Origin of the sequence: Reyranella sp. (genome assembly GCF_965249915.1) — a bacterium.
Classification (GTDB): Bacteria; Pseudomonadota; Alphaproteobacteria; order Reyranellales; family Reyranellaceae; genus Reyranella.
In genome coordinates this window covers 6,029,049-6,140,590 of sequence record NZ_OZ252257.1, presented here as the reverse complement: position 1 = coordinate 6,140,590, position 111,542 = coordinate 6,029,049, and the positions used below count along the sequence as shown (strand labels likewise).

General features: G+C 67.0%; 110 protein-coding genes and 1 tRNA gene (2 of these 111 cut by a window edge). 51 read left to right on the top strand and 60 right to left on the bottom strand.

The annotated features are described in order from the left end of the window. The 5 genes from ACP15H_RS30185 to ACP15H_RS30165 form a co-directional block, all read right to left on the bottom strand. Positions 1–29 carry the beginning of a GNAT family N-acetyltransferase gene (locus ACP15H_RS30185; RefSeq protein WP_425069796.1) on the bottom strand. The gene continues 430 nt to the left of window position 1, outside the view, so 29 of the gene's 459 nt are visible here — the first part of the coding sequence; it begins with the start codon at positions 27–29; the stop codon falls past the left edge of the window. A gap of 4 nt (positions 30–33) precedes the next feature. Beyond that, positions 34–240, bottom strand: a complete 207-nt coding sequence (locus ACP15H_RS30180; protein WP_422017205.1) for a cold-shock protein — start codon at positions 238–240, stop codon at positions 34–36. Between the two features lie 213 nt (positions 241–453). Continuing rightward, positions 454–1,965 (bottom strand): UxaA family hydrolase, encoded by a 1,512-nt coding sequence (locus tag ACP15H_RS30175; protein ID WP_425069795.1) that lies wholly within the window; start codon positions 1,963–1,965, stop codon positions 454–456. A 159-nt stretch (positions 1,966–2,124) separates the two neighbouring features. Then, positions 2,125–2,415 carry a hypothetical protein gene (locus ACP15H_RS30170; protein ID WP_425069794.1) on the bottom strand — a complete coding sequence of 97 codons (291 nt, stop codon included), beginning with the start codon at positions 2,413–2,415 and terminating at the stop codon, positions 2,125–2,127. 122 nt (positions 2,416–2,537) lie between these two features. Continuing rightward, a complete protein-coding gene (locus ACP15H_RS30165; protein ID WP_425069793.1) occupies positions 2,538–3,404 on the bottom strand; it encodes an EamA family transporter in 867 nt (288 codons plus the stop codon). Between the two features lie 42 nt (positions 3,405–3,446). On the opposite strand from ACP15H_RS30165, the gene ACP15H_RS30160 reads away from it, so the two are divergent. After that, entirely contained in the window at positions 3,447–4,304 is an 858-nt protein-coding gene (locus tag ACP15H_RS30160; RefSeq protein ID WP_425069792.1) for a branched-chain amino acid aminotransferase, read from the top strand. A 58-nt stretch (positions 4,305–4,362) separates the two neighbouring features. Continuing rightward, positions 4,363–7,353, top strand: coding sequence for a PAS domain-containing protein (locus ACP15H_RS30155; RefSeq protein ID WP_425069791.1), 2,991 nt, complete (start codon positions 4,363–4,365; stop codon positions 7,351–7,353). A 79-nt stretch (positions 7,354–7,432) separates the two neighbouring features. Here ACP15H_RS30155 and ACP15H_RS30150 read toward each other — a convergent pair whose 3' ends face one another. The 3 genes from ACP15H_RS30150 to ACP15H_RS30140 form a co-directional block, all read right to left on the bottom strand. After that, complete coding sequence (locus ACP15H_RS30150) at positions 7,433–11,503, bottom strand: autotransporter domain-containing protein (protein WP_425069790.1); 4,071 nt, start codon at positions 11,501–11,503, stop codon at positions 7,433–7,435. Positions 11,504–11,691: 188 nt separating this feature from the next. Beyond that, the gene (locus tag ACP15H_RS30145; protein ID WP_425069789.1) at positions 11,692–12,195 is read right to left on the bottom strand and encodes an isoprenylcysteine carboxyl methyltransferase family protein; all 504 of its coding nucleotides are present in this window, start codon (positions 12,193–12,195) and stop codon (positions 11,692–11,694) included. Positions 12,196–12,205: 10 nt separating this feature from the next. Next, positions 12,206–13,267 carry a type III polyketide synthase gene (locus ACP15H_RS30140; RefSeq protein WP_425069788.1) on the bottom strand — a complete coding sequence of 354 codons (1,062 nt, stop codon included), beginning with the start codon at positions 13,265–13,267 and terminating at the stop codon, positions 12,206–12,208. A 219-nt stretch (positions 13,268–13,486) separates the two neighbouring features. Here ACP15H_RS30140 and ACP15H_RS30135 point away from each other — a divergent pair, with 219 nt between their 5' ends. Next, complete coding sequence (locus tag ACP15H_RS30135) at positions 13,487–14,122, top strand: hypothetical protein (RefSeq protein ID WP_425069787.1); 636 nt, start codon at positions 13,487–13,489, stop codon at positions 14,120–14,122. A gap of 122 nt (positions 14,123–14,244) precedes the next feature. After that, the gene (locus ACP15H_RS30130) at positions 14,245–15,966 is read left to right on the top strand and encodes an N-acyl-D-amino-acid deacylase family protein (RefSeq protein WP_425069786.1); all 1,722 of its coding nucleotides are present in this window, start codon (positions 14,245–14,247) and stop codon (positions 15,964–15,966) included. Between the two features lie 46 nt (positions 15,967–16,012). Here the strand turns inward: ACP15H_RS30130 and ACP15H_RS30125 are convergent, their stop codons facing one another. Both ACP15H_RS30125 and ACP15H_RS30120 read right to left on the bottom strand, forming a co-directional pair. Beyond that, a complete protein-coding gene (locus tag ACP15H_RS30125; protein ID WP_425069785.1) occupies positions 16,013–17,680 on the bottom strand; it encodes a flavin-containing monooxygenase in 1,668 nt (555 codons plus the stop codon). 81 nt (positions 17,681–17,761) lie between these two features. After that, positions 17,762–18,445: a potassium channel family protein gene (locus ACP15H_RS30120; RefSeq protein ID WP_425069784.1), complete on the bottom strand. Its 684-nt coding sequence runs from the start codon at positions 18,443–18,445 to the stop codon at positions 17,762–17,764. Between the two features lie 113 nt (positions 18,446–18,558). On the opposite strand from ACP15H_RS30120, the gene ACP15H_RS30115 reads away from it, so the two are divergent. Beyond that, positions 18,559–18,690, top strand: a complete 132-nt coding sequence (locus ACP15H_RS30115) for a hypothetical protein (RefSeq protein ID WP_425069783.1) — start codon at positions 18,559–18,561, stop codon at positions 18,688–18,690. 10 nt (positions 18,691–18,700) lie between these two features. Here the strand turns inward: ACP15H_RS30115 and ACP15H_RS30110 are convergent, their stop codons facing one another. Beyond that, complete coding sequence (locus ACP15H_RS30110; RefSeq protein WP_425069782.1) at positions 18,701–18,991, bottom strand: hypothetical protein; 291 nt, start codon at positions 18,989–18,991, stop codon at positions 18,701–18,703. A 39-nt stretch (positions 18,992–19,030) separates the two neighbouring features. Beyond that, complete coding sequence (locus tag ACP15H_RS30105; RefSeq protein ID WP_425069781.1) at positions 19,031–19,597, bottom strand: hypothetical protein; 567 nt, start codon at positions 19,595–19,597, stop codon at positions 19,031–19,033. A 57-nt stretch (positions 19,598–19,654) separates the two neighbouring features. On the opposite strand from ACP15H_RS30105, the gene ACP15H_RS30100 reads away from it, so the two are divergent. Continuing rightward, entirely contained in the window at positions 19,655–19,864 is a 210-nt protein-coding gene (locus tag ACP15H_RS30100) for a bacteriocin (RefSeq protein WP_298305841.1), read from the top strand. Positions 19,865–19,881: 17 nt separating this feature from the next. Here the strand turns inward: ACP15H_RS30100 and ACP15H_RS30095 are convergent, their stop codons facing one another. Next, the gene (locus ACP15H_RS30095; protein ID WP_425069780.1) at positions 19,882–20,388 is read right to left on the bottom strand and encodes a pyridoxamine 5'-phosphate oxidase family protein; all 507 of its coding nucleotides are present in this window, start codon (positions 20,386–20,388) and stop codon (positions 19,882–19,884) included. 255 nt (positions 20,389–20,643) lie between these two features. Between ACP15H_RS30095 and ACP15H_RS30090 the strand changes: the two genes are divergently transcribed. Next, complete coding sequence (locus tag ACP15H_RS30090; protein ID WP_425069779.1) at positions 20,644–21,615, top strand: ketopantoate reductase family protein; 972 nt, start codon at positions 20,644–20,646, stop codon at positions 21,613–21,615. On the opposite strand, the gene ACP15H_RS30085 is transcribed toward ACP15H_RS30090, so the two are convergent. Both ACP15H_RS30085 and ACP15H_RS30080 read right to left on the bottom strand, forming a co-directional pair. Further along, on the bottom strand, positions 21,616–22,341 hold the full coding sequence (locus ACP15H_RS30085; RefSeq protein ID WP_425069778.1) for an SDR family oxidoreductase: 726 nt from the start codon (positions 22,339–22,341) through the stop codon (positions 21,616–21,618). It lies immediately after the preceding gene. A gap of 55 nt (positions 22,342–22,396) precedes the next feature. Then, on the bottom strand, positions 22,397–23,314 hold the full coding sequence (locus tag ACP15H_RS30080) for a sterol desaturase family protein (protein WP_425069777.1): 918 nt from the start codon (positions 23,312–23,314) through the stop codon (positions 22,397–22,399). A 153-nt stretch (positions 23,315–23,467) separates the two neighbouring features. On the opposite strand from ACP15H_RS30080, the gene ACP15H_RS30075 reads away from it, so the two are divergent. After that, positions 23,468–24,049: a TetR/AcrR family transcriptional regulator gene (locus ACP15H_RS30075; RefSeq protein ID WP_425069776.1), complete on the top strand. Its 582-nt coding sequence runs from the start codon at positions 23,468–23,470 to the stop codon at positions 24,047–24,049. On the opposite strand, the gene ACP15H_RS30070 is transcribed toward ACP15H_RS30075, so the two are convergent. Continuing rightward, a complete protein-coding gene (locus ACP15H_RS30070) occupies positions 24,007–24,954 on the bottom strand; it encodes an SDR family NAD(P)-dependent oxidoreductase (protein ID WP_425069775.1) in 948 nt (315 codons plus the stop codon). The genes ACP15H_RS30075 and ACP15H_RS30070 overlap by 43 nt on opposite strands. Before the next feature lie 74 nt (positions 24,955–25,028). On the opposite strand from ACP15H_RS30070, the gene ACP15H_RS30065 reads away from it, so the two are divergent. After that, a complete protein-coding gene (locus ACP15H_RS30065; protein ID WP_425069774.1) occupies positions 25,029–25,649 on the top strand; it encodes a TetR/AcrR family transcriptional regulator in 621 nt (206 codons plus the stop codon). Here ACP15H_RS30065 and ACP15H_RS30060 read toward each other — a convergent pair. Then, on the bottom strand, positions 25,624–26,280 hold the full coding sequence (locus ACP15H_RS30060) for an ureidoglycolate lyase (RefSeq protein WP_425069773.1): 657 nt from the start codon (positions 26,278–26,280) through the stop codon (positions 25,624–25,626). The genes ACP15H_RS30065 and ACP15H_RS30060 overlap by 26 nt on opposite strands. Before the next feature lie 11 nt (positions 26,281–26,291). Beyond that, positions 26,292–27,893: a lysine--tRNA ligase gene (locus ACP15H_RS30055; RefSeq protein WP_425069772.1), complete on the bottom strand. Its 1,602-nt coding sequence runs from the start codon at positions 27,891–27,893 to the stop codon at positions 26,292–26,294. A gap of 70 nt (positions 27,894–27,963) precedes the next feature. Here ACP15H_RS30055 and ACP15H_RS30050 point away from each other — a divergent pair, with 70 nt between their 5' ends. Next, positions 27,964–29,127 carry a YbfB/YjiJ family MFS transporter gene (locus ACP15H_RS30050; protein ID WP_425069771.1) on the top strand — a complete coding sequence of 388 codons (1,164 nt, stop codon included), beginning with the start codon at positions 27,964–27,966 and terminating at the stop codon, positions 29,125–29,127. On the opposite strand, the gene ACP15H_RS30045 is transcribed toward ACP15H_RS30050, so the two are convergent. Then, positions 29,111–30,262 (bottom strand): sterol desaturase family protein, encoded by a 1,152-nt coding sequence (locus ACP15H_RS30045; RefSeq protein WP_425069770.1) that lies wholly within the window; start codon positions 30,260–30,262, stop codon positions 29,111–29,113. The two genes, ACP15H_RS30050 and ACP15H_RS30045, sit on opposite strands and share 17 nt — an antisense overlap. Positions 30,263–30,330: 68 nt before the next feature. Between ACP15H_RS30045 and ACP15H_RS30040 the strand changes: the two genes are divergently transcribed. From ACP15H_RS30040 to ACP15H_RS30030, 3 genes are all read left to right on the top strand, one after another. Continuing rightward, a complete protein-coding gene (locus ACP15H_RS30040) occupies positions 30,331–33,111 on the top strand; it encodes an ATP-dependent DNA helicase (RefSeq protein WP_425069769.1) in 2,781 nt (926 codons plus the stop codon). A 66-nt stretch (positions 33,112–33,177) separates the two neighbouring features. Then, the gene (locus tag ACP15H_RS30035) at positions 33,178–33,531 is read left to right on the top strand and encodes a hypothetical protein (protein ID WP_425069768.1); all 354 of its coding nucleotides are present in this window, start codon (positions 33,178–33,180) and stop codon (positions 33,529–33,531) included. Between the two features lie 138 nt (positions 33,532–33,669). Next, the gene (locus ACP15H_RS30030; RefSeq protein ID WP_425069767.1) at positions 33,670–35,067 is read left to right on the top strand and encodes a tetratricopeptide repeat protein; all 1,398 of its coding nucleotides are present in this window, start codon (positions 33,670–33,672) and stop codon (positions 35,065–35,067) included. 27 nt (positions 35,068–35,094) lie between these two features. On the opposite strand, the gene ACP15H_RS30025 is transcribed toward ACP15H_RS30030, so the two are convergent. Beyond that, complete coding sequence (locus ACP15H_RS30025; protein ID WP_425069766.1) at positions 35,095–36,060, bottom strand: D-2-hydroxyacid dehydrogenase; 966 nt, start codon at positions 36,058–36,060, stop codon at positions 35,095–35,097. Positions 36,061–36,065: 5 nt separating this feature from the next. Continuing rightward, on the bottom strand, positions 36,066–36,812 hold the full coding sequence (locus ACP15H_RS30020; RefSeq protein WP_425069765.1) for an SDR family NAD(P)-dependent oxidoreductase: 747 nt from the start codon (positions 36,810–36,812) through the stop codon (positions 36,066–36,068). A gap of 144 nt (positions 36,813–36,956) precedes the next feature. Here ACP15H_RS30020 and ACP15H_RS30015 point away from each other — a divergent pair, with 144 nt between their 5' ends. The 4 genes from ACP15H_RS30015 (at position 36,957) to ACP15H_RS30000 (ending at position 42,429) form a co-directional block, all read left to right on the top strand. Beyond that, the gene (locus ACP15H_RS30015) at positions 36,957–37,952 is read left to right on the top strand and encodes a Bug family tripartite tricarboxylate transporter substrate binding protein (protein WP_425069764.1); all 996 of its coding nucleotides are present in this window, start codon (positions 36,957–36,959) and stop codon (positions 37,950–37,952) included. A gap of 30 nt (positions 37,953–37,982) precedes the next feature. Further along, positions 37,983–39,077, top strand: coding sequence for an NAD-dependent epimerase/dehydratase family protein (locus ACP15H_RS30010; RefSeq protein WP_425069763.1), 1,095 nt, complete (start codon positions 37,983–37,985; stop codon positions 39,075–39,077). A gap of 92 nt (positions 39,078–39,169) precedes the next feature. Continuing rightward, entirely contained in the window at positions 39,170–40,093 is a 924-nt protein-coding gene (gene ppk2, locus ACP15H_RS30005; RefSeq protein ID WP_425069762.1) for a polyphosphate kinase 2, read from the top strand. After that, complete coding sequence (locus tag ACP15H_RS30000; RefSeq protein WP_425069761.1) at positions 40,093–42,429, top strand: Orn/Lys/Arg decarboxylase N-terminal domain-containing protein; 2,337 nt, start codon at positions 40,093–40,095, stop codon at positions 42,427–42,429. The genes ppk2 and ACP15H_RS30000 overlap by 1 nt, the downstream gene beginning before the upstream one ends. Here the strand turns inward: ACP15H_RS30000 and ACP15H_RS29995 are convergent. After that, complete coding sequence (locus ACP15H_RS29995; RefSeq protein ID WP_425069760.1) at positions 42,411–42,995, bottom strand: N-acetyltransferase family protein; 585 nt, start codon at positions 42,993–42,995, stop codon at positions 42,411–42,413. The genes ACP15H_RS30000 and ACP15H_RS29995 overlap by 19 nt on opposite strands. Positions 42,996–43,209: 214 nt before the next feature. After that, positions 43,210–44,082 carry a LysR family transcriptional regulator gene (locus ACP15H_RS29990; RefSeq protein WP_425069759.1) on the bottom strand — a complete coding sequence of 291 codons (873 nt, stop codon included), beginning with the start codon at positions 44,080–44,082 and terminating at the stop codon, positions 43,210–43,212. An 81-nt stretch (positions 44,083–44,163) separates the two neighbouring features. Between ACP15H_RS29990 and dapA the strand changes: the two genes are divergently transcribed. Continuing rightward, on the top strand, positions 44,164–45,051 hold the full coding sequence (gene dapA, locus ACP15H_RS29985; protein WP_425069758.1) for a 4-hydroxy-tetrahydrodipicolinate synthase: 888 nt from the start codon (positions 44,164–44,166) through the stop codon (positions 45,049–45,051). Here the strand turns inward: dapA and mscL are convergent. Together mscL and ACP15H_RS29975 are read right to left on the bottom strand one after the other, a co-directional pair. Continuing rightward, positions 45,048–45,470, bottom strand: coding sequence for a large conductance mechanosensitive channel protein MscL (gene mscL, locus ACP15H_RS29980; RefSeq protein ID WP_425069757.1), 423 nt, complete (start codon positions 45,468–45,470; stop codon positions 45,048–45,050). The genes dapA and mscL overlap by 4 nt on opposite strands. Positions 45,471–45,493: 23 nt before the next feature. Beyond that, on the bottom strand, positions 45,494–46,432 hold the full coding sequence (locus tag ACP15H_RS29975) for an AEC family transporter (protein ID WP_425069756.1): 939 nt from the start codon (positions 46,430–46,432) through the stop codon (positions 45,494–45,496). 127 nt (positions 46,433–46,559) lie between these two features. Between ACP15H_RS29975 and ACP15H_RS29970 the strand changes: the two genes are divergently transcribed. From ACP15H_RS29970 to ACP15H_RS29955, 4 genes are all read left to right on the top strand, one after another. Next, positions 46,560–46,925, top strand: a complete 366-nt coding sequence (locus tag ACP15H_RS29970; RefSeq protein ID WP_425069755.1) for a hypothetical protein — start codon at positions 46,560–46,562, stop codon at positions 46,923–46,925. 62 nt (positions 46,926–46,987) lie between these two features. Beyond that, on the top strand, positions 46,988–47,851 hold the full coding sequence (locus ACP15H_RS29965) for a sulfurtransferase (protein WP_425069754.1): 864 nt from the start codon (positions 46,988–46,990) through the stop codon (positions 47,849–47,851). Positions 47,852–47,865: 14 nt separating this feature from the next. Beyond that, positions 47,866–48,159 carry a DUF1330 domain-containing protein gene (locus ACP15H_RS29960; protein WP_425069753.1) on the top strand — a complete coding sequence of 98 codons (294 nt, stop codon included), beginning with the start codon at positions 47,866–47,868 and terminating at the stop codon, positions 48,157–48,159. Beyond that, positions 48,152–49,210, top strand: coding sequence for a hypothetical protein (locus ACP15H_RS29955; protein WP_425069752.1), 1,059 nt, complete (start codon positions 48,152–48,154; stop codon positions 49,208–49,210). Before ACP15H_RS29960 ends, ACP15H_RS29955 begins: the two co-directional genes overlap by 8 nt. Here the strand turns inward: ACP15H_RS29955 and ACP15H_RS29950 are convergent. The 3 genes from ACP15H_RS29950 to groES all read right to left on the bottom strand — a co-directional run bounded on the left by ACP15H_RS29950 (position 49,162) and on the right by groES (position 51,685). Beyond that, positions 49,162–49,572 (bottom strand): NUDIX hydrolase, encoded by a 411-nt coding sequence (locus ACP15H_RS29950; RefSeq protein WP_425069751.1) that lies wholly within the window; start codon positions 49,570–49,572, stop codon positions 49,162–49,164. The two genes, ACP15H_RS29955 and ACP15H_RS29950, sit on opposite strands and share 49 nt — an antisense overlap. A 112-nt stretch (positions 49,573–49,684) precedes the next feature. After that, positions 49,685–51,325 carry a chaperonin GroEL gene (gene groL / locus ACP15H_RS29945; protein WP_425069750.1) on the bottom strand — a complete coding sequence of 547 codons (1,641 nt, stop codon included), beginning with the start codon at positions 51,323–51,325 and terminating at the stop codon, positions 49,685–49,687. A 45-nt stretch (positions 51,326–51,370) separates the two neighbouring features. Continuing rightward, the gene (groES, locus tag ACP15H_RS29940) at positions 51,371–51,685 is read right to left on the bottom strand and encodes a co-chaperone GroES (RefSeq protein ID WP_295141661.1); all 315 of its coding nucleotides are present in this window, start codon (positions 51,683–51,685) and stop codon (positions 51,371–51,373) included. 280 nt (positions 51,686–51,965) lie between these two features. Here groES and ACP15H_RS29935 point away from each other — a divergent pair, with 280 nt between their 5' ends. Next, positions 51,966–52,232 carry an usg protein gene (locus ACP15H_RS29935; protein WP_425069749.1) on the top strand — a complete coding sequence of 89 codons (267 nt, stop codon included), beginning with the start codon at positions 51,966–51,968 and terminating at the stop codon, positions 52,230–52,232. Here ACP15H_RS29935 and ACP15H_RS29930 read toward each other — a convergent pair. Further along, positions 52,215–53,189 carry an NAD(P)H-dependent flavin oxidoreductase gene (locus ACP15H_RS29930; protein WP_425069748.1) on the bottom strand — a complete coding sequence of 325 codons (975 nt, stop codon included), beginning with the start codon at positions 53,187–53,189 and terminating at the stop codon, positions 52,215–52,217. The genes ACP15H_RS29935 and ACP15H_RS29930 overlap by 18 nt on opposite strands. A 101-nt stretch (positions 53,190–53,290) precedes the next feature. Next, positions 53,291–53,917 carry a glutathione S-transferase family protein gene (locus tag ACP15H_RS29925; RefSeq protein ID WP_425069747.1) on the bottom strand — a complete coding sequence of 209 codons (627 nt, stop codon included), beginning with the start codon at positions 53,915–53,917 and terminating at the stop codon, positions 53,291–53,293. A 73-nt stretch (positions 53,918–53,990) separates the two neighbouring features. On the opposite strand from ACP15H_RS29925, the gene ACP15H_RS29920 reads away from it, so the two are divergent. Next, positions 53,991–54,773, top strand: coding sequence for an HpcH/HpaI aldolase family protein (locus ACP15H_RS29920; protein ID WP_425069746.1), 783 nt, complete (start codon positions 53,991–53,993; stop codon positions 54,771–54,773). Positions 54,774–54,927: 154 nt separating this feature from the next. Here ACP15H_RS29920 and ACP15H_RS29915 read toward each other — a convergent pair whose 3' ends face one another. Beyond that, positions 54,928–56,145, bottom strand: a complete 1,218-nt coding sequence (locus tag ACP15H_RS29915) for a cytochrome P450 (RefSeq protein WP_425069745.1) — start codon at positions 56,143–56,145, stop codon at positions 54,928–54,930. Between the two features lie 148 nt (positions 56,146–56,293). On the opposite strand from ACP15H_RS29915, the gene ACP15H_RS29910 reads away from it, so the two are divergent. From ACP15H_RS29910 to ACP15H_RS29880, 7 genes are all read left to right on the top strand, one after another. Further along, complete coding sequence (locus ACP15H_RS29910; protein ID WP_425069744.1) at positions 56,294–58,219, top strand: potassium transporter Kup; 1,926 nt, start codon at positions 56,294–56,296, stop codon at positions 58,217–58,219. A gap of 11 nt (positions 58,220–58,230) precedes the next feature. Further along, entirely contained in the window at positions 58,231–58,929 is a 699-nt protein-coding gene (locus ACP15H_RS29905) for an alpha/beta fold hydrolase (RefSeq protein ID WP_425069743.1), read from the top strand. Then, entirely contained in the window at positions 58,926–59,327 is a 402-nt protein-coding gene (locus tag ACP15H_RS29900; RefSeq protein ID WP_425069742.1) for a GNAT family N-acetyltransferase, read from the top strand. Before ACP15H_RS29905 ends, ACP15H_RS29900 begins: the two co-directional genes overlap by 4 nt. A gap of 69 nt (positions 59,328–59,396) precedes the next feature. Next, entirely contained in the window at positions 59,397–60,401 is a 1,005-nt protein-coding gene (locus ACP15H_RS29895; RefSeq protein ID WP_425069741.1) for an efflux RND transporter periplasmic adaptor subunit, read from the top strand. Positions 60,402–60,408: 7 nt separating this feature from the next. After that, on the top strand, positions 60,409–62,136 hold the full coding sequence (locus ACP15H_RS29890) for an ATP-binding cassette domain-containing protein (protein ID WP_425069740.1): 1,728 nt from the start codon (positions 60,409–60,411) through the stop codon (positions 62,134–62,136). Next, complete coding sequence (locus ACP15H_RS29885; protein ID WP_425069739.1) at positions 62,133–63,266, top strand: ABC transporter permease; 1,134 nt, start codon at positions 62,133–62,135, stop codon at positions 63,264–63,266. Before ACP15H_RS29890 ends, ACP15H_RS29885 begins: the two co-directional genes overlap by 4 nt. 5 nt (positions 63,267–63,271) lie before the next feature. Further along, positions 63,272–64,372, top strand: coding sequence for an ABC transporter permease (locus tag ACP15H_RS29880; RefSeq protein WP_425069738.1), 1,101 nt, complete (start codon positions 63,272–63,274; stop codon positions 64,370–64,372). Positions 64,373–64,389: 17 nt separating this feature from the next. Here ACP15H_RS29880 and ACP15H_RS29875 read toward each other — a convergent pair whose 3' ends face one another. Then, on the bottom strand, positions 64,390–64,863 hold the full coding sequence (locus tag ACP15H_RS29875; protein ID WP_425069737.1) for a hypothetical protein: 474 nt from the start codon (positions 64,861–64,863) through the stop codon (positions 64,390–64,392). An 85-nt stretch (positions 64,864–64,948) separates the two neighbouring features. Between ACP15H_RS29875 and ACP15H_RS29870 the strand changes: the two genes are divergently transcribed. From ACP15H_RS29870 to ACP15H_RS29850, 5 genes are all read left to right on the top strand, one after another. Beyond that, entirely contained in the window at positions 64,949–65,518 is a 570-nt protein-coding gene (locus tag ACP15H_RS29870) for an NADPH-dependent FMN reductase (protein WP_296329408.1), read from the top strand. A gap of 4 nt (positions 65,519–65,522) precedes the next feature. Next, positions 65,523–66,251 (top strand): class I SAM-dependent methyltransferase, encoded by a 729-nt coding sequence (locus ACP15H_RS29865; RefSeq protein ID WP_425069736.1) that lies wholly within the window; start codon positions 65,523–65,525, stop codon positions 66,249–66,251. After that, entirely contained in the window at positions 66,248–66,679 is a 432-nt protein-coding gene (locus ACP15H_RS29860; protein WP_425069735.1) for an ester cyclase, read from the top strand. Before ACP15H_RS29865 ends, ACP15H_RS29860 begins: the two co-directional genes overlap by 4 nt. A gap of 219 nt (positions 66,680–66,898) precedes the next feature. After that, on the top strand, positions 66,899–68,110 hold the full coding sequence (locus tag ACP15H_RS29855) for an MFS transporter (protein ID WP_425069734.1): 1,212 nt from the start codon (positions 66,899–66,901) through the stop codon (positions 68,108–68,110). A 27-nt stretch (positions 68,111–68,137) separates the two neighbouring features. Then, positions 68,138–68,764, top strand: a complete 627-nt coding sequence (locus ACP15H_RS29850) for a hypothetical protein (protein WP_425069733.1) — start codon at positions 68,138–68,140, stop codon at positions 68,762–68,764. Here the strand turns inward: ACP15H_RS29850 and ACP15H_RS29845 are convergent, their stop codons facing one another. Next, positions 68,765–69,154 carry a c-type cytochrome gene (locus tag ACP15H_RS29845; RefSeq protein WP_425069732.1) on the bottom strand — a complete coding sequence of 130 codons (390 nt, stop codon included), beginning with the start codon at positions 69,152–69,154 and terminating at the stop codon, positions 68,765–68,767. 47 nt (positions 69,155–69,201) lie between these two features. On the opposite strand from ACP15H_RS29845, the gene alkB reads away from it, so the two are divergent. Next, positions 69,202–69,843 carry a DNA oxidative demethylase AlkB gene (gene alkB / locus ACP15H_RS29840; protein WP_425069731.1) on the top strand — a complete coding sequence of 214 codons (642 nt, stop codon included), beginning with the start codon at positions 69,202–69,204 and terminating at the stop codon, positions 69,841–69,843. 410 nt (positions 69,844–70,253) lie between these two features. Beyond that, on the top strand, positions 70,254–71,177 hold the full coding sequence (locus ACP15H_RS29835; protein ID WP_425064637.1) for an IS110 family transposase: 924 nt from the start codon (positions 70,254–70,256) through the stop codon (positions 71,175–71,177). Positions 71,178–71,318: 141 nt separating this feature from the next. Here the strand turns inward: ACP15H_RS29835 and ACP15H_RS29830 are convergent, their stop codons facing one another. The 4 genes from ACP15H_RS29830 to ACP15H_RS29815 are packed head-to-tail and all read right to left on the bottom strand — an operon-like array spanning position 71,319 to position 74,945. Continuing rightward, entirely contained in the window at positions 71,319–72,290 is a 972-nt protein-coding gene (locus tag ACP15H_RS29830) for a Bug family tripartite tricarboxylate transporter substrate binding protein (protein ID WP_425069730.1), read from the bottom strand. A 28-nt stretch (positions 72,291–72,318) separates the two neighbouring features. Beyond that, positions 72,319–72,753, bottom strand: coding sequence for a Zn-ribbon domain-containing OB-fold protein (locus ACP15H_RS29825; protein WP_425069729.1), 435 nt, complete (start codon positions 72,751–72,753; stop codon positions 72,319–72,321). Next, positions 72,750–73,910, bottom strand: a complete 1,161-nt coding sequence (locus ACP15H_RS29820; protein WP_425069728.1) for a thiolase family protein — start codon at positions 73,908–73,910, stop codon at positions 72,750–72,752. Before ACP15H_RS29820 ends, ACP15H_RS29825 begins: the two co-directional genes overlap by 4 nt. Before the next feature lie 48 nt (positions 73,911–73,958). Continuing rightward, entirely contained in the window at positions 73,959–74,945 is a 987-nt protein-coding gene (locus ACP15H_RS29815; protein ID WP_425069727.1) for a Bug family tripartite tricarboxylate transporter substrate binding protein, read from the bottom strand. A 93-nt stretch (positions 74,946–75,038) separates the two neighbouring features. Between ACP15H_RS29815 and ACP15H_RS29810 the strand changes: the two genes are divergently transcribed. From ACP15H_RS29810 to ACP15H_RS29795, 4 genes are all read left to right on the top strand, one after another. Beyond that, positions 75,039–76,280 (top strand): amidohydrolase family protein, encoded by a 1,242-nt coding sequence (locus tag ACP15H_RS29810; protein WP_425069726.1) that lies wholly within the window; start codon positions 75,039–75,041, stop codon positions 76,278–76,280. 22 nt (positions 76,281–76,302) lie between these two features. Next, positions 76,303–77,826, top strand: a complete 1,524-nt coding sequence (locus ACP15H_RS29805) for an amidase (RefSeq protein ID WP_425069725.1) — start codon at positions 76,303–76,305, stop codon at positions 77,824–77,826. 176 nt (positions 77,827–78,002) lie between these two features. Further along, complete coding sequence (locus ACP15H_RS29800; protein ID WP_425069724.1) at positions 78,003–78,323, top strand: hypothetical protein; 321 nt, start codon at positions 78,003–78,005, stop codon at positions 78,321–78,323. A 184-nt stretch (positions 78,324–78,507) separates the two neighbouring features. After that, a complete protein-coding gene (locus tag ACP15H_RS29795) occupies positions 78,508–78,876 on the top strand; it encodes a thrombospondin type 3 repeat-containing protein (RefSeq protein ID WP_425069723.1) in 369 nt (122 codons plus the stop codon). 24 nt (positions 78,877–78,900) lie between these two features. Here the strand turns inward: ACP15H_RS29795 and ACP15H_RS29790 are convergent, their stop codons facing one another. Together ACP15H_RS29790 and ACP15H_RS29785 are read right to left on the bottom strand one after the other, a co-directional pair. Then, the gene (locus tag ACP15H_RS29790; RefSeq protein ID WP_425069722.1) at positions 78,901–80,040 is read right to left on the bottom strand and encodes a CaiB/BaiF CoA transferase family protein; all 1,140 of its coding nucleotides are present in this window, start codon (positions 80,038–80,040) and stop codon (positions 78,901–78,903) included. Between the two features lie 5 nt (positions 80,041–80,045). Further along, positions 80,046–80,438: a hypothetical protein gene (locus ACP15H_RS29785; RefSeq protein WP_425069721.1), complete on the bottom strand. Its 393-nt coding sequence runs from the start codon at positions 80,436–80,438 to the stop codon at positions 80,046–80,048. A gap of 20 nt (positions 80,439–80,458) precedes the next feature. Here ACP15H_RS29785 and prmB point away from each other — a divergent pair, with 20 nt between their 5' ends. Then, positions 80,459–81,340 (top strand): 50S ribosomal protein L3 N(5)-glutamine methyltransferase, encoded by an 882-nt coding sequence (prmB, locus tag ACP15H_RS29780; RefSeq protein WP_425069720.1) that lies wholly within the window; start codon positions 80,459–80,461, stop codon positions 81,338–81,340. On the opposite strand, the gene ACP15H_RS29775 is transcribed toward prmB, so the two are convergent. Beyond that, a complete protein-coding gene (locus ACP15H_RS29775) occupies positions 81,337–82,410 on the bottom strand; it encodes an ATP-dependent 6-phosphofructokinase (RefSeq protein WP_425069719.1) in 1,074 nt (357 codons plus the stop codon). The two genes, prmB and ACP15H_RS29775, sit on opposite strands and share 4 nt — an antisense overlap. Before the next feature lie 86 nt (positions 82,411–82,496). On the opposite strand from ACP15H_RS29775, the gene ACP15H_RS29770 reads away from it, so the two are divergent. Beyond that, a complete protein-coding gene (locus tag ACP15H_RS29770; RefSeq protein WP_425069718.1) occupies positions 82,497–83,003 on the top strand; it encodes a DinB family protein in 507 nt (168 codons plus the stop codon). Positions 83,004–83,006: 3 nt separating this feature from the next. On the opposite strand, the gene ACP15H_RS29765 is transcribed toward ACP15H_RS29770, so the two are convergent. The 4 genes from ACP15H_RS29765 to ACP15H_RS29750 form a co-directional block, all read right to left on the bottom strand. Further along, complete coding sequence (locus ACP15H_RS29765) at positions 83,007–84,584, bottom strand: metallophosphoesterase (protein ID WP_425069717.1); 1,578 nt, start codon at positions 84,582–84,584, stop codon at positions 83,007–83,009. Positions 84,585–84,670: 86 nt separating this feature from the next. Further along, positions 84,671–85,561: a LysR substrate-binding domain-containing protein gene (locus tag ACP15H_RS29760; RefSeq protein ID WP_425069988.1), complete on the bottom strand. Its 891-nt coding sequence runs from the start codon at positions 85,559–85,561 to the stop codon at positions 84,671–84,673. Positions 85,562–85,635: 74 nt separating this feature from the next. After that, positions 85,636–87,162 carry an acyl-CoA synthetase gene (locus ACP15H_RS29755; RefSeq protein WP_425069716.1) on the bottom strand — a complete coding sequence of 509 codons (1,527 nt, stop codon included), beginning with the start codon at positions 87,160–87,162 and terminating at the stop codon, positions 85,636–85,638. A 4-nt stretch (positions 87,163–87,166) separates the two neighbouring features. Then, positions 87,167–88,015 carry an SDR family oxidoreductase gene (locus ACP15H_RS29750; RefSeq protein ID WP_425069715.1) on the bottom strand — a complete coding sequence of 283 codons (849 nt, stop codon included), beginning with the start codon at positions 88,013–88,015 and terminating at the stop codon, positions 87,167–87,169. Between the two features lie 181 nt (positions 88,016–88,196). Here ACP15H_RS29750 and ACP15H_RS29745 point away from each other — a divergent pair, with 181 nt between their 5' ends. Continuing rightward, on the top strand, positions 88,197–89,159 hold the full coding sequence (locus ACP15H_RS29745; protein WP_425069714.1) for a Bug family tripartite tricarboxylate transporter substrate binding protein: 963 nt from the start codon (positions 88,197–88,199) through the stop codon (positions 89,157–89,159). A 31-nt stretch (positions 89,160–89,190) separates the two neighbouring features. Here ACP15H_RS29745 and ACP15H_RS29740 read toward each other — a convergent pair. The 9 genes from ACP15H_RS29740 to ACP15H_RS29700 form a co-directional block, all read right to left on the bottom strand. After that, a tRNA-Lys gene (locus ACP15H_RS29740) sits at positions 89,191–89,266 on the bottom strand. Between the two features lie 95 nt (positions 89,267–89,361). Further along, complete coding sequence (gene rodA, locus ACP15H_RS29735; RefSeq protein ID WP_425069713.1) at positions 89,362–90,519, bottom strand: rod shape-determining protein RodA; 1,158 nt, start codon at positions 90,517–90,519, stop codon at positions 89,362–89,364. Next, a complete protein-coding gene (mrdA, locus tag ACP15H_RS29730; RefSeq protein ID WP_425069712.1) occupies positions 90,516–92,411 on the bottom strand; it encodes a penicillin-binding protein 2 in 1,896 nt (631 codons plus the stop codon). The genes rodA and mrdA overlap by 4 nt, the downstream gene beginning before the upstream one ends. Next, a complete protein-coding gene (locus ACP15H_RS29725; protein ID WP_425069711.1) occupies positions 92,408–92,980 on the bottom strand; it encodes a hypothetical protein in 573 nt (190 codons plus the stop codon). The genes mrdA and ACP15H_RS29725 overlap by 4 nt, the downstream gene beginning before the upstream one ends. Position 92,981: 1 nt before the next feature. Next, complete coding sequence (mreC, locus tag ACP15H_RS29720; RefSeq protein ID WP_425069710.1) at positions 92,982–93,872, bottom strand: rod shape-determining protein MreC; 891 nt, start codon at positions 93,870–93,872, stop codon at positions 92,982–92,984. 41 nt (positions 93,873–93,913) lie between these two features. Then, on the bottom strand, positions 93,914–94,954 hold the full coding sequence (locus tag ACP15H_RS29715; RefSeq protein ID WP_068189726.1) for a rod shape-determining protein: 1,041 nt from the start codon (positions 94,952–94,954) through the stop codon (positions 93,914–93,916). 192 nt (positions 94,955–95,146) lie between these two features. Further along, entirely contained in the window at positions 95,147–95,485 is a 339-nt protein-coding gene (locus ACP15H_RS29710) for a hypothetical protein (RefSeq protein WP_425069709.1), read from the bottom strand. A gap of 1 nt (position 95,486) precedes the next feature. Continuing rightward, positions 95,487–96,638 (bottom strand): acyl-CoA dehydrogenase family protein, encoded by a 1,152-nt coding sequence (locus ACP15H_RS29705; protein ID WP_425069708.1) that lies wholly within the window; start codon positions 96,636–96,638, stop codon positions 95,487–95,489. A gap of 95 nt (positions 96,639–96,733) precedes the next feature. Further along, entirely contained in the window at positions 96,734–97,834 is a 1,101-nt protein-coding gene (locus ACP15H_RS29700) for a Zn-dependent alcohol dehydrogenase (protein WP_425069707.1), read from the bottom strand. A 42-nt stretch (positions 97,835–97,876) separates the two neighbouring features. Here ACP15H_RS29700 and ACP15H_RS29695 point away from each other — a divergent pair, with 42 nt between their 5' ends. Then, positions 97,877–98,635: an SDR family oxidoreductase gene (locus ACP15H_RS29695; RefSeq protein WP_425069706.1), complete on the top strand. Its 759-nt coding sequence runs from the start codon at positions 97,877–97,879 to the stop codon at positions 98,633–98,635. Between the two features lie 38 nt (positions 98,636–98,673). Then, positions 98,674–99,432: an SDR family oxidoreductase gene (locus ACP15H_RS29690; protein ID WP_425069705.1), complete on the top strand. Its 759-nt coding sequence runs from the start codon at positions 98,674–98,676 to the stop codon at positions 99,430–99,432. Between the two features lie 152 nt (positions 99,433–99,584). Here the strand turns inward: ACP15H_RS29690 and ilvC are convergent, their stop codons facing one another. Next, positions 99,585–100,604, bottom strand: a complete 1,020-nt coding sequence (gene ilvC / locus ACP15H_RS29685) for a ketol-acid reductoisomerase (RefSeq protein WP_425069704.1) — start codon at positions 100,602–100,604, stop codon at positions 99,585–99,587. A gap of 175 nt (positions 100,605–100,779) precedes the next feature. Between ilvC and ACP15H_RS29680 the strand changes: the two genes are divergently transcribed. Continuing rightward, on the top strand, positions 100,780–101,322 hold the full coding sequence (locus tag ACP15H_RS29680) for a hypothetical protein (protein ID WP_425069703.1): 543 nt from the start codon (positions 100,780–100,782) through the stop codon (positions 101,320–101,322). A gap of 58 nt (positions 101,323–101,380) precedes the next feature. Here ACP15H_RS29680 and ilvN read toward each other — a convergent pair whose 3' ends face one another. The 3 genes from ilvN to miaA all read right to left on the bottom strand — a co-directional run bounded on the left by ilvN (position 101,381) and on the right by miaA (position 104,705). After that, positions 101,381–101,890: an acetolactate synthase small subunit gene (gene ilvN, locus ACP15H_RS29675; RefSeq protein ID WP_425069702.1), complete on the bottom strand. Its 510-nt coding sequence runs from the start codon at positions 101,888–101,890 to the stop codon at positions 101,381–101,383. After that, positions 101,887–103,662 (bottom strand): acetolactate synthase 3 large subunit, encoded by a 1,776-nt coding sequence (locus tag ACP15H_RS29670; protein ID WP_425069701.1) that lies wholly within the window; start codon positions 103,660–103,662, stop codon positions 101,887–101,889. The genes ilvN and ACP15H_RS29670 overlap by 4 nt, the downstream gene beginning before the upstream one ends. Before the next feature lie 107 nt (positions 103,663–103,769). Further along, the gene (gene miaA / locus ACP15H_RS29665) at positions 103,770–104,705 is read right to left on the bottom strand and encodes a tRNA (adenosine(37)-N6)-dimethylallyltransferase MiaA (RefSeq protein ID WP_425069700.1); all 936 of its coding nucleotides are present in this window, start codon (positions 104,703–104,705) and stop codon (positions 103,770–103,772) included. Positions 104,706–104,755: 50 nt separating this feature from the next. Here miaA and serB point away from each other — a divergent pair, with 50 nt between their 5' ends. The 3 genes from serB (at position 104,756) to ACP15H_RS29650 (ending at position 107,655) form a co-directional block, all read left to right on the top strand. Continuing rightward, positions 104,756–105,637, top strand: coding sequence for a phosphoserine phosphatase SerB (gene serB / locus ACP15H_RS29660; RefSeq protein ID WP_425069699.1), 882 nt, complete (start codon positions 104,756–104,758; stop codon positions 105,635–105,637). Beyond that, complete coding sequence (locus ACP15H_RS29655; protein WP_425069698.1) at positions 105,634–106,635, top strand: NADP-dependent oxidoreductase; 1,002 nt, start codon at positions 105,634–105,636, stop codon at positions 106,633–106,635. Before serB ends, ACP15H_RS29655 begins: the two co-directional genes overlap by 4 nt. A 243-nt stretch (positions 106,636–106,878) precedes the next feature. Continuing rightward, on the top strand, positions 106,879–107,655 hold the full coding sequence (locus tag ACP15H_RS29650; RefSeq protein WP_425069697.1) for a hypothetical protein: 777 nt from the start codon (positions 106,879–106,881) through the stop codon (positions 107,653–107,655). 131 nt (positions 107,656–107,786) lie between these two features. Here ACP15H_RS29650 and ACP15H_RS29645 read toward each other — a convergent pair whose 3' ends face one another. The 3 genes from ACP15H_RS29645 to hflK all read right to left on the bottom strand — a co-directional run. After that, on the bottom strand, positions 107,787–109,274 hold the full coding sequence (locus ACP15H_RS29645; RefSeq protein WP_425069696.1) for a DegQ family serine endoprotease: 1,488 nt from the start codon (positions 109,272–109,274) through the stop codon (positions 107,787–107,789). 209 nt (positions 109,275–109,483) lie between these two features. Continuing rightward, positions 109,484–110,371, bottom strand: coding sequence for a protease modulator HflC (gene hflC / locus ACP15H_RS29640; RefSeq protein ID WP_425069695.1), 888 nt, complete (start codon positions 110,369–110,371; stop codon positions 109,484–109,486). After that, positions 110,368–111,542, bottom strand: the 3' portion of a protein-coding gene (gene hflK / locus ACP15H_RS29635) for an FtsH protease activity modulator HflK (protein WP_425069694.1). The gene runs 40 nt beyond the window's last position; the window shows 1,175 of its 1,215 coding nt (coding positions 41–1,215); its start codon lies off the right edge, out of view; its stop codon occupies positions 110,368–110,370. Before hflK ends, hflC begins: the two co-directional genes overlap by 4 nt.

Genomic DNA, 111,542 nt, shown 5'->3' with positions numbered 1-111,542 from the left:
GGGCGCTCGACGAGGGGAACGACTCTCATGCGATCAGTCGACCGCCTTGAGGTTCACGGCCGCCGAGCGACCGCGCTCGGTCGCGATCTCGTAGCCGATCTTCTGGCCTTCGTTGAGGCCGTTCAGTCCCGAGCGCTCCACGGCGCTGATATGCACGAACACGTCCTTGCCGCCGTCACTCGGCTGGATGAATCCGAATCCCTTCGTGGCGTTGAACCACTTGACGGTGCCTGTTGCCATGTCTCTCTCCTCGGCAGTTGAACGAGCAAACAAATGCGCGCTGGCGGAGCGCTCGCTGCTACCGCCTTCGACAACCTGGAATTTGGGGTGAAGCTCGCAGGACGATCCGGGGCCGCTGGTTGCGGGGCCGTCACAGCAGGGCCAAGTTCGGAGTCGTAGGATCGCATATGAAGAACGTAACGCCGCCACCTCAAAATGGCTCCCGGCGATCGTTTACATTGTGGCGCCAATTTTCCACGGCTCGAACTCGTCGTCTCCGATACCCAGCAGTTCAGACTTGGTTTTCTGGCCCGAGGCCGTGGCAAGAATAAGGTCGAAGATGCGGCGGCCGTTCTCCTGAATCGTCTCCTCCCCGTCGACGATCGTTCCGCAATTGATGTCCATGTCGTCTGTCATGCGCCGATAGAGGGCGGTATTCGTCGCAAGCTTGAGTGAGGGTGTCGGCTTGCAGCCGAACACGCTACCGCGCCCGGTCGTGAAGCAGAGAACATTGGCGCCGCCCGCGACCTGGCCCGTCGCGGACACCGGATCGTAGCCGGGCGAGTCCATGTACACGAACCCCTTCGCGGTGATCGGCTCTGCATACTTATAAACGTCGACCAGATTGGTCGTACCGCCCTTCGCCACGGCGCCCAGGGATTTTTCGAGAATGGTGGTGAGGCCGCCCGCCTTGTTGCCGGGCGACGGGTTGTTGTTCATCTCACCGCCGGTGCGGGCACAATGGTCTTCCCACCAGCGGATGCGCTCGACGATCTTCTCGCCGACTTCCTGGCTGACCGCGCGCCGGGTCAGCAAATGTTCCGCGCCATAGATTTCCGGCGTTTCGGAAAGCACCGCCGTCCCGCCGTTGTGCACCAGCAGATCGACTGCCGCGCCGAGCGCCGGATTGGCCGAGATACCGGAATAGCCATCCGAACCGCCGCACTGCAGCGCCAGAATCAGCTCGCTGGCCGGGATCGCCTCGCGCTTCACGTCGTTGGCTTCGGGCAGGATCTCCTTCAGAAATCCGACGGCGCGCATCACGGTCCTGGAGACGCCGCCTTCATCCTGGATCGCCAGGGGAATGAGCTTCGGCCCTTCCTTGAGGCCCTCCGCATTCATCAGGCCGGATATCTGGTTGGTCTCGCAGCCGAGGCCGAGCACCACGACCGCCGCCATGTTGGGGTGTTTCGTGTAGCCCGCGAGCGTGCGGCGCAGCACGTCCATCTCGAGGCCCGACGCGGCCATGCCGCAACCACCGCCATGGGTCAGCGGAACGACACCGTCGATGTTCGGGAACTGCGCGAGCAGAGGGTCGAGCTTGGATGCGATCATGCGGCTGGTCGCGGCCGAACAGTTCACCGTCGTCACGATGCCGATGTAGTTGCGCGTGGCCGCCCGACCATCGGGCCGGCGATAACCTTGGAAGGTCGCGGGCGGAACGATGAACTCCGTCGGATGCGCATCGGCGCAGAACGCATAGTCGCGCTCGAAATCGCCCATCACGCAGTTATGCGTATGGATGTGGGTGCCGGGCGGAAGATCCTCGGTCGCGAACCCGATGATTTGATTGTACTTGCGCAGCGGCTCGCCCGCCTTCACTGCCCTCGTGAGAATCTTGTGACCGGGCGGCACGCGCGTGGCCGCCGCGACGTCTCCCTCGATCGCCGTGCCGGGCAGAATGTCCATGCGTGCCACGACGACGTTGTCGGCGGGATGCAGTCGAATGGTGAGCGGGGCCGTCATGTGTAAATTCCTCCGGGGTCGTCGCGCTCCGGCGACATTCCTCGGACGGACCTTAGTACGGCACCGGCCCGCGGCAACTGCTTCCTGCACGATGGGGCCGGCAAGAAGACGGGGCGCCGAAGCGCCCCGCCCAATGTTCCTGAAGAGGGACTGAGGGCATCAACCCCAGCCCGGCCCCCATGCCGGCGCCGGCTGCTGGATTATCCAGCGGCCGTCCACCCAGACCTGGCGACCGTGATGCCAGGTCCAATAGCCCGGCGCCCAGACCCGCTGAACCGGGGGCGCGTAGTAGCGCGGCGGTGGCGGCGCGTAATAGCGCTGCGGCTGTGGCGTGCCGATCCAGACGCCGAAGGACTGGGCGGCTGCCGGTGTGAAGACCGCGGGTGCGAGCGCCGCCGTCGTGAAAGTGGCGGCGGCGGCGAGTGCGGTGAGAGCGATACGCTTCATCATTGTCTGCCTCCGTTCTGCGCGGCAGCAACGCCGCGTTCTAAATAGATACGCATTGGGGCCGCCCGATGTGGCCCTCTCACCTGAGGAATTAGCGCGCTCTTTCGGCCGCTTTTCCGCCACCCTCAGGTTGCGCCGACAAGGAGAATAATCACGCCCGCCACGCTGACGAGGATGCCGAGCAATCCCACGGCATGAAGCCGCTCGCCGCGCAGGAATATCCAGCTCATCACCACGCCCATGAGCGGAAACAGCGCGACCAGGGGGGCCACGACGGTGATCGAGCCCAGCCCGAGCGCCGCATAGAGGAGAAAGGTGGCGCTGCCATTGGCGAAGCCGACGGCCAGGAACCAGAGCACCCCGCTGCGGATCGCCGGCCCTTCTCGCAAGGCGCGACGCCCGACCAGAGAGAAAATCACGACCGACGAGAGCGCATAGCCGATGGCTGCAGCCGCCAGCGGCTCGGGCCACAAAGCGAGCCCCGTCTTGATCGCCGGCTGGATGGCGCCGCGCACCAGCGCCGCCGCCAGGGGCAGGCCCAGCACCCAGACCGACCAGTGCCGGCCGCCGGTGCCGCCGCGCAGCGCCAGCAGGGCCACGCCGCCCACCACCATCGCCAGGCCGGCCAGTTGCAGGAGACCGAGATGCTCGCCCAGGAACAGCACCGCGCCCAGCACGGCGAAGATGGGCGTCACATTGCCCACGGCCCCGGCAACCGCCGGTCCCAACCGCTCGTTCGAGCGCACCGACAGGATCGACACCACGACCGGGAAGATGCAACCGACGCCGGCGAAGATCAGTGCCGCGTCGAGATTGAAGCTGCTCCAGTCCACGAACACGATCGCGGCCAGCCAGGCGACGACGAGGGCTCCGCCAATGGAATAGAGCGGTGAGCGCCAGGACGGCATCGTCCGCAGCCCGAACTGCGTCAGAATCAGGGCCAATGCGAAGCAGAAGGCCGCGCCCAAGGCGAGGATGGCCGCACCGCTCATCGTCTGCTATGTCCGCGCGCTTCGAGGGACGACGAGGATAGAATGGACACGCTCACCTACTGGAACGGCACCTGGCACGAGGGCAACCCCGCAATCCTGGGGCCGCGCGACCATGCCTTCTGGTTGGGCTCCATGGTATTCGATGGCGGGCGCGCCTTCGAGGGGTGCGGCCCCGACCTCGACCTCCATGCGGAACGCGTCGTGCGCTCGGCCCGCGCCATCGGCCTGAACCCGAGCCAGACGCCGGAAGAGATCCTCAAGCTGATGCACGAGAGCGTGCGCCGCTTCGGCCCCAAGGCCGAACTCTATGTCCGTCCGATGTTCTGGGCCGGCAAGGGCGGCGCCGGCCCCATCTCGGTCGATCCGGACTCCGCACAGTTCCTGCTCTGCACCTATGTCTCGCCGATGCGCGCGGGCACGCCGCTGACACTCGGCCTTTGCCGCAGCATTCGCCGTCCCGCGCCGGAGACCGCGCCGACCGATGCCAAGGCGAGCTGTCTCTATCCCAATTCCTCGCGCGGTGTCGCGGAGATGCTGAAGCGCGGCTTCAACAACGGCGTCGTGCTCGATCCGCTGGGAAATGTTGCGGAGACCTGCAGCTCCAACCTCTTCATCGCGCGCAATGGCGTGGTCGCGACGCCGGTGCCGAACGGCAGCTTCCTGGCCGGCATCACGCGCTACCGCACGATCAAGCTCCTGCGCTCGGCGGGCATCACGGTCGAGGAGCGCACGATCCGGCCGGCCGAATTGGAAGAAGCGGACGAGATGTTCACCACCGGCAATGCCGGCAAGGTGCAACCGGTCAGCCGTTACGAGGATCGCGACCTGCAGCCCGGCCCGATCGCCGCCCGGGCTCACGACCTCTACATGGCCTTTGCCCGAACGCAGCGGGTGATCTGACGATACGGCCGGCCGCCGTCGCGCTTGCAGGCCGGGCGCGAATCGATACTGTCCGGCCATGACCGCAGTCGAGCGCGACACGAGTTTTCTTGCCGGGGGCGGCGAGATGGGCGCGCTCATGCGGGCCCATGACTGGCGGGCGACATCGCTCGGGGATCCGAGCGGATGGCCGCAATCGCTGCGAACGGCCGTCCGGCTGCTGCTGAACTGCGGCCACCCGATGTACATCTGGTGGGGTCCGGAGCTCATCTCCTTCTACAATGACGCCTACCGGCGCTCGATCGGACCGGAGCGCCACCCTTCTTCGCTCGGCAGGCCGGGGCGAGCGGTATGGGAGGAGATCTGGCCCATCATCGGGCCGCAGATCGAGCAGGTTATGGCGGGCCGGGGCGCGACTTGGCACGAGAACCACCTGGTGCCGATCACGCGCAACGGCCGCCGCGAGGACGTCTACTGGACCTACAGCTACAGTCCGATCGACGATGCCGATGCCCCGCATGGCGTGGGTGGCGTACTGGTGGTCTGCAGCGAAACGACCGAGAAGGTGCTCACCGAACGGCGGCTGATGGCCGAGATCGAGCGCCAGCGCCGCACGTTCCAGAAAGCGCCCGGCTTCATCGCCGTCCTGAGCGGCCCCGACCACGTCTACGAGTATGTGAACGAAGCCTACCTCGACATCGCCGGCCAGCGCGACTTCATCGGCCGCAGCGTGCGCGAGGCGCTGCCGGAAATCGAAGGCCAAGGCTTCTATGAGCTGCTCGACAGTGTCTATCGCACTGGTGAGCGGTTCATCGCCCGCGCCATGCCGATTCGCCTCAGCAGCGAGACCAGCACACGTTTCATCGACTTCGTCTATGAACCGATGCGCGACGAAACGGGCGAGGTCTACGGCATCTTCGTCGGCGGTCACGACATCACCGCGCACAAGCAAGCCGAGCGTCAATCGGTGCTGAACGAGGAATCGCTGCGGCTGACCACCGAGGCGGCCGAGATCGGCATCTGGGACGTCGATTTCACCACCGACACGCTGACCTGGTCGCCGCGCACCAAGGCCATGTTCGGCTTCTCGCCTGACGCCGTCTGTACCCTCGACGACTTCTACAATGGCCTCCATCCCGAAGACCGCGATGCCACCACCCGGGCGTTCGGCGCGGCCCTCGATCCCGCCATCCGCGCGACCTATGACGTGCAATACCGGACGATCGGCCACGACGACGGCGTGGTCCGCTGGATCGCCGCCAAGGGCAAGGGTCTTTTCGATGCGGACGGCAAGTGCTACCGCGCGGTCGGTACCGCCATCGACATCAGCGCGCGCAAGCTCGCCGAGGCGCGGCATGCCTTCATGCTCGAACTCAGCGATGCCCTGCGCGGCAACGATACGGACAAGGCGTTGAACGAAGCCTGCGCCCTGATGGGCAAGTTCTTCGGGGTCAGCCGCGTGGGTTACGGCCATCTCGATCCGGTCGAGGACGTGTTCGACTATTCGGTATGCTGGACGGACGGACGGGCCCAACCGCTTCTCGGCCGCGTGCCCGCGCGGGCCTTCGGCATCAGGATCGTGAAGAAACTCAGTGCCGGCGAGACCGTCGTGGTGGACGATCTGCAGACCGATCCTCTGAGCGACGAGGCGGAGACGCGCGCCACCGCGCGGGCGGTCGACACGCGCGCCATCCTGGTGGTGCCCTTCATACGCGCCGGCCGCCTGCGCACGATCGTCTACCTGAACGACCGGCCGGTCCGGCACTGGCAGGCCGACGAGGTCGCCTTCATGGAAGAAGTGGCCGAGCGGACCCGACAGGTGATCGAACGCGGCGAGGCCGAGGCGGCCCTGCGGGCGCTCAATGCCACGCTCGAGGCGAGGGTCGAGGCGCGGACCGCCGAGCTGCGTGCGGCGGAAGAGGCTCTTCGCCAGGCCCAGAAGATGGAGGCGATCGGCCAGCTCACGGGCGGCATCGCGCACGATTTCAACAATCTCCTCCAGGGCATCACGGGCAGTCTCGACCTGGTCCAGCGGCGAATCGGCCAGGGCCGGCTGGGCGATCTCGACCGCTTCATCACCGGCGCCATGACCTCGGCCAACCGAGCGGCCGCCCTCACCCACCGGCTGCTGGCCTTCGCTCGCCGGCAGCCGCTCGATCCCCGCCCCGTCCACGTCAATCCGCTGATCGGCTCGATGGAGGAGCTGCTGCGGCGGACGCTGGGCGAAAGGATCGACCTCGACCTGAAGCTGGCCGGCGCGCTCTGGCTGACGCGCTGCGACGCCAACCAGCTCGAATCCGCGATCCTGAATCTGGCGATCAACGCGCGCGATGCCATGCCCGAAGGCGGGCAGCTCGTCATCGCGACCCACAATCTGGAGGTCGGCGAGACGGCCGCTGCCGCGCATGCCGACAGGGCGGCCGGCGACTATGTCTGCATTTCGGTCACCGACAGCGGCACCGGCATGGACGCCGAAACGATCGCCCGAGCATTCGAGCCGTTCTTCACGACCAAACCCATAGGGCAAGGCACCGGTCTCGGACTTTCCATGATCTATGGATTCGCGCGCCAGTCCGAGGGCTATGCCCAGATCGAGAGCGAACTCGGCCGCGGCACGACCGTCCATCTCTGCCTGCCGCGCTTCCGGGGCGAAGCCGATGACGAAGCCGCCGTGGACGTAAGCAGCGCCGCCCCCGCCGAGACCGGCGAGACGGTGCTGGTGATCGAGGACGAGCCGGTGGTCCGCAGTCTGGTGGTCGAAGTGCTGGCCGATCTCGGCTATCGCGCCATCGAGGCGGTCGACGGCCCACAGGGACTCGAGATCGTGCGGTCCTCCCAGAGGATCGATCTGCTGATCACCGATGTCGGTCTCCCTGGCCTGAACGGCCGCCAAGTCGCCGATGCGGCCCGCGCGCTCCGCGGCGGTCTCAAGATATTGTTCATGACAGGCTATGCCGAGAACGCGGCCCTCGCTTCCGGTTCGCTCGATGCAGGGATGACGCTCATCACCAAGCCGTTCACCATGGAGACCTTGGCAACACGGGTGCGCGAGATCATCGAGACGCCGTAGATGCAACCGGTCGAGCGCGCCGCCCCGGCCAGGAAGATCACCCAACGAGCCTGAGGCCCTGTCATCCTGCTCGTCTGGGCTACCACACCCACTTGAGGCCGACGGTGCCGCCGACGCTCTGGCCGCGGTTGGAGAGCTCGGCCGTGCCGTTGGCGAACAACGAGATCTGCGTGTCGAGCGCGTAGCGGCCGCCGAAGTCGAAGCGGACGGCATCGCTGGCGGCAGTGGCGCCGTCGACCGTGAACTGGCTGCCCGGGAGGCCGGTGAAGCCGGCGGTCACCGGCCGGCCGGTCATGAACTCGTGCACCCAGGCAAGCCGCAGCCAGCCGCTGGCGGCGCGTGAATTGATCTCCGTCCGCCCGTCGATCTGCGCCCCCAGGAACAAGGGCAGCGAGGTCGTCGACTGGGCCTGGTAGGAGAGCGCGAACACTCCGGGCGTGCCGCTCGTGGTAGTGCCGGTCTCGGTGGTCGCCGGCTGCCAGAACTGCGACGGCTGCAACGCTGCGAACGGCGTGATCGAGGCCTGCCCGACGGCGAAGGGGCGGCCCACTTCCAACCGCCCGCCGAGCTGGGTCGAGACCGCCGAGGAGCGCTCCGTCTCCGCCGCGCCGATGCCCGCGATCTGCCGCGTGAGGTTTGCGTCGAAGCGGCTGAAGACCATCGCGGCGTTGACGTAGAAGGTCCGCCAGTCGTGCAGGCCGTAAACGCCGATGTGGGTGCCGGTCGCCTGCCCATTGGCGACGCTGGCCGGCATGGAAATGCCCAGCGTGCTGGCGCCGACGGCCACGCCAACGAGCGTGTCGGGCCCGGCGCGATAGTCGATGCCGAAGGCCCCGCCCGCCACCGTCTGCTGCGACGCCGCCGCCCCGGTCGCGTCGTTGGCATTGAGCCACTGCGCCCCGCCGAAGCCCGCCGACCAGGCGCTCCAGTCGGGCGGGGTCTGACAGGCCTGCGCCTCGGCCGGATGGTCGTAGCAGGCCAGTTCCTCGTTGCGCCGCGTGACGACGCGATCGGTCATCAGGGACGCAAACTGGTTGCCGGCGGAGAGCGCCGCCGATTGCGCGACGCTGGCGCTGTCGCCCGACAGGGTGGACAGCGCCTGCGGCAGCTGCCCGCTCGACAGGCCGTAGAGGGCCGGCATGCCGTTGAGCCCGGGGCCAGCGTTGAAGGCCGTGTCGAGGGCCCGCGCGACGGTGCTGCGGTTGGTCCCGGGACCCGACATCGACGCCATTCCCGACTGCAGGTTGAGGGCCACGCTGCCGGGCGAATAGCCGAGGCTGGCGGTGAGGAAGCCGGGCAGGCCGCTGGCCGTCAACCCATCGAACCGACCGGTCACCGCTGCCGAGGCCAGAATCTGGTAGCTGCGCTGGAAAGCCGAGGTGGCGAAGCTCGCCTGCACCGTGCCGCCCGCGAGCGTCGTCGTGCCGGTGACGTTGGTGCGGTCGGCCGTGCCCTCGACCTGGACCTGGTAGGTGCTGCCCGGATTGAAGGTCAGATCGCCCACGACGTTGATCGTGCCGACCGAGTTGCCCGGCGCCAGCGTCCCGTTCACCACGGTCGTCGGCACGAAGCCGTTGCCACCCAGCGTGCCGTTGACGCCTACGGTCACGCCACTCGAACTCGTGATGTCGCCATTCACCACCATCGTGCCGCCGGTGACGGTGGTGGCGCCGGTGTAGCCGGAGGTGACGCCGCTATCGATCGTGAGCGTGCCGATGCCGACCTTTTCCAGGCCGCGGCCGGCGGCGGCGGCGGTACCGGCCGCGAGCTGCGCGTTGGTCGGCGTCGAATTGTTGTCGGCCACGCCGAACCTCAGCGTCGTTGCCGTCGTGAAGTAGGTCGTGACGTCATAGAGCAGCCAGACGCCGCGGCCGAACGAACTCACGGCCAGCGCATCGGCGCTGGGGTTGTAGGCAAGCTGATAGACCATCGTGTTGGGCAGGTTGTCGGCGAAGGTACGGAATGGCGACAGGGTGCCGACGGTGCTGCTATCGGCCACCACCAACGGGCTCTGCGCCGCGCCGGTGGCGCTGCTGAGGCCACCGACCAGCAGTGCATTGACTCCGTTGTTGGAAATGAACTCGACCGCGCCGGGCTGGATGAGGTTGACAGCGCTGAGATCGATCGCCGCGAATGCGCCGTTGGCAGTGGCGGCGGAGCCCGACCACAGCTTGCTGCCGTCGGCGACATAGAATTGAGTATCGGAGCGGTAGTCGAACACCACCGACTTGGCAGCGGCGCCGCCCGCAGCTGCGTAGTTCGATAGATACCCGAGATTGCCCGTAGCGGCATTCGTATAATAGAGGCTGCCGGGCGCATTGTCGGCGCCCGCCACCAGGGCATCGGCATTCACGCCCGTGCCATAGGCCAGGGCCGTGACGAGCCCGATCTTGTCGGTGCGCACGTCGAGCGCCAACGTGTTGCTCGCCGCGCCGCGATCGACGGTCGTGTAGACGTAGTTGGTACCGAAGGCGATCTTGGTCGGATCCTTCTTGTTGAGCACGATCTTGCTCGTGAACGGCAGTTCGCCCGCGCTGTCGTAGTCGTCGGCTTGAAAGTTGAGGGCGTCAGGACCGGAACCGCTGGTGTTGAACACTTTCGGGTCCGCCGCCTGGGTGCCGTTGGCGTTGTAGGTCCATCGCGTCAATCCAGCCAGCCCCTGGGAGGAGGTATAGATGGCGCTTCTGCCCGCGCTGGCCAGCGTTCGGTCGTTGACGACCGCATTGACGCCGTCGCCCGCGCCGATCGCGTCGTAGGTCAGCCCGCTGGGATCCTGCTGGTAGGCGGTGCCAGTGTCCTGGGCCGAGATGACCAGGCGCTTGCCGATTGCGTCGTAGGCCACGGCATAGCCCTCGCGCACCGACAGGCTGGACACGTTCATGCCGGTCCAGGCCCCGGTGTTCGTCTGCGGGCTGGTCCGCAGGTAGATGCCCGCATCCTCGGTCAGGATCATGTTGCCGGCGCTGTCGAAGGCGAACGCGCGCGAATCGGCATGCGGCGCCGAATTGTTCGACGTGCCGGTCAACGTCAGGGTTTCGGCGGTCGACGTCCCGTCGGCCTTCAGCACCACGCGATAGGCGGGCACCGTGTAGGGCTGCGGATCGGAGGCATCGCCCGCCACATAGACGATGCTCGGATTCTTGGGATCTATGGCAAGCGTCAGATTGGTCGAAGCCTGGTTCCCGGTATTGACGTCTGGCGGCGTCGTCAGCGGCTTCCAGGTCGTCCCGCCGTCCTGCGACAGGTAGAGGCTCACCAACTTGGCACTGTTCGAATCGAGTGCGGCCGACGTGTACTGGTACACGCCCGCCACCACCGAGCCATTGGGACCGGCCGCCAACCGGGCCGACTGGTTGGCCAGGATCGGCACCTGGCTGGCCGAGACCTGGGTCCAGGTCGAGCCGTCGCTGCTGCCCTTGTAGATGCCGCGCGTCGCCGGATCGGCCGAATTCACGACGGCGTATAGAGGCGCACTGGCTTCGCTGGCGCTCACCAGGGAGGTCACGGCGCCGGCGGGAATGCCGGTCACGGGCGCGAAGCTGGTGCCACCGTTGGTGCTGACGAAGAGCCCGCCCCCACCGGTCTTGGGAGAGATCGGCTCGGCCTCGGCCGCCACGATCAGGCTGCCGCGCGCCACCACCCCGACGACACTCTTGTCGAGCGTGCCGCCGCCCAGCGTCGTCCAGTTCGCGCCGGCGTCGGCACTGTAGAGGATGCCGATCTTCTGGCCGCCCATGCCACTGTTGGAGGTGACGCCCGTACCGGCATAGATCTTCTTCCCCGTCGTGTCGGTCGGATCCATCGTCAGGCTGGCGATCGACAGAGAGAGCTGCTTGTCGGTCAGCGGCGTCCAGCTCGCCCCGTTGTTCTGGCTCTTCCAAACGCCGCCATTGACCGCGCCGATGTACATCGTGCCGGTGTTGACGGGATCGACGACGATGGACTGGATGGCACCGGCGACCGTGCCGGTACTCGTTCTTGGCTCGCTGGTCGGAGCGAGGTCCATGCTCTGCACGGTCAGCGACTCGCCGACGCTGGGCGCCGGCCCCATGGAGACGAAGCTCTGGGCGATCGCGTCGGGGCCACCACCGACGGCAAGTGCCGCCGCGAATCCCCAGAGAACGAAGCGATTGTTGGCGTCTGCGAACATCGGTCGTTTGTGGCTGCCCCAGGCTGCGTGGCAGCTCTCCCCCACAGCAACCGTACCAGCAGCTTCCCCGCCGTGCAGAGTCCTTTGTGGTCGCAACCTGCGCCCTCGACGTCGGCGGTGAAACCCTGGCCGCACTTCACCACCAGTGAGATCTGCACGCTCTCGGCACGAGATTGAGGAGGGGCGTCCTATCGAGGTTTAAGCGCCGCCGCTTCCGCCCTTATGCGGATCCACATCATGCCGGCGTTGAGCAGCGAAAAGACCAGCCCATACCAGGCAAATCCGAAGACCAGCGGCAGCACGAGGAGCTCGCCCGCGACCACCCAGTAATTCGGATGGGACAGGAAGCGATAGGGTCCGCGCTGCACCAACGGGGCTCCCGGCAGCACGAGGATGCGCGTCGTCCAGCGTCCCCCCAGTGAAGCGATCACCCAGAGACGACCCAGTTGCAGCACGATGAAGACGGCGAGCCAGGGGAGGCTAATGTCCTGCTCCGGCGGGGCGCGATACACCGCACCGTACCAGAGGCCGAGCAGCCAGCAGGCATGCAGGGCAACGATGAGCGGATAGTGCGCCGCGCCCACCTCGTGCGCGCCCTGCGCCAGCAGGCGACGGGTATTGCGACGGGCCAGCACGAGCTCTCCCAGGCGCTGCGCCGCGACGAGTCCCAGGATCAGCGCGGCCCAATCCATCGCAGCCTCTTCAGCCGGCGCGAGCCAACGACAGGGCGCTGCAGGTGAAGCCCGGCCCCAGGGCCGTCAGCACCGTGCGCTGCGGCAGGCCGGCGTCCATGAGGCGCTCGAGCACGAACAACACCGTCGGCGCGGACATGTTGCCGTACTGGCGAAGCACCTCGCGTTCGTGATCGAGCGAGCCTTGCGCCAGGCGCAACGTCGTCTCCAGAGCCGTGATCACCTTGGCACCGCCGGGATGGCAGGCGAAGCGATCGACCGAGGCGCGCGCGACACCGATGCGCGACAGGATGCCGTCGACCGCCGGCCCGACCTGCTGCTCGGCGAAGGGGGGTATGGACCGATCGAAGATGACACCCAGTCCCGTGGGATCGACCTTCCAGCCCATGATGTCGAGCGTATCGGGCCAGAGATGCTCGCCCGCCCCTTCGATCCGGGCGAGTCCGTCCTCGCCCGAACCGACACGCACGACACAGGCCGCCGCACCGTCGCCGAACAAGGCGGTCGCCACCATGTTGGCGGGCGTGAGCTGGTCCATGCGGAAGGCGGCGGTGCAGATCTCGATCGCCACCAGCAACACGGTCGAGCCGGGCCGCGCGGCCGCCAGACGGCTGGCGATCGCCAGCCCGGAGACACCGCCCGCGCAGCCAAGGCCGAACACCGGCACGCGCTCGACATCGGCGCGGAAGCCCATGCGTCCGGCGACGCGCGCCTCCAGGCTGGGCGTCGCAACGCCGGTCGAGGAGATGGTGACGATCGCATCGACCTCTTCGGCAACACAACCCGCCGCCGCGAGGGCCCGCGTCGCGGCGTCGACGAACAAGTGCTGGGCGCCTTCGAGATAGGCGGCGTTGCGCTCCGGCCACCCCAGGGCGGAAAAATACCAGTCGAGCGGCTTCACCGTGTAGCGCGCTTCGATGCCGGACGTCGTGAAGACCGGCACCATCCGCTCGAAGGCGGCATAGCGGTGGGCGAAGGCACCGCGCGCCGCGTCCGCCGCGTCGGTCTGCAGGAGACGGTGCGGCGGCAAAGCGTGGGCAACGGACAGCAGGGCCGCGGCGGGGTGAGACATGGGAGGATCCTTCCACCGCCATAACCGGCCTTCGCCCTCCAAGGCGCAAGTCACGTTTTTCTGACGTCCGGCCGAACGGCCGGCCCGCGCCTTCCCGCAGAAATGCTGCAAAGGGAGTTGCCCGGGAAAAATTTCGTCGGCATAACCCGGCCGTCTGTTCGGAGGCTAACCATGCCCGCGCCGGAGCCGATCATCCTGCGCGATGAGGGGGAGACATCAATGCACGCCAATCGTCGTTCGACTCTCAAGCTGCTGGGAGGCGCTGCGCTTTCGGCCGCCGCGCTGCCCGTCCTGCCGTTCGCCGCGAGGGCGCAGGAAGACCTCTACATCCCTTCCGCGTACCAGAACTTCAAGCGCGGCACGATCCATAGCCTCGACGAAAAGACCCGTGGTTTCGTCATCGTCTGGCAGGATCTCGGCCGGGTGAAGATGAAGGCGGCCGACCTGGTCACCAACTACGGTGCGCTCCGCGTCGGCCAGATCGTCGACGTTCAGTGGTACGACTATGTCGATTTCCTGATCGCGCCGACCTCGCCCGCCGTGACGGCGCGCGCCAAGGCGATGATGGAGCAGGGCGCCCGGATCGAAGGCATCCCCGGCGCGCGCGAACGCATCCGTCTCTGGTCCATGGCCGGCATGTGCACCAAGGTCGACCTCGCGACCAACACCGTGTTCCTGATCAATGCCTCTGGCGGCGAACCCGACAAGCCCTCGCCCGACAGCGGCGAAGTCATCCAGATGCCGCAGGTCGTGAGCGAGGCGGGCAAAGCCGCCCTGAAGACGATCAAGCCGGGCACGCAGATCACGACCGTTTACAGCGTGCAGACCGCGCTGCAGGTCACGATCATCCGCTGAGCATTTCTGCATATCTCGACGGCAACGCCGGGTCCGAAAGGGCCCGGCGTTTTCGTGTCGGCGTTGTCCTTGCCGCGGCCGGAGTGCTAGCAAACCAGCAGCAACTCTTGCGGGAGGACGCCATGGCCGCCTCATACGATCTGATCGTGCGCAACGGAACGGTGATCGACGGCACCGGAGCCGAGCCGCGCGAGGCAGATGTCGCGCTTCAGGATGGCAAGGTCGCCGCCGTGGGCCGCATCGACGGCAGCGGTCGCGAGGAGATCGACGCCACGGGTCTCGCGGTGACGCCGGGCTTCGTCGACATCCACACCCATTATGACGGCCAGGTCACCTGGGACGATCGCTTCTCGCCTTCGTCGGGCCATGGCGTGACGACGGTGCTGATGGGCAATTGCGGCGTGGGCTTCGCGCCCTGCCGCCCGCAGGACCGCGACACGCTGATGAAGGTGATGGAGGGCGTCGAGGACATTCCCGAGCTGGTGATGCGCGAGGGCGTGCCCTGGAACTGGCAGAGCTTTCCCGACTATCTCGAGGCGCTGTCGAAGCGCCACTGCGACATCGACTTCGCCACCCAGGTGCCGCACGCGCCGCTGCGAGTCTTCGTCATGGGCAAGCGCGGCGTCGACCGTGAACCTGCCAACGCGTCGGACATGGCGGAGATGGCGGCTCTGGTCCAGCAGGGGCTCGACGCCGGCGCGCTGGGCTTCTCGACCTCGCGCTCGTTGTTCCATCGCACGCCGGAGGGCGCGCTGACGCCGACCATCACCGCCGGCGAGGAGGAGCTGGCGGCGATCGCGCGCGGCATGCGCCGCGCCGGCAAGGGCGTGATCCAGCTGCTCGACGATTTCGCCGACACGACGGCGGAAGGGGCGACAGAGTTTGCCATGCTGCGGCGACTCGTCGAACTCTCGGGCCGGCCGCTGTCCTTCACCCTGCTCGACCTCTCGCTCTATCCCGGACGATGGCAGACGCTGCTGCGCGAGATCGAGCGCGCTCATCGCGACGGTCTGCCGATCCGCGGCCAGGTCGCGGCGCGGCCGGTCGCCGTGCTCTACGGGCTGGAGCTGTCGTTCCACCCCTTCTCGACCTGCCCGAGCTATCGCGAGGTCGAGGGGCTGCCGCTCGAGGCCAAGCTCGCCCGGCTCCGCGATCCGGCGATGAAGGCAAAGCTCCTAGTCGAGCAACCGACCTATCGCAACCCGCAGATGCTGGCCTTCATGCGCAGCGTCGCCAACATGTTCGTGCTGGGCGATCCGCCCGACTACACGCCACCGGCCGATCAGCGCCTCGACGCCCGTGCCGCAAAACTCGGCATCACGCCGCTCGAACTCGCCTACGACCTTCTGGTGAGCGGCGACGGTCGCACGATCCTGTTCCATCCTGGCGCCAACTACACGGACTGCTCCGACGCCAACATGGCCAGCATGCTGCGTCACGAGCATACGGTGATGGCATTGGGCGATGGCGGCGCGCATTACGGGCTGATCTGCGACGCGAGCTACACGACGCACGCGCTCACCTACTGGACGCGCGATCGCAAGGGGGAGCGCTGGTCGCTGCCATGGGCAGTCCAGCAGCTGACCGATGTGCCTGCCCGCACCGTCGGCCTCGGCGATCGCGGACGGCTGCAGGCGGGCTACAAGGCCGACCTCAACGTGGTCGATCTCGACCGGCTGAAAGTGTCGGCGCCGCATCCCGTGCACAACCTGCCGGGCGGCGGGCGGCGCCTGGAACAGAAGGCCGAAGGCTATCGCGCCACGATCGTGAACGGCGAAGTGACTTACCGCGACGGCGAGTTCACCGGCGCGAAACCGGGACGCCTGGTGCGCGGCGCGCGGTAGGCGTCCTTGTCATCCTGAGGCGCAGCCGAAGGATCCTCCGCTTCGCTCAGGATGACAGGTTGAACCCTTCATACCCGTTCGCCGCGATCTCCTCGCACTTCTGGCGGTACTTCGGCGCGCCGCCGGCATAGGCCATGAAGGTGCGCTTGAGGCGGCCGGGGACGTTCTTGTTCACGCCGGTCATCCAGGAATCGACCTTGGTGAGGAGCAGACGCGAGCCCGTCTCGTAGACGTGCGCCGTCCAGGTTGCCTCAGCCTCCGGCGTCGCCTCGATGCGGGTCAGCCCCTTGTCGCGCATGTAGCCCAGCAGATCGGACACGAACTCGACGTTCTGCTCGATGCAGCGCGGCAGGTTGCAGAAGGTCGCCGCATTGTGCGGGCCGACCAGGGTCAGCATGTTGGGAAAGCCCGTGACATTGAGGCCGAGATAGGTGTGCGGCCCGTCCGCCCATTTGTCGCGCAGCTTCTCGCCGCCGCGGCCCCGGAAGTCGATGCGGTCGAAGGCGCCGGTGATGGCGTCGAAACCGGTCGCGTAGATGATCATGTCGAACTCGTAATCGACACCGCCGACGCGCAGGCCGGTTTCCGTGATGCGCTCGATCGGCGTCTCGCGGATGTCGACCAGCTTCACGTTGGGCTGGTTGTAGACCTCGAAGTAGCCGCTATCGAGCGGGACGCGGCGCGTGCCGTAGCCGTGGTTGGTCGGGATCAGCTTGTCGGCGATCTTCGGATCCTTCACGCGGGCACGGATCTTCTTGATCACGAATTGCGTCAACGCGTCGTTGGCGGCCTGGTCCATCAGCACGTCGCGGAAATTGCCCTGCCAGAAGGCGAAGCCCGGCGTGTTGTAGAGCTTCTCGAAGAAGGCCTCGCGTTCCTCCGGCGTCACGTCGGTAGAATGGCGCGGATCGGCGGTGTGGACGAAGCAGCCCCAGTTCTCTCGGCACTGCGCAAAGATCTGGTCGTAGCGCGCGCGGATGTCGGCCATCGTCTCCGGCTCGATCTTGCTGTTGCGCAGCGGCGTGCACCAGTTGGGCGTGCGCTGGAACACGGTGAGCTCGCCTACCGTCTTGGCGATCTCGGTGATGGCCTGCACGCCCGAAGCGCCGGTGCCGATCACGGCGACCTTCTTGCCCTCGAAGCTGACCGGATGGTGCGGCCACAGGCCGGTGTGCCAGGACTCGCCCTTGAAGTCCTCGATGCCGGGAATGGTCGGCATGGTGGGCGACGACAGCGGACCGATCGCGGTGACGAGGAAGCGGGCGCGGGCACGGCCGCCCTTCTCGAACGTGACCTCCCACTCGTTGGCTGCTTCGTCCCAGTGTGCGGCCTTCACGCGGGTGTTGAAGGTAATGTCGCGGCGCAGGTCGAACTTGTCGGCGATGAACTCGCAGTAGCGCAGGTTTTCGGGCTGGCCGGAGAAATGCTCCTTCCAGTCCCACTCCTTCAGCACTTCGGGCGAGAAGGAGAAGCCGTAGGTCCAGCTCTCGGAATCGAAGCGCGCGCCGGGATAGCGGTTCCAGTACCAGGTGCCGCCGACACCGCCGCCCGCTTCGTAGACGCGAGCCTTGAAGCCCATTTGGCGCAGCTTCAGGAGCTGGTACATGCCCGACAGGCCGGCACCGATCACGATGACATCCCATTGTTCGAGAAGGGCGGACTCAACAGTGTCGATGCTCTCGCTCGTCCGTGTCGCTTCAGCCGCGATAGCCATGGCGTTCCTCACCTGATTTTGCGGGAGAGTATAGCGCGGCCGGGAGCTTTCCGACGATGCGCAGAGCGAGATTGGACGCGGCTAGCGTAGGTTCTTCGGCGAGCCGTAGAGATTGGCCAGCCGAGCAATCAGGAAGGCGACGTACATGACGCCCAGCACCTGCTCGATCACGATCAGGGACCGCGCCATCGGCGTCGCTGGCGTGATTTCGCCAAAGCCGGTCGAGGTCAGCACAGTGAAGGAGAAGTACATCAGGTCAGGCCAGTTGAGCTTGCCGTCCGGGCCGTGGGCTATGGCTGCGGTAAAGGCATCGGCCTGGAACACCTGGAGGAAGCCGAACAGGCTGGCAAAGGACATGGCGATCAGGATGTAGGCGGCCACGGCGCCAAACACCTTGTCGGTCGTGATCGGCCGGCGGTCGAGCACATAGCCCAGAAGCGCGATGGTTATTGCCCCCACCAAGAGCGCCGTGGCTCCGAGCGCGACGGGCCGCAGCCAGACGTAGCCCATCCGGTCGGCGATCAGCGTATCGATGGTGATGAACCCGAATACGCCCAGCCCCCAGAGAACAGGACGTTCCAGTCGGAGCGCCCAGACAGCGAGGACGAGCACGACGAACAATGCCACCCCCAGCATCGAGCCGCCAATCGCCGAGATGGCCAGCACGGGGTTGAGCAGAATGAACAAGGTGAGCGCAACAACGAGGGCGCTGCAGCGATTGCGACGCACATAGGCGATGCGGCGCAGCATCCGATTTCGGGTCATGGTTCAGACTCGGGCCCCCGCCCCGTTCTCCAAAATCTCAGGCACGCAGACTGCAAAACCCGGCAACCAAAGGCAAACGACGGGCGTTCCTCGGGCAGATGGAGGATTTCGTCATGTTCCGCAGGGTTTTCGCTTCCCTCGGCCTGCTCGTCCTGGTCTTGACCGCGTGCGATCAGCAGGTGCTCGTCGCCGGTCCGTCTTCGGATCAGGGCCATTACGAGGTCGTGGGGTTGGTCGCCGATTGAGGGTGGGGACCTAGCCCCGCCAGAGCGACCACAGGACGGCGGCCACCAGTCCCAGGACGATCAGAACGGCAAACGACATCAGGGCAATCTGCGCCCGCTTGTAGTGATGGTGTCCTTCCGCCGTCGTTCCATGTGGGTGCAGCCGCGTGCCCAGCTCGTATTTCGGAACGTGACCCGCCGCGTGCGCCTTGCCGTGCACGCTCAGGAAGCGGACGAAGTGCCAGAGCGCACCCAGCGCCGCGAACGTGCCCAGCAGCCAGAACGGCGCGAAGAGCATCCAGATTTCCACGTCGGTACTCAAGAGATCCCCCTATTTCGTCTCTGTCTTAGGCCGGATCGGCTAGCGGGCAAACCACGGATTGAAGGGGGAGCGCTGCCAGCGGCGGTCGTCGAACAGCACCAGGAAGAGCTGCGCGAACATCTGGCCGAGCCGCGGATCGTCGGGGCCGCTCGCCGGCGTCCACGCCGTCGTCTGGGAGAGCGCGAGATCGTTACGGCAATAGACGCCGAATACATAGGCCTGCCCCGGCGTGGGCGGCTTCAGGAAATACTGCCCGGCACAGACGCGCGCGGCCGTGAGATCGTTTGCCAGAGAGAAGACCAGAACCAAGCGGTAGCTGGGCCGCAGCTCCTCAGGTGGAGACTGGTAGGTGAAGGTGAGAGCGGGTCTCGGCTTGTTGGCCTGCATCACCGGCAGCAGCCGCTGCTTCACCTGTTCCAGCGGCCATTGCGGAAAGGGATTGCCCGCCACGATCACCTGAAAGAGGCGGCCGTCGGTCGCCGCCCAGAATTCGGAAAAGTCGTATTCGGGAGCGTAGTCGAAGCCTCCCACCGTCTGCGCGCGGAGCGGAGAGGCCACGCCGAGCCAGATCAAGGTCACCATGAGGACACACCGCAGAGCGGCCATTTGTGGAAACCTCTCACACTCGGAAGTCGTTTTCGGGCACGCAACGGAGTTGAGCAAATGATGAAGGTCGTCGGCATTTCCCTCCTGGCTCTTACCCTCGCCGCCTGTGGCGATACCTGGGGCCAGCGGGCTGTGACGGGCGGCGGCATCGGGGCCGGCACCGGCGCTCTGGTCGGCGCCCTCACCCCGATCGGGCTGTTGCCCGGTGCTCTGGTGGGTGGTGCCGTGGGTGCCGGCGTGGGCGCGGCGACGACGCCGCGCCGATAGGGCGCCGCTCTCCCGGGTCAGCGCAGGCGGACTCGGCGGTGCTCGGCCAGGTCGGTGGGCTGCTCGCCGGCCAGGGCGGCCTTGGCCAGCTTGAAGATCTGCACCGCCTTGTTGGCCTTCACGTCCCAGTATTCCGCTTCGGCGACGAGGATCGCGACCAGGGCCAGGTCGGGATCCTCGACCCCGCCCGGAAACCACGCCTGGGCCGCCGCGCTCCACAATTCCTGCTTCTTGCCCGGATCCTCGACGAGGCGAGCCGTCCCGCTTGCCGAGACGTACTTGTCGGAGTGGGGATCGGCGTAGGCCACATTCACGTCGGGAGATGCCGTGAGGTCGGCCAGCGGCTGGCCGGAGCGCGACATGAAGAACCAGATGACCGCGCCGCGATCGGCCTCGCCATTCTGGGTGGTCATGGGGCGCGCGTAGAGACGCCCATCGGCCCCCTGCACGGTCAGCATGCCGAAACGGATGTCCCCGATCATGTCCCACAGCTTGCTGGTGTCGACGGTCGTCTGCGCGGTCATGCCCGCCCCTCCTCCATCTTTGGATTTGGCGACACAACGAACGCGCCGGATGCCAGTTCCGCAGAGACCGTGAAGCAGCCGGCAGGCTGCCGAAGTGGGTTTTTCAGAAGGACCGTCTAGAGACGTCGATCGTCAACGGTGACCACGACGCAAACTCCGGGGGTGCGACATCGGCTTCGTTTGTTTCGTTTATTTCGTTTGTTTCGATTATCCGCCGTGATTCTGACTTTTTCGCCGACCTGCTAGGCTGCGGCCATGAAAATCTGCCTCTACGGCGCCGGCTCGATCGGCGGGATCATCGGCGCCCACCTCGCGCGCGTGAAGGGCATCGAGGTGAGCCTGATCGCGCGCGGCGCCCATCTCGATGCCATTCGCCGGAACGGCCTGCGCCTGGTCTCGCCACACGAGGATTTCACCGTGAAGGTGAACGCGACCGACGATCCAGCGCAACTCGGCCCGCAGGACGTCGTGTTCATTACCCTGAAGACGCATCAGTATCTCTCGGTGCTCGACAAGGTGATGCCACTGCTGGGACCGCAGACGGCGCTGATCCCGCCGACCACCGGCGCACCCTACTGGTTCTTTCACAGGTTGAACGGCCCGTTCGAGGGCAGCCGGCTGAAGCGCATGGACCCCGGCGGCCGGCAATGGTCGATGTTCGGACCCGAGCGCGCGCTGGGCTGTGCCTACTGGGCGGGCGGTGTCGTCCCCGCACCGGGCGTGGCGCATCTCGAGAACGAGGTCTGCTACCTGCCGCTGGGCGAGCCCGACGGCTCCACCTCGTCGCGCGTCACGGCGCTCAGCGCCGCCATGACCGAAGCCGGCCTGGAGGCACCGGTGAAGTCCGACATCCGCGCCGAGATCTGGAGCAAGATGATCAACAGCCTGACCTGGAACCCGATCGCAGTGCTGACGCTCGCCGACAATGGCGGGATCGGCCGCAGCGCCGGCGCCGTCGACATCGCGCGGCGCATGATGACGGAAGCCGAGGCGGTCGCCGCCCGATTCGGCGCCACCATGGCAACGCCCATGGAGAAACGCATCGAATTCACGGTCGGGCTGGGCGACCACAAGATGTCGATGCTGACCGACCTTCAGGCCGGCAAGCCGCTCGAGATCGACGCGCTGGCCGATTCGATCGCCGACCTCAGCGAGTTGGCGGGCGTGGCGACGCCGACCATCGACATGATGCTGGCGCTGCTGAAGCTGCGGGCGGCGTCCTCATAGCTACCAGTTTTCCTTCCACGGCCTGAGATCCATCTCGAAGGTCCAGGCGCTGCGCTTCTGGCGATGGAGTTGCCAGTAGGTCTCGGCGATGTCGTCGGGGTCGAGGATCGCATCGGGGCCGGCATTGTAGCGGTCCGGGAAGTTGACCTTGATCCATTCGGTGTCGATGGCGCCGTCGACGATGACGTGCGCGACATGGATGTTCTGCGGTCCCAGCTCGCGCGCCATCGACTGCGCCAGTGCCCGCACCGCGTGTTTGCCGCCAGCGAAGGCCGAGAAGCCGCGCCCGCCGCGGATCGAGGCGGTGGCCCCGGTGAAGATCATCGTGCCGCGGCCGCGCGGAACCATCACCTTGGCGGCCTGGCGCGCCGTCAGGAAGCCGGCGAAGGCCGTCATCTCCCAGACCTTGCGATAGACGCGAGAGGTCGTGTCGCGAATGTCGAAGCGCACGTTGCCGCCGATGTTGAAGACGAAGACCTCGACCTCGCCGATCTCGGTCTCGATCTGGCGAAACAGCGCCTCGACCTGTGCCTCGTCACGGGCGTCGGAGCCGAAAGGATGAACGCGGCCACCCTCCGCCACGATCCGCGCCACGAGCGGCTGCAGCTTGTCGGCGCTGCGGCGCGTGACGACGGCCGTATAGCCTTCGCGCGCGAAGCGGCGGGCAATGGCACCGCCCGTCGCATCGCCCGCGCCGATCACGACGCAGACCTTGTCCTTGGCCATGGCAGTCTCCTTTGCCGCCCAATCTGTCGGCCGTGACCGGGCGGCTCAAGGGAGATTACGTCATGGCTGGCTGAGTTTCGGCCCCCGCCGTCCGCAGTGCGTGCGCCTTGCGCAGCTCGGCCGCCGTGAGGCCGCTGCCGTCAGGGCGCCAGCCCGGTGCACCGAACAGGTACATCCAGACTTCGCGGGCCGACCGCGCCGAGGCCAGGTCCTTCGCGAGCCCGAGCCACGGGCCGACGTTCAGGACGAACGGATTGCGCGAGGAGACCGTGGGCGAGACCAGGCCGAAGTCGCACGGCAGGTCGTCACGCTCCGGCACATAGGTGCCGAACAGCCGGTCGAACACGATCAGCACGCCGCCGAAATTGGCGTCGAGATATTCCGGATTGCGCGCGTGATGGACGCGATGGGCGGACGGCGTGTTGAGGATGCTTTCGAGCCAGCCGAGCTTCGGGATCCAGTCGGCATGGATCCAGAACTGGTAGAGCAGGTTCAGGAAGAGCGCCGTCAGCACGGTCTCCGGCGTGAAGCCCAGCAGCACCAGCGGCGTGAAGAAGAGAGACGTGCCGGCGAAGCGGCCGATCCAGCCCAACCGGTAGGCCATGGCGAAGTTGAACTGGTTGGGCGAGTGATGGACGGAGTGCGACGACCAGAACCAGCGCACCGTGTGGCTGGCGCGATGGAACCAGTAGTAGAAGAACTCGAGGCCGATGAAGAGCAGCAGCACGGACCAGGCGCTGTCGAGCGACTGGGTGAACAGGCGGTGCTCGTACATCCAGCCCAGCCAGGGCGCAGCGAAGGTGTAGGGAATGAAGGCCAGCAGGCGGCGGCCGGCGAGATCGGCCAGCGAGCAGGCCCAGGATTTCCAGTCATAGGCCTCGGCGCGCGTGCGCGACTGCCAGATGCCTTCGGCCAACGCCGCGAGAAGGATAAGCGGCAGGATGATGAGATAGAGAATGGCGAGGGATTGCACGAACGCCTCCGTATGACTTGCCGCTGTCGAATATATGAGTGATGCTCATATTACGTTACTCGCCTTCCCGCCCCCGGTGCCGCCATGGCTGCCCGTCGCCAAGCTCCTGAAAACAAAAGAAGATCGCCACGGCAGGCGCGCGCGGCGCAGACCGTGGCCTCGATCGTCGAGGCCGCGGCTCAGATTCTCGAAAAGGGCGGGCTGGCCGCCTTCACCACCAATGCCGTGGCGGAACGGGCGGGCGTCAGCATCGGCACGCTCTATCAGTATTTTGCCGACAAGAACGCGCTGCTGATGGCGCTGGCGCGCGAGGAGATGGAAGCCGCCCTCGGCGAGGTCGGGAGGGCGCTGCGGGGCGACGGCGACCCCTCGGTCGAGGGACGCGTGCGCGCCATGGTGCGGGCGATCGTCCATGCCTTCCGGGGCCGCCAGCGTGCCCGCAAGGCGGTCGTGCAGGCGCTCCTGGCACAGGGCGCCGGCATCGAGCTGATCGCGCCGGTTGCCGCTTTCGTCGCCCAGGCGGGCGAGACCGTTGGGCGTGGACCGAACCCGCTGGTCGGCCCTCTCACCCGCGAACAGGCCTTTGTGGTGTCGCGCGCCCTCATGGGCGTCGTCCGCGCCGCGGTGCTGGAGGAGCAGCCGTTCCTCGCAAGCCGCGCCTTCGAGGACGAGATCGTGCGGATGATCGTCGCCTATCTCGGGGCCGTCTCCACGGCCAGCGGTCGCCAGCCCTGAGAGATCGCGGCCGCGAAGGACGCGACTTCGTCCTGCCAGTCCCGGCGCTTCGAATCGGCCGAGCTTTCCGTCCTGCGTCCGGAGAAATCGAGATGCACACCGGTCTCGTTGGGGAACAGGCGGCCGGTGAGCAGCCGCACGTAGGTCTCGGCCGACCGGCGCGCGGTACTGGCGCCGGGGATCGCCCGCGCCACCACCGGCAGGATCGTCGACCAGGCCCAGCGTTCCACGGCGGAACGGTCGCGCGCCAACCCCGTGCCCGGCATCAGGCCGGGATCGTAGGCGAACCAGCGCGGACCGGCCGCCGGCGCGCTGCGCGCACGCGCATAGACATGCAGGATGGCCACGAGCTTGGAGGTGGCATAGCGATCCATGCCCTGCTGCTTCTCCGGCACGCTGCCGTCGAGCTCGCCGCGCGCCACCTTCTCGATGCCGGGATACACGCCGCCCCTGAAGCCGAACCGACGCGCCCCGGGGTCGGCGGGATCGTGCGTGCCGCTTGCGGTGAAGACGACCGGCGCACCGGGCGCGAGATGAGGCAGCAGCCGTTCGATCAGCAACGCGTGCGCCAGCCAGTTCGCCTGGAGGGTCTCTTCGTAGCCGTCGACGGTCATTCGCCGCGCCTTGACGTTCTGGACGCCGGCGTTCGCCGCCAGCGAGGCCAGACGGCCGCCGGCGAGACGGGCGATGACCGCATCGGCGAACGCGACCGTGGAGGCCAGCGCGGCGAGATCGAGCGGCAGGATGACGAGGCGCTCGGCGTCCGCGACGGCGCGGAGCGCGCCCGCTTCCGCCGGTCGGCGCGCGCCGACGATGACCCGGTTCGCGGGGTCGGCGAGCAAGAGGCGCACGAGCTCGAGGCCGATCCCCGATGTGCCGCCAGTGACGAGATGGAGGACGGTCATTCTTTGACTCCCGGTGAGGTCCATTGAAAATGGAAACCCGGTCGCTGACCGTCCATTCGCATCGGAGGCACGCCATGCCGACCGCCCTGAAACCACGCAAGAAGCCCCTGCAGGCCCGTTCCACCGTGACCGTGGACGCCATCGTCGAGGCGACCATTCGCATTTTGCGGCGCGACGGATGGGCGGCCTGCACGACGACCCGCATCGCAACGCTGGCCGGCGTCTCGGTCGGGTCCCTCTACCAGTACTTCCCGAACCGCAACGCGATCGCCGTGGAGATCGTCCGCCAGCGCACCCGCACCTATCTGGCCGCCGTCATCGCCGCCGACCTGTCGGGAGCTGCCACGCCTGAGGAGGCCATGGATTCGGCCATCGCGGCCTTCGTGATCGAGAAGCGCAAGGGGCTCGACGTCTCGCTGGCGCTGCGCGATGCCTTGCCCGAAGTACAGGGGCGCCAGGCGATCATCGAGGAAGCGCGGCGGTTCGTGCCAGCCCTTCAGGCCAAGCTCGGGGCGGCCGGCGCAGGGACCGCCGGTTCGAGGCAGCTCGCCGTGGCGATCGCCGCGGTGGAAGGAGCCGTCTGGGAGATGTTGGCCCAGGACGAAGGCGCGATCGGCCGGCCCGAAGCGATCGCCGCCCTGTCGCGGGTGTTCCGGGCCGCGGCGGGCTTCAGCCCTGCGGCAGCGGCACGTTGAGCAGCACGCCGAACTCGCGGGACAGGTCGCAGCTCACGCGCGCATGCACCTTGCCCTGCTTGTCGAAGAAGCGGCCGGTCTCGTTCACCGGGAACACGCCTTCGTGCCAGATGCCGGGATGGATGTAGATGCCGAAGCTGCCGTCCGACCAGAAGGCCTTGAAGGTCTCGGGCTGGAGATCGTCGCCCGGCAGCGCCGCCGGCACGACGAAGGGCTTGCCGTCGAGCGGCCAGAACAGCTGTCCGCCATCGGGGTGGTAGTTGCAGTGCCACAGGAGCACGCGGCCCTTGCTCAGCTTCACCCCGGGCCGCGCCGTCTCCGGCAGGTCGCGAAACCCGATGACATAGTGGCCCCCGACCGCCTCGTTGCGGCCGATCAGCTCGTTGCCCCGCCATTCGCAGGTGAAGATGCCCTCGGTCGTGCCGCCCTCGATGCCGGTTCCGGCATCGAGCTTGCGCGAGCCGTTGAGCGGCCACGGCACGATCTCGATCTTCTGCTTCTTCGGATCGCGCACGACCTCGCCATAGCCTTTGATCGTCTCGCGGTTGGCCCGGATCAGGGGAACGTCGAGCAGGCGCAGCCCGGCCGGCACGTCGGGATTGAGGTAGTCGAAGACGACGCCGTCATGCATGTCGCTGGTCCCTACGCTGCCTTGCCAAGATCCTCGCCCGCGAGCGCGCGCTCGATCAGCTTCACGACATTGTCGCGGCCATAGAGCTTGATGAAGGCGCCCATGCGCGGACCCTGCTCGCTGCCGAGCAGTACTTCGTAGAGAGTCTTGAACCACTGGCGCAGCTCTTCCTTCGCGAAGTGGCGCTTGCCGGCCTCGTAGACCTCGTCCTGGATGACTTCCGCCGTCGCGTCCTCGGGCATCTTGCGCAGCGTCTCGAGCAGGTCCTGCAGCGCCGGGCGCTCGCGGTCGTTGGGCAGCCGGAACTTCTTCGAGGACTTCACGAAGTCCTGGTAGTAGGCGACGGCGCCGGCGAGCAGCCGGTCGAGATAGGGCGCAGTCTCCGGCGTCGCACCCGGCACGTAGCGGCGCAGATACTGCCAGAGAACGTCCTTGTCCTCGGTGTTGGCGACACCCGCGAGATTGAGCAGCATGCCGAAGGTGACGCCGGCCGCGGAGTTGGCGGGTGCCGCGCCGTCATGGATGTGCCAGGCCGGGTTCTCCAGCGCACGTGCGGGCTCCTCGGCCGGCAGCTTCTCGACCAGCGAGAGATAGTCGTCGATGGCGCGCGGGATCACGTCGAAATGGAGCCGCTTCGCGCGCCGCGGCTGCTGGTGCATGTACAGCGCCAGCGATTCCGGCGAGGCGTAGCGCAGCCATTCCTCGACCGACAGGCCGTTGCCCTTGGACTTGGAGATCTTCTTGCCTTCCTCGTCGAGGAAGAGCTCGTAGTTGAAGCCCTCCGGCGGCTTGCCGCCCAGGATGCGCACGATCTTGGCGGAGAGTTCGGCCGAGGGGATCAGATCCTTGCCGTACATCTCGTAGTCGACGTCGAGCGCGAACCAGCGGCCGGCCCAGTCGGCCTTCCACTGCAGCTTGACGTTGCCGCCGGTAACCGGCGTCTCGACCATCGAGCCGTCCTCGTCGCGATAGACGATGGTGCCGGCATCGGCGTCGGTCTTGATCACCGGCACCTGCAGCACGCGGCCGGTCTTGGGCGAGATCGGCAGGAAGACGGAGTAGGTCGCGCGGCGCTCCTCGCCCAGCGTCGGCAGCATGACCGCCTGGACCTCGTCGTAGTGCCGCAGCATGGCGAGCAGCATCTTGTCGAAGCGGCCCGATTTGTACCATTCGGTCGCCGACTGGAATTCGTACTCGAAACCGAAGGAATCGAGGAACGCGCGCAGCCGCGCGTTGTTTGCCGCGCCAAAACTCGGATGCTCGTTGCTGAACGGGTCTGGCACCGAGGTCAGCGGCTTGCCGAGATGGGCCGCCAGCATCTCCTTGTTCGGCACGTTGTCCGGCACCTTGCGCAGGCCGTCCATGTCGTCGGAGAAGCAGAACAGCCGCGCCGGCACGTCGGACAGACGGCGGAAAGCCTGGCGCACCATCGTGGTGCGCACGACCTCGCCGAAGGTGCCGATATGCGGCAGTCCCGAGGGACCGTAGCCGGTCTCGAACAGCACATAGCCTTTGGCCGGCGCTTTGCCGCCGGTGCGGGCGACGAGCTTGCGGGCTTCTTCAAACGGCCACGCGCGCGCGGCCTCGGCAAGGGTGCGATCGATCTGGGACATGGGTCGGCCAACCTAGGTGCGGGGGACATTTGCGTCAATTGCAGCGGCAGCCCAAAGTGCCGCGCCCGCAATGAACAAACGCGCCCTCCTGCTCAGCTTCGGCGGCCTGCTGGCGATGGCCGCGGCCATGGGCGTCGGCCGCTTCGTCTACACGCCAATCCTGCCGCCGATGGTCGAGGCCATCGCCCTCACCAAGGCGCAGGCCGGCCTCATCGCCTCGGCGAATTTCCTGGGCTACCTCGCCGGTGCGATCCTGGCGGCGGTCCCTCTTCCGGGCTCCCGCCGCTTCTGGCTGCTGGCTTCGCTCTCGGCCACCGCGATTTGCCTCGGCGGCATGGGCCTCACGACCGTCATGCCCGCCTTTCTCGGCCTGCGGTTCGTCGCCGGCGTGGCCAGCGCCTTCGCCCTGATCTTCAGTTCGGCGCTGGTGATCGACCGGCTGGCCGCGACCGGGAACAGCGCCCTCTCGGCCGTTCATTTTGCCGGCGTCGGCGCCGGCATCGCCGTGTCCGCCGCGATCGTGGCGCTGCTGCTCCAGGCCGGGGCCGCCTGGACCACGCTCTGGTTCGCCAGCGCCGCCGTTGCCGCGGCCGCCAGCCTTGCCGTCGCGTGGCTGGTGACGCCCGACGACAGGACGAGCGAGGCCGCGCATCTCCGCACCGGCCTGCAGCTGTCAGCGGATTTCGTGGCCCTCCTCCTCGCCTACGGCCTGTTCGGCTTCGGCTACGTCATCACCGCGACCTTCATCGTCGACATGGTGCGCAGCACCGCGCTACTCTCCCATCTGGAGCCCTATGTCTGGCTGCTGTTCGGCCTCTGCGCCATCCCGTCGGTCGCCCTCTGGACGGCACTCGGCCGGCGCTGGGGTGTCCTTCGCATCTACGCCATGGCCTGTATCGTGGAAGCGGCGGGCGTCGCGGCGAGTGCGCTGTGGCTGCATCCGGCCAGCATCGTGATCTCGGCGATGTTCGTGGGCGGTACTTTCGTAAGCCTGACGGCGCTGGGCCTCGTCGCCACGCGTTCGACCGGCGGCGATCCGCGCGGACGCATCGCGCTGATGACCGTCTCGTTCAGCATCGGCCAGATCCTGGGGCCGGTCTTCGCGGGCTACGTCTACGACGCCACGGGGAGCCTCGCGATGCCGCTGCTGACCGCCGTCGCCGCGCTCGTGCTGGCGGCCGTCCTGTCGCTGGTGGCCGACGCCCTGCGCCGCGCGCTCAGCCCTTCCAGGTGAAGGGGAAGAGCTGCTGGCGCACGAAGCCGCTGGGCATGTAGTCGCCCAGCACGCCGTATTTGCCGGGGAAGCGGCGGTCGGATTTCACCGCCGTGCCGAAGATGTAGTCGATGAAGGCGAAGTGGGCGGCGTAGTTGCGGTCGATCGCCTCGCGCTCCGAACTGTGATGCCAGTGATGGAAGTCGGGCGTCACGATCAGCCATTTGAGCGGCGCCTTGCCGAAGATCGCGGGCAGCCGGACGTTGGCGTGGTTGAACACCGCCTGGAAACCCACGATCACGATGTAGACGTCGGTGACGGCCTGGCTGAAGCCCAGCACGTAGAGCACACCCAGGATCGACACGCGCGTCGTCAGAAGCTCGAACAGATGGAGGCGCGAGCCGGCCATCCAATCCATGTGCTCGGCGCTGTGATGCACGGCATGGAAGCGCCACAGGAACGGAATCTCGTGATAGGCGCGGTGCGTCCAGTACTGCACCAGGTCGGCGACCAGCAGGACGAGGAAGAGCGCGGCGAAGAACGGCAGGCCGCCGACCCATTTCTGCAGAGGATCCCACACCAGCCAGCCGAACAGTCGGTGGATCGCAAAGTTCACGATCAGCAGCGCCAGCCCCACGAGCAGATGATTTACGATGAAATGCGTGAAGTCGGTCTGCCAGCCCGGACGGAAGACCGGCTGATCGCGATGAAGCGGCGCCATCTTCTCGATCAGAATGAAGATCATGCTCGAGCCCAGCAGGTCGAGGATGAACCAGTCGAGGCCGATATAGGGCGTGTCGTCGGGGAAGTCGGTTACGGGAACACGGTGGCCGCCCATCGCCGCGGCGATCAGGATCAAAGCCAGTGCCGTACCGTTCAGCCAGCGATTGCGGCGCTGGACCAGATTGGCGATCGCCATGCCGCCCGCGATCACCATGCCGACCAGCAGCACGTGCCTCAGCAGGCCCACGTCGTACTTCTTTCGCAGGTCCGGCGTGGTCAAATATTCGGGGAAATGGAACGCCAGCACGGCCAGCACTGCGAGCCCTCCCAGCGTGAGCGCGATGATACCGGTGATCTTGCCCTTGCCCACTTGCAGGGCGCCGGACTGGTGGAAGACCGCCGTGGTCTTCCTGACGACAGGGGGTGGCTTCATGGCCGGTGATTCTAAACGCAACCGGCAGTCGCTGCATCGGGCATTTGCCCTGTGCTATCTACGGATCAGTGACGTTTCCAGCGACCTCCTCCTGGCCGGCTTTGGTCGCGACCGCCCGCGGCGCCCTATGGCGTGCGCCTGACGGAACGCTCGAGCGTCTGACCGGCGCCGATGCAGGGCGTCGGGCGGCCGGCACCCTGCCGCTGGTCTGCCACGCGCCCGCGGTCGCCGCGCGTCTCGGACTCGAGGACCTTCCGGCACACGACCTGCTCGAACTTTTCGCCTTCGTACGGCCGGCGCGCTTCTGCCTGCCGACGGTGCGCGGCCTTTGCGAGGCACTCGGTCTCGAAGTCCCGGGGACGCCCGAGCAGGAGGTGGCTACCCTGCCCGAAGTCGCCCGCGCCCTGCTCGAAGAACTCGACGACATGGCAGCACTCGCTTCGTCCGAAATGAAGGAAACGGCGCTCGCCATGGCGCGTGGCCAATGGAGCTGGGGCGATGCGGTGCTGGATGCGCTCGGCATCGACAAGGGGAGCAACAAATCGCGCCCGGGCGCAGGCCTCGATATCTGGAAGAGCCTGCCCGTTTGGGAAGAGCCGCCGCCCGCGCCGCCGCCCGGCAGCCAGCCGGTCGAACCGCGCGAAGCGAGGCTGCGCCTGGCCCATCTGGTTTCGGCCGGCTCCAACATGGCCGAGGCCCGGCCCACTCAGAGCGACTATGCCTCCGCCGCCAGCGCAGCCTTTGCGCCGCGCGAGGAGGAAGGCAAACCCCATGTCGTTCTCGTCGAGGCCGGTACCGGCGTCGGCAAGACCCTGGGCTATGTCGCGCCCGCCAGCCTGTGGGCCGAGAAGAACGGCGCGCCGGTCTGGATCTCGACCTACACGCGCAACCTGCAGCGCCAGATCGACACCGAGCTCGACCGGCTGCATCGCGACTCGGCGGAGAAGCGCCGCCGCGTCGTCATTCGCAAGGGCCGCGAGAACTATCTCTGCCTGCTGAACTTCCAGGAGGCGGCGATGCGCACCGGCCTGGTGCCGGAGAATGCGGTCGGTCTCGGTCTGATGGCGCGCTGGGCGCTGGCCAGCCGCGACGGCGACATGATCGGCGGCGACCTGCCGGCCTGGCTGCTCGACCTGGTGGGCCGCAGCCGCGTGCAACGCCTGGCCGACCGGCGCGGCGAGTGCATCTACTCTGCCTGCGAACACTATCGGAAGTGCTATGTCGAACGCACGATCCGTCGCGCGCGGCAGGCCGATATCGTCATCGCCAACCATGCGCTGGTGATGATGCAGGCGGCGATGGGCGGCCTCGACGACGCCACGCGGCCGCTACGCTACGTCTTCGATGAGGGCCATCATCTGTTCGAGGCCGCCGATGGCGCCTTCGGCGCGCATCTGAGCGGCGTCGAGACATCGGATCTGCGCCGCTGGCTGCTCGGCGCCGAGGGGCGCCGCGGCAGCCGCGCCCGCGGGCTCGAGCGTCGCCTCAGCGATCTCCTGGGTGAGGATGTCGAGGCGCAGGGCGCCCTGCGCCGCCTGCTCGATCTCGCCCAGAAGCTACCCTCGCCCAACTGGCAGACGCGGCTGGCCGACGGCACAGTGCTGGGTCCGGCCGAGGAATTCCTGGCGCTGGTGCGCCAGCAGGTGCGGGCGCGGTCGGCCGGCGACGATCAGGGCTTCGGCCAGGAATGCGACGTGCGCCCGCTCAATCCCGGCCTCATCGAGGCCGCCGACCAGCTGGCCGATGCGCTGGAGAAGATGCTGCAGCCGGTGCGCCGCCTGCGCCAGGCGCTACGGGCCAAGCTCGAAGGGGAGGCCGACAAGCTCGACTCCGGTCAGCGCGCGCGCATCGAGGGCGTGGCCCGTTCGCTCGCCAACCGCTGCGAACTCACGCTCGAATCCTGGCGCGCCATGCTGCGCGGCCTGCACAACGATCCCGATCCCGCTTTCGTCGACTGGTTCGCCGTCGAGCGCGTGCAGAGTCGCGAATACGACGTCGGCATGTACCGCCACTATCTCGATCCGGCGGAGCCGTTCGTGAACGCGGTGATCCGTCCCGCGCATGGCGCCGTGATCACCTCGGCCACCTTGCGCGATTCGCTGGGCGTGCCGCAGGCCGCAAACGACGAGGACGTCACCACGCAGGCCGACTGGATGGTCGCCGAAGCGCGCACCGGCACGCGCCATCTCGCGGCACCGGCCACGCGCGCGGCGATGGCGTCGCCGTTCAACTATGCGAGCGCGACCAAGGTGCTGATCGTGAAGGACGTGAAGCGCGACGATGCCGATCAGGTGGCCGCGGCCTATCGCGAACTCTTCCTGGCGGCGGGCGGCGGCGCACTGGGACTCTTCACGGCGATCGGCCGCCTGCGCGCCGTCCACCAGCGCATCGCGCCCGTGCTGGAAGAGGCCGGACTGCCGCTCTACGCCCAGCATGTCGGCGGCATGGATGCCGCCACCCTGGTCGATATCTTCCGCGCCGAGGAGCATTCCTGCCTGCTCGGCACCGACGCCGTGCGCGATGGTGTCGATGTCCCCGGTCGCTCATTGCGCCTCATCGTGTTCGACCGCGTACCGTGGCCGCGCCCCGATATCCTGCATCGCGCGCGCAAGGCGCACTGGAAGGCGGCCGGCGCCGGGGCCACCGGCTACGACGACATGCTGGCGCGGCTGCGGCTGAAGCAGGCCTATGGCCGCCTGGTCCGCCGGGCCGACGACCGTGGAGTCTTCGTGATGCTCGATTCGCGGCTGCCCACGCGTCTGTTGAGCGCTTTTCCGCCGGGTGTGGTCGTGGAGCGCATCGGCCTTGCCGACGCGGTGGCCGAAACGAGGCGGTTTCTGGATAGTTGAGATCGGCGCAACGATCGCAGCGACTGTCTGTTTCTCCTGCAGCAAACAACGCAACAGGAGGAACTCATGAACACCAACAAGCTGATCGCCGTCACCGCAGCGGCGCTCCTCTTCGGCGGCTCGGCGATGGCGCAGAGCGGCGGTAGCGCGGGCGGAAGTGCCGGCGCTGGCGGCGGCGCGTCCGGCGGCGGCGCCTCGGTCGGCGGTGGCGCCTCGACGACGGGTCCCGGCGGCACGACCGGCATGGGAACAGGCACAACTGGCGGCGCGACGACCAAGCCCCCGGGCGGCACTTCGACGGGCTCAGGCGTCGGCGTCGGCGCCGGCACGACCGGCGGCGGTTCGGTGAACCAGGGCATGGCGCCGGCCCCGTCCGGCTCGGGCGGTGTGACGGGCGGGACCACCGGCACGACCCGCTGACGCTTTCCTCTCGAACGACGCGGCCCGCTCCCTGTGGGGCGGGCCGTTTCTCGTGCGCGGGAAGGATCGTCCTGTCTCCGACGCCTTCTGATAGAGTGGCGGACGTTGAGTGACTTCCTCCGTGCGAGCCCCCGAGACATGCGCCCTTCGACCAAGGCCCTGATCGCCACCGCGGCCCTCGCCGCCGTTGGCGCCGGCCTCTATGCCATCGCCTCCCGCATCCCTCAGCCGCCCACGGTGGCCGACCGGCAAGCGCCCCCCGCGACGGCACCCACCGTCGCTGCTCCTGCGGCGGCTCCCACATCCGCTCCGTCCCCCGCGCTGAGCGGCGCTGCGGTCGCGGAGCTCTATGAGGCGTGCGTGCGCGGCGCCTGGCCCACGGTCAAGGATGCCGAAGAGCGCGCGGCGGCCTGCTCCAAGGCGTTGCAGACGCGCCAGCTCAAGCCGGACGAGATCGCCCTCGCCCGACTGACGCGCGGCCTCGCGCGCACCGCTCTGGGCGACAAGGCGCTGGCGGCCGATGACTATTCGGAAGCGCTCAAGCACTACGACGGCGTCATCGATCCCAGGAATCCCGACGCCCTGAATCTGTACCGCCGCGCCACGGTCCTGCATGCGACGGGCGAGACCGATCGCGCCCTCTCCGACTACAACGACGCGATCCGCATCGACCCCGGCAACTCGCTGGCCTTTCTCGGTCGCGGCGTGCTGCTGGCGACGCGCAAGCGGGCCTACGATCGCGCCATCGAGGATTTCGACAAGGTGCTGGTCCTGCAGCCGGACAACGTCGATGCCCTGATCGCACGGGGCAATGCCTACAGCCAGCTCGGCGACAACGGCCGCGCCCTGGCCGACCTCGACCGCGCGCTTACCCTGGCGCCCGACAATGCCCAGGCCTATGTCGTGCGCGGACTGGCCAACAACCGGCGTGGCGAGAAAAAGCTCGCGATGCAGGACTACGATGCGGCCCTGCAGCGCGTGCCAAGCTACCCGCAGGCGCTCGCCAATCGCGCCGCTCTTTTTTCGGAGCAAGGGAAGTACGACGCAGCGATCCGCGATCTCGACGCTTCGATCGCGGCCGATCCTGCCAATCCCGTCGCCTACTACAATCGCGGCTACGCGCACTTCGCCAAGCACGAGTACGACAAGGCGCTGGCCGATTACGACGCGGCCATCAGGCTCGACCCCGACATGGGGCTGGCCTACAACAACCGCTGTCTGGTCCGCGCCGCCACCGGCCGGGATCTGCCCGCGGGCCTCCAGGACTGCGACAAGGCGCAGGCACTCCTGCCGCTCAATCTCGATGTCCGCGACACGCGCGGCTTCCTCTTCCTCAAGATGGGAGATCCCCGCCGGGCCGTTAAGGAATACGATCAGGCGCTCGACGTCGACCCCAACCGCCCGCTGGCGCTCTATGGCCGCGGCATCGCCCGCCTCAGGCTCGGCGAAACGCGGGAGGGCGAAGCCGACAAGGCGGCCGCCCTGACCCTCGATCCCGAGGTCGCCGGCCAGTTCACGACCTACGGCCTGAAGTAGACCCCGACCGACCGGCCCGCGGTCGCTTCAGTAGCCGGCGGTCCGGTCGACCACTTCCTTCAACGGCTCGCCTTCCAGGAAGCGCTTGAGGTTCTCGACGAACAGGCGCGCCACGAAGCGGTCGCGCTGCGGATGCGGGCCGCCGATATGAGGCAGCACGACGATGCCTTCGGCCTTCCAGAACGGGTGTTCGGGCGGCAGAGGCTCCTGGCGGAACACATCGAGCAGCGCGCCGGCGATCGTCTTGTCCTTCGTCGCCGCCATGAGATCGGCGTCGTTGACGATCTGGCCGCGACCGAAGTTCAGCAGCCATGCCGAGGGCTTCATCTTCGCCAGCCGCTTGGCGTCTATGAAGTTCTCGGTCTCCGGCGTCGCCGGCAGCAGCAACAGGACGAAGTCCGATTGCGACAGCACCTCGTCGGTCGCTTCCGGCGGCAGCACCTCGGCGACGTTCGGGATGCGCGTCGGGCGACGCTTGGTGCCGATCACGTGCATGCCGAGCGCGACGGCAATGCGCGCCACTTCCTGCCCGATCACGCCGAGGCCCAGGATGCCGAGCGTCTTGCCGGTCAGCGGCTGGGCCACCGTGTGGACCCACTTGCCCTGTTTCTGATGCTCGGCGACCTGCGCGTAGGGCTTCGCGACATGGAACAGCGCGCCGATGATGTTCTCCGGCATCGACTCGGTATGCGTGCCGCGCGCGCAGGTGAGCGTGAGGCCCGGTGGCAGATCGGGCAACGCCAGCCAGTTGTCGACACCGGCGCTCATCGCCTGCGCCCAGCGCAGCCGGGGCATCGTGGGCAGCAGACCCGCCGGCACCGCCCCCGCCATCATCGCCTCGGTCCGGGCGAGCTGCTCGGCCGATGGCTTTTCCTTGCGCGGCAGGGTGTCGACCGCGACGCGGTCGGCGAGGCCCGCGGCCTGGATGGCATCGAGATAGGCCGTCGGGGCATCCGTCCAGAGCAGGACGTGGGTCCGGTTGGTCGGGGACATCGGAACTACAGTCCCTGTCCGCCGGCCACGGCGATGGTCTGGCCGGTCACCCAGGAGGCGAACGGCGAGGCGAGGAACAGGGCGACGTTCGCCACTTCCTCGGCGGTGCCCATGCGGCCGAACGGAATCGACGCCAGCGTGCCGTTGTAGAGAGCGGGATTGTCGGTCTTGCGCTTGTCCCAGACGCCGCCGGGAAACTCGATCGAGCCCGGTGCGATGCAGTTCACCCGGATGCGATCCTTGGCGTACATCGCCGCCTGCGTGACCGTGTAGTGAATCACCGCCGCCTTGATGGCGCCGTAGGGCGGCTGGCGTGCTGCCGGATGATGGGCGGAGATCGAGGAGATGTTGACCACGTTGCCCTGCGACTTCTTCAGCTCGGGCAAGGCCTCCTGCGTGGCGTGGACGATCGAGAGCATGTCGACCGCGAGGTTGCTGGTCCAGCCCTTGTCGTCGTCCGAGGAGCCGAACGCCGAGGCGTTGTTCACCAGGAAATCGACGCCGCCCAGTGCGGAGACGGCGTCCCGGACATAGCCGCGCACCGCATCGCCCTGGGCGAGGTCGGCGCTGGCGGCATGCGCTTTGTGGCCGTACCTGGCGAGTTCGGCGCGGGTCTCCTCGAGCGTCTTGGAATCGCGTGCGCAGATCGACACGTCGCCGCCGCAGGCCGCGAACCCCATCGCGATGGCCTTGCCGATACCGCGGCTGCCGCCGCAAACGATTGCCTTCTTGCCCGTGAAATCCAGCTTCATCGCACCGTCTCCTGTTGCGGGCGCCACCGTGGCGGCCGCGCCCTCTCAAATCAAGCGAAGGCTCCGGCCGGCGTCATATTGAACAGCGGAACGACTCAGTTAGACTGTCGCCCAATAAAGAAAGCACAGGAGGCTACGTTCAAGATGACCAAAGTCATGATTCCGCGCCGACGCGCGCTCCTACTCTCCGGCGGTGTACTCGCCGCGCCGATGATCGCCTCGGGCATCGCCCGTGCCCAGAGCGACTGGCCCAACCGCCCGGTGAAATACATCGTGGTGTTTCCGCCGGGCGGCCCGACCGACACGCTGTCGCGCATCGTCTGCCAGGAACTCTCCGAGCTGACGGGTCAGCAGTTCATCATCGAAAACCGCGCCGGCTCCGGCGGCAACATCGGCGCCGACGCCATCGCCAAATCGCCGCCCGACGGCTACACGATCGGCCTCTACACCATCGCCGCGCACGCCATCGCCCCCACGCTCTATGCGAAGCTGCCGTTCGACGCGGGCAAGGACTTCACCGGCATCGCCATGTTGTGGTCGGTGCCCAACATGCTGATGACGCGGCTCGACTTCCCGGCCAACACGATCCCCGAACTGATCGCGCTGGCGAAGGCCAATCCGGGCAAATACTCGTTCGCCTCGTCGGGTGCCGGCACCAGTCCGCATCTCACCGGCGAGATGTTCAAGCAGATGGCGGGCGTCAACCTGCTGCACGTTCCCTACAAGGGCAGCGCGCCCGCCCATCAGGATATCCTCGCAGGCCAGGTCGACATGATGTTCGACAACATTCCCGGGCCGCTCGGCCTGATGAAGGGCGGCAAGGTGAAGGGCATCGCGGTGACCTCCAAGGAGCGTCATCCCGCGGTGCCCGACAAGCCCACCTTCGGGGAGTTCCTGCCGGGCTTCGAGATCACCTCGTGGGGCGGCGTCTGCGCGCCGGCGGGCGTGCCGCCGGCCATGGTCGAGAAGCTCTCGGCGCTGACGAAGCAGGCCCTCCAGAAGCCCAGTGTGAAAGCCGCTTTCGACCAGCAGGGTGCCACCCAGATCTGGATGCCGCCGGCAGAAACCGCCGCCTACCGCGCCGCCGAGGAAAAGAAGCTCGCACCGGTGATCAAGGCATCGGGCGCCAAGGTGGAGTAGCTTCGTCACCCTGCAATGCCGGGAGTGACGATGTCGTCGAAGAAGATTCTGGTCGCCGGGGCCACCGGCCTCGTCGGCCATGCCGCTCTGAAGCACTTCGCCGCCGTCGAGGGCTGCGAAGTCATGGCCGTCTCGCGCCGAAAGCCGGACGCGACCCATGGGGCGCGCTGGTTGCCGCTCGATCTCACCGACAGGGCAGCGTGCGAGGCGCTGGCGCCGGAATTCGCGGGCGTCACGCACCTGGTCTATGCCGCCCTCTACGAGCGGCCCGGGCTGGTCGCGGGATGGCAGGAAGAAGAACAGATCCGCACCAACGACCTGATGCTGCGCAATCTGATGGCCCCGCTCGAACGGGCGGCGCCGGGGCTGCGGCATGTGGCGCTGCTGCAGGGCACCAAGGCCTACGGCGTCCATGTCCGTCCGCTCGCCGTGCCGGCGCGCGAGAATCGTTCGGAGATGCACGAGCAGCCGAACTTCTACTGGAACCAGGAGCGCTTCCTGCGCGAACGCCAGGCGGGCAAGGGCTGGAGCTGGTCGATCCTTCGGCCCGTCCTGATCGTGGGCGATTCGGTGGGCAGCGCCATGAACGTCATCCCGGCGCTGGGGGTCTATGCCGCCTTCATGCGCAAGGCCGGCAAGACGAAGCTCGACTATCCGGGCGGGGTCGGCCGCGTGGCGCAGGCGGTCGATGCCGACCTGCTGGCGCGCGCCATCGCCTGGTCGGGCGAGGCCGCGACGGCGCGCAACGAGATTTTCAACGTCACCAACGGCGACGTCTTCGTCTGGCCCAACGTCTGGCCCGCCATTGCCGACGCGCTGGGCTTCGAGCCGGGCGACCACGCGCCCCTGGCGCTCGACCGCGAGATCCGGCCGCGCGAGGGCGAATGGGCCGAAATCCGCGCCGCCTACCGGCTGAAGTCGGGCACGCTGCGGGACTTCGTCGGCCTGTCGTTCGAATATGCCGACTACACGATGGGCTACGGCCGCACGGAGCCGGGACCGGCGGCGCTGGTCTCGACCATCAAGCTGATGCAGGCGGGGTTCACCGAGGTCATGGATACCGAGGCGATGTTCCGCAAATGCTTCGCCGAAATGCAGGAAAAAGGCCTGCTGCCGCGTCCCTGAAGGCGCGCTTCGGGACGTAGCCTGATTGTCGTCAAATTGTCATATGCGCCCCTCACTTTCCCCGCCACTCTGAGGGTGATGGAGGGCTTGGCATGGAGAGCGAACGGGACCGCAAGGCGCTGGAGGATCGCGTCCGCCGGGAGCTGGCCGACAGTATCGACGAGGATCTCGAGCTCGAACTGGGCGACGAGATGCTGGCCCGCCTGCCCGAGCATGGCGACGGCGACCTGCCGCAGAACGAAGGAATCGACCGCAGATTCTATTTCACCGAGCTGCTGCGCCTGCAGCGCGAGCTGATCAAGCTGCAGGACTGGGTGATCGCCCGGAAACTCAAGGTCGTCGTGCTGTTCGAGGGGCGCGACGCCGCCGGCAAGGGCGGTGTGATCAAGCGCGTCACCCAGCGGCTGAACCCGCGCGTCTGCCGCACCGTCGCTCTTTCGGCGCCGTCCGAGCGCGAACGCACCCAATGGTACTTCCAGCGCTACATCTCCCACCTGCCGGCGGGCGGCGAAATCGTGCTGTTCGACCGCAGCTGGTACAATCGGGCGGGCGTCGAGCGCGTCATGGGCTTCTGTACGGAAGCCGACGTCCGCGATTTCTTCGAGACCGTGCCCGAGTTCGAGCGCATGCTCGTGCGCTCCGGCATCATCCTGCTGAAGTACTGGTTCTCGATCACCGACCAGGAGCAGAACATGCGCTTCCTGATGCGCATCCACGACCCGATGAAGCAGTGGAAGCTCTCCCCCATGGACCTGGAATCCCGGCGACGCTGGGAGGAATACACCAAGGCCAAGGAGGAAATGCTGGCCCGGACGCACATTCCGGAGGCCCGCTGGTGGGTGGTCGAGGGCAACAACAAGCGCCGCGCCCGCCTCAATTGCATCCACCACTTGCTGCAACAAGTGCCCTATAAGGATGTAGAACACCAACCGATCGTCCTGCCCAAGCGCGAACACAAGCCCGACTACGCGCGCACGCCGGTCGCTCCCGAACTCTATGTCCCGGCGGTCTACTGATGGATTTCTTCAGGCGTTTCACGTTCCTCGTCTGCGCTCCGGCCTTCGACGCCGACGATCTCGAAGGCCACAGGCTGGGTGAGATCACGGTTTCCATCGAGAAGATGGGCTTCCAGGTCGTGCGGGCCCGCCGCATCGAGGATGCCGAGATGGTGGTCCAGACCGACGCCGCCATCGGCTGCATGGTCGTCGACTGGGGCAAGAAAGGCCTCGACGGCAAGGCCGCCGCAATGATCAACATGATGCGCCGGCGCGGGCTGGAGATGCCGATCGTGATCCTGGTACGCCGCAAGCGGCTGCAGGACATCCCGGTCGAGGTGATGGACTATATCGACGGCTACATCTTCCTCTCCGAGGAGACGCCCGAGTTCATCGCCAAGAACCTGGTGAGCCGGCTCAAGCAGTATGCCGAGACCCTGAAGACGCCGTTCTTCGGCGAGCTGGTCGACTATGCCGAGGAAGGCAACCAGCTCTGGACCTGCCCCGGCCACAATGGCGGCATCTTCTACAACAGGAGCCCGATCGGCCGGATCTTCGTCGAGCATCTGGGCGAGGCGGTGTTCCGCGACGACCTCGACAATTCCGTGCTCGATCTCGGCGACCTGCTGGTCCACGAGGGACCGGCCCTGAAGGCGCAGAAGGAAGCCGCCGTCATCTTCGGCGCGGAGAAGACCTACTTCGTGCTGAACGGCACCTCGTCGTCGAACAAGATCGTGCTGCAGGCGCTGGTCGCGGAGGGCGATCTCGTCCTGTTCGACCGCAACAACCACAAGGCCGCCCATCACGGCGCGCTGTTCCTGGGCAACGGCATTCCCATCTATCTCGAGACCGACCGCAACGCCCACGGGCTGATCGGGCCGATCTTCCACGAGGCGCTCGACGAGACCGCCATCCGCGAGAAGATCCGCACCAACCCGCTGGTCCAGGACAAGGAAGCGTGGAAGCGCGAGCGGCCGTTCCGCGTCGCCGTCATCGAGCAGTGCACCTACGACGGCACGATCAACGACGCGCGGCTGATCGTCGAGAAGATCGGCCATCTCTGCGACTACATCCTGTTCGACGAGGCCTGGGCGGGCTTCATGAAGTTCCATCCGCTCTATGCCGGCCGCTTCGCCATGGGCCTGACCAATCTCGGGCCGGACAGTCCCGGCATCATCGCCACCCAGTCGGCGCACAAGCAGCTCGCCAGCTTCAGCCAGGCCTCGCAGATCCACGTCCGCGACCGCCATATCAAGGGCCAGCGGCGGCGCATCGAGCATCGCCGCTTCAACGAATTCTTCATGCTGCACGCCTCGACCTCGCCCTTCTATCCGATCTTCGCCTCGCTCGATGTCGGCGCGCAGATGATGAAGGGGCGTTCGGGCGAAGTGCTGTGGGACGACACGATTCGCCTCGGCATCGAGATCCGCAAGAAGATCCGTGCCATCCGGCGCGAGTTCGAGGACAAGGAGCGCGACCCGGCGCGGCGCTGGTTCTTCGAGCCCTTCGTTCCCAACCGCGTCATGGTGGGCGATCGCGAGCAGCTGTGGGAGGAGGTGCCGACGGACGATCTTGCGACCCATGCACGCTACTGGGAACTGGACCCGGAGCGGCGCTGGCACGGGTTCAAGCACGTGGCGCCCGGTTATGCGATCACCGATCCCAACAAGCTGATCGTCCTGACGCCGGGCTTCGACCGCGAGACCGGTGGCTATGCCAGTCACGGCATCCCCGCCCCCGTGGTCGCGCAATATCTGCGCGAGAACCAGATCGTACCGGAAAAGAACGACCTCAACTCGCTGCTGTTCCTGATGACTCCCGGCGTGGAGTCGAGCAAGGCCGGCACCCTGCTGAGTGCGCTCGTGATCTTCAAGCGGCTGCACGACGACAATGCACGCCTGGAAGACGTCATCAGCGAGTTCGTCCGAAAGCGGCCGGCACGCTATGGCGGCATGCGGCTGCGCGATCTCTGCGCCGAGATGCACGCCTTCTTCCGCGAGAGCAACGTCAGCCTGATGCAGCGCGCGCAGTTCATGCCCGAGCACCTGCCCGAACCCGCCATGCCCCCGCACGTGGCGGTCCGCGAGCTCGTGCGCAACAACGTCGACTATGTGCCGATCGAAGAGGCGGCCGGCCGCATTGCCACCACCATGTTCGTGGTCTACCCGCCCGGCATCGCCAGCATCGTGCCCGGCGAGCGGCTCGACGAGCGGGCCAAGCCGATGCTCGACTATCTGCTCATGTTCCAGAAGAGCGCCAACCTCTTTCCCGGCTTCGACGTCGAGATCCAGGGCATCTATCGCGAGATCGACAAGGAGGGCCGCGTGCGCTTCTACACCTACGTGGTGCGCGAGTAGGCGATCTCGACCGGCGGCGTGCTGGCGCCCGCGCCGATGGCGCGCTGCATCAGCACGCTGTCGGCCCACTTGCCGTACTTGAAGCCGACGCCCTCGAGCAGGCCGACCCGGCGGAAGCCGTGGGTCTCGTGCAGGCTGAGCGACGCGACGTTGTCGGCGTCGATATAGGCGAACATCTGGCGATAGCCGGTGCCGGCGCAGGCCTCGATCAGCGCCGGCAGGAGAAGGCGGCCGATCCCGGTGGAGACATGGTCGGGATGGACGTAGATCGAATGCTTCACGGCATAGCGGTAGGCCGGGCGCTTGCGGAACGGGACCGCATAGGCATAGCCCACGATCACGCCGTCGCGTTCCGCGGCGAGGTGCGGCAGCCGGCGCCGCAGCATGTTCTTGCGCCGCCGCTTGATGTCGTCGGACTGCGTCGGCTCGATATCGACGTCGCCAACGCCGCGCGTGATGTGGTGCGTGTAGATCGCAATCATGGCCGGCACGTCGCTTTCGGTCGACGGCCTCACCACGACCGCACCCCTCGGCTTGTCGAGCACGGACTCGCTCGTCACTGACATCACCCGATCCTCCTCTGCGACGCCCGGATCAAACACGCCTCCATGACCGTTTCATGTCGGCAAAAAAAATGAGGGCCCGGAGAGTTTTCACTCTCCAGGCCCCCAGACGCCCCCTCTAAACTCGCTGGCCGCCGCGGCGATCTCTCGAACCGCGCCCCGTCCATGCACGCGAAGATACGGGCCGGCGGGGCATCGGCACAGGGGGCGCTTGGTATCAATTGTTATGGCTTCGTAACCGTCCGGAAAAACTCGCCCGCACGTGATCGGCCAGATCGCGGGCGGCAGGTCCCAGGCCGGGCGGCGCATAGAGGTTGATGCGGAACTCCGGCAGCGGCGGCAGCTTCGCCTCGCGGCCGAGGATCACGAAGCGCTCGGGGACCGAGGAGCGCAGCAGCGGCGCCACCGCGAGGCCCGCCTCCAGTACGGCATAGACGGGCTCCAGCCGGCTCACCTCGCAGACCGCGCGCCAGTCGCGCCGCGCCTTGCCCAACGCCTCGACCGCGATGGGACGGAAGACGCAGGTCGGCGCGCCAAGCGAGACCGGGAGCGGATCCTTGAGATGGGCGTCGCCGTCGGCCGCCCCGACCCACACCAGGCGGTCGGTGCGCAAGGTCTCGCCGTGACGGCCGCACTCCATCTCGGTCGTCATCGCGAGATCGACGCCGCCCGACGTCAGCTCCTCGCGGATCACACGCGAATCCTCGCAGACCAGGCTGACCCGAACGCGCGGCTGCGCCTTGGCGAAGCGCCGCAGGATCGCCGGCACGAAGCTGCCGATGATGTCGTAAGGGACACCGAAGCGGACCTCGCCCTCGAACTGCGGCGCGCGCATCGACGACCAGACCTCGTCGTTCATCGCCACCAGGCGTCGCGCCTGTTCGAGCAGCCGCTCGCCGGCCGGCGCCAGGACCAGCCCGCGCCCCTGGCGGTTGAAGAGCCGGCAGTCGAGCGCCTCCTCCAGCCGCTTGATCTGCTGGCTGGCGGCGGCCTGGCTCATGCCGAGCGCCGCCGCCGCCCGCGTGACGCCGCCCGCTTCGACGACGGTCAGAAAGGCGCGCACCAGCGCCAGATCGAGATCCTTGCGCATGGACAATACATAAGCACTTTCGAACGCTTCCATCCAAAACATTCGTTTTTGTTATCTGTGTTCGTCCCCTAGCGTATCGCCATGACCACGAAGATTTCAGGCCTCTGGCTTCCGCTCATCACGCCGTTCAAGGATGGCGCCATCGACTTCGCGAGCTACGACCGGCTGGTGAACCACTACATCGCCAAAGGCGTCGACGGGCTGCTGCCGCTCGGCACCACGGGCGAATCGCCGGCGCTCGACGAGGACGAGATCGCGGCCGTGATCGAACGCACCCTGGCCGTCGCCGCCGGTCGCGTGCCGGTGTTCGCGGGCGTCGGCGGCAACGCCACGGCCAAGGTCGAGAAGGAATTGAAGCGGCTCCGCCACCTGCCGATCGCCGGCATCCTCTCGGTGTGCCCCTACTACAACCGGCCGAGCCAGGACGGGCTGATCGCGCATTTCCGCCGCATCGCCGCGGCCACCGAGCGCGACGTCGTGATCTACAACATTCCCTATCGCACGGCGGTCAATCTATCGAACGACTCGCTGCTCGAGCTGGCGGAGGTGCCGAACATCGTCGGCGTGAAGGACAGTTCCGGCAGCATCGAGCAGTCGCTGGAGCTGCTGCGCCGCAAGCCAGCCGACTTCGCGGTCCTGACCGGCGAGGATGCGCTGTTCTTCACCATGAGGGCCAACGGTGCCGAAGGCGGAATCCTGGCGGCGAGCCATCTCGTGACGGAAGGCTTCGTCGAGGTCGAGCGCTGCTTCCGCGCCAACGATCTCGCCGGTGCGCGGGCCGCCTGGGCGCCGCTCGCCGCCTTCGTGCCGATGCTGTTCGCCGAAGCCAATCCGATGCCGATCAAGCATCTCCTGTGGCGGCAGGGGCTGATCGCGTCGCCGGAATGCCGCCTGCCGCTCACCAGGATCTCCGACGGGCTGGCCCGCCGGCTCGACGCGATGTTCGACCAGCAGAAGGCGGCGGCCTAGCCCCGCGCCTTCAGCAGGTCGCGAATCTCCGTCAGCAGCTCCTGCTCCTTGGTCGGCGGTGCAGGCGGCGGCGGCGCGCTCTCCTCCTGCTTGATCACGCGGTTCATGCCCTTGATCACCAGGAACAGGACCCAGGCGATGATCAGGAAGTTCACCGTCACGGTCAGGAACGTGCCGTAGCCCAGCGTCGCGCCGGCCTTCTTAGCGGCATCGTAGGTCGCCGCCTGGCTGGCCGCCGGGGTGAGGCCGATGAAGTAGTTGGTGAAGTCGAGGCCGCCGGCGATGCGGCCGATGATCGGCATGATGATGTCGCCGACCAGCGAGTCGATGATCTTGCTGAAAGCGGCGCCGATGATCACGCCGATGGCGAGATCCACGACATTGCCGCGCATCGCGAATTTCTTGAATTCCTGAAGCATGCCTCTTCTCCCCCTTGTCGTCGTCAGGTCACGCGCAGCCAGACCAGCAAAGCAGAAACCGTGACCACCGAGAAGGCCGTCGACAGGAGAACGGACGCCGTGTTCTGCTCGACCGACACGTCGAACTGCTTGGCCAGCACGAAGGCGTTGGCGGCCGTCGGCAGCGCGGCCATCAGTAACGCCACCTTGCCCGCGATCGAATCGATCGGCACGAAGAACGGCAGGATCACCAGCGCCGCCAATGGCTGCAGCAGGAGCTTGATCAGGGTGGCCAGCCCCGCCTCGGCGAGACCGCTCTTGATCGACTTGTCCGACAGGAACAGGCCGATGGCGAACAGGGCGCAGGGCGCGGCCGCGGCGCCCATGAGGTCGAGCCATTTCTCGAACGGCACGGGGATCGGCAGGCCGCCCCAGGAGGCCACGATCCCCAGCGCGATCGAGACCGGCAGCGGGTTGCGGGCCACGTTGAAGGCGGCGCGCAGGAAGGTCCGGACCGGCCCGTGGCCCGCCGCGACCTCGAGCTCGATCAACATGACGCCGAACACCATGGACACGACGGCCGTCACGATCACCGTGAGCATGGCCGGCGGCAGGCCCTGCTCGCCGAAAGCCGCGAGGCAGAGCGGCACGCCCATGTATCCGACATTGCCCCAGGAGGAAGCGATCCCCTGCAGGCTCATCGCCGCCAGACCGCCTCGCGAAACGAGCCGCGTGGTGATCATGCCGACCACGAAGGTGGCGACCACGGCGATGCCGAACCCCGCCATGAGGTTGGGATCCAGAACGGCCGTCACCGGCGTGCGCGCCAGGGTCCCGAAGAACAGGACCGGCAAGGCGAAGTAACTCACGAAGGCGTTGAGCGCCGTGGTCGCCTCTGGCCCCAGGATGCGCCAGCGGCCGGCCAGATAGCCTGCCAGAATGACGCCGAAGATCGGAAAGGCGACGTTGAGAATTGCCTGCACGGGCTTTCCGATTGCAGTTGCTCTAACTCATTAAGAATTTGACATAAATACCACAAATCACATAGCATTTTGCAGATACAGCGAGGCCGCACCCGTCCCCTCACCGCAAGCGGCCCGGGAGATTTTCATGCGTCTTTTGATCGCCAGCATGGCCGCCCTGGCTGCGGTCGCCTTCGCCGCCCCGTCCTTCGCGCAGGACGAAACCATGCCTGCGCCGACCACCACACCCACGGCCCCCACCGCCAAGCCGAAGACGGCCACGACGGCCTCCTGCAACAAGATCAAGAGCAGCTCGCAGCGCAGCGCCTGCCTGAAGAAGGTGCAGGTCGCGAAGGCGCCGTCGAAGAAGACGAAGAAGACCACCACCACGCCGGCCGCTCCGAAGTCGCCCGACGTCGGCCAGCTCCCGCCGGCCTCTGCGCCGGCGCCGACTGCCGCCGCGCCCTCGTCGGGCCCGGTCAGCGTTCCGCCGCTGCCCTCCAAGACGATCTGATTTAGCGCGCCGTCACCCGGAACCGCGCTAATCTCTGCTCTCCCCAACCCCGGGAGAGCGACATGGCCCACTCGGCCAACCTGATCACGACAGACGATCTCGCACGCCAGCTCGGCGCTCCGGCCCTGCGCGTGTTCGACTGCACCACCTACCTGAAGCCCGGCCCCGACGGCCGCTACATCGCCGAAAGCGGGCGCGCCAACTACGACGCGGGTCATATCCCGGGCGCGGCCTATCTCGACCTTCAGGCCGACCTCTCCGACAAGACCTCACCGCTTCGCTTCACCCTGCCGTCGCTCGAGGATCTCACCCGGGCCTTCGCGGCCAAGGGCGTCGGTCACGGTACCTTCGTCGTTCTCTACAGCCATGCCTCGCCGGTCTGGGCGGCCCGAATCTGGTGGATGCTGCGCGCCGTCGGCTTCGACGAGGTCGCGATCCTGGATGGCGGCCTCGACAAGTGGAAGGCGGAAGGCCGTCCGCTGTCGACCGAGCCCGTCAGCCATCCGCCGGCGACGCTGTCGCTGCGCGGCCGGCCGGAGATCTTCGTCGGCAAGGACGCGATCAGGGGCGCGATCGGCGATCCCTCGACTCTGACCCTCAACGCCCTGAGCCACGACCAACACAGCGGCACCGGCGGCGCGGTCTATGGCCGCGCCGGCCGCATCGCCGGCTCGTCCTGCGTGCCGGCCGCCAGCCTGTTCGGGTCGGACAAGGCGCTGAGGCCGATCGCCGAGCTGCGTGCCGCCTTCGAAGGCGTGGGCGCCGCCCCGGACAAGCGCGTTCTGGTCTATTGCGGCGGCGGCATAGCCGCCACGCTCGACGCTTTCGTGCTCACCGCCCTCTTGGGTCACATGAACGTCTCGGTGTACGACAATTCCATGCAGGAATGGGCCAACGATCCCGCCCTGCCCATGGAAACCGGCTGACGAGGGAGGAAGGCATGACGGCGTACATCATCGTCGAGATCGACACCAAGGACGAAGAGCTGATGAACGAGTACCGCAAGCACACGCCCGGCCTCGTCTCCAAGTTCGGCGGCAAGTTCATCGTGCGCGGCGGCCACTGCACCAGCCTGGAAGGCGGCTGGACGCCGGCACGCGTGGTCGTGCTGGAATTCCCCGATCGCGCCAAGGCCGAGCGCTTCTATCATTCCGAAGAGTACAAGCCCGTCCTCGCGATGCGGCTGAAGGCCGGCCATTCCAAGGCGATCCTGATCGACGGCCATCATGGCTAGCGAACCCGCCTACCGGGCGGTCGGCACGCTCTACAATGCGCTGATGACGGCGCTGGTGATCGGCCTCGTCTCGCGACGCGGCAGCGACACGGCGCGCGAATACATCTTCCGGCACTTTCGCCGGCAGCACCTCGAGAAGTTCAAGCCGGGCCTGCAGAAGCTCGGCCTCGCGGGCGAGAAGGATGCACCGGCCTGCGCGCTCTACCATTATCACTCCAACGCGCTGGGCGGCGTGAAGACCGGTTATCTGCGCGAGAGCGACACGAAGGCGTGGGTGCGCTATCCGCCACCGCGCTGGATGTGGAAGGGCACTGCCATCGCCGCCGTCCCGCACGAAGTGTCGGCGGCCTTCCTGCACGGCTGGCACGGCCACAACGGCGTCTCGCTGAACAATCCCGGCCTCGGCTTCGTCTGCACCGGCATGACGGTCGACGGCAAGCCGGGCCTCGAAGGCTACTATTACGATTACGGCCGCCCCCTAAAGGAGGAGGAGCGCGTGCGCTTCGCCTATGACGAGGAAATGCCGCGCATCGACTGGAAGACCCAGCCGAAGCTCGCGACGGAGAGCTGGCCCGAGGAGCGCCGCCTGCGCACCTACCGCTCCTACGCGATGGGTTACGTGCAGACCATGCTGCCGGTGCTGCAGGACCTTCTGGGCCCGCAGGACGCCAAGCTCGAGATGGGCCGCGTGGCGCGTCTGGTGGGGCTGCAGTTCCACGAGGAGACCGCGCGCGAGATCGACCTGCCGACGGATGTCGAAACCGGCGATCTCGACAGCGCCCGCCTGTTCGCGCGCTGGCTGACGACGATCCTGGCGGCCGAGGGCGAGGCGGTCTCGGCCGAGGAGAAGGATGGCGCCGTGATCGTGCGCATGGATGGCTGGAAACTGGCCCGCGAGCTTCAACTCGCCCACCCGCTGGCCGGCTTCGACGGCTGGAACGAGCTGTGGCTCGGCGCCGCCGGGGCGCACGACCGCTTCCTCAAGGTCGAGACCAGTCGCAGCTACGACGACAAGGGCTGGCAGGCGGCCTGGCGGATCGCGCCGAGATAGCCCGCCGGCAACGGGCGTCCGGCGATACGCTCGCCGAGCGCTGTGACCTCGACCCAGCACGCTTCGCGATGTTCAGGACTGAGGGCAATCGCGCCCTCGGTTTCGAGCGTGCAGGCATAGGCGACGATCCGCACGAAACGCTGCGGCAGCACCTCGAACAGATGCTGGTCGACGAGGGCGCCGACATCGACGGCCAGCCCTGTCTCCTCGCGCACCTCGCGCACCAGCGCTGCCCGATGATCTTCGCCGGGATCTGGCCGCCCGCCCGGTAGGTCCCACTCGTCGCGCTCGTTGAGCAGCAGCAGAACGCGACCGCCGTGCAAGACGACGCCTTTGATCGATGTCGGGTAGTTCAGACTCATGGGAGCGCGCCACTCTAGTGGCGCTCATGATGCGCCACTGGAGTGGCGCGCTCCAACGAGAAAGGCCGGGGATTGCTCCCCGGCCTTTCCGACTTCTCTGAGAAGACTGGACTTAGAAGTCCATGCCGCCCATGCCGCCGTCGCCACCCGGCGGCATCATCGGGGCCTTCTTCTCCGGCTTCTCGGCGATCATGGCTTCCGTCGTGACCAGCAGACCGGCCACCGAGGCGGCGTCCTGCAGGGCCGTACGAACGACCTTCACCGGATCGATGATGCCGGCCTTGATCATGTCGACATAGTCGCCCTTCTGGGCGTCGAAGCCGAAGTTCGTGTCCTTCTGCTCGAGCATCTTGCCCGCAACGACGGCGCCGTCGTAGCCGGCGTTCTCGGCGATCTGGCGGACGGGCGCCTGCAGCGCACGACGCACGATCTCGATGCCGACCTTCTGGTCGTCGTTGGAGGTGCGGACCTTGTCCAGCGCGCGCAGCGCGTAGAGCAGGGCCGAACCGCCGCCGGCGACAACACCCTCTTCCACCGCAGCCTTGGTGGCGTGCATGGCGTCGTCAACGCGGTCCTTCTTTTCCTTCACTTCGACTTCGGTGGCGCCGCCGACCTTGATGATCGCAACACCGCCGGCGAGCTTGGCCAGGCGCTCCTGGAGCTTCTCGCGGTCGTAGTCCGAAGTGGTCTCCTCGATCTGCGCGCGGATCTGGCTGATGCGAGCCTGGAGGTCCGCCTTCTTGCCCGAGCCGTCGACGATCGTGGTGTTTTCCTTCTCGACGATGACCTTCTTGGCCTTGCCGAGCATGTCGAGCGTGACGTTCTCGAGCTTGATGCCGAGGTCCTCGGAGATCAGCTGACCGCCGGTCAGGATCGCCATGTCCTCGAGCATCGCCTTGCGACGGTCACCGAAGCCCGGCGCCTTGACGGCAGCGATCTTCAGGCCACCACGCAGCTTGTTCACGACCAGGGTCGCCAGGGCCTCGCCCTCGACGTCCTCGGCGATGATCAGCAGCGGCTTGCCCGACTGCACGACCGCCTCGAGCACCGGCAGCATCGCCTGCAGGCCCGACAGCTTCTTTTCGAACAGCAGGATGTACGGCGAGTCGAGCTCGGCGATCATCTTGTCGGCGTTGGTGATGAAGTACGGCGAGAGATAGCCGCGGTCGAACTGCATGCCCTCGACGACGTCCAGCTCGGTGTCCAGGCTCTTGGCCTCTTCCACCGTGATGACGCCCTCGTTGCCGACCTTCTTCATGGCTTCGGCGATCATCTTGCCGATCGACTTGTCGCCGTTGGCCGAGATGGTGCCGACCTGGGCGACTTCGTCCGTGCCGGTGATCTTCTTGGCGCGCGCCTTGATGTCCTCGACGGCCGCCTCGACAGCGAGGTCGATGCCGCGCTTGAGGTCCATCGGGTTCATGCCGGCCGCGACCGACTTCACGCCTTCGCGCACGATCGCCTGGGCGAGAACGGTCGCCGTCGTCGTGCCGTCGCCGGCGATGTCGTTGGTCTTCGAGGCCACTTCGCGCACCATCTGGGCGCCCATGTTCTCGAACTTGTCGGCGAGCTCGATCTCCTTGGCGACGGTGACGCCGTCCTTGGTGATGCGCGGGGCGCCGAACGACTTGTCGATGACGACGTTACGGCCCTTCGGGCCCAGCGTCACCTTGACGGCGTTGGCGAGAATGTCGACGCCGCGCAGCATGCGCTCGCGGGCGTCGGCGCTAAAGCGGACTTCCTTGGCTGCCATTTTCTATTCCTCTTGAATGTTGGTTTCGGTGAAGCCGAGCGAAGCTCAGGCGGCCTTCTTCATCGAGGCGGAGCCGTCGATGATGCCCATGATGTCGGATTCCTTCATGATCAGGAGATCCTGGCCATCGATCTTGATCTCGGTGCCCGACCACTTGCCGAACAGGACGCGGTCGCCCTTCTTGACGTCGAGAGCAACCAGGTTGCCCTTCTCGTCGCGGGCGCCCGGACCGACGGCCACGATCTCGCCTTCCATCGGCTTTTCCTTGGCGGTGTCGGGAATGATGATCCCGCCCTTGGTCTTGCCTTCTTCCTCGACGCGCTTGACCACGACTCGGTCGTGAAGCGGACGGAACTTCATGGTTCTTCCTCCAGTGAGCGATTGACCCTGCGCGACCTCACGGCCGCGGTGAATGTAGTGCTGTCAGCACTCTCAGAGAGTGAGTGCCAATGGCGCACGGGATTTAGGGTTGTCGGGTCCCTGAGTCAAGGCAGCTCCCGAAAGGTTCCCAAAGTAGGTTCGCACTAGCAGCAATCCCACGGGATTGCCGCTAAGTCTTTGAACTGGAACGATTTTTGCTGATTTTCCGAGAGAGGTGCGTGACTATTCTTCCACGCGCACCAAGTCAAGGAGGGCCTAAATGGATCGTAGTTTTGTTGCGCAGCTCAACGATTACCGCATCACGACCGCTGAAATCCTTTACTGGATGCCCGATCACAAGCACGTCCTGCAGAGTTTCCTCTGGCAGAACCTGGATCTGGCCCCTCGTTTCCCCGCCCTCACCAAGTTCCTCGATTTCTGGGACCGCAATCTCGACGGCAAGCTGCACAAGGTCACCGTCGCCAACACGCAGCTGATCAAACCCGCCGAATTCCGCTTCTCCTGCGGGCTATACACGCTGCATTGAGCGGCACGCGGCGTCGTATTCGGTGGCGGTGCGCTCGACAAGCGCCGCCACCGACGGCACGTCGGCGACGCCCGAGACCGAATGGCCGGCGCTCCAGATGTCCTTCCAGCGCTTGGCGTCGGGCCGTTCGCGCTCGGCTGCGTTGATGTCCTTGGAAATGTCGATCTTGCCGCGCGCCGGCAGGTTTTCCGGATCGAGGCCGGCCGCGGCGATCGACGGCCGCAGCATGTTGGTCTCCAGCCCGGTGAAGGCGCGCGTGAGCAGCACGTCGTCGAGGCGGCTCGACACCAGCATCTGCTTGTAGGCGTCCTTGGCCAGGCTCTCGCGCGTGGCGATGAACTTGGTGCCCATATAGGCAAGGTCGCAGCCCAAGGCCTGGGCAGCCGCGACGGCGTGACCGTCGGCCATGCCGCCGGCCATCACCACGATTCCGTCCCAGAACGCCCGCACCGCCCGCACGAAGGCAAAGGGATTGGCCCAGCCGGTCTGGCCGCCGGCGCCGGCCGTCAGCAGCACCAGCCCGTCGACGCCCGCCGCCACCGCCTTCTCGGCATGACGCACCGAGGCCACGTCGGCCAGGACGAGGCAGCCCGCGTCCTTGAGCGGCTTCATCACCGGCTCGGGCGAGCCGACCGAGGTGATCACGATCTCCGCCTTGAGACGTAGCACGGCGGCGAGATCCTCGGGCACGCGCGGGTTGGAGCGATGCACGATCAGGTTGGGGCACCAGGGCGCGGGCGCACGGCCCTCGCGATCGGCGGCGCGCTTGGCGTCGTCTGCCATGCCGGCCAGCCAGGCATCGAGTTCCTCGACGGTGCGGCAGTTGGCGGTGGGGAAGGAGCCCACGACGCCGGCACGGCAGGCCGCCGTCACGAGGGCCGGGCCGGAAACGAGGAACATCGGCGCCGCGATCAGCGGCAGGCGGAGGCGGTCGCGCAGGGAAGCAGGCAAGGACATGGCGCGAGCTTAGCTCAGCGCGCGACGGCGCCGAAGATCGCCGTCGCAAGATCGCGGCCGGGCCGCCCCGCACAGCGGGACGGCCCGGATCTCGCGGGATATCAGGCCGCGGCCGAAAGGCCTTCCTGCTCCAGCACGCGCTTCACGGCCGGGCGGGCCTTCATGCGCTCATAGTGGGCGGCGACGTTCTTGGGCAGCGGCATCTTCATGCGGCCGGCCGCCCAGAAGGAGACGTAGAACAGCGCGGCATCGGCCACCGAGAACTTGCCCGCAAGGTACTCCTTGCCCTCGAGCGCCTTGTCCATCAGCGCCAGGCCCTTCTCCATGATCTCCTTGCCGCGCGCCTTGACCTTGTCGTGGTCGGCTTCAGTCGGCGCAAAGTTGCCCGGGCGGAACATGCGGCTGAAGCCCTGCATGTGCATGGTCGACACCGCGTAGTCCATCGCCTCCAGCGCGCGCGCTTCGCCGTCGGCGTCGGACGGCAGCAGGCCGGCCTCGGGATTCTTCCGGGCGAGCCACACCGCGATCGCGGGGAACTCGGTCAGCACCGAGCCGTCGTCGCGCTGCAGGGTCGGCACCTTCGACTTCGGGTTGAGCGCCACGAAGTCGGGCCCGTACTGTTCCTGTTTGGCGCCGTCGACCTTGTGCGCATCGTAGGGCTTGCCGATTTCCTCGAGCAGGACGTGGATGCCGATCGAGCAGGCGCCGGGCATGTAATAGAGCTTCATGAGTCTCTCCCTAAAGAAGGTGTGTCGTGGGGACGGTCCACGCTAGCATCGCCTCCATAAGGGGGAAACGACAATGACAGGCAATGGACTTCGCGCGCTCGTCGGCACCCGTCCCACGAAGATCGGCACCTTCCTGTTCGAGTTCGCCACGCCGGGAATCGGCCAGATCCTGAAGGCCGCAGGCGCAGACTTCGCGGTGCTCGACATGGAGCATACCGGTTTCGGATTCGATACCGTGCGCCAGGTCGTGCGCTACATGCAGGCGGCAGATCTGCCGCTGGTCGTGCGCGTGCCCTCACAGTCACGTCATCACATCTCGCGCGCGCTCGATACCGGCGCCGATGGCGTGATGGTACCCATCGTCTCGTCGGTCGAGCAGGCCAGGGCCGTGCTCGACGCCGCCAAGTACTGGCCCGACGGCACACGCGGCGTGGCGCTGGGTCTCGCCCACGAGCGCTTCGCCCGGCGCTCCGAACCGCTGCTGCCGCGCTTTGCCGAACAGAACGCGCGCACCGCGATCATCCTGCAGGTCGAGGATCCGCGCGGCGCCGCCGCGGCCGACGAGATCGCGTCCCTGCCGGGCGTCGACATGCTGTGGCTCGGTCACAACGACTTCAGCGTCGCCATGGGCGAGCCGGGCGCCTTCGACCACCCCGACTTCCTCAGCGCCGAGCGGGCGACGATCGCGGCGGCGAAGAAGCACGGCAAGTCCGCCGGCCGCCTCGCCGTCGACGCGAAGCAGGCCGCACAGTTCGTGAAGCTCGGCTACGACTTCGTCTCGATCGCCGGTGACGTCTGGCTGCTGCAACAGGCTTTTGCGGCGGGCGTCGAGACGATTCGGAACTCGTCATCCTGAGATAAGTCGCCTCGGAGAATGGCAAAGCGAAAGATCCCTCACTTCGTTCGAGACGACACTGCTTTCGATGGCAGCGCACCGCGACAACTCCAGCCGTGGTGTCATCCCGAACGAAGTGAGGGATCCTTGAATCAAATGGCCGAACAGGCTCGTTCTAATTCCTGATCCCGACCGGCAGCGAGCGGATGCCGCGGATGAAGTTGGAGTAGAGGCGCACCGGCGGCGCGACGACCTCGATCTCGAGGTCGCGCTTCAGCAGCTCTTCCCAGAGGATCCGGATCTGCATCTCGGCGAGCCGGTCGCCGACGCAGCGATGGATGCCGGCGCCGAAGGCAAGATGCTGGCGCGCCTTCGGCCGGCCGACGATGAAGCGCTCCGGCTCATCGATCGCCGCCTCGTCGCGATTGCCCGAGACGTACCACATCACCACCTTGTCGCCGGCGCGGATCTGCTTGCCGCCCAGTTCGCAATCCGTGCGCGCGGTGCGCCGCATGTGGATCACCGGCGTCGCCCACCGGATCGTCTCGGACACCAGGCTCGGCATCAGGCCCGGGTCGGCCCGCACCTTGTCGACCTCGGCCGGATTGTCGAGCATCGCCATCAGTCCGGCGCTCATCGAGTTGCGCGTCGTGTCGTTGCCACCGACGATCAGCAACGCGAAGTTTCCGATGAACTCGCGGGTCGGCATGTTCCGGGTGGCGTCGCTGTGCGCCATCATCGAGATCAGATCGAAGGTCGGCGGCCGCGCCGCGCGCTCCTGCCAGAGCGCCGCCATCGTCTCGGCCATCTGCCGGAGTTCCGCCATCCGCGCCTCGTTGGTCTTCACGATCGCGTCCTCGGCCTCGATGTTGCAGATCGCCACGTCGGACCAGCGGGTCAGCTTGCGCCGATCTTCCTGTGGAAAGTCGAACAGGGTCGCCAGCATCATGGCGGTGAGTTCCGTCGACACGCTGTCGGCCCAGTCGAACGTCTCGCCCCTCGGCAGCCCGTCGAGTACCTGGCCGGTGCGCTGGCGGATCAGCCCTTCCATGTTGGCCAGGTTGGACGGCGCCACGATGGGCGCCACGGTCTTGCGTTGGGCGGTGTGGCGTGGCGGGTCCATGCGGATGAAGTTGGGCAGCTCCTCGCCCTGCGGCTGGTCGGTGATCTGGATGCCGCCCAGCTCGGACGCCGACGAATAGGTCGCCGGATCCAGCTCGACCTTCATGATGTCGGCATGGCGCGTGACCGACCAGTAGGGCCCGAACGGACTCTCGGCATGGCGGTGGACCGGGTCTTCCCGCCGCAGCCGGGCAAAATGCGGTCCCCAGCTGTCCTCGCGGTAGAGGCGCGGCTGGCTGACGTCGGCATGTTCTTCGACATGTTTTTGCATGGATAGCCTCCCTGGCCCCAAGGCCGCCCGGCAGGTCGCTGCAAGTCAAGTTTTTTTGCCACAACGACGCCCTATTTGGCTCGTTGACAGCGCAAGGCGCTAAGCGCACACCCTCGCCGCGCCGCCGTCCGAGGCGGCGTTTGACATCATGGCACCAGCCGAAACCAGCCAATCCTCATCGCCCGAAGCCGCCACAGGTCACCAGCACGCCGCCCATCCCGTGGGCGCGGCCCTGGTTCTGGGGGCGCTCGGTGTCGTGTTCGGCGATATCGGCACCAGCCCGCTCTATGCGCTTCGCGAGACCTTCCTCCATGGCAGCGGAATGGCGCCGACGCGCGAGCACGTGCTGGGCGTGCTCTCGATGCTGTTCTGGGCGGTGACGCTGACCGTCACCATCAAATACGTCGTGCTGATCATGCGCGCCGACAACAAGGGCGAAGGCGGCGTCCTGGCGCTGGCGACGCTCGCGACCCGCGGGCTGAACGGCAAGGCCAAGAAGGTCCGCAAGTCGATCGTGGTGCTGGCGGTGATCGGGCTGGCCCTGTTCTACGGCGACGCGATCATCACCCCCGCCGTTTCGGTGATGAGCGCCGTCGAGGGCCTGTCCGCGGCCGAGCCCGCCTTGACGCCCTACGTCCTGCCGCTGTCGCTGGTCATCCTCGTCGCCCTGTTCGTGCTGCAGGCCCGCGGCACCGCCGATGTCGGCCGCCTGTTCGGACCGGTGATGCTGGTCTGGTTCCTGGTGCTGGGCGTGCTCGGCGTCTGGCAGGTGGTCAAGAACCCGTCCGTCCTGGCGGCGATCAATCCGATCCATGCCTACTACCTCGTCACCGACCAGGGCTTTGGCATTTTCTGGGCCTTCGGCTCGATCGTGCTGGCCGTCACCGGTGCGGAAGCCCTGTACGCCGACATGGGGCATTTTGGCCGCAAACCCATCCGCATCGGCTGGCTGGGCCTCGTCATGCCGGGCCTGCTGCTCAACTATTTCGGCCAGGGCGCGCTCATCATCGAGAACCCCGCCGTCGTGCATCAGGTCTTCTTCGAGCTGGTGCCGAAGGACTACATCATCGTTCTCGTGGTTCTTTCGACCCTGGCCGCCGTCATCGCCTCGCAGGCGGTCATCACCGGCGTGTTCTCGCTGACCCATCAGGCCATCCAGCTCGGCTACCTGCCGCGCATGGAAATCCACCACACGTCCGAAACGGCAATCGGCCAGATCTACATCCCGCGGGTGAATTGGCTGCTGATGTCGGGCGTCGTGGCACTGGTCGTGGGCTTCGGCTCGTCGGGCGCCCTGGCCGGCGCCTACGGTCTCGCCGTCACCGGCGCGATGCTGGTCGACGCGGCTCTCGCCATGGCGGTGGCGATCCTGGTGTGGCGCTGGTCGTGGCCGCTGGCGGCAGCGGTGTTCGGCTTCCTGGCCATTCCGGACCTTGCCTTCTTCATCGCCAACGCCCTCAAGATCCCAGACGGCGGCTGGCTGCCGCTGATCGTGGCCTTCCTGATCTACTTCACCATCATGACCTGGCGGCGCGGCCGCCGGCTGGTCGCGGCGGAACTGAGCGAGGGCTCGCTGCCGCTCAAGCAATTCCTCGAGCGCATGGAGCGCGCGCCGGACCGCGTCGCGGGCACCGCCGTCTTCCTGACCGCCGACGCCACCCACACGCCGGCCGCCTTCCTGCACAATCTCAAGCACAACAAGGTCCTGCACGAGCGCATCATCATCCTGCAGGTCGACACGATGGACGTGCCCGTCGTCTCCGACGCCAACCGGGTCGAGGTCGAGCGGCTGGGCAAGGGCTTCCACACGGTGATCGCCCATTACGGATTCACCGAGCAGCCCGATATTCCCGAGGCGCTGCGGGCCTGCCGTCCCCACGGCATCGCCTACGACGAGATGGAAACCTCGTTCTTCCTCGGCCGCGAGACCCTGGTGCCGTCGCAGCATTCCAAGCTCGGACGCTGGCGCCGCGACTGGTTCATCTCGCTCTCCCATTCGGCCTCAGCCACCAAGACCTTCTTCCGTATCCCGCCCAACCGCGCTATCGAACTCGGCAACCAGATTCAGATCTGAGGCCGCCCGCCATGTCGCGCTCTCCGCTCGTGCTGCTGCCGGGCCTGCTCAACACGCACCGCGTCTTCGCGCCCCAGGTCGAAGCGCTGGCGGACATCGCCGATTTCACGATTCCCGAGCTCTGGCACCACGACACGATGGCAGCCATGGCCGAGGCCGTTCTCGCGTCGGCACCACCGACTTTTGCCTTGTGCGGCTTCTCGATGGGCGGCTACGTCGCCTTCGAAATCTTCCGACGGGCGCCGGAGCGGATCGAACGCATTGCCCTGATCGACACGCAGGCCGCGCCCGATTCGCCCGAGACGGCGGCGCGGCGGCGTGGCTTCATCGAGCAGACGCGGATCGGCCGCTTCCACGGCATTCACCCGACCCTGCTGCCGCAACTCGTCCATCCGTCGCGGGTCAGCGACGCAAGCATCACGCAGCCGCTCTTCGACATGGCGTGCGACATCGGCGGCGACGGCTTCGTGCGCCAGCAGCAGGCCATCCTGGGCCGCGCCGACAGCCGTCCGCTGCTGGTCGAGATCGAGGTGCCCTCGCTGGTGATCGTGGGTCGCGATGACCGGGTCACGCCCCTGCCGCGCGCGCAGGAGATGGCCAGCGACATCGCCAACGCCCGCCTCCAGGTGATCGACGACTCCGGGCACATGACACCGCTGGAGAAACCGGCCGAAGTCTCGGCCGCGCTGAGGAGATGGCTGACGCAATGAACACGATCTACGCCCGCGAGGACGATCTCGGCGCCGACGAATATATCGACGTGGTCGCCAAGTCGGGCCTGAACCGCCCGATCACCGACCGCCCCCGCATCGAGCAGATGCTGAAGCAGGCCAACCTGATCCTGACCGCACGTCAGGACGGCAAGCTGGTGGGCATCGCCCGCTCGCTGACCGACTTCTGCTTCTGCTGCTACCTGTCGGACCTCGCCGTCGACAAGGCCTGCCAGGGCCAGGGAATCGGCCGTCGCCTGATCGAGATGACCCGCACCGAAGCGGGTGGCGCGAACACGACCACCCTGCTGCTCTCCGCGCCGACGGCGATGACCTTCTACGAAGGCATCAAGATGCCCAAGGCCGACAACTGCTTCCTCTATCGCCGGCAGGCTTGACCGACATCAAGGAGCGGAACGCCGAAGGATTCTAGGTCTCCACGCAACAACCGATGCGTGGAGTACGGAATGCCCCAGTCTCGCCGCCGCTGGCCGATCCTGATCGCGCTGCTCGTCGTGGCGCTGGCCGCCGGCGGTGGCGCCGCCTACCGCTACTGGCCGCGGGCGCAACCGACGTTCCTCACCCTGTACGGCAATGTCGACATCCGCCAGGTCGATCTCGCCTTCAACGCCACCGGCCGCCTGCAGGAGCTGCGCAAGGAGGAAGGCGACGCGGTGAAGGCAGGCGAGACGGTGGCGGTGATGGAAGCCGACACCTATCGGGATGCCGCTTCCCTGGCCCGTGCCCGGGTCGAGGCACAGCGTGCGGCGGTTGAGCGACTAGAAACCGGCAGCCGGCCCGAGGAAATCGCCCGCGACCGCGCCCAGGTCGACGCGAACAGGGCTGCCGTCGTGGACGCCGAACTCCTCCTCAAGCGACGGACGGAACTGCTGGCCGGTGGCAACGTCTCGCGCCAGCTCTACGACGAGGCGAAGAACGCCTATGATTCGGCACGGGCCCGTCTCGACATTTCCCAGCAGGCCTCGCGACTGACCGAGATCGGCCCCCGCCGCGAGGATATCGAGCAGGCCAAGGCCCTGCTGCGATCGGAGGAATCGCTTCTTTCGCTGGCAGAGCGGCGGCTTGCCGACACGGTGCTCAAATCGCCGGCCGAGGGAATCGTGCTCAGCCGCATCGTCGAGCCGGGCGCGATGGTCAGCCCTGCCAATCCGATCTTCACCGTCTCGCTCACCGACAAGGTCTGGGTCCGCACCTACGTCTCCGAGCCCGACCTCGGTCGCATCCGCCCCGGCATGGCCGTGACGGTGGTCACCGACACCGACCCGACCCACCCCTACGAGGGCTGGATCGGCTTCATCTCGCCGACCGCGGAGTTCACGCCGAAGACCGTCGAGACCACCGAACTGCGCACCCAGCTCGTCTATCGCCTGCGCGTCTTCATCAAGAACCCCGACGATCGCCTGCGTCAGGGCATGCCGGTCACGGTCCGCGTCCCGCTCGGCGCCCGCTAGGCCGGCCATGCCCGCGAGCGTCACCCTCACCGGCCTCGGCAAGAGTTTCGGGACGACGGCCGCCCTGTCGGGTGTGACGGCCTCCGTCAGTGCCGGCCAGATCACCGGTCTCGTCGGGCCCGATGGCGCGGGAAAGACGACGTTGCTCCGCCTGATCGCCGGCCTGCTCACGCCGGACACGGGATCGCTGGAGGTGCTGGGCCACGCGGCGACGGACCGCGACGCGGTGCGCGGTGACATCGGTTACATGCCGCAGCGCTTCGGCCTCTACGAGGATCTGACGGTCCAGGAGAATCTCGACCTCCAGGCCGACCTGCACGATCTGGACGAAGCGGCGCGCGCAGAGCGCTTCGCGACGCTGCTGCAGTTCACCGGCCTTGCGCCCTTCACCCGCCGCCTGGCCGGGCAGCTCTCCGGCGGCATGAAGCAGAAGCTCGGGCTCGCCTGTGCCCTGCTGCCGCGACCGAAGCTGCTGCTGCTCGACGAACCGAGCGCCGGCGTGGACCCCGCGTCCCGGCGCGAGCTCTGGCGCATCGTGCGGACGATGGCGGGAACCGGCGTCGCCATCGTCTGGAGCACGGCCTATCTCGACGAAGCCGAACGCTGCGACAGTTTCCTGCTGCTCGATGGCGGCCGCCTCCTCGCCTCCGGCAGTCCGTCAGATTTCACACGCCGGCTCGAGGGGCGCACCTTCCTGATCGACCTGCCCGAGGGGCAGCGGCATCGCATCCAGCGCGAAGCGGCCTCGCTGCCGGCCGTCGCGGACGCCACCATCCAGGGCCGCAGCCTGCGACTCGTGCTCAAGGAAGGGCGCGTCCTGCCCGACGTCGCGGAACTCGCCGGCGCCAGCGCGGCCGCACGTCCGACGCGGCCCCGCTTCGAGGACGCGTTCGTGAGCCTCCTCCTGGCCGATCGGCCCCCCTTCGCAGCGCCCGCGATGCAGGCGACTTCAGCCCTCTCCCCCGACGGCATCGCGATCGAGGCCCGCGACCTCACACGCGACTTCGGGAAGTTCCGCGCGGTCGACACCGTGAGCTTCACCGTCAAGCCCGGCGAGATCTTCGGGTTGCTGGGTCCCAACGGCGCGGGCAAGTCCACGACCTTTCGCATGCTTTGCGGCCTGCTGGCGCCGAGCGCGGGTTCGGCGCATGTCGCGGGCGTCGATCTCGGCCGCGCCCGCGCCACGGCGCGCGAACGCATCGGTTACATGTCCCAGAAATTCTCGCTCTACGGCACCCTGTCGGTTCGCGACAATCTCGACTTCTTCAGCGGTGTCTACGGCCTGGCCGGCCGTCGTCGATCGAGCCGCATCGCCTGGGCGATCGAGAGCTTCGACCTCGAGGCCGTCGCCGACCTGGAGGCGGGGACCCTGCCGCTCGGCTTCAAGCAGCGGCTGGCGCTCGGATGCGCGCTCCTGCACGAACCGCAGGTCCTGTTCCTCGACGAGCCCACCTCGGGCGTCGATCCGCTGATGCGGCGCGAATTCTGGTCGCGCATCGGCGCGCTGGCCGAGGGTGGCGTCACCGTGCTGGTGACCTCGCACTTCATGGAGGAAGCCGAATACTGCGACCGGCTGGGCATCGTCTATGCGGGAAGGATGATCGCCTCCGGCAGTCCGGATGCCATGAAGCAGCGCTTCGTCACGGCGGACCTGCCGGAGCCGACGCTCGAAGACGCCTTCGTCGGCTTGATCCGCGAGCATGACGCCGAACGCCAGGGCGCGGCCGCCGCATGACCTCGCCCCGAACCTTCTTCCGTCGCTTCGCCGGGCTGCTGCACAAGGAGTTCGTGCAGATCGTGCGCGACCCCTCGTCGATCGCGATTGCGCTCGTGATGCCGGTCGTCCTGCTCCTGCTGATCGGCTTCGGCATCTCGCTCGACGCCCGCAACGTGCGCTTCGGGATCGTCGACGAGAATCGCAGCGTCGAATCGGCGGGCCTGTTCCAGGCCTTTGCCAATACGCCCTACTTCCGTCCCTTCTCCTTCCTGACGTCGCAGGCGGCCGAAGCCGCCCTGATGCGCGGCGACATCGAAGGCTTCGTGGTGCTGCGCAGCGATTTCTCCCGGCGCGTGGCCGATCCGATCCGCGCGGCCGACATCGCCATCGTGGTCAACGGCGTCGATGCCAACAATGCCCGCATCGTCACCGGCTATGCCCAGGGCGTCGTGGCGACGTGGCTGCTGGGCCATCGTCGCGACCGCGCCCAGCCGGCCGTGTCGCCCGTCACGATCGAGAACCGCTACTGGTTCAATCCCGAGATCCGCAGCACCAACTTCATCGTGCCCGGCCTCATCGCGATGGTCATGACCATGATCGGCGCCCTGCTGACGGCGCTCGTGGTCGCCCGCGAGTGGGAGCGCGGGACCATGGAGGCCATGCTCGCCTCGCCGGCCAGCATGACCGAAATCCTGCTCGGCAAGCTGGTCGCCTACTTCGTGCTGGGACTGGGCGGCCTCGCCGTCTCGGTCTTCATCGGCCTGGTCGTCTTCGAGGTGCCGTTCCGAGGCTCCGCCGAGGTGCTGATCGCCATTTCCTCGGTGTTCCTCATCGTCTCCCTGGCGATGGGCCTGCTGATCTCGACGGTCGCGCGCAGCCAGTTCGTCGCCGCCCAGCTCGCCTTCCTCGTCACCTTCATGCCGGCGCTGATCCTGTCGGGCCTCATGTTCGACATCGAGAGCATGCCGCGCTGGGTCCAGGCCGTGACGACGGTCTTTCCGGCCCGCTACTTCGTGTCGAGCCTGCAGACCCTGTTCCTCGCGGGCACGGTCTGGCCGGTGCTGCTGCCCAACCTCGCCATGCTGCTGGGCTTCGCCGTCCTGTTTCTCGCGCTGGCCATCGCCCGCACCCGCCGCAGCCTGGAGTAACGACCATGTGGCGCCGCATCGCCGCGCTGATCCTCAAGGAATTCAAGATGCTGTGGAAGGACCGCAAGAGCCGCATGGTTCTCGTGGTCCCGCCGCTGGTGCAGCTCATCCTGTTCGCCAGCGCCGCGACCTTCGAAGTCACGGATGCCGCGCTCGGCCTGTGGATCGAGGACCGGGCGTCTGCGGCCCAGGAACTGGTCAGCCGCTTCGAGGCCTCGCCCGCCTTCCACGTCGTCGCACGGTTCGACAATCCGCAGTCCGTCCAGGACGCGCTCGACTCGCAGAAAGTGAAGGCGGTCCTCCATGTCGGCCAGACCTTCTCGGCGGATGTCGCGGCCGGCCGGCCGGCCCGCGTCCAGCTGCTGCTCGACGGCCGCAAATCGAACGCCGCCCTCATCCTGCAGAGCTACGCGCTGGGCATCGTCGAAAGCTACAATCTCTCGCGAGCGGGCCAGGCCATCGCCGAATTGAACATCCAGTCGCGCGCCTGGTTCAATCCCAACTTCGACAGCCGCTGGTTCATCCTGCCGGGCCTGACGGTGCTGCTCACCATCGTGGCGATCCTGCTCATCACCGCCCTCTCGGTTGCCCGCGAACGCGAGCTCGGCACGTTCGAGCAGCTTCTCGTCACGCCGTTGCGCCCCATGGAGATCCTGGTGGGAAAGACCGTGCCGGCGCTCTGCATCGGCTTCGTCGAGGCCAACGTCATCGCCGCGCTGGCCTGCTTCGCCTATGGCGTGCCGTTCGTCGGCAGCGCCGCCCTGTTCAACGTCGCCATCGCGGTGTTCGTGCTGTCGGCGGTGGGCATCGGCCTGGTCATCTCATCGATCGCCAAGACGCAGCAGCAGGCGATTCTCGGGGTCTTCCTCTTCCTGTCGCCGGCCGCGGTGCTGTCCGGCTTCACGACCCCGATCGCCAACATGCCCGACTGGGCCCAGGCCCTCACCCACCTCAACCCGATCCGCTACATGGTGACCCTGAGCCGCGGCATCTTCCTGCAGGATCTCTCCTGGACGCTGGCCTGGCCCCAGCTCTGGCCGATGGCGCTGATCGGCTGCGTCACGCTGGGCTACGCAACCTGGCTGTTCTCGCGCCGCCTCGAGTAGGCGGCGCGCTTCGTCGATCAGCCGCCGCGTTGCGCCTGGATCGCCCTCTGCAGCTCGCGCTCGAAGCCCTTGAGCGACTGCATGAACGGTCCCGCCATCGTGTCCTGGAGCTGGAGCTGGACCTGGATCTGCGAGCCCGTGCGGAGCTGCTGCAGCAGCTCCGCCGACTTGCCGTCGTCGAACTGGCAGATGCCCTGGCCGCAGATGCTGGTCGAGATGAAGGGGTTGGAATCGACCTGGATGCTGGCGCGCACGCCCTGGCCGTCGCCGACCACGGAGATCTTGTTGTAGGCCGCCGAGTAGCGCACGACGAGGAACTGGCCGAGCAGGCTGTTGCCGTCGATCGTCGCCTGCGCGCCGCAGTCCTTGCCGCCCTCCGAGGAGCAGTACATGACCCACTTGTCGGGCGGCTGGTCCTGCGCGGAAGCCGGTGGCGAAAGGCTCACTGCGGCGGCCGCAACGCCCGCGGCCACGAGTACGGATCGCATCATCTTTCGCCCTGCTCCCGGGTTTGCCAACATTCCAAGGGCCACCTATGTAGCCGCCTGCGCCCACGCTGACAAAGGAACCCTTCGCATGTCCGAGAACCTGAAACTCGTCGCCTTCTGCGGCAGCCTGCGCAAGGCGTCGTTCAACCGCCTGTCGCTGCAGGCCTTCGTCGAGCGTCTGCCGGCCGGCGCGACCTGCGACACGATCGAGATCGGCGACTGGCCGCTCTACGACGCCGACCTCCAGGCCAAGGGCTTCCCCGACAAGGTGCAGGCCGCACAAAAGGCCATGCTCGAGGCCGACGGCATCGTGCTCGTCAGCCCGGAATACAATTACGGCATCTCGGGCGTGCTGAAGAATGCCATCGACTGGCTGTCGCGCATGACCCCGCAGCCCTTCGCGGCCAAGCCGGTCGCCCTGTTCGGCGCCTCCATGGGCGTGCTCGGCACGGCGCGCGCGCAGTACCAGCTTCGCCAGACGCTGGTGTTCCTCGATGGCCGTCCGGTCAACAAGCCCGAGGTCATGATCGCCCAGGCGCAGAACAAGTTCGCCGACGGCAAGCTCACCGACGAGATGACGGGCAAGCTGCTCGGCGATCTCGGCGCGGCGCTGGCGCTCGCCTGCCGCCAGGCCAAGGCGGCGGCGTCCGTCAAATAGGACGATGACGCAGAATATCTACGACACGCCTGAGTTCTTCGCGGGCTACAGCCGCCTTCCGCGTTCCGTGGAAGGGCTGGCGGCCGCGCCGGAATGGCCGACCCTGCAGTCGATGCTTCCCGACCTGCAGGGACGTCGGGTCGCGGATCTGGGCTGCGGCTTCGGCTGGTTCTGCCGCTGGGCGCGCGAGGCCGGAGCGGCCTCCGTTCAGGGCCTCGACGTGTCGGAGAACATGCTGGCGCGGGCACGCGAGGCCACGGCCGATCCGGCCATCCGCTACGAACGCGCCGACCTCGAATCACTCGCGCTGGCCGAGGGCGCTTTCGATCTCGTCTACAGCTCGCTGGCGCTGCACTACATCGCGAATCTGCGCGGCCTGTTCGAGCAGGTGCATCGCAGCCTGGTGCCCGGCGGCCGCTTCGTCTTCTCGGTCGAGCATCCGATGTACACCGCGCCGGCCAAGCCCAGCTGGACGCACGATCCCGACGGCCGCCTCGCCTGGCCGGTGAACCGATACAGCGAGGAAGGCGCCCGCTCGACCGACTGGCTGGCCAAGGGCGTGATCAAGCAGCACCGCACGATCGCCCGCTACGTCAACCTGCTGATCGAGACGGGCTTCGCCCTCGCACGCCTGGAAGAATGGTCCGCGAGCACGGACGACGTTGCCGCCCACCCCGACTGGACGGGCGCCGACGAACGCCCCTCGTTTCTCTTGATGGCAGCACACCGATGACGAGCCGCGACCAAGCCCGCGAACTGATCGAGCGACTGCACGAGATCTGGGGCACCGGCGAACTCGACGCGGTTCCGGAAATCTATGCCGCCGACTTCGTGGCGCACATGCCCAAGGGCTGGGGCAAAGGCGAGAGTCGCGACGGGCACGACGGCATCCGCCGCGCCATCGAACGGATCCGCGCCGGCTTTCCGGACTGGCGCGAACATATCGACGACATGATCATCGACGGCGACCGGGTCGCCGTGCGCTATCATTCGACGGGAACCCATCTCGGCCCCTTCGGCAAACGCGCGCCGACCGGCCGCGCGATCAAGGTCGACGAGCTCTCGATCTTCCGCATCGAGAACGGCCGCGTCGCCGAGCAGTGGTGCCTCAACGACGACCTGGCCTTCGACAAGCAAATCGACGGCAAGAGCCTCGACTAGATAGACCCCGTCCTCTCGACCGGAGCCTCGCACAGCGAGGCGGAGTGGAGAGACAGTCCGGTAGAACGCAGGTCTTTCCATGCCGCCCCTTCGGGGCTCCGGTCGAGACGACGGGTTTGTTGGACCGCGGCGGCTACTGCCCCAAGGCATCCTGATCAAGACCATCCTTCGGTCCACGCCGAAGGAATGTTCGCCGCATCCGTGGTAGCAAGCCGGCCCATGGCGTCGAGACTGCCCCTCCTCATCCTGCTGATCGCCGTTACCTGCCTCAGCCAGTTCTATCGCGTGTCGAACGGCGTGATCGCGCCCGAGCTCGTGCGCGATCTCGACCTCACGCCGCGCCAGCTCGGCTGGGCCGGCAGTGCCTTCTTCTTTGCCTTGTTCGCCGTGCAGATCCCCGTCGGCCTGTGGTTCGACCGGTTCGGCGCGCGCCGCACCGTGGCAGCCCTATCCCTGCTCGCCATGCTGGGCTCGCTGTGGATCGCCCGTGCCACGGACGCCACCGACCTTATCGCTGGCCGCACCATCGTCGGCGTGGGGTGTGCCGCCTCGTTCATGTCGGTGGTGTTCCTGTGCTCACGCTGGTTCGAGCCGGCCAAGCTCGCCACGCGCCTCTCCTGGGTGTTCGCGGCCTCGAACATCGGCACCCTGGCGGCGGCGACGCCGCTCGCCTGGATCGCGGCCACGGTCGGCTGGCGCAGCGGCTTCCTGGGCCTCGCCGTCGTCACCCTGCTGGTGGCGCTGGGCTTCCTGGTCTTCGTGCGCGACCGGCCGCCGGAGTATCGCGGGCCCGAGCCCGCGCGGGAGACGCCGGGTCAGATCCTGCGCGGGCTCTGGGAAGTCTGGCGGACGCCGGGCCTCGGGCCTGTGCTCTCCATGCACTTCTTCGCCTATGCCACGATGCTGACGGTGCTGGGCGTGTGGGGCGGCCCCTATCTCCACGATGTGCACAAGCTCGATGGCGTCACCCGCGGCAACGTGCTGCTCGCCATGGGCGTGGCGCAGCTCCTGGGCATCCTGGCCTATGGGCCGATGGATCGCGTGCTGCGGTCGCGCAAGCGGGTGGTGTTCGGCGGGGCCGCGATCTCCATGGTGCTGCTGGCAATCCTGGCGGTGCTGTCGCATCCGCCGCTCTGGCTCGCGGTCACGCTGCTGATCGCCTTCTGCTTCTTCTGCGCCTACGGCACCGTGATCGTGGCGCAGGGCCGCGCGCTGTTTCCCGACCGGCTGGCCGGTCGCGGCGTCACCACCGTGAACATGGCCCAATGCCTGGGGCTCACCGTGCTGCCGGCCGGGGCAGGCTACATCGTCGAGGCCTTCGGCGCCGGCGACACGGCCTATCGCTGGGTGTTCGGCATGCTCGCCGCCGGGCTCGTCCTGGGCTCGTTCGCCTATGTGCGGGCGCGCGACAGTTTTACGGCGCGCGCGTAGAGTGCTTCCCGCAAGACGGGAGAACTCATGGTTGCACGCATGCTGCGCGTCTCGATGCTGGTCCTGGCCCTGCTGGGCATGGCGGTCGACGTGGCTCTCGCCCAAGGCCAGCCCCCGCTTTCTCCACAGCAACGGGTACCGGCACCCGATCGTCATCCCGCCACGGGACTGACCTTTCCATCGCAGATCGCGGGGGCCACCAAGTCCGGCTCCACGGATTTTGCCAGGACTGCTGGCAAGCCGGAACTCGGCTATGGCTGGAACTACCGGATCGGCGACCAGCTCATTGCGACCGTCTATGTCTACGACCTCTCCATCAGATCGATTCCCGACGGGCCGTCGAGCCCGGTCGTCGAGCAGCAATTCCAGACCTCGCTGCAGGAGATCTATCAGCTCGCGAAGTACAATCGCTACGAGGATATGAAGACGGCCAAAGGGCCTACCGACTGCACGATCGGCAGCGTCGTCTTTCGCTGCATAACCCTCTCGGCGGTCCGCAGCCTCGACAAGAAGCGCGTGTATTCGGCGCTGATGCTGACCGGCTACCGCAACAATTTCCTGAAGCTGCGCCTCGACTGGCCGGAGGGATCGGCCACCAGCCAGTCCATGGTCGACAGCTTCACGCAGACACTTGTCGGCGCGATGACGCGCTGACTACTTCGTCGCTTCCTTGAGATAGGCGACGAGGTCGGCGAGTTGGCCGGCATTCTTCACGCCGTTGTAGAGCATCTTGGTGCCGGGCACCTTGCCCTTGGGATCGCGGTTGTATTCGGTGAGCGTCGCCTCGTCCCAGACGATGCCCGAGTTCTTCATCGCATCGGAATAGGCATAGCCCGCGTTCGTGCCGGCCTTGCGGCCGAACAGCCCGTGCAGGTTGGGACCCGTCACCTGCGCGCCGTCCTTCTCCACCGTGTGGCAGGACTTGCACTGGGTATTGAAGATGCGCTGGCCCTTCGCGGCCTCACCCGATTGCGCCGCGGCGGGGCCGGCCGCGGTCGCCGTTCCGGCGACGATCACAGCGGCGGCAGTGATCCAGTTCTTCATCACGCTACTCCTGATGCTTCCGGCGGAAGATGCCCTATATCGGTGCGATGCAGCAAAGCCTGTTCGACGCAGATGGCGGAAAGGAGGCGCTGGGGCCCGGCGCCACGGTGTTGCGCGGATTCGCACGAAAGCGTGATCACTCGCTGCTCGCGGCGATCGAGGAGATCGCGGCCCTGGCCCCCTTTCGGCGCATGGTGACGCCCGGCGGCTTCGAGATGTCGGTGGCGATGACCAACTGCGGTGCGGCCGGCTGGGTCACGGATCGAACGGGATACCGCTATCAGGCGCAGGACCCGCAGAGCGGCGCGCCGTGGCCTTCGATGCCGCCCGGGTTTCTGGCGCTGGCCGACCAAGCCGCAAGCGCAGCCGGCTTCGCAAGCTTCGTTCCCGACGCCTGCCTGATCAACCGCTACGAGCCCGGCACGAAACTGTCGCTGCACCAGGACAAGGACGAGGCCGACTATGCCCATCCCATCGTGTCGGTGTCGCTCGGCCTGCCGGCCACGTTCCAGTTCGGCGGACCGAAGCGCGGCGATCCCGTGCGGAAGGTCGCGCTGGAACATGGCGACGTGGTCGTCTGGGGCGGCCCGTCGCGGCTGTTCCATCACGGCGTGCTGACATTGAAAAGCGGCGAGCATCCGCTGACCGGACGCCGCCGCTTCAACCTCACGCTTCGCAAGGCGCTGTAGAAAGCGCTCGACCAAGCCATCGACCTCACCCTGATAGCCTGGCCGGAAATGAATTGAATCGATTCAAGCACTTACCTCATCCTAAGAGTCTGGCCGGGAACGAATTGAATCGCTTCAAGCACTTACCTCATCCTGAGGAGCCGCGCTTTGCGCGGCGTCTCGAAGGATGGGCAACAGGCAAGGTGCGCGTGCCCACCCTTCGAGACGCATCGCTGCGCGATGCTCCTTGTATCAAGACACGGCCGCGCCGGCGTAGAGTTGCAGGTGCGGTCTCGGTGGAGAGCCCGCAGGCTCCTGGGGCCTCCAAGCCCGTCCCTGAGCTCGGCGCCTCCACCGTTGATTTTGTGATCCCGAACGGTCGCCTGGGCCGAACCGCGAGCCCGCATGCGCAAGGATGGGAGCCAAGATCCATGTTCGTAGGTATCGATGTGGCGAAAGAGCGCCTGGATGTTCATGTGCGCCCCGCCGGCGAGGCCTTCACCGTTGCCCGCGACGGAGAAGGCATCGAGGACCTGATTGGGCGGCTGAGTAAAATGGCACCTGCTCTGATCGTGCTCGAAGCAACCGGTGGCTTCGAGACGATCGTGGCGGCAGGCCTGGGCGCGGCGGGCCTGCCCGTGGCGGTCGTCAATCCACGGCAGATCCGAGACTTCGCCCGGGCCACCGCACGGCTGGCCAAGACCGATGCGCTGGATGCCGCTGTCATCGCCCACTTCGCCGAGGCGGTGAACCCACCGGCGCGACCGCTCGCTGACGAGCAGTCCAGACTGTTGGGCGAACTGATGGCCCGCCGCCGTCAGCTCGTCGAGATGATCGGGGCCGAGAGCAATCGCCGGCGCATGCTCACAGTTCGACGCACCCTCAAGAGCGTCGATCGCGTGCTTGCCACCTTGAAGGCCCAGCTCGAACAGATCGACGACGACATCGACACCGCCGTCCGGGGAACACCGACCTGGCGGGAAGCGGAGGACCTTCTGATCAGCGTTCCCGGCATCGGGCCCAGGATCGCCCGCACCCTGATCGCCGAACTGCCTGAACTGGGCCGTCTCGGCCGACGCGAGATTGCTTCCCTGACCGGCGTCGCCCCGTTCAATCGCGACAGCGGCACCTTGCGTGGCCGCCGTACCATCGCGGGAGGACGACCCGTCGTACGGGCTGCCCTCTACATGAGCATCCTCGTCTCCATCCGCCGCAAGCTGCCCTTGGCGCTGACCTATCATCGCCTGCGCGCCGCAGGAAAGCCGGCAAAGGTCGCCATCGTCGCTTGCATGCGCAAGCTCGTGACCATCCTCAACGCCATCCTCAGGGACAGAAAACAATGGGCAAACGCTTGACCAACACGACGGTCGCTCAGGGTGAGGCTATCAGGGCTATTCATAGCCTGTTGTTTTAGCTGCATTCATTTCCGGCCAGACTCTGAGGAGCGCCCGCCGGGTGCGTCTCGAAGGGTGAGGACTTTATGTAAAGCCGGACGCTTACTCCGGCTTGATGTTCTGTTCCTTGATCAGCGTCGTCCAGCGCTTCTCCTCCTTGTCGAGGAAGGTCTTGAACTCGGCCGGGGTCGAGGCGCGGATCTCGACGCCCTGCGGCTTGAAGCGCTCGATCATCTCGGGCTCGGCAGCAATCTTGGCGATCGCCTTCTGCAGCTTGTCGACGATCGCCTTGGGCGTGCCGGCCGGCACGATCATGCCCTGCCAGAACACGGCCTCGAAGTCGGGCAGGCCCGCCGACTCGACGACGGTGGGAATGTCGGGGAAGGCGGGCGAGCGCTTGAGGCTCGAGATGGCGATGGCTCGGGTGCGGCCCGTCGCCAGCACCGGCTTGGCCTCCAGTGCGGCCGAGAACATCATCTGGGCCTGGCCCGAGGCCACGTCCTGCCCGGCCTGCGCGCCGCCCTTGTAGGGGACGTGCGTGATGTTGAGGCCGGCCTGCGCCTTGAGCAGTTCGGCCGCGAGATGATTGGTGGCGCCGATGCCCGAGCTCGCGATGTTGAACTTGCCGGGGTTGGCTTTCACGTAGGCGATCAGCTCGGCCATGTTCTTGGCCGGGAACTCGGCGTTCACGTGCAGGATGAAGGGCGTGAACGACATCAGCGACACGAGCTCGAAGCTCTTGTTGGGGTCGTACTGGACCTGGCCCGTGAGCGTCGGGTTGATGATCAGCGAGGTGCCGGCGGCATAGATCGTGTAGCCGTCGGGTGCGGCCTTGGCGACGAAGTTGGACGCGACGGTGGTGGCGGCACCCGCGCGGTTGTCGACGATCACCGGCTTGCCGAGTTCGGTCGAGAGCTTCTCGGCATAGACACGGGCCACCGCGTCGTTCACGCCGCCCGGCGGATAGGGCACCACCATCGAGATCGGCTTGGTCGGCCAATCGGTCTGCGCCGAGGCGGCAAACGGCAGCAGCAGCGCGGCCAGGGCCGACGCCACGAATACGGAACGCTTCATTTTTTCCTCCCAGGATTCTCTGTCTTATCTATTCGGCGACGAAGACGGGCAGCGTCACCTCTTTGTTGACCGGTTCGAAGCCGAGCTTTACGCGCCGGCCGATCTTCAGCTCGGCCTCGGGAATGCCGTGCAGCTGCGCATTGACGCGCACGCCGGCATCCATGTCGACCAGCGCCACGATATAGGGCGCCGAGGCCTTGAAGAAGAAGTTGAACGGATGGTGGCACACCGTCCAGGCATGCAGGCTGCCGCCCAGCGGCGCTTCCCTGAACTCGCTCTCCATCGAGAAGCAGTGCGAACAGACGGGGCGCGGATAGTGCCGGACCTTGCCGCAGGACGAGCAGTATTGCAGCAGGAAGCGGCCCTCGCGCAGGCCATCCCAATAGGGCTGGCTCTCGCGTGTCGGCGTCGGGAGCGGCCGCTCAGGGGCCGGCGGCGCGACCGGTGTCGGAACCTGACTCATGCCGCCCTCCTCAGGATGGCGATCGAACCGTCGCCCATGTCGCCATAGCCGGTGACGAGGCCTGTCTCGGCGTCCTTCACCTGCGCCCGACCGGCTTCGCCGCGCAGCTGGCGCGTCAGTTCGATCACATGGTTGAGGCCGACCACATGGCCCTGGCTCAGCAGCCCGCCATGGGTGTTGATCGGCAGCTCGCCGCCCAGCGCGATGCGGCCGTCCATCACGAAGGGGCCGCCCTCGCCGGTCTTGCAGAAGCCCAGGATCTCGAGCTGGCGGATCACCGTGAAGGTGAAGCAGTCGTAGATCTCGGCCACGTCGACGTCCTTCGGACCGACACCCGCCATCGCGAAGGCGCGCGGCGCGGCTTTCACCAGGCCGAACTCCAGCAGGTCGGGCCGCTGCGCGATCGAAGCGGGCGACTCGGGATGCCCCTCGGCCGTGCCGGCAATCGTGACCAGCGGCTTCCTGAGGTCCTTCGCGCGATCGGAGGCGCTGATGATGACCGCCGCGCCGCCGTCGCTCTCCAGGCTGCAGTCGAACAGGCGGAACGGATCGGAGATCATGCGCGAGGCGTGATGGTCTTCGACGGTCAGCGGCTTGTTCATCACGACGTTGCCGTTGAGGATCGCATGCTGGCGCGTGACGACCGCCACTTCGGCGAACTGGCGCGAAGTCGTGCCGTAGAGTTCCATGTGGCGGCGGGCGCCCTGGGCGTAGAGCTGGGCCGGCGCGAACATGCCGATCGGCGCTTCGAACTCGGCGGCTTGCGCGAACACCGGGAACTGCTGCAGGCGAGTCGAGACGCGCGAGCCGGAGTACCCCGTGCGGCCGACCGAGATCAGCACGTGCTTGCAGACGCCGGTCGTCACCGCCATCGCCGCCATCTGGATCGCCGCCACGCAGGTGGCGCCGCCCATCGGGATGAAGGCCGAGAGCGTGAGATCCTTCAGGCCGAGATTGGCGATGAAGTCCTCGGCGATGGCGCCGCCCGGAAAGTACGGAATGACGCCATCGACGTCGCGCGGATCGATCCCGGCATCGTCGAGTGCCTTGAGACTGGCCTCGAGCTGCAGCGCGAGCCCGCTCTTGGTCGTGCCGCGCGTGTACGCGGTTTCACCAATGCCGCTCACGGCCGCCTTGTCGCGAAGCGGATGCACCATCTTGATTTCCTCCGGCGCGCATTGTGCCGGAAGCGGCGCATCAGGCAATCAGTCTGCGCGGATATTTCCCGCGACAATCACCTCGCGCCAGCGCGGCAGTTCCTTGGCGATGAGCGCGGTGTAGCCCGCCGCGCCCAAGGTGCCGGGCCGGATGCCGAGCTTGTCGAACCGCTCCTTGATCTCGGCGCTCTGCAGCGCCGTGGCGATTTCGACCTCCCATCGCTTGGCGATCTCGGGCGGGATTCCGGCCGGTGCCGAGAAGCCGAACCAGTTGGTCGCCACGACCTCGGGGAATCCCGCCTCGCGAAAGGTCGGCACATCCGGCAGGGTCGGCGCGCGCTGATCCTCGCTCACCGCCAGCGGCTTCATGCGCTTGGAGGTGAAATAGCCGCTCGCCGTCGGCAGGCTCTCCATCAGCGCCGTGATCTGGCCGCCCATCAGGTCGTTCATCGCCGGTGCCGAGCCGCGATAGGGAATGTGCGTGAGCTGTACCTTGGTCGACAGCGCGAGCAGCTGGCCGACCAGGTGGTTCATCGTGCCGTTGCCGCCCGACCCGTAGGTCACCTCGCCGGGCTTGGCGCGGGCCATCTCGATCAGCTCCTTCACCGACCCGATCGTCGAGGTTCCGTTGACCGCCAGCACGGTCGGGAAGGTGCCGACCAGGTGGATGTGCGTGAAGTCGGCCAGCGGATCGTAGGGCACGTCCTTGTAGAGGACCGGGCCGATGCCGTGCGACGCGGCACTGGAGATCATGACGATGTGGGCATCGCCGCGCGCCTTGGCCACGATATCGGCTCCCAGCATCCCACCGGCGCCGGGCTTGTTCTCGACGACGATCGGTTGGCCGAGCTTTGTGCCGAAATACTCGGCCAGCGCCCGCGACATGATGTCGGCCGCGCCCGCGGGCGGGAAGTTGACGATCCAGCGGATCGGCTTGGTCGGCCAGGGCGCGGGAGTGGCGGTCTGCCCCGCGGCGATGCTCGGAGAGGCGGCGGCGGCCGAACCTGCGATCAGGAGATGACGTCGAGAAAGCATGGTTCTTGCTGAGCCTCCGGGGCCGTCGGGCTGTTAATGGGCGATGGCATGGTGCAACATGCGTGCCGGCCGCCGCCGGCGACTGGAGTGATGATGGATTTCGACCTTGTCTTGCGCGATGTGCGGCTTCCCGACAGTACGCCCGATCAACCGACCACCGACATCGGCGTCGTCCAGGGCCGTATCGCCGCCATAGCGCCGAAGCTGGGCGGCAGCGCCCGGGAAGAATACAAGGGCCACGGCCGCCTCGTCTGCTCCGGCTTCGTCGATACCCATATCCATCTCGACAAGGCCTGCATCCTCGGCCGCTGCGAACACAACACCAAGCGCATGCCGCACCTGGCGATGGAGCGCGTGTCGGCGGTCAAGCACACGATGACGGTCGAGGACGTGTTCGAGCGCGCCTCGGCGACCATCGAGAAATGCATCGGCCACGGCGCCACCCGCATGCGCCCCCATTGCGAGGTCGATCCCAAGATCGGGATGCGCGGCTTCGAGGGCGTCAAGGCGCTGGTCGACAAGTACAAGTGGGCGATCGACATCGAGATCTGCGTCATGCCGCAGGAAGGCCTGACCAACAATCCCGGCACCGACGAGCTGATGGTCGAGGCGCTGAAGAACGGCGCGAGGGTCGTTGGCGCGGCGCCCAGCTACGACAGCGACAGCGCCGCCCAGATTCATCGCGTCTTCGAACTGGCCCGCGAGTTCGATGCCGATATCGACATGCATGTCGACAGCGGCCCCACCGCCGAGCATCTCGACACGCTGCTGGTCTGCGATCTCGCCGAGAAATACAAATGGGGCGGCCGGGTCGCCGTCGGTCATGTCGGCAAGCTCTCGACCATGCCGTTCAAGGACCTCGACAAGGTCGCGCGGCGCATGGCCGACACCGGCGTCGCCGCGACCGTGCTGACCGCGACCGATCTCTATCTCGGCGGGCGCCACACCGACCACAACGTGCCGCGCAACGTCCTCGACCTGAACTTCCTGACCGAGCGCGGAGTCACCTGCTCCGTCGCCTCCAACAACATCCTCAATCCGTTCACGCCGTTCGGCGACGGCCAGCTGCTGCGCCAGGTCAACATGCACGCGATCGTCACCCAGCGCGCCAACGACGACGAGGTGAAGGCGCTGTGGGACATGACGACCAAGACGGCCGCCAAGCTGATGCGCAAGGACGATTACGGCATCGCCGTCGGCGGACCGGCGGACCTCGTGGTCCTCGATGCCCCCGATTCGGTCATGGCGCTCAGGACCATCGCGCCGGTACTGGCCGCCTACAAGAACGGCCGCCGCACCGTGACGCGCACCCCCGTCGAACTTCACCGGCCGTAATCGATTTCAAGAAGAGGAAGCTATGTCGAAAGAAGAACTCGTCTCCCTGTCGTCGGTGGAGATGCGCCGCCGCATCGGCACCAAGGAAATCTCGCCGGTCGAACTGCTCGACGCCTGCCTCGAGCGCATCGAGGAGGTGAACCCCGCCGTCAATGCCGTGACCGCGATGTGCGTCGACCGCGCGCGCAAGGAAGCCAAGGCCGCCGAGACCGCGGTGCGCCGCGGTGAGGACCTGCCGCTGCTGCACGGCCTGCCGACGGGTATCAAGGATCTCGAGGAGACCAAGGACCTCCTCACCACCTACGGCTCGCCGCTCTATCGCGACTATGTACCGGGCTACGACAACGTCATGGTGAGCCGCGTGCGCGCCGCGGGCGCGGTCGTCGTCGGCAAGACCAACGTGCCGGAATTCGGCGCCGGCTCGAACAGCCGCAACCCGGTCTGGGGCGCCACCGGCAATCCCTTCAACCCGATGCTGAACGCCGGCGGCTCGTCGGGCGGCTCGGCCGCCGCGCTGGCCACCGACATGCTGCCGGTCTGCACCGGCTCGGACACCGGCGGCAGCCTGCGCAACCCCGCTGCCTTCTGCGGCGTCGTGGGCTTCCGCCCCTCGCCCGGCATGGTCGCGGTCGAACGGCGCGCCATGGGCTGGACGCCGATCTCGGTGCTGGGCCCGATGGGCCGCAGCGTCGCCGATGTCTGCCTGCTGTTCGCCACGCAGGTCGGCCAGCATGACAGCGATCCGCTGTCCTTCCCGCTCGAGCCGGAAGCTTATGCCGATCCGTGGCCCGTGGATCTCGGCAGCCTGCGGGTCGCCTACACCGAGGATTTCGGCGGCGCCCCGGTCGAGAAGTCGATCCGCCAGACCTTCCGCGAGAAGATCAAGGCGATGAAGCCGTTCTTCCGCAGCCTCGACAAGGTGGACGTCGACTATGGCGACGCCGACCGCTGCTTCGACGTGATCCGCGCCGTGAGCTTCCTGTCGCGCTACCACGATGCCTACGCCAACAAGCGAGAGATGCTCGGGCCGAACATCATCGCCAACTACGAGCTCGGCGCGAAGCTCAGCCTGGCGGACTTCGCCTGGGCCCATGGCGAGCAGACCCGGATCTTCCGGGCCTTCCAGGAGATCTACAAGGAGTACGACCTGGTCATCGGCCCGACCGTCGGCTTCTCGCCCTTCCCCTGGAAACAGCTCTACATCGAGGAGATGGATGGCAAGAAGCTCGGCACCTACTACCACTGGATGGCGACCAAGTACTTCGTCACCCTGACGTCGAACCCCGCCGTCTCGCTGCCCTGCGGCGTCGACGACAAGAAGATGCCGTTCGGCCTGCAGGTGGTCGGCCGCTTCCGCGGCGACGGCGAAGTGCTGGGTGCCGCCCATGCCATGGAGCAGGCGTTCAAGACCAACCCGGTGCTTGCCCGGCCGCTGCCCAACATCGCCAAGCTGCACAAGCCGGTGCCGGCCCTAAAGTCGATCGTCACGCATCCGCCCAAGCTCAACGCCAAGGTCGCGCGCGGCCCGGCGCCCGGCGCCCTTTAAGAGCCCTGTGTAGAGAAACGAAGGCGGCGAACGCCCGGCAGCCCCAGCGGTTGCCGGGCGTTCTGCTTTACACAACTTCATATTTTCGCCCGGCCGATGCCACTTCCGGCGCCGTACCTCGTTCTAGAGGCAAGCACCTGTCGCGAGACACGGTTCGACCCCAAACGGAGGTAGCGATGAACAAGCTTAAGTTCGTGATGGCGGCGGGCCTGCTGGCCGCGACCGCGGCGTGCACCCAGACCGGCTACGACAATTCGTACGCCTACAACAGCGGGTACAATACACGACCCGTCTATAACAATGCCTACAACAACGCCCCCCGTCCGGCCTACGGCGGCAACTACGCCTACAACAACGCGGGCTACAACAATAACGGCTACTATGCCCGCCCGCCGAACCCGCGCGGTCCCAATGGCGACTACGACCGCGACGGCGTTCCGAACAAGCGCGACATCGATGCCAATGGCGACCATATCCCGGACGCCTTCCAGCGCTAGTCACACGCGACACGAGAACGGCTCCCGGAGAAATCCGGGAGCCGTTTTTGCGTCCGGTCACCACTCGATCACGGCTCGCCTTCATTAAGACGCCGTTGCGTCCCCGGCCCGCCGCCGTCACTCGCGACTCTGCTGTCATGGGAACGTCCCCATCGACATCGGGCGTTCCTCTTGGAGGGACAGAATGCGCTGCGTCAGTTGGCTCGCCGCCGCGAGCCTTGTGATGGTGACGGCGGGGTGCGTTGAACAGTCGGGCTATCCGACGACTTATGGCTACAGCCCGGGATACGGGTCGAACTATGGTTACTCGGGTTATTCCAACAACTATGTCAGCCAGCCAGCCTACTACCGGCCGGCCCCGACCTACTACGCACCGCCGCCGCCCCGGCCGCAGGTGATCACCCAGACGCGCTATGTGCCGGTGCCTGTGGCCCCGCCGAGGCCGCAGTATCATCGGGCGAGGGACAGCGACCGGGACGGCATTCCCGACCGCTACGACCGCGACCGTAACGGCGACGGCGTGCCCGACAGATACCAGCGCTCGCGCTGGTGATCGGCCAAACGAAGCTTGGCGACTTCAACGGCGCTTGGCGCCGCGGATCTCGGCATCGTGCTGGCCGAGCGTCGGCGCCGGGCGGCGGACGCCGCCCGGCGTCGCCGACAGCTTGAGCGGCACGCCCAGCGTCTTCTGCTTGCCGGCCTTGGCGTGTTCGACTTCGGCCACCATTCCCCGCGCCAAGATCTGCGGATCGGCGAAGACCTCGTCGTGATGCAGCACCGGCCCGGCCGGGATGCCTTCCTTCTCCAGCGTCGCCATCCAGTCGTCGGTCGTGCGCTTGACGATCTCGGCCTGCAGGATGGCGACGATCTGTTCGTTGTTCTTCACCCGGTCGGCATTGGCCTTGAAGCGCGGATCCTCGGGCAATTCCGGCCGGCCGATCAGGGCGCACAGCCTGCGGAAGAAGTTCTGCTGCGCCCCGCCGATGGTCAGCCAGCCATCCGCCGTCTGGAACACCTGATAGGGCGAGGAACCGCGATGCGCCTGGCCGAGCTTCTCCGGCCGGATCCCGTTGGCGAAGAAGTTGGCGGCCTCGTAAACGCCCAGCGATACCGTGGCCTCAAGCAGAGACGTCTCGACCCACTGCCCCTCGCCGGTCTTGTGACGCGCCTGCAGCGCGCTCAGCACGCCGATGGTGAGATAGAGGCCGGCGCCCACGTCGGAGATGGCGAGCGGAATGCGGTAGGGCGGACCGTCCTTCGGACCCGTGACCGACATCAGGCCCGACATGGCCTGGATGATCAGGTCGAAGCCGCCGCGCGCGGCATAGGGACCGGTCTGGCCGAACCCGGAGATCGAGCCCAGCACCAGCCGCTTGTTGCGCGCATGCAGTGCGTCCCAGCCGAGGCCCAGCCGCTTCATCACGCCGGGCCGGAAATTCTCCAGCACCACGTCGGCACCGTCGACCAGGTCCCAAAAAACTTTCAGATCGTCCTCGTTCTTGAGGTCGAGCTTCAGGCCGCGCTTGTTTCGGTTCCACAGCATGAAGGGCGCCGACTCGCCTTCGACGAACGGCGGCGCGCCGCGCATTGAATCGCCCTGCGGGCTCTCGATCTTGATGACATCGGCGCCCATGTCGGCGAGCTGCATGCCGCAGAAGGGACCGGAGAGATGGGTCGTGAGATCGAGGACGACCAGACCGTCGAGAGCGCCTGCCATATTGCCTATCCCAGGAGTTTGCGAAGATCGTCGAGCGTGTCGGCCCATTTGCTGACACCGAGATGGTTGGACACCAGGCGGCCTGCCTGCACGATCAGGAAGCGCGGTGCGCCGCTCTTGCGCGGGATCTGGGCGAGGATGGCGCCGAGGTCGCCCGGCCAGTAGCGCTCCTGATAGGCCTCGCGGAAGCGCGCGGCCTCCACCTCTTCCCAGACGACCTGGCGAAACTCGGGCGAGGCGATCCAAGTATCGAGGTACTCGCGCTTCCAGCGCACGCAGGGCGGACAGTCCGGGCCGCCGATCAGGATCACCCTGATCTCGGCCGGCGCGGCGCGCGTCTGACCATTTGCGGTCGCCGCGACAGCGAGTCCGGCGAAAAGAAGCGCGCGGCGATTCATATCCGGTAATGTAGGCCCGCATGGCACGCGCGACCAAACTCTCTCTCGTCACCCTGGGTGATTTCTTCCATTTCGCCGTGGCGCGTTTTCGCGCTGCGCGCCTGGCCTATGGCCACGGTACGACCAACGCGGTCGACGAAGCGGCTTTCATGGTGCTGGAGGCGCTGCGTCTTCCCATCGCCCGTATCGACCCTTGGCTCGACCTCGTGCCGACGGAACCGGAGAAGGCGCGTCTCATGACCCTGATCGAGGCGCGGATCGGGCTGCGCATGCCGGCTCCCTATCTGCTCGAAGCCGCCTACATGCACGGCGTGCGGTTCCACATCGACCGCCGGGCGCTGATCCCGCGCTCCTTCATCGGCGATCTTCTGGCCGGTGGCGCCCTGCCGACCGCGAAGCCGCGCCGCATCCTCGATCTCTGCTGCGGCTCCGGCTGTCTCGCCATCCTCGCGGCGCTGGCCTTCCCGCGCGCGAAGATCGATGCCGTCGACCTGTCGGCCGGCGCGCTGGCACTCGCCCGGCGCAATGTGGCGACGCACCGGCTGGGCGATCGCATCACGCTCCACCGCGGCGATCTCTTCAAGCCGCTGCAGGGGCAGCGCTACGACCTCATCATCAGCAACCCGCCCTATGTCGACGCCGGCGGCATGGCGAAGCTGCCGCCCGAGTTCCGGCACGAGCCGCGGATGGCGCTCGCGGCCGGCGCCGACGGGCTGGACCTCGTCCATCGCATCCTCTCGGAAGCGCCGAAGCATCTGACGAAGAGCGGCGGCCTGGTATGCGAGATCGGCCGCGGCCGCCCGCCGCTCGAAGCCGCCTACCCCCGGCTGCCCTTCATCTGGCTCGACACCGAACTCAGCGAAGGCGAGGTCTTCTGGCTGTCGCGCAGCGACCTGGCCTAGGTCGCGTCGCCGAGGCAGATCCCGAGGGCGCGCGCCGTGCAGATGAGCGTGCCGTCGGGATCGACGGTGCGCGACCTGCCGACGACCGTCGACAAGGGCACGTCGATCACCTGACGGTTCCACCAGGCCACCATGTGGTCGGCCTTGCCTTCGGCCAGCAGATCGACCGCGCGCACGCCCAGCGCCGAGGCGAGCAACCGGTCCTCCGCCGTCGGCATGGCGCCGCGTTGGACATGCCCCAGGACGGTGGCGCGCGCCTCCGCACCGGTCGCCTTGGCGAGCCGCTTGGCCAGCCATTCGCCGACGCCGTGATCGGGCGCGTCAACCGAAGGATCCGCCGCCTCGTCGGACTGACCGGCGGCTTCCGCCACGACCACCAGCGCCGACGTATGGCCGGCCGCCCGCAGGGCCGCGATGTGGCGAACCACGTTCTCAAGCCGCCACCGAACCTCGGGGATCAGCACGACGTCGGCGCCGCCGGCGATGGCGGCCGCGATGGCGATGTGACCGGCATCGCGGCCCATCACCTCCAGCACCATCGTGCGCTCGTGGCTGGCGCCGGTCGGCTGCAGGCGGTCGAGCGCTTCGGTGGCGATCGCGACGGCGGTCGAGTAGCCGATCGCCCGTTCGGTCTGGTCGACATCGTTGTCGATGGTCTTGGGAATACCCACGAAGGGGATACCCGAGGGATCAAGCAGTTTGCGCAGGATGGCGAGGCTGCCGTCGCCGCCGACGCCGATCAGCCCGTCGAGGCCGAGCTGCTTCAGCCCGTCGACCATCTCGGCCGACCGGTCCTTGCGGCTGCCGTCGGGCATCGGAAAGGAGAAAGGGTTGCCGCGATTGGTGCTGCCGAGGAACGTGCCGCCCTGCCGCGCCAGCGCGGCGCTGAGCCGGTCGGGGTCGAGCGTCACCGCCTCCACGGGGCGCTCCAGCAGGCCCAGCGTGCCGTAGCGCAGGCCGACCGTCGTCCAGCCATGACCATGATGAGCCCGCAGCGCCACCGCCCGGATCGTGGCGTTGAGCCCGGCACAGTCGCCGCCGCTGGTGAGAATGCCGATGCGCTTCGTCATCTGGATACTCCTGGCTGCCGCGAGCACGACAGGTTGAAAGAACCGATCAATCTTGAAGACGGCCGTGACCGGTGCAGGATAACGACATGAAGAAGCACTATCACACCTTCGCCGGCTACAATGCCTGGGCCAACCGCCGGCTCTATGACGCCGCGGCCGCACTCGGCGATGCCGAGTACCGCGCCGATCGTGGCGCCTTCTTCAAGTCGATGCACGGCACGCTCAATCACCTGCTGGCCACCGATCGCATCTGGATGAAACGCTTCACCGGCGAAGGCGATGCGCCGGACCGTCTCGACGCGATCGTGCATGAGGGTTTCGCCGAATTGCGGGCCGCGCGTGAGGCCGAGGACCGGCGCATCGTGGCGTGGATCCACGGTCTCGACGAGACGAGGCTCGCCGGCGCCATCCGCTACCGGCGCGTTTCCAGTCCCGACGAATTCGTGCAGGAGCTGATGCCGGCCCTGGACCACTGGTTCAACCACCAGACCCATCATCGCGGGCACGCGCACATGATCCTGACGAGTCTCGGCAGGCCCGCGCCGGAACTCGACCTGCTCTACTATCAACGCGAGGTCGCCGCGGGTCGCTGAACTCTACTGGAGTTCGCAGACCGACCGCTGGCGATCCGGCCCCGGCCAGCGCGAATCGCAGACGGCGAGAGGCTCGCCTTCGGTGCCGTAGAGGACGCTGGTCCAGGTCCCGTCTTCCACGGGGCGCACGATCATCGCCGCGAAATCGCGCAGCCCGACGACCCAGGCCGGGCCCCTGTCGAGACCTTCGACGCGGATCGGGGCTTTTGGATTCTCCGGCGACGGTGGCGGCTGCACATGCGACAGCTCCATGCCGCCGGTGCCGACCGCCAGATGGGGCGGATGCGCTCCCTCGAAGCCGATCGCCTGGAACCGGTGCATGTGACCCGCAATGACCGCGGTCACATGGGATGGCAGGCCGCGGCCGAAGACGCGGTGGACGGCCTCGCGCTGGGTCTCGTTGATGAAGCCGTAGGGAGTTAGGCCGATCGGCCCACCCTTGTCGCGCTTCACCACCGCCCAGATCGGCCGATGGGTCACCACCCAGGTCGGGGTCGCATCCTCGTCGAGCATCCGCGCCACGTCGCGATACTGCGTGATGTAGGTCTCGAGATTGTAGAGCACCGCGTCGGCGGCGTTCGCCGAATCGACGGCGATGATGTTCAGCCTGCCGAGCTTCAGCCGGAACGGCGCATTGGCGACGATCGGAAAAGGCAGTCCCGCGAAAGGCTGGGCCGGCGGCGCGGGCCAGGCGCCCGGGCGCCAGTCCGCCGGCAGTTGCGGCGGGCATTCCTTCTGGTGGTGTCCCGGCCCGAGCAACGGCGAACCGGCATCGAGCAGGTAGAACCAGCCGGGACCGCCGCGGCTGCAGAGCTCGTGGTTGCCGCGACTGAACAGCCACGGCGCGGCGACCAGGAGTTTGGCGGCCGGCCTGAAGAAATCGTCGCGCCAGTTGGTCCATCTGTCCGGGTTCGGGCTCCCCTCGATGTTCTGGCTCCAATAGGCGGCGCCAATCGGCAGGCTGGCAATGTCCTCGTCGTCGAGATCGCCGGTGTCGTAGACATTCACGCGGAGCGGCGCGGCATAGCCGGTGAGGCTGGGTGGCAGCACCAGGCCCCGCTCGGTGCCACGATAGTTGTAGTCGCCGACATGCACGATCAGGTCGGGGCGCTTGTCGGCCTCTTCGTGCGATAGGACGCCGAACGGCCACACCTTGGCGAACCCGTCGCCATCACAGGGTTGCGGCTTGGCCGGCGTCTCGCCGCGGCAGCCGCTGTCGCCGATCAGCGCGACGCGGCGCGGCGTGCCCAGCGAAACGGTCGGCAGGTCGATGCGACGATCGCCCAGGAAGACACTGCCCGCCTCGCCCACCGGATAGAGCGCCTCGCAGACCGTCACGGCGTCGAAATGACCGCCCGGCGGGCGGCGGCGCTGCGCCATCGCCGTGGAGACGCCACCCACCGTGGAGCGCAGGACCGGACACGCCGTCGTCCATTCGGCGACGCTGCGCACCATCGGCACGGGCCTTCCGTCGCTGCCCTCCGCCAGCAGCACGAAAGCGAAGAAGTCCCGCGACGCGGTCTGGGCATGCGCGCCGAAGCCGGCGAACAAGAGAGCAAGAACGATGCAGACGATACGCATTGGTCACGAACTCCGGAGAGACCGTTGTATCCGCGGGACCGGCCTGCTCAACCGAAATCGGGCGGGGGGTGCGTGATCGCGGGACGTCAGGCCTGGCCGACGGACTTGGCCAGCCTCAGGAAGGCTTTCAGAAGGACGTTCGGATCGTCCTTGCGATAGATCGCATAGAGTTTCGACAGCACCCTTCTGCTGCGGACCGTCAGAGGCCGATAGATGACACGCGGCAGATGCAGGCTTCGAATGCAATCGGCCACCACCGTTACGCCAAGACCGGCAGCGACCAGGCTGACGGCCGTCTGCATTTCGCCGGTATCCTGGTCGATATGCGGGTAGTAACCTGCGGCGCGGCACATATCGACGATCTCATCGGCAACGCTCGGTGAGGTGTTGCCCCGGTAGAGCACGAACTTGTCGTTCTCGAGTTTCTCCAGCGGCACCACCTTGAGCGCCGCCAGCGGATGGCGTTCGTGCAGCGCCACGATGAACGGTTCGCGGTGAATGGCTTCCGATGCCATGTCGCGCTCGCGGACCGGCGAGCGGGTCAGGGCCAGGTTGATCTTGCCTCCCGCAAGGGCCGCGATCTGCTCCGCCTTGATCAGGTGCTGCATCTCCAGGCGCACCTGCGGGAACTCGCGATGGAACTGCTCGAGGATGCGCGGAAAAATTCCAAGCGAGGCCGATCCGGCCATTCCCAGCACGATCCGCCCGACTTCGCCCTGGGCGACGCCCTTTGCATGCTCCGTCGCGCGATCGAGCGCGGCAAACATTTCCCGGACGTCATGGTGAAAGGCGGCGCCCGCCTCGGTCAGCTGGACTCGCTGGTTGGCGCGCACGAACAGGGCGATGCCCAGCTCCTGTTCGAGCGCCTGGATCTGGCGACTGAGCGGCGGTTGGGAGAGGTTCAGCCGTGCTGCTGCCTTGACGAAATGAAGCTCCTCGGCAAGCACCAGGAAGTACTTGAGCTGGCTGATCTTCATTGTGGCGTCGCGGCTCGCGGCATGGCGCAACGCTGACACAGGACGCGACGATGAGCCAGTTCGTGACGAAAAGGCTAGATGTGCCGGCCAGCCTGCCGCCAGTAGGGCTCGCGCAACAGGCGCTTCTGGATCTTGCCGGAGTCCTGGCGCGGCAGCTCCGCCCGGATTTCCACGTGGCGCGGCAACTTGAAGCCGCTGAGCCGCCCCATCAGGAAAGCCTTGATCGCCGCCGGCTCGAGCGGTGCATCGGGATAGGGCTCGACAAGCGCCAGCAGGGCTTCGCCGTACTCGGCGTCGGGGATGCCGAAGACGGCGCAATCCTTCACGCCCGGCATACCGCTCAGCACCGATTCGACTTCCGCCGGATAGACGTTCGCACCGCCGATGATCACCATGTCTCGCTTACGGTCGCAGAGGAACAGGAACCCGGCCTCGTCGCGGTAGCCGATGTCGCCCAGGGTGACGAGTCCATCGCGCTCGACCTCGCGACGCCTGTCTTCCAGGCCATGATAGGTGAAGTCGGGATAGTGGCGGAGTCGCGCGAAGATCTCGCCGGGAACGCCGGCCGGACAATCGTTGCCGTTCTCGTCGAGGATATGCACGACTGCATGATCGGTCGGCTTGCCGACGGTACCGGGGCGTTCGAGCCAGTCGGCCGAGGTGCCGAAAGCGATCGGCCCCGTCTCGGTCCCGCCGTAGAACTCGTTGATCACCGGCCCCCACCATTCGATCATCCGGCGCTTGACGTCCGCTGGACAGGGTGCGGCGGCATGCAGAACGAAGCGCAGAGAGGACAGGTTGTAGCGACGGCGTACGTCGGCGGGCAGGCCGAGCAACCGGACGAACATGGTCGGCACCATGAACAGGCTGGTGATGCGATGCTCCTCGATCTGCGCCAGCAACGCTTCGGGCTCGAAGCGCGCCATCAAGACGAGGAGTTCCGCCGTTGCGGCGGCGCTGAGCGCAATGCCGTTCGGGGCGCCGTGATAGAGCGGCCCCGGCAGCAGGATCCGCGCATCGCGGACGACGCCATAGACCGTGCGCCGCGTCTCCGTCATGAGCCGCTGCTGCTCCGGCGTCGGCGCGAAGCGGCGAACACCCTTGGGCTTTCCGGTCGTGCCCGACGTGTAGAGCATGCTTTGGGACATCACCTCGGGGTGACCTGCATGAGCCCCCTGGGCCTGCAGCCAGTCGCTCCAGTTCTGCGCCGGGGCGCGAGGAGCGACGGTGGCGGGATCGATCCGATAGGCCTCGATGACATCGGACGGGGTCTCGACGGCAAAGACCGTGAGTCCCTCCAGCATGCCTGCCTCGAGAGGCACGAGCAGATCGGCATGCGCGACGAGTATCTTCGCGCCGCTGTCTTCGAGGATGTACGCGACCTCGGAGGGCGTCGAATGCCAGCTGATCGGCACGGCGTAGGCTCCGACATGGGTCGCCGCGAGGCTCGCTTCGAGGAAGGCGATATCGTTGCGCATCAACAGCGCGACCGCATCGCGCCTTCCCACTCCCATCGCGGCAAAGCCGCCGGCCGCCTTCCGGGCACGGGCCTGCAGCTCGCGACGCGACATCGACCGATCGGCCTGCCTGAACTCGGCCACGACGTCAGACCCAGCCGCGCTTGAGCCACCGCCCGCCATCGACCATGAAATCGCAGCCTGTGACGAAGTCTCCGCCCGGCGAGGCAAGGAACGCGCAGGCATTGGCGATGTCGTCGACCAGGCCGAAGGTGCCCATCGCCATGCGCTCGTACTCGTGATCGGCAATGCCGCGGTCCTCGTACAGCCGCTTCAGGCCCTCGGTTCCGGCGATCGGGCCGGGCAGGACGTTGTTGACCCGGATGCCGTAGCCGCCCCATTCGACGGCGAGGCTTCGGGTCAGCGAGAGCACGCCCGCCTTGGCCGAGGCGGCGTGGGCACTGCCGGGCCAGCCGGACAGGGCCTGGGGAACGGTGATGTTGATGATGCGGCCGCCGTGGGACGAGGCCTTGAGCCCGGGCAGGGCGGCCTGGCAACCGTTGAAGGTCCCGTTCAGGTCGATGTCGATGACGGCCCGCCATCCGTTCTCGGACAGTTGCTCGGTCGGACAATGAAAGTTGCCGGCGGCATTGTTGACCAGGATGTCCAGGCAGCCGAACCGGCTGACGATCCCGTCGACGGCTTCGCGCATCGCCGCATGGTTACGGACGTCGACCGCGATCGTGACCAGCTCCGCGGCGGGCAGGTCGCGAAGCAGCTCCGCGCGCGCTTCCGCAAGCTTTTCTTCGCGTCGCCCGATCAGGGCGACCGTCGCGCCGAGCTCGGCAAAACTCCGGACAATGCCGAAGCCGATGCCCGAGCTGCCGCCGGTGACGAGGGCGATCCTCCCCTGCAGGAGATCGTCACGGAAGATGCGCGGCCGTCTTTCCGTGCCCGCATAGGGATCGGGCCGGGCTGTCACGTGGGGCGTATTCATGTTTCCTCACCGTCTGTCGCGCGCTTCTGTCGAGCGGCCAACCCTAGGCAACCGGAGCCCCGCCTTCCCAATATTTTCCCGGTATCGATCCATGCCCTTTCGATATTGGCGATGCCGGAGCCTCGCGAACAAACTGAAGTCCACGGTCCGGCGCACAAGACCGGGCCATCGGGAGGCAACAATGAAGAGATTGATCACATTGGCCGTGGCCATGGTGGCTATGGCGGCCACGGCGCCGGCACAGGCCCAGGACTATCCCAACCGGCCGATCCGGCTAGTCACCCTGGGAACGCCGGGCACGGCCAGCGACGTGCTGGTTCGCACGGTCGGCAAGCGGCTTTCGGAAAAACTCGGCCAGCCGGTCGTCGTCGACAACAAGCCCGGTGCCGACGGCGTGATCGCCGCCGCCGACGTAGCGAAGGCACCGCCCGATGGCTACACGCTGCTGTTCGCCTCCAACAGCCCGATCGCGGCGGCCCCTGCCCTGCGCAAGTCGCTGCCCTACGATCCGATGGTGGATCTCACGCCGATCACGATGGTCGGCTACTTCACTTTCTTCCTGTATTTGAATGCGGAAGTGCCGGCCAAGACGCTGGCCGAGCTGGTCGCCTACGCCAAGGCCAATCCGGGGAAGCTCTCCTACGGCAGCGGCAACACCACCGGCAGCGTCGGCGTTGCGCAGATCGCGGCGCTGACCGGCACCCAGATGGTCCACGTCCCCTACAAGGGCGAGCCGCAGGCGATCGTCGATCTCCTGGCCGGCCGCATCGACATGATGATCGGCACGCCGACGACCGGCCTCAGCCATGTCAGGAGCGGCAAGCTGCGGGCGATGGTGACGACCCTGAAGCAGCGCTCGACGATCCTCCCCGACGTTCCGACGATCTACGAGGCCGGCCTGCCGCAATTCACGATCACCTCCTGGGGCGGCATGTTCGGTCCGGCGAAGATGCCCAGGGAGATCGTGGCGCGCCTCAACAAGGTGCTGATCGAAGTCATTCAGGAGCCGGATGTGGCCAAGGTCCTGGAGGCGCAAGGCTTTGCGCTGGCGACATCGACGCCAGAGGAGCTGGGCGCCTATCTCAAGGGTCAGATCGAGGCTTGGAAAGTATCCGCGCGCGCGGCCGGCATCGAACCGGAATAAGACAAGGCGGCTGGAACAGGCATCCGGGAAATGGTGGGCGCACCAGGGCTCGAACCTGGGACAAGCTGATTAAGAGTCAGCTGCTCTACCAACTGAGCTATGCGCCCCCCGTTTCAGGGGTCATTGCCCGGAAGGCGGCGGCTATACCAAGGCTGTTCCGGCTTGTCGATAGACTCTTTTGAAGGAAATTTTGAAGGCCCGCCTAGCGGGTCCGGGGGAGCTGGGCGTCGCGGTAGACATTGACCCCGATCAGCAGTCCGCACGCAAACATCACCGACAGGAGAGCGGTGCCGCCGTTGCTGACCAGCGGCAGCGGCACGCCAACGACCGGCAGCATGCCCATCACCATGGCGGTGTTGATGAACATGTAGAGGAACAGCATCGCGGTCACGCCCAGCGCCAGCAGGCGGCCGAAATGATGCTGGCTGCGGAAGGCGATGGAAAAGCCCCAGAGCACGACCAGCGCGAACAGGCCGAGCAGGACGAGCGCGCCGGCCATGCCCCATTCCTCGACGAAGGTCGTGAAGATGAAGTCGGTCTGCTTCTCGGGCAGGAAGTTGAGCGAAGATTGCGTACCCTTGAGGAAGCCCTTGCCGAACATGCCGCCCGAGCCGATGGCGATCTTCGACTGGGTGATGTGGTAGCCGGCGCCCAGCGGATCGCGGTCGGGATCGAGGAAGGTGAGCACCCGCTTCTTCTGGTACTCGTGCATCAGCGACCAGGCGATCGGCAGGCAGGCCACGGCGCTGATACCGGCCGCCAGGAACATCCAGATCCGCACGCCGGCCACGAACAGGAGCGCGCCGCCGCCCATCAGCACCATCATCGCCGTGCCGAGGTCGGGCTGGACCATCACAAGGCCGACCACGACCAGGATCATGGCGAGCGGCGGCAGGGTGTAGAGGAACTGCCCGGCCTGCTCGCGCCGCAGCCCGTGATAGTAGCGCGCGATCACCATGATGACCGCCACCTTGGCGATTTCCGAGGGCTGGATCTGGATCGGGCCGAGCACCAGCCAGCGCTGCGCGCCCATGCCGATCTTGCCGATCACGTCGACCGCCACCAGCATCAGCACGGACACGATGTAGATCGGCCAGGCGAGCGCCAGCCAGACCTTGGGATGGACCAGCGCGACCACCAGCATCAGCATCAGGGCCGAGCCGTAGCGCACCGCATGGCGCGCCGCCCAGGGTTCGAAGCGCCCCCCGGCCGCCGAGTAGAGCGCCAGCACGCCCACGCCGGCGATCGCCGTCAGCACCAGCACGAGGCCCCAGTTGATGCGCCAGATCTTCTCGGCAAAGCCGACCGGTGCCGGCGCGTCGAGCGAGGCGCTGCTGCTGCCCAGGGCGGCAAGGCTCATCGCGACGCCATCTTCTTGAAGCGGTCGGTGCGGCGCGACGGATCGCGCTTCATGGTCTCGACCAGCACGTCGCGGCCGATCGGGCCCGCGGTGGCGCCGCCCGCCTGCCCATGCTCGACGATCACGGCGCAGGCATAGCGCGGATTGTCGACCGGCCCGTAGCAGACGAAGAGCGCATGGTGGCGCAGGTGCCAGGGCAGCGAGGCCTGGGTGATGCCCATCTCGCGCTCACGCTCGGTGATGCGCTTGACCTGTGCCGTGCCGGTCTTGCCGGCGAAGGTGAACTCGGGCTGCTTGGAGCGCAGTGCATTGGCGGTGCCATGGCCGGTGTTGACCACGTCGGACATGCCCTGCCGGATCACCGCGAGATGCTGCGGGTTCAGACGCAGCGACGGCGCGGTGGGCTTGGTGCGCGGCGCCGGCGGCACCAGCTCCTCGCGCGGCGTGGCCTTGGCCAGCAGCAGGTTGGGCTGGACCTCATAGCCGCCGTTGGCGAGGCGCGCAGTCATGATGGCGAGCTGCAGCGGCGTCGCCGTCATATAGCCCTGGCCGATGCCGAGGTTGAACGTGTCGCCGTGCTGCCAGGCCTTGCCGATCTTCTCCTGCTTCCAGGCGCGGGTCGGCTGGTTGGCGGCGGACTCGCCGGGCAGGCCGAGTTCGCTCACCTTGCCGAAGCCCAGCCGCTGGGCCATGTCGCTCACGCGATCGATGCCGGCGCGACGCGCCGCCTCGTAGAAGAAGCAGTCGCACGACATGGCGATCGCCTCGGAGACGTTGGTCGAGCCGTGACCGCCCTTCAGCCAGCAATGGAACTTGATCTTGCCCAGCTCGAGGAAGCCGGGGCACGGCAGGCGCGTCCACGGGTCGATCACCTTGGCCTCGAGCGCGGCCAGCGCCGTCACCATCTTGTAGGTCGAACCCGGCGGATAGACGCCGGCGATCGCCTTGTTGTGCAGCGGCCTCTGGGGATCGTCGAGCAGGTCACGCCACTCCGCCTGCGTGATGCCGCGGGCGAAGGTCGAGGGATCGAAGCCGGGCGTCGAGACCATGGCGATCACGTCGCCGGTGATGACGTCGAGCACGACCACGGAGCCGCTCTGGTGCTCCTTCATCTTTTCGGCGGCGAAGCGCTGGATATCGAGATCGATGGTGAGCAGCGCATTTGCGCCCGGCTGGCCTTCCGTGCGGTCGAGCTCGCGGACGACGCGACCGACGGCATTCACCTCGACCTGGACGGCGCCGGCGCGGCCGCGCAGGTCGTCCTCGAGCGAGCGCTCGACGCCCTTCTTGCCGAACCGCATGGTCGCGAGTTGCAGCACCGGATCGTCGCGCCCGGCGAGATCCTCGTCGGCGACGCGACCGGTATAGCCCACGATGTGGCTCATCAGCTCGCCTTCGGGATAGTCGCGCGACTGGCCGAGATCGATGAACACACCGGGCAGGTCGGGCGCATTGAACTCGAGCCGGGCGACCTCCTCCCAGCCGAGATTCTCCCGCACCACGATGGGCTGCGCGTTGCGATTGCGGCGCAGCTCGCGCAGCAGCCGGGTCTTCTCGGTGTCGCCCAGGACCAGGATCTGATCGAGGCGCTCGACCAGCACGTCGACGCCACGGCCGCGGTCCGACGCCGCCATGGCGCGGAAATTGTTGCGGTTGACCGCCAGCGGTACGCCGCCGCGATCGAAGATCAGTCCGCGCGACGGCGGCAGCAGCCGCATGCTGACGCGGTTTTCCTCGGCCATCGAGGAGAAGCGGTCGGTCTCGACGACCTGGAGCTGGTAGAGGCGGCCGGCCAGCGCGGTCAGCAGAACGGCCTGCGCCCCGCCCAGCAGCAGGGCGCGACGCGTGAAGAGGCCGCTGCGTTCGCCGTCGCCTTTTCGGAAATGCTTCATGTCGTGGTCTCGCCGGGGCGCGCCGATCCGCGCGACAGCTCGGGCACGTTCAGCGGATCGCGGGCGCGGACGCGGGCGAGCAACGGCGCCAGCAACGGGTAGATCACGATCATCACGATATACTGCAACATCGCGGGCACCGGATCGATTGCCGCCCAGGTCCACAAGGTCGTGAAGGCCCAGACGAGTGCCACGTAACCCCAGCACAGGATGCAGAAGCCGATCCACTGGAACAGGAACGGAACGCCCACGAGATAGCGGCGGTTGGCGGTGACCGCGGCGCGGACCAGGATGAAGCCCAGCGCACTGATGCCGACGGGCGCGCCCGGGCCGCCCAAGAGAAGGTCCAGGAGGACGCCCATCACCAGCAGCAGCAGCCCCGGCAACCGCTCGGGCGTGGCCAGGCTGAACTGGAAGACCACCAGGACCGGCAGCAGCGGCAGCGTGTCCGACAGGTACGGCGCGCGCAGCGGCGCCAGGGTCAGCAGCACGAAGAAAAGGAGGACCGTGCCCGGAAGGGCGGCCCTGCCCCAGCGGTCGAGAATGGCGAGGGTGCCGTCGGCGCGCATGTCAGCGCACCCGCACGCCGGCGGGCGGCGCCGCCGGTGCCGGCGCCGCAGGCCCGACCAGGCCGGTCACGCCGTAATCGACGACACGGACGAACTCGAGCCGCGAGAAATCGGTGAACGGCCGGACGCGCACGGTACCTTCGCTGGTCTCGACGACCTCACCGACCGGAATGCCGACCGGGAAGCTGCCACCATGGCCCGAGGTGATGATGCGGTCCCCGGTCTGCACGCCGGCGATGCTCTGCAGGAGGGTGAGACGAAGCCGGGGCGAATTGTCGCCCGCCAGGATGGCGCGCTCGCGGGTGCGCTCGACCAGGACCGGCAGGCGCGAGTTGACGTCGGTCACGAACAGGACGCGCGAGCTGTTCTCGCCGACCTCGGCGATGCGGCCGGCCAGACCTTCGCCGGTGACCACCGCCTGGCCCGGTGCAACGCCGACCCGGCGGCCGACATTGAGCAGCGCGCCGCGCATGTACGCGCTGACGCTGTCGCCCACGAGGCGCGCGGTGATGAAGGAGGCTTCGGGCCCCTCACGGAAGCGGGCGAGGCTGCGCAGCCCCTCGTTCTCGTTCTCCAGTCGTCGCGCCGCGGTCTGCCAGGCGAGCAGGCGGGCATTCTCCTCACGCAGGCGGGCGTTTTCCTCGCGCAGTGACGCGAACTCGCGCAGATCGGCGATGGCCCGGTTGGCATACGCGACCGGCCGGGCGATCGCCTCCAGAACGGGGCTCACCATGTCGAGTGCGAGAACGCGGGCATGTTCGACCAGAACGGTGTCGGCCTTGCCGACCAGCATGACGCCGAAGGTCACGATCACGAGCAGGCCGAGGGCGAAGCGCTGCACCACCGTGCGCACCTGGCTCGCGACTACCTCGAAGTCGTCCCGGATCGCCATGTCCTGCCCATTCTAACCCAAGAGGGCGGCGGCGCGGCCTGTTAGTACATCGACGAAAGGACGCCGCGCAGTCGTACGATGTTCTCGACAGCATGGCCCGTGCCAAGGGCGACGCAGAGCAGCGGATCCTCGGCCACCGAGACCGGCAGGCCGGTCGCCTGGCGCAGCACGGTGTCCATGTTTGCCAGCAGCGCGCCGCCGCCCGTGAGCACAATGCCCTTGTCGACGATGTCGGCGGCCAGTTCCGGCGCGGTGTTCTCCAGCGCGACCTTCACGGCCTCCACGATGGCGCTGACCGGTTCCTGCAGGCTCTCGGCGATCTGCCGCTCGGTGATGACCAGTTCCTTGGGCACGCCGTTCATCAGGTCGCGGCCCTTGATCTCCATCGTGCGGCCCTCGCCGTCGTCGGGCGGGCAGGCGGAGGCGATGGTCTTCTTGATGCGCTCGGCCGAGCTTTCGCCGACCAGCAGGTTATGATTGCGGCGGATGTAGGCGATGATCGCCTCGTCCATCTTGTCGCCGCCGACGCGCACGGAGCGCGGATAGACGATGCCGCCCAGCGACAGCACGGCCACCTCGGTGGTGCCGCCGCCGATGTCGACGACCATCGAGCCCGTAGGCTCGGTCACCGGCAGGCCGGCGCCGATCGCGGCGGCCATCGGCTCCTCGATCAGCCAGACCTTGCGGGCGCCGGCGCTCTCGGCCGATTCCTGGATGGCGCGGCGCTCGACGGCGGTGGAGCCGGAGGGCACGCAGACCACGATCTGCGGATGGGCGAAGCTGCGGCGATTGTGCACCTTCGAGATGAAGTGCTTGATCATCGCCTCGGCGACTTCGAAGTCGGCGATGACGCCGTCGCGCAGCGGCCGGATCGCCTGGATGTTGCCGGGCGTACGGCCCAGCATCATCTTGGCTTCCTCGCCGACGGCGAGGACCTGACGCTTGCCGCTCTGCGTGGTCAGCGCCACGACCGACGGCTCGTTGAGTACGATGCCTCGACCCTTCACATAGACCAGCGTGTTCGCCGTACCGAGGTCGATACCCATGTCCGCCGAAAATAGCCCGATGACGCGCGACAGCATTGAGTTAAGTCTCTGTAATTACGGCGAAATCTTGAAATACTCGTGCCATTCCGAGGTCCGGCACCGAGGGTGCGACCGGGTTTAGACCGGCAAGGCAAGGCTCGCAAGGCGATTCAAACGGTCGCATCGATGGTCACCGTTTGTGCTCGTCCGCGCTTCGTAAGGACTGAAAAGTTGCGTGCAACGGGCGTTTCAGGCGCCGTCGAGACGACGTTCCTGCCGCTCGAGCCAGGCCACGACGTCGGCGCGGCTTCCGGCCTCGATATGTGCCCACTGATGCGACTTCAATTCTTCGCCGCGCCCCGAGCGCCAGTATTCCTTCACCACGATCATCGTCCACGGCGCGATGCCCGTCTTGCGCCCGGTGGTGACCTCGACCGTGAAGCCATGGCTGGCGCCGGCGTAGGAGTGCCGCTCGCGCTGCCACTCGACGCCATCGACGCTCCAGGCGGTGCGCGGCACGCGCGTCGTGCCGGGCTCCAGCAATCGATCGACGATGCGGAAGAACGACGCGTCGCCGATCTTGCGCACCTCAGAAGCCCATCATCTTGGCGATGGTGTTGCGCTGGATGTCGTTGGTGCCGCCGCCGATCGAGCCCACGCGCACGTCGCGAAACAGGCGCTGGATGTCGTGCGCCATGGTGTAGCCGGCGCCGCCCATGATCTCCATGGCGAGATGGGCGCACTTGAACTCGCCATCGGTGCCCTGGATCTTGGCGATCGCCGTCTCCTCGACGGGATCGAGGCCGGCATCGAGCATGTCGGCCAGGCGATAGGTCAGCGCCTGGGTCGTGCGCAGCGCGATGCGCATGTCGGCGAACTTGTGCTGGATCGCCTGGAACTTCGAGATCGGCTGGCCGAACTGCACGCGCTCCTGGGCGAAGCGCTTGGCGTATTCGATGGCGAAATGCATGTTGCCGCAGGCTTGCGCGGCGAGACAGAGCCGCTCGAGGTTCAGCCCCTTCATCAGCCCCGACCAGCCGCGATTTTCCTCGCCGATCACATGATCGGCCGGCACGAACACGCCGTCGAAGAAGATCTCGTTGGCATGCGTGGTGCGACGCCCCAGGGTCGGCAGCGGCTTCATGGTGAGACCGGCGGCGCGCGCATCGACCCAGAAGAGCGTCACGCCCTTGTGCCGCGCCTCGCTGTCGGTGTTGGCCACCACCATCAGATAGTCGGCGACGTGGGCGGCGCTGATGTAGAGCTTCTGCCCGGTGAGGCGATAGCCGTTGCCGTCGCGCACCGCGCGCGTCTTGATGCCCGACGCATCCGATCCGGTGTCCGGCTCCGAAAGCGCGAACGCCGACTTCAATTTGCCGGCGCAGATCTCCGGCAGATAGCGCCGCCGCAAATGCTCGCCGGCCGTGAGCTGCAGATGCATGCCGCCATAGACCACGGTCGGCAGATAGAGCGAAGAGGCGCCGCTGTAGTGACGCGCCAGCGCCTCGACCAGCACGACGAGATCCTTGCGGCTGCCGCCCATGCCGCCATAGGCCGGGTCATACGGCAGCGCCATGTAGCCGGCCTCGGCCAGCGCATCGAAGGCGGCATGCGGAAACGCCGATTCCTCGTCGAGCCGCCGGATCTCCTCCGGCGGCAGGACCCGGGCCAGCAATTCGGCGACGTTGCGCCGGATCAGGACCTGCTCTTCCGTCAGGCCGAATTCGTCAAGGGTGCTCATCTACTTTGGCTTCGTGTCCTGGCGGTACAGGTAGTAGGCGTAGCCGCCGGCAGCGGCGAGGGTCACGAGACCCAGGATCTCGAAGGGCGACATGATCAGTCGAACACCACAACGCCGCGCGCGACCTCGCCCGCCATCATGCGCTTGAAGCCCTCGTTGATCTCCGAGAGCTTGTAGGTGCGGCTGATCAGGCCGTCGATGTTCAGGCGCTTGTTCATGTAGTGGTCGACCAGCACCGGGAAATCGAGATCGGGCCGCACCGAACCGTAGAAGGTGCCGCTCATCGTCTTCTCGCCGAACACCATCGCCATCGGCGAATACTGCGCCTTCGCGGTCGCCGCGGCGATGCCGACCGCGACGCCGTGGCCGCCGGGCGCCAGCGCGTCGAAGGCCAGCGCCTGAGTCGGGCCGATCGACACCGCGTCGAAGGAATAGTCGACGCCCAGCCCGCCGGTGATCTCCTTCACCTTCTTGACCGGGTCGTTGTCGGTCGCGGTGTTGACGGTGTGGGTCGCGCCGAAGGTCTTCGCCATCTCGAGCTTGTTGTCGAGAATGTCGGCCGCGATGATTTTGCTGGCGCCCGAGAGCATGGCGCCCTGCACGGCGTTGAGGCCGACGCCGCCGCAGCCGATCACCAGCACGGTCGATCCTGCCTCGATCTTGGCATGGCGCGTCACCGCGCCGACGCCGGTCGCCACGCAGCAGCCGACCAGGGCCGCCTGCGGCCACGGCATGTCCTTGCGGATCGGGATGACCATCTCCTCCGGCACCACCACCTCCTCGGCGAAGGTGCCGATGCGGGCCATCTGGTTGATGCCCTCACCCTTGTGCTTCAGCCGCAGCGTGCCGTCATACTGCGAGCCCGGCGGCACCGAGGCGCGGCCGATGCACAGCACCGTGCGGCCCTGGGTGCAGTAGCGGCAGCGGCCGCAATGCGGGCGGAACGAGAAGATCACATGGTCGCCCGGCTTCACCGTCGTGACGCCCGGGCCGCATTCGAGGATCTCGCCCGCGGCCTCGTGGCCCGGCACGATCGGCATCGGCGACGGCCAGTCGCCGTTCATGATGTGCCAGTCGCTCTGGCAGACGCCCGACGCCTTCATCTTCACACGTACTTCCATCGCCTTGGGCGGATCGAGCTCGCACTCGACGACCTGCAGCGGCTCGTTGGGCTTGAACAGAACGGCGGCTTTCATGAATTTCCTCCCGAAACATTGGCGCCACTATATCATCGGGCCATGAGCAAAACCCTCCTGATCACCGGCGGCGCCTCGGGCATCGGCGCCGAGACCGCCCGGCGCGCCGGCGCGCGCGGCTACCGCGTTGCCATCAACTATCGCAGCCGTGATGCGCAGGCCAAGGCCGTGGTGGCCGACATCGAGGCCGCGGGCGGCCAGGCCATCGCCCTCCCGGGCGACATGGCGCACGAGACCGACATCGTCCGCCTGTTCGACGAGACCGAGCGTGCGCTGGGGCCGATCACCCATCTCGTCAACAGCGCCGGAATCGACCCCAGCCGCGGCCGCATAGACGAATACGAGCACGCGGTGATCGCCAACCTGTTCGCGGTGAACGTCATCGGCCTGATGCTGTGCTGCCGCGAGGCGACCCGCCGCATGTCGACCAGGCATGGCGGCAAGGGCGGCGCCATCGTGAACGTCTCGTCGATGGCGGCGACCCTGGGCGGACGCCGCGGCGCGTCGGCCTATGCCGCCACCAAGGGCGCAGTCGATGCCTTCACCAAGGGCTTTGCGCGGGAAGTCGCCGCCGAGGGGATCCGGGTCAACGCGATCCGTCCCGGTCCGGTGATGACCGAAATGACGGAGGGGCGCCTCAGCGAACCGGGAGTCCTCGCCGCCGTCGCCGCGTCGCTTCCGATCCAGCGGATCGGCGAGTCGCATGAAATTGCGGACGCGATCCTGTGGCTGCTGTCGCACGAGGCCTCTTTCATCGCCGGCGCGATGCTCGATGCGTCGGGCGGCGGCTACATCATCTAGGGCAGGCTTCGGGCCGCACGACGCGATATCATCGGGCCATGAGCAAAATCCTCCTGATCACCGGCGGCGCCTCGGGCATCGGCGCCGAGACCGCCCGCCAGGCTGCGACCCGCGGCTACGCCATCGCCCTCAACTACCGGACCCGCGACACGCAGGCCCGGAAGGTCGTGGCCGACATCGAAGCCCAGGGCGGCAAGGCCATCGCCCTGCAAGGCGACATGGCGCGCGAGGCCGACATCGTACGGCTGTTCGAGGAGACCGAGAAGGCGCTGGGGCCGATCACCCATCTGGTCAACAGCGCCGGCACCAACGGAAAGCGCGGCCGGGTCGACGAATACGACTCCGGGGTGCTGGCCAATCTGTTCGCGACCAACGTCACCGGCCTGATGCTGTGCTGCCGCGAGGCGGCCCGGCGCATGTCGACCAGGCATGGCGGCACGGGCGGCTCGATCGTCAACGTGTCGTCGATGGCGGCGACGCTCGGCGGACGGCTGGGCTCCTCGGCCTATGCCGCCAGCAAGGGCGCGGTCGACGCCTTCACCAAGGGCTTCGCCCGCGAGGTCGCGTCCGAGGGCATCCGCGTGAACTCGCTGCGGCCCGGCATGGTGCTGACCGAGATGACCGAGGGACGGCTGAACGACCCGGCCTTCCGCAGCAGCATCGAAGCCTCGATCCCGATGCGCCGCGTCGGCACCTCGGCCGAGATCGCCCAGGCGGTGCTGTGGCTGCTGTCGGACGAAGCGTCCTTCATCACCGGCGCGATGCTCGATGCGTCGGGCGGCGGGTATATTATCTAGAGTCGGGCTTTAAGCCCCAACCCCAATTGTCATCCCGAGCGCAGCGAGGGACCTTTGGTTCGGGCTCAGCGGAAAGGTCCCTCGCTGCGCTCGGGATGACAGACAAAAAAACGGGCCCCAGTGGGGCCCGTTTCGTTTGAGCGCACCGCGCCTTAGTTCTTGGCCTTGTCGACCAGAGCCTTCTCCTTGATCCACGGCATCATGGCGCGGAGCTTTTCGCCGATCTCCTCGATCGGGTGCTCCGACATGCGCTTGCGCGTGGCCTTGAACGAGGCCTGGTTGACCTTGTTCTCCAGCATCCAGTCGCGGGCGAAGCGGCCCGACTGGATGTCTTCCAGCACGCGCTTCATCTCGGCCTTGGTCTCGGCCGTCACGATGCGCGGGCCCGACCGGTACTCGCCGTACTCGGCGGTGTTCGAGATCGAGTAGTTCATGTTGGCGATGCCGCCCTCGAAGATGAGGTCGACGATCAGCTTCACTTCGTGCAGGCACTCGAAGTACGCCATCTCCGGCGCGTAGCCCGCCTCGACCAGCGTCTCGAAGCCGGCCTTGATCAGCTCGACGAGGCCGCCGCACAGGACGACCTGCTCGCCGAACAGGTCGGTCTCGCACTCTTCCTTGAACGAGGTCTCGATGGTGCCGGCGCGACCGCCGCCCACCGCCGAGGAGTAGCTCAGCGCGATCTCGAGCGCGTTGCCCGAGGAGTTCTGCGCCACCGCCACGAGGCAGGGCACGCCGCCGCCGCGCACATACTCGGAGCGCACGGTGTGGCCCGGGCCCTTCGGCGCGATCATGAACACGTCGAGGTCGGGACGCGGCGTCAGCAGGTTGAAGTGGACGTTGAGGCCGTGCGCGAAGGCCAGCGCCGCGCCCTGCTTCATGTTGCCCGCGAGGTCGGCGTTGTAGATGTCCGCCTGAAGCTCGTCCGGGGTCAGCATCATCACGATGTCGGCCCACTTGGCGCCGTCGGCCGGGCTCATCACGGTGAAGCCGGCGCCTTCGGCCTTCTTGATCGTGGCCGAGCCGGGCTTCAGCGCAATGCGCACGTCCTTCACGCCCGAATCACGGAGGTTCATGGCGTGGGCATGACCCTGGCTGCCGTAGCCGACGACCAGGACTTTCTTGCCCTTGATCAGGTTCACGTCGGCATCACGATCGTAGTAGACACGCATAGGGGCCAATCCTCCTGGCAGCTGCTTCTTGCAAAGAACGGGGGTTAGTAGACAACCCGGCTCGCAAAAACCAGCCTCGAATCCCGCCTTATCGCATGTCCCCCTTGCGCTTCTACATATGGTATGCCTCTGGGAGGGCAACCCAAGCCCCGTAGATCCCCGAGGAAATCCCGCAATGTCTCTTCGCTCCGCCATCGTCCCCGCGTCTCTGGCACTCGCGCTGGTCGCCTGTAACCAGCCGTCCGACGCCCCGACGAACCCGGCCACCCCGATGCCGGGCATCGACTACGCCGTGGAGAATTCGACCGTCCATGGCGCGGCGCGGGCGATGCGCAACCATACCTGGCTGTGGACCCGCGGCAGCGGCCCGGCCCAGATCCACTATTCGACGGCGGACGGCCGCGACCTGGTCTGGATGGTCGGCCAGCGGCGCATCTTCCAAGGCGAATGGACGGTCCAGAACACCAGCGATTCCAGCGGCCAGCAGATCACCCAGATCTGCCTGCGCTATCCCGGGGTCAATTTCGACGGGCTGAGCGCCACCCTGACCTGCCGCCCGGCCGGCACCTTCCTGGGCGAGATGCAGCAGCGCGAGGGCGGCGACCCGCTGCAGATGAACGGGCGCACCCAGGCGCTGTTCGTGATCGACAAGGCGCCGGCCAACCTGGCCGAGATCGAGGGCCGCGTGGCCTCGATCAAGGGGCTGTCGAACTACTGACGGAACTGGAATTTCACCTCCCCCGTAAGACGGGGGAGGTGAAGAACGGGGATGGCCTCTACAGCGCCTCGCCGCCGCGCGACATGGCGACGATACCGGTGCGGACGACGTCGACCAGGCCCAGCGATTCCATCAGGCCGACGAAGGTCTGCACCTTGTCGGTGTTGCCGGTGACTTCGAAGACGAAGGAATCGGACTTGGCGTCGATCACCTTGGCGCGGAACACGTCGGCCAGGCGCAGCGCCTCGACCCTCTTCTCGCCGACGCTCTTGACCTTCACCAGCGCCAGCTCGCGCTCGATGTGCGGGCCTTCGACCGTGAGGTCGCGCACGCGATAGACCGGCACGAGACGGTCGAGCTGCGCCTTGATCTGCTCGATGATCATCGGCGTGCCCTTGGTCACGATGGTGATGCGCGACTGGCTTTCCTGCGCGTTGGTCTCCGCGACGGTCAGGCTCTCGATGTTGTAGCCGCGGCCGGAAAACAGGCCGACCACGCGCGCGAGGATGCCCGGCTCGTTGGCCACCAGCACGGAGATGGTATGGGCGACGATCGTATCCTTGCTCACACCAGCACCATGCCTTCTTCCGACACCTTCGCGGACTGCTTGTCGTCCGGACCCAGCAGCATCTCGTTGTGCGCCGCGCCCGAGGGGATCATCGGGAAGCAGTTCTCCTTCTCGTCGACGATGACGTCGACGATGACGGGATGCTTCAGCTCGATCATCTCCTTGATCGTATCGTCGAGCTTGGCGGGATCGTCGCAGCGCAGGCCCTTGGCGCCGAACGCCTCGGCGACCTTCACGAAGTCGGGCAGCGATTCCGAATAGCTCTCGGAATAGCGGCCGCCGTGCAGCAGCTCCTGCCACTGCCGGACCATGCCCATGTAGTGGTTGTTCAGCACGAAGATCTTCACCGGCAGGCGATACTGCGCCGCCGTCGAGAGCTCCTGGATGTTCATCAGGATCGAGGCCTCGCCGGCCACGTCGATGACCAGCGCCTCGGGATGGGCGATCTGCACGCCCAGCGCCGCCGGGAAGCCGTAGCCCATGGTGCCGAGGCCGCCCGAAGTCATCCAGCGGTTGGGCTGCTCGAACTTCAGGAACTGCGCCGCCCACATCTGGTGCTGGCCCACTTCGGTCGTGATGTAGTGGTCCTTGTCCTTGATGTGATGGTAGAGCCGCTCCAGCGCATACTGCGGCTTGATCACCTGCTTGTTGGGCTTGTAGGCGAGGCAGTTGCGCGCGCGCCACGTCTCGATCTCGGCCCACCACGCCTTCAGCGCCTTCTGGTCGACCTTGGGCTGCTTGGCCTTCCAGGCCTTCAGGAGTTCTTCCAGCACGATGCCGGCATCGCCCACGATGGCGAGGTCGACACGGACGTTCTTGTTGATCGACGACGGATCGATATCGACGTGGATCTTCTTCGAGCCCGGCGAGAATTTCGTCAGGTTGCCGGTGATGCGATCGTCGAAGCGCGCGCCGATGTTGATCATCACGTCGCAGCCGTGCATCGCCAGGTTGGCTTCGTAGGTGCCGTGCATGCCCAGCATGCCGAGGAACTGCTTGTCCGACGCCGGGAAGGCGCCGAGGCCCATCAGGGTGTTGGTGACCGGATAGCCGGTCAGGTGCACGAGCTGGGTCAGCAGCTTGGACGCCTTGGGGCCGGCATTGATGACGCCGCCGCCGGCGTAGAACACCGGGCGCTTGGCATTGGCGATCATCTCGATCGCCTGCTCGATCTTCTTCGGATCGGGCTGGGTCTGCGGCCGGTAGCTCTTGTGGGTCACCGCGACCTTGGGCGGCGCTTCGTACTCGTGCTTGTTCATCAGCACGTCCTTGGGCAGGTCGATGACGACCGGGCCCGGACGGCCGGAGCGCGCCACATAGAAGGCCTCATGGACCGTGCGCGCGAGGTCGCCCACCGCCTTCACCAGGTAATTGTGCTTGGTGCAGGGGCGCGTGATGCCGGTCGTGTCGGCTTCCTGGAAGGCGTCGTTGCCGATCAGATGGGTCGGCACCTGCCCCGTCAGGCAGACGATCGGGATCGAATCCATCAGCGCGTCGGTCAGGCCGGTCACGGCATTGGTCGCGCCGGGGCCGGAGGTCACCAGCACCACGCCGACCTTGCCGGTCGAGCGCGCATAGCCCTCGGCGGCGTGGACGGCGGCCTGCTCGTGACGCACCAGGATGTGGCGCAGCCGGTTCTGCTTGAAGAGCGAATCGTAGATCGGAAGGACCGCACCGCCGGGATAGCCGAAGACGACCTCGACTTCCTCGTCGATCAAGGCTTTCACCAACAGATCGGCGCCAGTCGTGGCGGACTCCTCGGGCTTCAACACAGCGGTCTCCTTCTGACAAATGTGCCGCAAAACGGGGGTTTTGCGGCGCCGCGGAACATAGGGGCGGGGTTTGGAGCGGTCAATCGAAAAGATCGAAACGCAAAGTTTCACCCCGCCAGATTGTCCAAATATTTCTCAATCTCGCCTGAACCAGGATCAGGCCTCGGGTCCAATACCAGATCTGGTGTCAATTGGTGGCGAAACCACGTCATCTGGCGTTTGGCGTATTGCCTTGTATGGTCGATGGCGATCCGCCGGACATCGTCCAGCCTGATTTCCCCCCGGAAGTGCCGGAAGAATTCGGGGGCGCCATGGGCCTTCAGGCCCGGCCAGACCGGATCGGGCTGCCTGTCGAAGACGGCGCGGACCTCGGCCATGACGCCGGCCGCCATCATGACGTCGAAGCGCCGCGCGATCCGCTCGCGCAGCCAGTCCCGGTCGGGCGCCAGCAGCACGGTCGCGAACCGCCAGGGCGCCGCCGACGCCTCGCCCTTCTGCCATTCGCTCAAGGGCCGCCCCGTGGCCTGCCAGACCTCCCAGGCCCTGACATGGCGCTGGCGGTCGCCCGGCTTCAGCTTCGCGACGATCGCCGGGTCGTGGACCGCCAGACGGTCGCGGAACGCCTCGGCGCCCAGCGCGGCCCACTCGGCATTGGCCTGCTCGCGCAGTTCCGGCGATGCATCGGGAATCGGCGCAATCCCCTGCATCAAGGTCCGGATGTAGAGGCCCGAGCCACCGCACAGGATCGGCACGCGACCTTCGGACAGCACCCGCTCGATCTCGGCCGAGGCGAGCGTGCGCCAGCGCGCGGCCGACACGGTCTCGCCGAGCGGCAGCACGCCGTAGAGCACGTGCGGCACCCGCGCCCGCTCCTCCGCACTCGGCTGCGCCGTCAGGAGCGGGAAGGCGTCGTAGGTCTGCATCGCATCGGCATTGATCACAGTGCCGCCGCGACGCTCGGCGAGGGCGAGCGCCAGCGCCGACTTGCCGCTGGCGGTCGGTCCGGCGACGACGATGACGGGGGTCTGGGCGAGCGATGTCATGAGCGGCGCACTGTTTGCAAATCCGCGACCCCGCCGCTAGAGCCAGGGGCGTGAAAAACGTCCTGGTCCTGATCTCCGATCCCGCCCACCCTGCCGTCACCGACGCGGTCGTGGCCTCCGCCATCGAAACCCTGAAGGCCGGCGGCGCCACCGTCGGCGCGCCTGACTGGCTCGACGAGGGAATTGCCTGCGACCTGCCGTTCGACGGGGCTGGCGCTTCGATCAGCCTGGCCGGCGTCGATGCCGTGGTTCTGCCGGCGAACGGACGCCGCAAGAAGCTGCTCGTCGCCGACATGGAATCGACCATGATCCACAACGAGATGCTCGACGAGCTGGCCGACTTCCTGGGCCTGCGCGAGAAGATCGCCGGCATCACCGCCCGCGCCATGAACGGCGAGATCGATTTCGCCGGCGCGCTCGAGGAGCGGGTCGGCCTGCTGAAGGGCCTGCCCGTCGGTCGCCTCGACGAGGCCGCGACGCGCATCCGCTACATGCCGGGCGGCGCCACGCTGGTGGCGACCCTGCGCAAGCACGGCGCCTACTGCGCGCTGGTGTCGGGCGGCTTCACCTACTTCACGGCCATGGTGCGCAAGGCGCTGGGCTTCGACCTCGATGCCGCCAACGTGCTGGAGCATGACGGCACGTCCCTGGCCGGCACGGTGGCGCATCCCATCCTCGGCAAGGAAGCGAAGCTCATGACCCTGCGGCGCCTGGCCGGCGAGCGTGGCCTTGCCGACGCGGACGCGATAAGCGTGGGCGACGGCGCCAACGACCTGCCGATGCTGAAGGCCGCCGGCCTCGGCGTCGCCTTCCACGCCAAGCCGGCGGTGGCGGCCCAGGTGCCGGCCCGCATCGACCACGGCGACCTGAGCGCGCTGCTCTACCTGCAGGGCTATCGCCGCAGCGACTTCGAAGAGAGGAAAGACCCATGACCGACATCCAGCAGATCGTCCTCGCCAAACGCCCCGAGGGCGACGTCACCGCGGACTGCTTCCGCGCCGAGACCGTTTCGCTCCCCGCCCTCGCCGAGGGCCAGATCCTGATCGCCCAGCGCTTCCTGTCGCTCGATCCCTACATGCGGCCGCGCATGACCGAGCTGCGCTCCTACACGCCGCCCTTCGAGCTCGACAAGCCGCTGACCGGCGGTTCGATCGGCGAAGTGGTCGAGTCGAAGAACCCGCGCTACGCCAAGGGCGACATCGTGATGGGCATGCTGAACTGGGCGACGCACACGGTTCATGACGGCAAGGGCCTGCGCAAGATCGACGCCGCCGGCCTGCCGCTGTCGGCCTATCTCGGCGTGCTCGGCATGCCGAGCTTCACCGCCTGGTACGGCATCAAGCACATCTGCAAGCCCAAGGCGGGCGAGACGGTGTTCGTCTCGGCGGCGACCGGCGCGGTGGGCCAGGTGGCGGGCCAGCTCGCCAAGCTCGCCGGCGCCCGGGTCGTGGGCTGCGCCGGCGACGAGCAGAAGTGCCAGTGGGCGGTGCGCGAGGCGGGTTACGATGCCTGCTTCAACCACAAGACCGAGAGCGATGTCGGCGCGGTGCTCGACAAGCTCTGCCCGCAAGGCATCGATGCCGATTTCGAGAATGTCGGCGGCAAGATCTTCCACGCCGTCTTCGCCCGCCTCAACAATTTCGGCCGCGTCGCCTTCTGCGGCGCCATCTCCGAGTACCAGGACGCCACGCCGATGGCCGGCCCGGAGAAGATGTTCACCATCGTCCAGCGCCGCCTCACCCTGCAGGGCTTCATTGTCTCCGATCACGCCGCCCTGATGGGCGACTTCGTGACCGAGGTCGGCGGGCTGGTGGCCTCCGGCAAGCTCAAGAGCCGCGAGACCGTGATCGACGGCCTCGCCCGGGCGCCCGAGGCCTTCATGGGCCTGCTCAAGGGCGAGAACTTCGGCAAGCTGGTCGTGAAGGTCTGACCGGCAGCGAAGGGCCAATCGCAGGCATCACGCTTGATGGCCACCGCTCCGTCTGATCTTCTGCAACGGGGATCAGAGGAAGCCATGAGCGCGCCACAACCGGGACGATGCTTCGGGACCGGGCCGGAGCATCACCGAGGCATCCGACGGAGATTGTTCGCGATCTCGCAAGCGTGGTCCCGGTCACGGAGCGAAGCTCGCGATCGGCCATTGCCAGGCCCACGCTCCTGGTCGGACGCCCCGATGAAGCTGCTGGTTGGCGTGTGCGCCCTGCTTGCGCTGTCGCCTGGGGCGCGGGCAGAAGGACCGGCCGTCTCCGAGTTGAACGGCAAGCTGTCCGTCGAAGGCGGTGCCGTCGGCACGAATGAGCTGCAATCGGCACTCGCAACCACACACGGCTCGATCACCGCACCGCTCGGCCACAGCTTCGGGCTGCAGGTCGATGGTTCAGGATCGACGGCCTTCAACTCCGTTTTCGGGAGCGGCGGCCTCCATCTCTTCTGGCGCGACCCGGCGATCGGCCTGGTTGGCGCCATTGCCGCCTTCGGCGGCGGCGCCGGCACGCGCAGCGGTCTCTATGGCGGCGAGGGCGAGTTGTACGCCGGCCTGTTCACGGTGGGCGTGCGCGCGGGCTATGGAGACAATCGGACCGACTTCAGCAGCCGCAACGGCGGTTTCTACCTGGGAACCCTGACGGTCTATCCGGTGCCGAACCTCGCCCTTTCGGTCGAGGGCGGCCAGGTATCCGGCCTGACGCTCGGCCAGGCGCGCATCGAGTACCAGCCCGACCTGCTGCTGGCGCACCGCAACGTCTCGTTTTTCGTGAGTGGGCTGGCAGGAGACTTCGGTGTCTTTCGCGCCACTGCCGGCGTTCAGTTCTATTTCGGACCGGACAAGTCGCTGATCCGCCGCCATCGCGAGGACGATCCGCGGTCGTTCTCCGCCTCCCCCATGGATACCTGTGTAAGTGTAGGCGGGAGACACATAAGCGTCGGCGGATGCGGCAGTCTTCCGCAATGACCCCGGCCCCGCTGGAAGGCATTCGTCCGTCGCATTCACTGCGCTGGATGATCACGGTTTGATCGCCGCAGCGCGCCGAAACGAAAAAGGCCGCGCGATGCGCGGCCTTTTCCTTGTCCGGTGACCCCGGCTTACTTCTGCAGGCGGAGCGCGGCGAAGCGCGGGTCGCCCTGGCGTTCGACGAAAAGGAGCACGGAGCGCTTCTTCTGCTGCTGGAGCTTGGTCACGAGGTCGGTGACCTCCTGCGGTGTCGTCACCTGCTTCTGGTCGACCTCGAGGATGACGTCGCCGGCCTGCAGCTGCTTCTCAGCAGCCGGGCTGTTGGGCGCCACCTTGGTGATGATCACGCCCTTCACCTGGTCGGACAGGCCATAGCGTTCGCGCAGCTGGTCGGTGACCTTCTGCAGGGTCAGGCCGAGCTGCTCGATGGTCGAGGTCACCGGCTGGTCGGGTTCGACCGGCTTCTTCGGGCCGCCCTGGGCCGAGGTGTTCTGCTTCTCGGCCTCTTCCTGTTCGCCGACGCGCAGCTTCAGCGGCACTTCCTTGGCGCCGCGCCAGACGACGACGTCTACGGTGCTGCCGACCCGAGCATTGGCGACCACCCGCGGAAAGCGGCGCAGGTCGAGAACCTCCTGGCCGCCGAACGTGAGGATGATGTCGTTGCGCTTCAGGCCCGCCTTGGCGGCCGGGCCGTCGGCCGTGACATTGGCCACCAGCACGCCGCGGGCGCGATCGAGGCCGAAGGAATCGGCGATGTCGTCGGTGACGCTCTGGTAGCTGACGCCGATCCAGCCGCGCTTGACCTTGCCGAACTCGCGGAGCTGGTCGGCGACCTGCTTCACCATGTTCGACGGGATCGAGAAGGCGAGACCCGCATTGGTGCCGGAGGGCGAATAGATCGCGGTGTTGACGCCGATGACCTCGCCATCGGTGTTGAACAGCGGACCGCCCGAGTTGCCCTTGTTGATGGCGGCGTCGGTCTGCAGGTAGTCGTCGAGCGAGTCGTTCAGCGAACGGCCGCGCGCCGAGATGATGCCGGCCGTCACCGAATGACCCATGCCGAACGGATTGCCGATGGCGATCACCCAGTCGCCGACCCGCGACTTGTCCGAATCGCCCCACTTCACCGCCGGCAGCGGCTTCTTGTTGGGCGGCTCGACCTTGAGCACGGCCAGGTCGACGCGGCTGTCGGAGCCGATCAGCTTGGCCTTGAGCTGGGTGTCGTCGCGAAAGATGACGGTGATGTCCTCGGCGCCCTGGATCACGTGGTTATTGGTGACGATGTAGCCTTCGCCATCGATCACGAAACCGGAGCCCAGCGACGTGCCGCGGCGCTGCTTCTGTTCCTCGCCGCCGCGCTTGTCGAAGAACTCCTTGAACAGTTCCTCGAAGGGCGAGCCGGGAGGAAGCTGCGGCATGTCCCGTAGACGCGGTCCCTGCTGGGGCACGTTCTGCGTGGTCGTGATGTTGACGACGGTCGGCATCAGCTTGTCGACCAGCTCGGAAAAGCTCTCGGTCGGCTGACGCGCCCAGGCGGGCTCCGTCGCGACGAGGCCGACGGATGCGATGGCCGCAAGAACGGCCCCTCTGAAATAGCCTTGAAAATCAGCTAGAATCACGACCGACCTCCAACGGCGCTCAAGGCCAAACGGTCGATACGGCCGGCGCCGCGCGTTAGAGTTCCTGTCTAACTGCGGGCCGATTGTGGCGCAAATAAAGAGGTCGTTATCGAGCCCGGTTTTGCGGCGTTTTGGCCATCTGACCAAAAAGAAACCGGCGGCGTGGCAGGAGTGCCACAGCCGCCGGTCGGTACGATCCTTGCCGGAGACTACTGCTTCGGCGCGGGGAGTCCGGACGGGTCGTTGAAGAACCGGAAGAAGTCGTTGTCCGGGCTCAGCAGCATGGTCGTGCCCCCCGAACCGAACGCCTGCTTGTAGGCCTCCATGCGCCGGTAGAAGGCGTAGAAGTCCTTATCCTTGCTGAAGGCCTTGGCGTAGATCTCGGTCGCCGAGGCATCGCCCTCGCCGCGCAGGATCTGGCCCTTCAGCCCGGCGTCGGCCTTGATGACGGCGACTTCGCGGTCGGCCGTCGCCTTGATGCGGGCATTCTCCTCGTCGCCCTCGGCGCGAAGCTGGCCGGCCTCGCGCTCGCGGTCGGTCTTCATGCGGTTGTAGACCGACTGGGAGTTGGCCTGCGGCAGGTCCGCCCGCTTGATGCGCACGTCGACCGTCTGGACGCCGAGTTCCATGGTCTTGACGTTCACCCGCCGGGTGATGTCGTCCATGAGGTTGGCGCGCTGGTCGGTCAGCACCGCATGCAGCGGCACCGACGAGAGCACGCCGCGGATCTCGGAGTTGATCAGCGAGTCGAGGAGTCCGCGCAGGGTGGTTTCACCTCCCGGCACGGTCTGCGCATAAAGTTTGGCCGCGACGATCTTGTAGCGGGCATAGGCGTCGACGACGAGACGCTTCTGGTCGCCAGCAATGATCTCGAACTCCTCGGCTTCGTAGTCGAGCAGCCGGCGGTCGATCCGCTGGATGTCCTGGATCAGCGGCAGCTTGGCGTAGAGGCCAGGCTCCGTCTTCGGATCGCCGACGATGGCGCCGAACTGACGGACCAGGACCTGCTTGGTCGGGTCGACCGTGTAGAAGGTCTGGGTCACGAGGAAGCCCACGATCGCGAGCACGACCAGCGCGATGATCGAACGGTTGCTCATCGTGTGGCTCCCGGGAGCGGCTGAGGTGCGCGCGGCGGCTGCGGCCCGACGCCCGGCGTCTGGTTCGAGCGAAGCTCGGGCAACGGCAGATAGGGCAGAACGCCGCCATTGTTGGTCGTGCCCTTGTCGACGAGCACCTTGTTTACGTTGCGCAGCACCTCTTCCATCGTGTCGAGGTAGAGACGTTCGGTGGTGATGTCCTTGGCCTTGGCCCACTGCTCGTAGACCTGGTCGAAGCGCTGGGCGTCACCGCTGGCGCGCGCCACGGTCTCGGCCTTGTAGGCTTCGGAGCGCTGGATGATCGATTCCGCCTCGCCCTTTGCCCGCGGGAGCTGCTGATTGCGATAGGTATTGCCCTCGTTGATCAGCTTCTCCTTGTCGGCGCGGGCGGCCTGGACGTCACGGAACGCCGCGATGACTTCCTGCGGCGGGTCCACGCGCAGCAGCTGGATCTGCGAAATGCGGACGCCCAGCCCATACTCGTCGAGAATGCCCTGCAGCAGGTCCTTGGTGTCCTGCTCGATACGGCTGCGGCCCTCGGTCTGGGCATATTGCAGGTTCGACTTGCCGATGACCTCGCGCATCGCGGCCTCGGCGCCGGCCCGCACGTTTTCCTCGGGATTGCGCACGTCGAATGCGTACTTGAAGACGTCCTTGATCTGCCAGAGCACCGCGAACTCGATGTCGACGATGTTCTCGTCGCCGGTCAGCATCAGGTTCTCGGTCGAGGTCGGGCGCGGCCCACGGGTGTAGGGCGTCGTCGCCTGGCTGCCGCGCGAACCGATCACCGTGCGACGCTGGTCCTGCACGTTCACGACCACGACATTGCCGATCGGGGCCGGCAGATTGTAGTGCAGGCCGGGCTCGACCGGCTTTCCATAGGGCTTGCCGAACACCAGCTGGATGGCCTGCTGGTTGGGCTGCACGCGGAAGAAACCGGTGGCCAGCCAGACGACCAGCGCGCCCAGCACCACGAGGGCGATGCCCTTATAGGTGCCGAAGCCGCCGGGCATGAGGTTCTTGAGGCGCTCCTGACCCTTGCGGATCACGTCTTCCATGTCGGGTGGGCGCCGCGAGCCGAACGGACCACCGCCGCCGCCGCCACCCTTGTTGCCACCGCCACCGCCGCCGCCCCAGGGACCACCGCCGCCGCCGCCACTACCGCCGCCGC

Bases quoted from the DNA above. Each gene is read 5' to 3' on its own strand.
- ACP15H_RS30095 (WP_425069780.1), bottom strand. From the start codon at position 20,388: ATGACCGCGCAGACGACCGTCGACACCAGCAAGCTGTGGGACATGATC.
- ACP15H_RS30010 (WP_425069763.1), top strand. From the start codon at position 37,983: ATGTCGTCGAAGAAGATTCTGGTCGCCGGGGCCACCGGCCTCGTCGGC.
- ACP15H_RS29885 (WP_425069739.1), top strand. From the start codon at position 62,133: ATGACCTCGCCCCGAACCTTCTTCCGTCGCTTCGCCGGGCTGCTGCAC.
- ACP15H_RS29990 (WP_425069759.1), bottom strand. From the start codon at position 44,082: ATGCGCAAGGATCTCGATCTGGCGCTGGTGCGCGCCTTTCTGACCGTC.
- ACP15H_RS30130 (WP_425069786.1), top strand. From the start codon at position 14,245: ATGGCCGCCTCATACGATCTGATCGTGCGCAACGGAACGGTGATCGAC.
- ACP15H_RS29890 (WP_425069740.1), top strand. From the start codon at position 60,409: ATGCCCGCGAGCGTCACCCTCACCGGCCTCGGCAAGAGTTTCGGGACG.
- ACP15H_RS30050 (WP_425069771.1), top strand. From the start codon at position 27,964: ATGAACAAACGCGCCCTCCTGCTCAGCTTCGGCGGCCTGCTGGCGATG.
- ACP15H_RS29935 (WP_425069749.1), top strand. From the start codon at position 51,966: ATGGATCGTAGTTTTGTTGCGCAGCTCAACGATTACCGCATCACGACC.
- ACP15H_RS30035 (WP_425069768.1), top strand. From the start codon at position 33,178: ATGAACACCAACAAGCTGATCGCCGTCACCGCAGCGGCGCTCCTCTTC.
- mscL (WP_425069757.1), bottom strand. From the start codon at position 45,470: ATGCTTCAGGAATTCAAGAAATTCGCGATGCGCGGCAATGTCGTGGAT.
- ACP15H_RS30150 (WP_425069790.1), bottom strand. From the start codon at position 11,503: ATGTTCGCAGACGCCAACAATCGCTTCGTTCTCTGGGGATTCGCGGCG.
- ACP15H_RS29930 (WP_425069748.1), bottom strand. From the start codon at position 53,189: ATGTCCTTGCCTGCTTCCCTGCGCGACCGCCTCCGCCTGCCGCTGATC.
- ACP15H_RS30165 (WP_425069793.1), bottom strand. From the start codon at position 3,404: ATGAGCGGTGCGGCCATCCTCGCCTTGGGCGCGGCCTTCTGCTTCGCA.
- ACP15H_RS30170 (WP_425069794.1), bottom strand. From the start codon at position 2,415: ATGATGAAGCGTATCGCTCTCACCGCACTCGCCGCCGCCGCCACTTTC.
- ACP15H_RS29725 (WP_425069711.1), bottom strand. From the start codon at position 92,980: ATGCGCGCCGACGGCACCCTCGCCATTCTCGACCGCTGGGGCAGGGCC.
- ACP15H_RS30140 (WP_425069788.1), bottom strand. From the start codon at position 13,267: ATGTCTCACCCCGCCGCGGCCCTGCTGTCCGTTGCCCACGCTTTGCCG.
- prmB (WP_425069720.1), top strand. From the start codon at position 80,459: ATGGCACGCGCGACCAAACTCTCTCTCGTCACCCTGGGTGATTTCTTC.
- ACP15H_RS30055 (WP_425069772.1), bottom strand. From the start codon at position 27,893: ATGTCCCAGATCGATCGCACCCTTGCCGAGGCCGCGCGCGCGTGGCCG.
- alkB (WP_425069731.1), top strand. From the start codon at position 69,202: ATGCAGCAAAGCCTGTTCGACGCAGATGGCGGAAAGGAGGCGCTGGGG.
- ACP15H_RS29955 (WP_425069752.1), top strand. From the start codon at position 48,152: ATGGCTAGCGAACCCGCCTACCGGGCGGTCGGCACGCTCTACAATGCG.
- ACP15H_RS30045 (WP_425069770.1), bottom strand. From the start codon at position 30,262: ATGAAGCCACCCCCTGTCGTCAGGAAGACCACGGCGGTCTTCCACCAG.
- ACP15H_RS30090 (WP_425069779.1), top strand. From the start codon at position 20,644: ATGAAAATCTGCCTCTACGGCGCCGGCTCGATCGGCGGGATCATCGGC.
- ACP15H_RS29820 (WP_425069728.1), bottom strand. From the start codon at position 73,910: ATGGTGCATCCGCTTCGCGACAAGGCGGCCGTGAGCGGCATTGGTGAA.
- miaA (WP_425069700.1), bottom strand. From the start codon at position 104,705: ATGACATCGCTCGCCCAGACCCCCGTCATCGTCGTCGCCGGACCGACC.
- ACP15H_RS29920 (WP_425069746.1), top strand. From the start codon at position 53,991: ATGACAGGCAATGGACTTCGCGCGCTCGTCGGCACCCGTCCCACGAAG.
- ACP15H_RS29695 (WP_425069706.1), top strand. From the start codon at position 97,877: ATGAGCAAAACCCTCCTGATCACCGGCGGCGCCTCGGGCATCGGCGCC.
- ACP15H_RS29815 (WP_425069727.1), bottom strand. From the start codon at position 74,945: ATGCTTTCTCGACGTCATCTCCTGATCGCAGGTTCGGCCGCCGCCGCC.
- ACP15H_RS29795 (WP_425069723.1), top strand. From the start codon at position 78,508: ATGCGCTGCGTCAGTTGGCTCGCCGCCGCGAGCCTTGTGATGGTGACG.
- ACP15H_RS29745 (WP_425069714.1), top strand. From the start codon at position 88,197: ATGAAGAGATTGATCACATTGGCCGTGGCCATGGTGGCTATGGCGGCC.
- ACP15H_RS29785 (WP_425069721.1), bottom strand. From the start codon at position 80,438: ATGAATCGCCGCGCGCTTCTTTTCGCCGGACTCGCTGTCGCGGCGACC.
- ACP15H_RS30135 (WP_425069787.1), top strand. From the start codon at position 13,487: ATGCACGCCAATCGTCGTTCGACTCTCAAGCTGCTGGGAGGCGCTGCG.
- ACP15H_RS29905 (WP_425069743.1), top strand. From the start codon at position 58,231: ATGTCGCGCTCTCCGCTCGTGCTGCTGCCGGGCCTGCTCAACACGCAC.
- ACP15H_RS29835 (WP_425064637.1), top strand. From the start codon at position 70,254: ATGTTCGTAGGTATCGATGTGGCGAAAGAGCGCCTGGATGTTCATGTG.
- ACP15H_RS29830 (WP_425069730.1), bottom strand. From the start codon at position 72,290: ATGAAGCGTTCCGTATTCGTGGCGTCGGCCCTGGCCGCGCTGCTGCTG.
- dapA (WP_425069758.1), top strand. From the start codon at position 44,164: ATGACCACGAAGATTTCAGGCCTCTGGCTTCCGCTCATCACGCCGTTC.
- ACP15H_RS29875 (WP_425069737.1), bottom strand. From the start codon at position 64,863: ATGATGCGATCCGTACTCGTGGCCGCGGGCGTTGCGGCCGCCGCAGTG.
- ACP15H_RS29650 (WP_425069697.1), top strand. From the start codon at position 106,879: ATGAAGCTGCTGGTTGGCGTGTGCGCCCTGCTTGCGCTGTCGCCTGGG.
- ilvC (WP_425069704.1), bottom strand. From the start codon at position 100,604: ATGCGTGTCTACTACGATCGTGATGCCGACGTGAACCTGATCAAGGGC.
- ppk2 (WP_425069762.1), top strand. From the start codon at position 39,170: ATGGAGAGCGAACGGGACCGCAAGGCGCTGGAGGATCGCGTCCGCCGG.
- ACP15H_RS29715 (WP_068189726.1), bottom strand. From the start codon at position 94,954: ATGCTGTCGCGCGTCATCGGGCTATTTTCGGCGGACATGGGTATCGAC.
- groES (WP_295141661.1), bottom strand. From the start codon at position 51,685: ATGAAGTTCCGTCCGCTTCACGACCGAGTCGTGGTCAAGCGCGTCGAG.
- ACP15H_RS29825 (WP_425069729.1), bottom strand. From the start codon at position 72,753: ATGAGTCAGGTTCCGACACCGGTCGCGCCGCCGGCCCCTGAGCGGCCG.
- ACP15H_RS30070 (WP_425069775.1), bottom strand. From the start codon at position 24,954: ATGACCGTCCTCCATCTCGTCACTGGCGGCACATCGGGGATCGGCCTC.
- ACP15H_RS29705 (WP_425069708.1), bottom strand. From the start codon at position 96,638: ATGAGCACCCTTGACGAATTCGGCCTGACGGAAGAGCAGGTCCTGATC.
- ACP15H_RS29790 (WP_425069722.1), bottom strand. From the start codon at position 80,040: ATGGCAGGCGCTCTCGACGGTCTGGTCGTCCTCGATCTCACGACCCAT.
- hflC (WP_425069695.1), bottom strand. From the start codon at position 110,371: ATGAGCAACCGTTCGATCATCGCGCTGGTCGTGCTCGCGATCGTGGGC.
- ACP15H_RS29775 (WP_425069719.1), bottom strand. From the start codon at position 82,410: ATGACGAAGCGCATCGGCATTCTCACCAGCGGCGGCGACTGTGCCGGG.
- ACP15H_RS30120 (WP_425069784.1), bottom strand. From the start codon at position 18,445: ATGACCCGAAATCGGATGCTGCGCCGCATCGCCTATGTGCGTCGCAAT.
- ACP15H_RS30030 (WP_425069767.1), top strand. From the start codon at position 33,670: ATGCGCCCTTCGACCAAGGCCCTGATCGCCACCGCGGCCCTCGCCGCC.
- ACP15H_RS29950 (WP_425069751.1), bottom strand. From the start codon at position 49,572: ATGAGTCTGAACTACCCGACATCGATCAAAGGCGTCGTCTTGCACGGC.
- ACP15H_RS30175 (WP_425069795.1), bottom strand. From the start codon at position 1,965: ATGACGGCCCCGCTCACCATTCGACTGCATCCCGCCGACAACGTCGTC.
- ACP15H_RS29925 (WP_425069747.1), bottom strand. From the start codon at position 53,917: ATGAAGCTCTATTACATGCCCGGCGCCTGCTCGATCGGCATCCACGTC.
- ACP15H_RS29680 (WP_425069703.1), top strand. From the start codon at position 100,780: ATGTCTCTTCGCTCCGCCATCGTCCCCGCGTCTCTGGCACTCGCGCTG.
- ACP15H_RS29880 (WP_425069738.1), top strand. From the start codon at position 63,272: ATGTGGCGCCGCATCGCCGCGCTGATCCTCAAGGAATTCAAGATGCTG.
- ACP15H_RS29995 (WP_425069760.1), bottom strand. From the start codon at position 42,995: ATGTCAGTGACGAGCGAGTCCGTGCTCGACAAGCCGAGGGGTGCGGTC.
- ACP15H_RS29760 (WP_425069988.1), bottom strand. From the start codon at position 85,561: ATGAAGATCAGCCAGCTCAAGTACTTCCTGGTGCTTGCCGAGGAGCTT.
- ACP15H_RS30180 (WP_422017205.1), bottom strand. From the start codon at position 240: ATGGCAACAGGCACCGTCAAGTGGTTCAACGCCACGAAGGGATTCGGA.
- ACP15H_RS29655 (WP_425069698.1), top strand. From the start codon at position 105,634: ATGACCGACATCCAGCAGATCGTCCTCGCCAAACGCCCCGAGGGCGAC.
- ACP15H_RS30015 (WP_425069764.1), top strand. From the start codon at position 36,957: ATGACCAAAGTCATGATTCCGCGCCGACGCGCGCTCCTACTCTCCGGC.
- ACP15H_RS30025 (WP_425069766.1), bottom strand. From the start codon at position 36,060: ATGTCCCCGACCAACCGGACCCACGTCCTGCTCTGGACGGATGCCCCG.
- ACP15H_RS30060 (WP_425069773.1), bottom strand. From the start codon at position 26,280: ATGCATGACGGCGTCGTCTTCGACTACCTCAATCCCGACGTGCCGGCC.
- ACP15H_RS30020 (WP_425069765.1), bottom strand. From the start codon at position 36,812: ATGAAGCTGGATTTCACGGGCAAGAAGGCAATCGTTTGCGGCGGCAGC.
- ACP15H_RS30160 (WP_425069792.1), top strand. From the start codon at position 3,447: ATGGACACGCTCACCTACTGGAACGGCACCTGGCACGAGGGCAACCCC.
- ACP15H_RS29750 (WP_425069715.1), bottom strand. From the start codon at position 88,015: ATGAATACGCCCCACGTGACAGCCCGGCCCGATCCCTATGCGGGCACG.
- ACP15H_RS29690 (WP_425069705.1), top strand. From the start codon at position 98,674: ATGAGCAAAATCCTCCTGATCACCGGCGGCGCCTCGGGCATCGGCGCC.
- ACP15H_RS29970 (WP_425069755.1), top strand. From the start codon at position 46,560: ATGCGTCTTTTGATCGCCAGCATGGCCGCCCTGGCTGCGGTCGCCTTC.
- ACP15H_RS29900 (WP_425069742.1), top strand. From the start codon at position 58,926: ATGAACACGATCTACGCCCGCGAGGACGATCTCGGCGCCGACGAATAT.
- ACP15H_RS29910 (WP_425069744.1), top strand. From the start codon at position 56,294: ATGGCACCAGCCGAAACCAGCCAATCCTCATCGCCCGAAGCCGCCACA.
- ACP15H_RS29805 (WP_425069725.1), top strand. From the start codon at position 76,303: ATGTCGAAAGAAGAACTCGTCTCCCTGTCGTCGGTGGAGATGCGCCGC.
- ACP15H_RS29865 (WP_425069736.1), top strand. From the start codon at position 65,523: ATGACGCAGAATATCTACGACACGCCTGAGTTCTTCGCGGGCTACAGC.
- ACP15H_RS29850 (WP_425069733.1), top strand. From the start codon at position 68,138: ATGGTTGCACGCATGCTGCGCGTCTCGATGCTGGTCCTGGCCCTGCTG.
- groL (WP_425069750.1), bottom strand. From the start codon at position 51,325: ATGGCAGCCAAGGAAGTCCGCTTTAGCGCCGACGCCCGCGAGCGCATG.
- ACP15H_RS30000 (WP_425069761.1), top strand. From the start codon at position 40,093: ATGGATTTCTTCAGGCGTTTCACGTTCCTCGTCTGCGCTCCGGCCTTC.
- ACP15H_RS29800 (WP_425069724.1), top strand. From the start codon at position 78,003: ATGAACAAGCTTAAGTTCGTGATGGCGGCGGGCCTGCTGGCCGCGACC.
- ACP15H_RS29770 (WP_425069718.1), top strand. From the start codon at position 82,497: ATGAAGAAGCACTATCACACCTTCGCCGGCTACAATGCCTGGGCCAAC.
- ACP15H_RS30085 (WP_425069778.1), bottom strand. From the start codon at position 22,341: ATGGCCAAGGACAAGGTCTGCGTCGTGATCGGCGCGGGCGATGCGACG.
- ACP15H_RS30065 (WP_425069774.1), top strand. From the start codon at position 25,029: ATGCCGACCGCCCTGAAACCACGCAAGAAGCCCCTGCAGGCCCGTTCC.
- ACP15H_RS29700 (WP_425069707.1), bottom strand. From the start codon at position 97,834: ATGAAAGCCGCCGTTCTGTTCAAGCCCAACGAGCCGCTGCAGGTCGTC.
- ACP15H_RS30115 (WP_425069783.1), top strand. From the start codon at position 18,559: ATGTTCCGCAGGGTTTTCGCTTCCCTCGGCCTGCTCGTCCTGGTCTTG.
- ACP15H_RS29895 (WP_425069741.1), top strand. From the start codon at position 59,397: ATGCCCCAGTCTCGCCGCCGCTGGCCGATCCTGATCGCGCTGCTCGTC.
- ACP15H_RS29870 (WP_296329408.1), top strand. From the start codon at position 64,949: ATGTCCGAGAACCTGAAACTCGTCGCCTTCTGCGGCAGCCTGCGCAAG.
- mrdA (WP_425069712.1), bottom strand. From the start codon at position 92,411: ATGAAGCATTTCCGAAAAGGCGACGGCGAACGCAGCGGCCTCTTCACG.
- ACP15H_RS29765 (WP_425069717.1), bottom strand. From the start codon at position 84,584: ATGCGTATCGTCTGCATCGTTCTTGCTCTCTTGTTCGCCGGCTTCGGC.
- ACP15H_RS29855 (WP_425069734.1), top strand. From the start codon at position 66,899: ATGGCGTCGAGACTGCCCCTCCTCATCCTGCTGATCGCCGTTACCTGC.
- ACP15H_RS29965 (WP_425069754.1), top strand. From the start codon at position 46,988: ATGGCCCACTCGGCCAACCTGATCACGACAGACGATCTCGCACGCCAG.
- ACP15H_RS29845 (WP_425069732.1), bottom strand. From the start codon at position 69,154: ATGAAGAACTGGATCACTGCCGCCGCTGTGATCGTCGCCGGAACGGCG.
- mreC (WP_425069710.1), bottom strand. From the start codon at position 93,872: ATGGCGATCCGGGACGACTTCGAGGTAGTCGCGAGCCAGGTGCGCACG.
- ACP15H_RS29960 (WP_425069753.1), top strand. From the start codon at position 47,866: ATGACGGCGTACATCATCGTCGAGATCGACACCAAGGACGAAGAGCTG.
- ACP15H_RS30145 (WP_425069789.1), bottom strand. From the start codon at position 12,195: ATGGATTGGGCCGCGCTGATCCTGGGACTCGTCGCGGCGCAGCGCCTG.
- ACP15H_RS29915 (WP_425069745.1), bottom strand. From the start codon at position 56,145: ATGCAAAAACATGTCGAAGAACATGCCGACGTCAGCCAGCCGCGCCTC.
- ACP15H_RS29860 (WP_425069735.1), top strand. From the start codon at position 66,248: ATGACGAGCCGCGACCAAGCCCGCGAACTGATCGAGCGACTGCACGAG.
- ACP15H_RS30125 (WP_425069785.1), bottom strand. From the start codon at position 17,680: ATGGCTATCGCGGCTGAAGCGACACGGACGAGCGAGAGCATCGACACT.
- ACP15H_RS30100 (WP_298305841.1), top strand. From the start codon at position 19,655: ATGATGAAGGTCGTCGGCATTTCCCTCCTGGCTCTTACCCTCGCCGCC.
- ACP15H_RS29810 (WP_425069726.1), top strand. From the start codon at position 75,039: ATGGATTTCGACCTTGTCTTGCGCGATGTGCGGCTTCCCGACAGTACG.
- ACP15H_RS30105 (WP_425069781.1), bottom strand. From the start codon at position 19,597: ATGGCCGCTCTGCGGTGTGTCCTCATGGTGACCTTGATCTGGCTCGGC.
- rodA (WP_425069713.1), bottom strand. From the start codon at position 90,519: ATGAGCCTTGCCGCCCTGGGCAGCAGCAGCGCCTCGCTCGACGCGCCG.
- ACP15H_RS30155 (WP_425069791.1), top strand. From the start codon at position 4,363: ATGACCGCAGTCGAGCGCGACACGAGTTTTCTTGCCGGGGGCGGCGAG.